The 109,325-nt window shown below is 65.7% G+C and carries 113 protein-coding genes and 1 tRNA gene; 44 read left to right on the forward strand and 70 right to left on the reverse strand.

What is annotated here, in order from left to right:
• The first annotated feature begins 857 nt into the window (after window positions 1-857).
• Both AC5P8Y_RS12195 and AC5P8Y_RS12200 read left to right on the forward strand, forming a co-directional pair.
• Entirely contained in the window at window positions 858-3,935 is a 3,078-nt protein-coding gene (locus tag AC5P8Y_RS12195; RefSeq protein ID WP_033833308.1) for a TonB-dependent receptor, read from the forward strand.
• 201 nt (window positions 3,936-4,136) lie between these two features.
• Window positions 4,137-4,331 (forward strand): heavy-metal-associated domain-containing protein, encoded by a 195-nt coding sequence (locus tag AC5P8Y_RS12200; RefSeq protein WP_005409441.1) that lies wholly within the window; start codon window positions 4,137-4,139, stop codon window positions 4,329-4,331.
• A 78-nt stretch (window positions 4,332-4,409) separates the two neighbouring features.
• Here AC5P8Y_RS12200 and cueR read toward each other — a convergent pair whose 3' ends face one another.
• From cueR to hisS, 18 genes are all read right to left on the reverse strand, one after another.
• Complete coding sequence (gene cueR / locus AC5P8Y_RS12205; protein WP_033833307.1) at window positions 4,410-4,865, reverse strand: Cu(I)-responsive transcriptional regulator; 456 nt, start codon at window positions 4,863-4,865, stop codon at window positions 4,410-4,412.
• 11 nt (window positions 4,866-4,876) lie between these two features.
• The gene (locus AC5P8Y_RS12210) at window positions 4,877-7,378 is read right to left on the reverse strand and encodes a heavy metal translocating P-type ATPase (protein WP_111188676.1); all 2,502 of its coding nucleotides are present in this window, start codon (window positions 7,376-7,378) and stop codon (window positions 4,877-4,879) included.
• A gap of 173 nt (window positions 7,379-7,551) precedes the next feature.
• On the reverse strand, window positions 7,552-10,509 hold the full coding sequence (locus AC5P8Y_RS12215; protein WP_111188677.1) for a TonB-dependent receptor plug domain-containing protein: 2,958 nt from the start codon (window positions 10,507-10,509) through the stop codon (window positions 7,552-7,554).
• 401 nt (window positions 10,510-10,910) lie between these two features.
• Complete coding sequence (locus AC5P8Y_RS12220) at window positions 10,911-11,642, reverse strand: copper homeostasis protein CutC (protein WP_049433129.1); 732 nt, start codon at window positions 11,640-11,642, stop codon at window positions 10,911-10,913.
• Window positions 11,639-12,637: a glycosylasparaginase gene (locus AC5P8Y_RS12225; protein WP_049395194.1), complete on the reverse strand. Its 999-nt coding sequence runs from the start codon at window positions 12,635-12,637 to the stop codon at window positions 11,639-11,641. Before AC5P8Y_RS12225 ends, AC5P8Y_RS12220 begins: the two co-directional genes overlap by 4 nt.
• A 51-nt stretch (window positions 12,638-12,688) precedes the next feature.
• Window positions 12,689-13,711 (reverse strand): glucokinase, encoded by a 1,023-nt coding sequence (locus AC5P8Y_RS12230; protein WP_033833302.1) that lies wholly within the window; start codon window positions 13,709-13,711, stop codon window positions 12,689-12,691.
• 84 nt (window positions 13,712-13,795) lie between these two features.
• Window positions 13,796-14,080: a hypothetical protein gene (locus AC5P8Y_RS12235; protein WP_005409434.1), complete on the reverse strand. Its 285-nt coding sequence runs from the start codon at window positions 14,078-14,080 to the stop codon at window positions 13,796-13,798.
• Between the two features lie 36 nt (window positions 14,081-14,116).
• Window positions 14,117-15,706, reverse strand: a complete 1,590-nt coding sequence (locus AC5P8Y_RS12240; protein WP_049402240.1) for a calcineurin-like phosphoesterase C-terminal domain-containing protein — start codon at window positions 15,704-15,706, stop codon at window positions 14,117-14,119.
• A gap of 154 nt (window positions 15,707-15,860) precedes the next feature.
• Window positions 15,861-16,481: a bifunctional phosphoribosyl-AMP cyclohydrolase/phosphoribosyl-ATP diphosphatase HisIE gene (gene hisIE / locus AC5P8Y_RS12245; protein WP_164133503.1), complete on the reverse strand. Its 621-nt coding sequence runs from the start codon at window positions 16,479-16,481 to the stop codon at window positions 15,861-15,863.
• A complete protein-coding gene (gene hisF / locus AC5P8Y_RS12250) occupies window positions 16,471-17,247 on the reverse strand; it encodes an imidazole glycerol phosphate synthase subunit HisF (protein WP_049402241.1) in 777 nt (258 codons plus the stop codon). The genes hisIE and hisF overlap by 11 nt, the downstream gene beginning before the upstream one ends.
• Window positions 17,241-17,975, reverse strand: a complete 735-nt coding sequence (gene hisA, locus AC5P8Y_RS12255; protein ID WP_111188691.1) for a 1-(5-phosphoribosyl)-5-[(5-phosphoribosylamino)methylideneamino]imidazole-4-carboxamide isomerase — start codon at window positions 17,973-17,975, stop codon at window positions 17,241-17,243. Before hisA ends, hisF begins: the two co-directional genes overlap by 7 nt.
• A complete protein-coding gene (hisH, locus tag AC5P8Y_RS12260; protein WP_010482586.1) occupies window positions 17,972-18,574 on the reverse strand; it encodes an imidazole glycerol phosphate synthase subunit HisH in 603 nt (200 codons plus the stop codon). The genes hisA and hisH overlap by 4 nt, the downstream gene beginning before the upstream one ends.
• Complete coding sequence (gene hisB / locus AC5P8Y_RS12265) at window positions 18,571-19,644, reverse strand: bifunctional histidinol-phosphatase/imidazoleglycerol-phosphate dehydratase HisB (RefSeq protein ID WP_049402242.1); 1,074 nt, start codon at window positions 19,642-19,644, stop codon at window positions 18,571-18,573. Before hisB ends, hisH begins: the two co-directional genes overlap by 4 nt.
• Window positions 19,641-20,735 (reverse strand): histidinol-phosphate transaminase, encoded by a 1,095-nt coding sequence (gene hisC / locus AC5P8Y_RS12270; RefSeq protein ID WP_049402243.1) that lies wholly within the window; start codon window positions 20,733-20,735, stop codon window positions 19,641-19,643. Before hisC ends, hisB begins: the two co-directional genes overlap by 4 nt.
• Window positions 20,732-22,027 (reverse strand): histidinol dehydrogenase, encoded by a 1,296-nt coding sequence (gene hisD / locus AC5P8Y_RS12275; RefSeq protein ID WP_049402244.1) that lies wholly within the window; start codon window positions 22,025-22,027, stop codon window positions 20,732-20,734. The genes hisC and hisD overlap by 4 nt, the downstream gene beginning before the upstream one ends.
• Window positions 22,024-22,935: an ATP phosphoribosyltransferase gene (gene hisG / locus AC5P8Y_RS12280; protein WP_033833294.1), complete on the reverse strand. Its 912-nt coding sequence runs from the start codon at window positions 22,933-22,935 to the stop codon at window positions 22,024-22,026. The genes hisD and hisG overlap by 4 nt, the downstream gene beginning before the upstream one ends.
• Window positions 22,936-22,969: 34 nt before the next feature.
• A complete protein-coding gene (locus AC5P8Y_RS12285) occupies window positions 22,970-23,278 on the reverse strand; it encodes a YerC/YecD family TrpR-related protein (RefSeq protein WP_088025802.1) in 309 nt (102 codons plus the stop codon).
• A gap of 404 nt (window positions 23,279-23,682) precedes the next feature.
• The gene (gene hisS, locus AC5P8Y_RS12290) at window positions 23,683-25,077 is read right to left on the reverse strand and encodes a histidine--tRNA ligase (protein WP_005413164.1); all 1,395 of its coding nucleotides are present in this window, start codon (window positions 25,075-25,077) and stop codon (window positions 23,683-23,685) included.
• A 126-nt stretch (window positions 25,078-25,203) separates the two neighbouring features.
• On the opposite strand from hisS, the gene AC5P8Y_RS12295 reads away from it, so the two are divergent.
• Window positions 25,204-25,956 (forward strand): Crp/Fnr family transcriptional regulator, encoded by a 753-nt coding sequence (locus AC5P8Y_RS12295; RefSeq protein ID WP_049430818.1) that lies wholly within the window; start codon window positions 25,204-25,206, stop codon window positions 25,954-25,956.
• Window positions 25,957-26,058: 102 nt separating this feature from the next.
• On the opposite strand, the gene thrC is transcribed toward AC5P8Y_RS12295, so the two are convergent.
• The 5 genes from thrC to AC5P8Y_RS12320 all read right to left on the reverse strand — a co-directional run bounded on the left by thrC (window position 26,059) and on the right by AC5P8Y_RS12320 (window position 32,913).
• Window positions 26,059-27,345, reverse strand: coding sequence for a threonine synthase (gene thrC / locus AC5P8Y_RS12300; RefSeq protein ID WP_111188629.1), 1,287 nt, complete (start codon window positions 27,343-27,345; stop codon window positions 26,059-26,061).
• 29 nt (window positions 27,346-27,374) lie between these two features.
• Window positions 27,375-28,289, reverse strand: a complete 915-nt coding sequence (locus AC5P8Y_RS12305) for a homoserine kinase (protein ID WP_049403205.1) — start codon at window positions 28,287-28,289, stop codon at window positions 27,375-27,377.
• Window positions 28,286-30,790 carry a bifunctional aspartate kinase/homoserine dehydrogenase I gene (thrA, locus tag AC5P8Y_RS12310; RefSeq protein WP_164133502.1) on the reverse strand — a complete coding sequence of 835 codons (2,505 nt, stop codon included), beginning with the start codon at window positions 30,788-30,790 and terminating at the stop codon, window positions 28,286-28,288. Before thrA ends, AC5P8Y_RS12305 begins: the two co-directional genes overlap by 4 nt.
• 357 nt (window positions 30,791-31,147) lie before the next feature.
• Window positions 31,148-32,098 (reverse strand): DMT family transporter, encoded by a 951-nt coding sequence (locus AC5P8Y_RS12315; protein WP_049430828.1) that lies wholly within the window; start codon window positions 32,096-32,098, stop codon window positions 31,148-31,150.
• A 116-nt stretch (window positions 32,099-32,214) separates the two neighbouring features.
• Window positions 32,215-32,913, reverse strand: coding sequence for a helix-turn-helix transcriptional regulator (locus tag AC5P8Y_RS12320; protein WP_005409417.1), 699 nt, complete (start codon window positions 32,911-32,913; stop codon window positions 32,215-32,217).
• 81 nt (window positions 32,914-32,994) lie between these two features.
• On the opposite strand from AC5P8Y_RS12320, the gene AC5P8Y_RS12325 reads away from it, so the two are divergent.
• Entirely contained in the window at window positions 32,995-33,774 is a 780-nt protein-coding gene (locus AC5P8Y_RS12325) for a DUF6491 family protein (protein ID WP_049430833.1), read from the forward strand.
• Here the strand turns inward: AC5P8Y_RS12325 and AC5P8Y_RS12330 are convergent.
• The 3 genes from AC5P8Y_RS12330 to AC5P8Y_RS12340 form a co-directional block, all read right to left on the reverse strand.
• Window positions 33,771-34,823, reverse strand: coding sequence for a linear amide C-N hydrolase (locus AC5P8Y_RS12330; RefSeq protein ID WP_049430836.1), 1,053 nt, complete (start codon window positions 34,821-34,823; stop codon window positions 33,771-33,773). The genes AC5P8Y_RS12325 and AC5P8Y_RS12330 overlap by 4 nt on opposite strands.
• Window positions 34,824-34,892: 69 nt before the next feature.
• A complete protein-coding gene (locus AC5P8Y_RS12335) occupies window positions 34,893-35,306 on the reverse strand; it encodes a DUF6691 family protein (RefSeq protein WP_049403200.1) in 414 nt (137 codons plus the stop codon).
• The gene (locus tag AC5P8Y_RS12340; protein WP_049403199.1) at window positions 35,303-35,740 is read right to left on the reverse strand and encodes a YeeE/YedE family protein; all 438 of its coding nucleotides are present in this window, start codon (window positions 35,738-35,740) and stop codon (window positions 35,303-35,305) included. The genes AC5P8Y_RS12335 and AC5P8Y_RS12340 overlap by 4 nt, the downstream gene beginning before the upstream one ends.
• A gap of 86 nt (window positions 35,741-35,826) precedes the next feature.
• Here AC5P8Y_RS12340 and AC5P8Y_RS12345 point away from each other — a divergent pair, with 86 nt between their 5' ends.
• Entirely contained in the window at window positions 35,827-36,147 is a 321-nt protein-coding gene (locus AC5P8Y_RS12345; RefSeq protein WP_033833280.1) for an ArsR/SmtB family transcription factor, read from the forward strand.
• A 204-nt stretch (window positions 36,148-36,351) separates the two neighbouring features.
• Here AC5P8Y_RS12345 and AC5P8Y_RS12350 read toward each other — a convergent pair whose 3' ends face one another.
• Genes AC5P8Y_RS12350 through AC5P8Y_RS12365 form a run of 4 tightly spaced genes read right to left on the reverse strand, consistent with a single transcriptional unit; the run spans window position 36,352 to window position 41,979 of the window.
• Window positions 36,352-37,485: a hybrid sensor histidine kinase/response regulator gene (locus tag AC5P8Y_RS12350; protein WP_164133501.1), complete on the reverse strand. Its 1,134-nt coding sequence runs from the start codon at window positions 37,483-37,485 to the stop codon at window positions 36,352-36,354.
• Entirely contained in the window at window positions 37,482-38,057 is a 576-nt protein-coding gene (locus AC5P8Y_RS12355) for a chemotaxis protein CheB (RefSeq protein WP_164133500.1), read from the reverse strand. The genes AC5P8Y_RS12350 and AC5P8Y_RS12355 overlap by 4 nt, the downstream gene beginning before the upstream one ends.
• Complete coding sequence (locus AC5P8Y_RS12360; protein WP_005409408.1) at window positions 38,057-38,881, reverse strand: CheR family methyltransferase; 825 nt, start codon at window positions 38,879-38,881, stop codon at window positions 38,057-38,059. The genes AC5P8Y_RS12355 and AC5P8Y_RS12360 overlap by 1 nt, the downstream gene beginning before the upstream one ends.
• On the reverse strand, window positions 38,878-41,979 hold the full coding sequence (locus tag AC5P8Y_RS12365) for a response regulator (RefSeq protein WP_111173164.1): 3,102 nt from the start codon (window positions 41,977-41,979) through the stop codon (window positions 38,878-38,880). The genes AC5P8Y_RS12360 and AC5P8Y_RS12365 overlap by 4 nt, the downstream gene beginning before the upstream one ends.
• A gap of 152 nt (window positions 41,980-42,131) precedes the next feature.
• Between AC5P8Y_RS12365 and AC5P8Y_RS12370 the strand changes: the two genes are divergently transcribed.
• Window positions 42,132-43,295 carry a two-component system sensor histidine kinase NtrB gene (locus AC5P8Y_RS12370; RefSeq protein ID WP_425529943.1) on the forward strand — a complete coding sequence of 388 codons (1,164 nt, stop codon included), beginning with the start codon at window positions 42,132-42,134 and terminating at the stop codon, window positions 43,293-43,295.
• Entirely contained in the window at window positions 43,285-43,644 is a 360-nt protein-coding gene (locus AC5P8Y_RS12375) for a response regulator (protein WP_005409405.1), read from the forward strand. Before AC5P8Y_RS12370 ends, AC5P8Y_RS12375 begins: the two co-directional genes overlap by 11 nt.
• A 30-nt stretch (window positions 43,645-43,674) precedes the next feature.
• Here the strand turns inward: AC5P8Y_RS12375 and AC5P8Y_RS12380 are convergent, their stop codons facing one another.
• Window positions 43,675-44,241 (reverse strand): TetR/AcrR family transcriptional regulator, encoded by a 567-nt coding sequence (locus AC5P8Y_RS12380; RefSeq protein ID WP_005409404.1) that lies wholly within the window; start codon window positions 44,239-44,241, stop codon window positions 43,675-43,677.
• Window positions 44,242-44,413: 172 nt separating this feature from the next.
• On the opposite strand from AC5P8Y_RS12380, the gene AC5P8Y_RS12385 reads away from it, so the two are divergent.
• The gene (locus tag AC5P8Y_RS12385) at window positions 44,414-45,244 is read left to right on the forward strand and encodes a universal stress protein (RefSeq protein WP_049403213.1); all 831 of its coding nucleotides are present in this window, start codon (window positions 44,414-44,416) and stop codon (window positions 45,242-45,244) included.
• On the opposite strand, the gene AC5P8Y_RS12390 is transcribed toward AC5P8Y_RS12385, so the two are convergent.
• Window positions 45,192-46,085: an AraC family transcriptional regulator gene (locus tag AC5P8Y_RS12390; RefSeq protein ID WP_049403196.1), complete on the reverse strand. Its 894-nt coding sequence runs from the start codon at window positions 46,083-46,085 to the stop codon at window positions 45,192-45,194. The two genes, AC5P8Y_RS12385 and AC5P8Y_RS12390, sit on opposite strands and share 53 nt — an antisense overlap.
• 157 nt (window positions 46,086-46,242) lie before the next feature.
• Here AC5P8Y_RS12390 and AC5P8Y_RS12395 point away from each other — a divergent pair, with 157 nt between their 5' ends.
• A complete protein-coding gene (locus AC5P8Y_RS12395) occupies window positions 46,243-46,803 on the forward strand; it encodes a GNAT family N-acetyltransferase (RefSeq protein WP_111188626.1) in 561 nt (186 codons plus the stop codon).
• A gap of 7 nt (window positions 46,804-46,810) precedes the next feature.
• On the opposite strand, the gene AC5P8Y_RS12400 is transcribed toward AC5P8Y_RS12395, so the two are convergent.
• The 4 genes from AC5P8Y_RS12400 to AC5P8Y_RS12415 form a co-directional block, all read right to left on the reverse strand.
• Window positions 46,811-47,275: a GNAT family N-acetyltransferase gene (locus tag AC5P8Y_RS12400; protein ID WP_111188625.1), complete on the reverse strand. Its 465-nt coding sequence runs from the start codon at window positions 47,273-47,275 to the stop codon at window positions 46,811-46,813.
• Between the two features lie 162 nt (window positions 47,276-47,437).
• On the reverse strand, window positions 47,438-47,863 hold the full coding sequence (locus AC5P8Y_RS12405) for a GFA family protein (RefSeq protein WP_321573318.1): 426 nt from the start codon (window positions 47,861-47,863) through the stop codon (window positions 47,438-47,440).
• A gap of 280 nt (window positions 47,864-48,143) precedes the next feature.
• Window positions 48,144-48,596, reverse strand: coding sequence for a hypothetical protein (locus AC5P8Y_RS12410; protein ID WP_049430985.1), 453 nt, complete (start codon window positions 48,594-48,596; stop codon window positions 48,144-48,146).
• Between the two features lie 609 nt (window positions 48,597-49,205).
• Window positions 49,206-49,628 carry a hypothetical protein gene (locus AC5P8Y_RS12415; RefSeq protein WP_065428086.1) on the reverse strand — a complete coding sequence of 141 codons (423 nt, stop codon included), beginning with the start codon at window positions 49,626-49,628 and terminating at the stop codon, window positions 49,206-49,208.
• 789 nt (window positions 49,629-50,417) lie between these two features.
• Between AC5P8Y_RS12415 and AC5P8Y_RS12420 the strand changes: the two genes are divergently transcribed.
• Window positions 50,418-51,452: a hypothetical protein gene (locus AC5P8Y_RS12420; protein ID WP_146257113.1), complete on the forward strand. Its 1,035-nt coding sequence runs from the start codon at window positions 50,418-50,420 to the stop codon at window positions 51,450-51,452.
• Window positions 51,453-51,785: 333 nt separating this feature from the next.
• On the opposite strand, the gene AC5P8Y_RS12425 is transcribed toward AC5P8Y_RS12420, so the two are convergent.
• Window positions 51,786-52,214, reverse strand: a complete 429-nt coding sequence (locus AC5P8Y_RS12425; protein ID WP_180849171.1) for a hypothetical protein — start codon at window positions 52,212-52,214, stop codon at window positions 51,786-51,788.
• Between the two features lie 607 nt (window positions 52,215-52,821).
• On the opposite strand from AC5P8Y_RS12425, the gene AC5P8Y_RS12430 reads away from it, so the two are divergent.
• The gene (locus tag AC5P8Y_RS12430) at window positions 52,822-53,472 is read left to right on the forward strand and encodes a hypothetical protein (protein ID WP_146257112.1); all 651 of its coding nucleotides are present in this window, start codon (window positions 52,822-52,824) and stop codon (window positions 53,470-53,472) included.
• 5 nt (window positions 53,473-53,477) lie between these two features.
• Here the strand turns inward: AC5P8Y_RS12430 and AC5P8Y_RS12435 are convergent, their stop codons facing one another.
• The 3 genes from AC5P8Y_RS12435 to AC5P8Y_RS12445 all read right to left on the reverse strand — a co-directional run bounded on the left by AC5P8Y_RS12435 (window position 53,478) and on the right by AC5P8Y_RS12445 (window position 55,365).
• Window positions 53,478-54,011, reverse strand: a complete 534-nt coding sequence (locus tag AC5P8Y_RS12435; RefSeq protein WP_053091941.1) for a hypothetical protein — start codon at window positions 54,009-54,011, stop codon at window positions 53,478-53,480.
• 57 nt (window positions 54,012-54,068) lie between these two features.
• Window positions 54,069-54,422, reverse strand: coding sequence for a phage major capsid protein (locus AC5P8Y_RS12440; RefSeq protein ID WP_353949959.1), 354 nt, complete (start codon window positions 54,420-54,422; stop codon window positions 54,069-54,071).
• 259 nt (window positions 54,423-54,681) lie between these two features.
• Window positions 54,682-55,365: a hypothetical protein gene (locus AC5P8Y_RS12445; RefSeq protein WP_062605942.1), complete on the reverse strand. Its 684-nt coding sequence runs from the start codon at window positions 55,363-55,365 to the stop codon at window positions 54,682-54,684.
• A 103-nt stretch (window positions 55,366-55,468) separates the two neighbouring features.
• Between AC5P8Y_RS12445 and AC5P8Y_RS12450 the strand changes: the two genes are divergently transcribed.
• Window positions 55,469-55,636 (forward strand): hypothetical protein, encoded by a 168-nt coding sequence (locus AC5P8Y_RS12450; protein WP_194443271.1) that lies wholly within the window; start codon window positions 55,469-55,471, stop codon window positions 55,634-55,636.
• Window positions 55,633-56,436, forward strand: coding sequence for a hypothetical protein (locus AC5P8Y_RS12455; protein WP_495201983.1), 804 nt, complete (start codon window positions 55,633-55,635; stop codon window positions 56,434-56,436). The genes AC5P8Y_RS12450 and AC5P8Y_RS12455 overlap by 4 nt, the downstream gene beginning before the upstream one ends.
• 971 nt (window positions 56,437-57,407) lie before the next feature.
• Here the strand turns inward: AC5P8Y_RS12455 and AC5P8Y_RS12460 are convergent.
• Together AC5P8Y_RS12460 and AC5P8Y_RS12465 are read right to left on the reverse strand one after the other, a co-directional pair.
• Window positions 57,408-57,593, reverse strand: a complete 186-nt coding sequence (locus AC5P8Y_RS12460; RefSeq protein WP_164133518.1) for a hypothetical protein — start codon at window positions 57,591-57,593, stop codon at window positions 57,408-57,410.
• A 319-nt stretch (window positions 57,594-57,912) separates the two neighbouring features.
• The gene (locus tag AC5P8Y_RS12465) at window positions 57,913-58,869 is read right to left on the reverse strand and encodes a hypothetical protein (protein ID WP_146257104.1); all 957 of its coding nucleotides are present in this window, start codon (window positions 58,867-58,869) and stop codon (window positions 57,913-57,915) included.
• A gap of 243 nt (window positions 58,870-59,112) precedes the next feature.
• On the opposite strand from AC5P8Y_RS12465, the gene AC5P8Y_RS12470 reads away from it, so the two are divergent.
• From AC5P8Y_RS12470 to AC5P8Y_RS12485, 4 genes are read left to right on the forward strand one after another with little or no spacing between them, the layout of a single operon-like run.
• Window positions 59,113-59,355 carry a hypothetical protein gene (locus AC5P8Y_RS12470; protein ID WP_049431004.1) on the forward strand — a complete coding sequence of 81 codons (243 nt, stop codon included), beginning with the start codon at window positions 59,113-59,115 and terminating at the stop codon, window positions 59,353-59,355.
• Window positions 59,355-59,645 (forward strand): hypothetical protein, encoded by a 291-nt coding sequence (locus tag AC5P8Y_RS12475; protein ID WP_049431006.1) that lies wholly within the window; start codon window positions 59,355-59,357, stop codon window positions 59,643-59,645. Before AC5P8Y_RS12470 ends, AC5P8Y_RS12475 begins: the two co-directional genes overlap by 1 nt.
• Complete coding sequence (locus AC5P8Y_RS12480) at window positions 59,642-59,863, forward strand: hypothetical protein (protein WP_049431011.1); 222 nt, start codon at window positions 59,642-59,644, stop codon at window positions 59,861-59,863. The genes AC5P8Y_RS12475 and AC5P8Y_RS12480 overlap by 4 nt, the downstream gene beginning before the upstream one ends.
• Window positions 59,860-60,117: a hypothetical protein gene (locus AC5P8Y_RS12485; RefSeq protein ID WP_049431013.1), complete on the forward strand. Its 258-nt coding sequence runs from the start codon at window positions 59,860-59,862 to the stop codon at window positions 60,115-60,117. Before AC5P8Y_RS12480 ends, AC5P8Y_RS12485 begins: the two co-directional genes overlap by 4 nt.
• Before the next feature lie 5 nt (window positions 60,118-60,122).
• Here the strand turns inward: AC5P8Y_RS12485 and AC5P8Y_RS12490 are convergent, their stop codons facing one another.
• Together AC5P8Y_RS12490 and AC5P8Y_RS12495 are read right to left on the reverse strand one after the other, a co-directional pair.
• Complete coding sequence (locus tag AC5P8Y_RS12490; protein WP_100443549.1) at window positions 60,123-60,812, reverse strand: hypothetical protein; 690 nt, start codon at window positions 60,810-60,812, stop codon at window positions 60,123-60,125.
• Window positions 60,813-61,011: 199 nt separating this feature from the next.
• Window positions 61,012-61,605: a hypothetical protein gene (locus AC5P8Y_RS12495; protein ID WP_111188034.1), complete on the reverse strand. Its 594-nt coding sequence runs from the start codon at window positions 61,603-61,605 to the stop codon at window positions 61,012-61,014.
• A gap of 197 nt (window positions 61,606-61,802) precedes the next feature.
• Here AC5P8Y_RS12495 and AC5P8Y_RS12500 point away from each other — a divergent pair, with 197 nt between their 5' ends.
• From AC5P8Y_RS12500 to AC5P8Y_RS12525, 6 genes are all read left to right on the forward strand, one after another.
• On the forward strand, window positions 61,803-61,943 hold the full coding sequence (locus tag AC5P8Y_RS12500; RefSeq protein WP_171968965.1) for a hypothetical protein: 141 nt from the start codon (window positions 61,803-61,805) through the stop codon (window positions 61,941-61,943).
• A 4-nt stretch (window positions 61,944-61,947) separates the two neighbouring features.
• Window positions 61,948-62,367 carry a DNA N-6-adenine-methyltransferase gene (locus AC5P8Y_RS12505; protein ID WP_196757850.1) on the forward strand — a complete coding sequence of 140 codons (420 nt, stop codon included), beginning with the start codon at window positions 61,948-61,950 and terminating at the stop codon, window positions 62,365-62,367.
• A 109-nt stretch (window positions 62,368-62,476) separates the two neighbouring features.
• Window positions 62,477-62,659, forward strand: coding sequence for a hypothetical protein (locus AC5P8Y_RS12510; RefSeq protein WP_049431024.1), 183 nt, complete (start codon window positions 62,477-62,479; stop codon window positions 62,657-62,659).
• 11 nt (window positions 62,660-62,670) lie between these two features.
• Window positions 62,671-63,006, forward strand: coding sequence for a hypothetical protein (locus tag AC5P8Y_RS12515; protein ID WP_239507133.1), 336 nt, complete (start codon window positions 62,671-62,673; stop codon window positions 63,004-63,006).
• Between the two features lie 8 nt (window positions 63,007-63,014).
• Complete coding sequence (locus AC5P8Y_RS12520; RefSeq protein WP_239507134.1) at window positions 63,015-63,347, forward strand: site-specific integrase; 333 nt, start codon at window positions 63,015-63,017, stop codon at window positions 63,345-63,347.
• A gap of 26 nt (window positions 63,348-63,373) precedes the next feature.
• On the forward strand, window positions 63,374-63,856 hold the full coding sequence (locus AC5P8Y_RS12525) for a tyrosine-type recombinase/integrase (protein ID WP_239509340.1): 483 nt from the start codon (window positions 63,374-63,376) through the stop codon (window positions 63,854-63,856).
• 93 nt (window positions 63,857-63,949) lie between these two features.
• On the opposite strand, the gene AC5P8Y_RS12530 is transcribed toward AC5P8Y_RS12525, so the two are convergent.
• Window positions 63,950-64,026 (reverse strand) — tRNA-Arg (locus AC5P8Y_RS12530).
• Between the two features lie 182 nt (window positions 64,027-64,208).
• Between AC5P8Y_RS12530 and amaB the strand changes: the two genes are divergently transcribed.
• The 7 genes from amaB to AC5P8Y_RS12565 all read left to right on the forward strand — a co-directional run bounded on the left by amaB (window position 64,209) and on the right by AC5P8Y_RS12565 (window position 70,993).
• Window positions 64,209-65,741 carry an L-piperidine-6-carboxylate dehydrogenase gene (gene amaB / locus AC5P8Y_RS12535; RefSeq protein WP_111108862.1) on the forward strand — a complete coding sequence of 511 codons (1,533 nt, stop codon included), beginning with the start codon at window positions 64,209-64,211 and terminating at the stop codon, window positions 65,739-65,741.
• Entirely contained in the window at window positions 65,741-66,580 is an 840-nt protein-coding gene (locus tag AC5P8Y_RS12540) for an SDR family NAD(P)-dependent oxidoreductase (protein WP_164133519.1), read from the forward strand. Before amaB ends, AC5P8Y_RS12540 begins: the two co-directional genes overlap by 1 nt.
• Before the next feature lie 299 nt (window positions 66,581-66,879).
• Window positions 66,880-67,164 carry a DUF4190 domain-containing protein gene (locus AC5P8Y_RS12545; protein WP_033833269.1) on the forward strand — a complete coding sequence of 95 codons (285 nt, stop codon included), beginning with the start codon at window positions 66,880-66,882 and terminating at the stop codon, window positions 67,162-67,164.
• A gap of 4 nt (window positions 67,165-67,168) precedes the next feature.
• Complete coding sequence (locus AC5P8Y_RS12550) at window positions 67,169-67,939, forward strand: class I SAM-dependent methyltransferase (RefSeq protein ID WP_495201984.1); 771 nt, start codon at window positions 67,169-67,171, stop codon at window positions 67,937-67,939.
• Window positions 67,940-67,947: 8 nt separating this feature from the next.
• The gene (locus tag AC5P8Y_RS12555) at window positions 67,948-69,003 is read left to right on the forward strand and encodes a quinone-dependent dihydroorotate dehydrogenase (protein WP_033833267.1); all 1,056 of its coding nucleotides are present in this window, start codon (window positions 67,948-67,950) and stop codon (window positions 69,001-69,003) included.
• An 8-nt stretch (window positions 69,004-69,011) separates the two neighbouring features.
• Complete coding sequence (murB, locus tag AC5P8Y_RS12560) at window positions 69,012-70,073, forward strand: UDP-N-acetylmuramate dehydrogenase (RefSeq protein WP_111188032.1); 1,062 nt, start codon at window positions 69,012-69,014, stop codon at window positions 70,071-70,073.
• A 32-nt stretch (window positions 70,074-70,105) separates the two neighbouring features.
• On the forward strand, window positions 70,106-70,993 hold the full coding sequence (locus AC5P8Y_RS12565; protein ID WP_032966688.1) for a DMT family transporter: 888 nt from the start codon (window positions 70,106-70,108) through the stop codon (window positions 70,991-70,993).
• Between the two features lie 153 nt (window positions 70,994-71,146).
• Here AC5P8Y_RS12565 and AC5P8Y_RS12570 read toward each other — a convergent pair whose 3' ends face one another.
• The 3 genes from AC5P8Y_RS12570 to AC5P8Y_RS12580 all read right to left on the reverse strand — a co-directional run bounded on the left by AC5P8Y_RS12570 (window position 71,147) and on the right by AC5P8Y_RS12580 (window position 73,908).
• Window positions 71,147-72,187: an aminoglycoside phosphotransferase family protein gene (locus AC5P8Y_RS12570; RefSeq protein WP_005413140.1), complete on the reverse strand. Its 1,041-nt coding sequence runs from the start codon at window positions 72,185-72,187 to the stop codon at window positions 71,147-71,149.
• 99 nt (window positions 72,188-72,286) lie between these two features.
• Window positions 72,287-73,321: a DUF418 domain-containing protein gene (locus AC5P8Y_RS12575; protein ID WP_353949597.1), complete on the reverse strand. Its 1,035-nt coding sequence runs from the start codon at window positions 73,319-73,321 to the stop codon at window positions 72,287-72,289.
• Window positions 73,318-73,908, reverse strand: a complete 591-nt coding sequence (locus AC5P8Y_RS12580) for a TetR/AcrR family transcriptional regulator (protein ID WP_033834488.1) — start codon at window positions 73,906-73,908, stop codon at window positions 73,318-73,320. Before AC5P8Y_RS12580 ends, AC5P8Y_RS12575 begins: the two co-directional genes overlap by 4 nt.
• Before the next feature lie 142 nt (window positions 73,909-74,050).
• Here AC5P8Y_RS12580 and AC5P8Y_RS12585 point away from each other — a divergent pair, with 142 nt between their 5' ends.
• Window positions 74,051-74,476 (forward strand): DoxX family protein, encoded by a 426-nt coding sequence (locus AC5P8Y_RS12585; RefSeq protein ID WP_111108865.1) that lies wholly within the window; start codon window positions 74,051-74,053, stop codon window positions 74,474-74,476.
• Here AC5P8Y_RS12585 and AC5P8Y_RS12590 read toward each other — a convergent pair.
• On the reverse strand, window positions 74,449-75,252 hold the full coding sequence (locus tag AC5P8Y_RS12590) for an APH(3')-II family aminoglycoside O-phosphotransferase (RefSeq protein WP_495201985.1): 804 nt from the start codon (window positions 75,250-75,252) through the stop codon (window positions 74,449-74,451). The two genes, AC5P8Y_RS12585 and AC5P8Y_RS12590, sit on opposite strands and share 28 nt — an antisense overlap.
• A gap of 75 nt (window positions 75,253-75,327) precedes the next feature.
• On the opposite strand from AC5P8Y_RS12590, the gene AC5P8Y_RS12595 reads away from it, so the two are divergent.
• The 3 genes from AC5P8Y_RS12595 to AC5P8Y_RS12605 all read left to right on the forward strand — a co-directional run bounded on the left by AC5P8Y_RS12595 (window position 75,328) and on the right by AC5P8Y_RS12605 (window position 78,298).
• Complete coding sequence (locus AC5P8Y_RS12595; RefSeq protein ID WP_033834472.1) at window positions 75,328-75,510, forward strand: hypothetical protein; 183 nt, start codon at window positions 75,328-75,330, stop codon at window positions 75,508-75,510.
• Between the two features lie 28 nt (window positions 75,511-75,538).
• Entirely contained in the window at window positions 75,539-76,255 is a 717-nt protein-coding gene (locus tag AC5P8Y_RS12600) for an SDR family NAD(P)-dependent oxidoreductase (RefSeq protein ID WP_049430338.1), read from the forward strand.
• A 96-nt stretch (window positions 76,256-76,351) separates the two neighbouring features.
• Window positions 76,352-78,298: an EAL domain-containing protein gene (locus AC5P8Y_RS12605; protein WP_495201986.1), complete on the forward strand. Its 1,947-nt coding sequence runs from the start codon at window positions 76,352-76,354 to the stop codon at window positions 78,296-78,298.
• Here AC5P8Y_RS12605 and AC5P8Y_RS12610 read toward each other — a convergent pair.
• A complete protein-coding gene (locus tag AC5P8Y_RS12610; protein WP_049403179.1) occupies window positions 78,295-78,906 on the reverse strand; it encodes a TetR/AcrR family transcriptional regulator in 612 nt (203 codons plus the stop codon). The genes AC5P8Y_RS12605 and AC5P8Y_RS12610 overlap by 4 nt on opposite strands.
• Window positions 78,907-79,010: 104 nt before the next feature.
• Between AC5P8Y_RS12610 and AC5P8Y_RS12615 the strand changes: the two genes are divergently transcribed.
• Window positions 79,011-80,087 carry an MBL fold metallo-hydrolase gene (locus tag AC5P8Y_RS12615; protein ID WP_049403178.1) on the forward strand — a complete coding sequence of 359 codons (1,077 nt, stop codon included), beginning with the start codon at window positions 79,011-79,013 and terminating at the stop codon, window positions 80,085-80,087.
• Between the two features lie 38 nt (window positions 80,088-80,125).
• On the opposite strand, the gene AC5P8Y_RS12620 is transcribed toward AC5P8Y_RS12615, so the two are convergent.
• The gene (locus AC5P8Y_RS12620; protein ID WP_049403212.1) at window positions 80,126-80,623 is read right to left on the reverse strand and encodes a helix-turn-helix transcriptional regulator; all 498 of its coding nucleotides are present in this window, start codon (window positions 80,621-80,623) and stop codon (window positions 80,126-80,128) included.
• 523 nt (window positions 80,624-81,146) lie between these two features.
• Between AC5P8Y_RS12620 and AC5P8Y_RS12625 the strand changes: the two genes are divergently transcribed.
• Window positions 81,147-84,266: a galactose-binding domain-containing protein gene (locus tag AC5P8Y_RS12625; protein ID WP_495201987.1), complete on the forward strand. Its 3,120-nt coding sequence runs from the start codon at window positions 81,147-81,149 to the stop codon at window positions 84,264-84,266.
• Window positions 84,267-84,323: 57 nt separating this feature from the next.
• On the opposite strand, the gene AC5P8Y_RS12630 is transcribed toward AC5P8Y_RS12625, so the two are convergent.
• The 9 genes from AC5P8Y_RS12630 to AC5P8Y_RS12670 all read right to left on the reverse strand — a co-directional run bounded on the left by AC5P8Y_RS12630 (window position 84,324) and on the right by AC5P8Y_RS12670 (window position 94,916).
• Window positions 84,324-85,301, reverse strand: a complete 978-nt coding sequence (locus AC5P8Y_RS12630) for an ABC transporter substrate-binding protein (protein ID WP_005409347.1) — start codon at window positions 85,299-85,301, stop codon at window positions 84,324-84,326.
• A gap of 16 nt (window positions 85,302-85,317) precedes the next feature.
• Window positions 85,318-87,063 (reverse strand): amino acid ABC transporter permease/ATP-binding protein, encoded by a 1,746-nt coding sequence (locus AC5P8Y_RS12635; protein WP_080240939.1) that lies wholly within the window; start codon window positions 87,061-87,063, stop codon window positions 85,318-85,320.
• On the reverse strand, window positions 87,060-87,611 hold the full coding sequence (locus AC5P8Y_RS12640) for a GNAT family N-acetyltransferase (RefSeq protein WP_164133525.1): 552 nt from the start codon (window positions 87,609-87,611) through the stop codon (window positions 87,060-87,062). Before AC5P8Y_RS12640 ends, AC5P8Y_RS12635 begins: the two co-directional genes overlap by 4 nt.
• On the reverse strand, window positions 87,608-88,828 hold the full coding sequence (locus AC5P8Y_RS12645; protein WP_164133526.1) for a M20 aminoacylase family protein: 1,221 nt from the start codon (window positions 88,826-88,828) through the stop codon (window positions 87,608-87,610). The genes AC5P8Y_RS12640 and AC5P8Y_RS12645 overlap by 4 nt, the downstream gene beginning before the upstream one ends.
• 4 nt (window positions 88,829-88,832) lie before the next feature.
• On the reverse strand, window positions 88,833-90,176 hold the full coding sequence (locus AC5P8Y_RS12650; RefSeq protein ID WP_164133527.1) for an LLM class flavin-dependent oxidoreductase: 1,344 nt from the start codon (window positions 90,174-90,176) through the stop codon (window positions 88,833-88,835).
• Window positions 90,177-90,193: 17 nt separating this feature from the next.
• Window positions 90,194-91,171: an MsnO8 family LLM class oxidoreductase gene (locus AC5P8Y_RS12655; RefSeq protein ID WP_049452691.1), complete on the reverse strand. Its 978-nt coding sequence runs from the start codon at window positions 91,169-91,171 to the stop codon at window positions 90,194-90,196.
• A 14-nt stretch (window positions 91,172-91,185) separates the two neighbouring features.
• Window positions 91,186-91,548: a DUF3088 family protein gene (locus AC5P8Y_RS12660; protein ID WP_005409341.1), complete on the reverse strand. Its 363-nt coding sequence runs from the start codon at window positions 91,546-91,548 to the stop codon at window positions 91,186-91,188.
• Window positions 91,549-91,705: 157 nt separating this feature from the next.
• Complete coding sequence (gene msuE / locus AC5P8Y_RS12665) at window positions 91,706-92,287, reverse strand: FMN reductase (RefSeq protein ID WP_049403172.1); 582 nt, start codon at window positions 92,285-92,287, stop codon at window positions 91,706-91,708.
• Window positions 92,288-92,339: 52 nt separating this feature from the next.
• Window positions 92,340-94,916: a TonB-dependent receptor plug domain-containing protein gene (locus tag AC5P8Y_RS12670; protein ID WP_164135189.1), complete on the reverse strand. Its 2,577-nt coding sequence runs from the start codon at window positions 94,914-94,916 to the stop codon at window positions 92,340-92,342.
• A 337-nt stretch (window positions 94,917-95,253) separates the two neighbouring features.
• On the opposite strand from AC5P8Y_RS12670, the gene ftrA reads away from it, so the two are divergent.
• The 3 genes from ftrA to AC5P8Y_RS12685 all read left to right on the forward strand — a co-directional run bounded on the left by ftrA (window position 95,254) and on the right by AC5P8Y_RS12685 (window position 97,359).
• Window positions 95,254-96,255 carry a transcriptional regulator FtrA gene (gene ftrA, locus AC5P8Y_RS12675; protein WP_495201988.1) on the forward strand — a complete coding sequence of 334 codons (1,002 nt, stop codon included), beginning with the start codon at window positions 95,254-95,256 and terminating at the stop codon, window positions 96,253-96,255.
• A gap of 95 nt (window positions 96,256-96,350) precedes the next feature.
• Complete coding sequence (locus tag AC5P8Y_RS12680; RefSeq protein WP_445950004.1) at window positions 96,351-96,794, forward strand: BLUF domain-containing protein; 444 nt, start codon at window positions 96,351-96,353, stop codon at window positions 96,792-96,794.
• A gap of 97 nt (window positions 96,795-96,891) precedes the next feature.
• Complete coding sequence (locus AC5P8Y_RS12685) at window positions 96,892-97,359, forward strand: chemotaxis protein CheW (protein WP_111172566.1); 468 nt, start codon at window positions 96,892-96,894, stop codon at window positions 97,357-97,359.
• A gap of 11 nt (window positions 97,360-97,370) precedes the next feature.
• Here AC5P8Y_RS12685 and AC5P8Y_RS12690 read toward each other — a convergent pair whose 3' ends face one another.
• The 4 genes from AC5P8Y_RS12690 to AC5P8Y_RS12705 form a co-directional block, all read right to left on the reverse strand.
• Window positions 97,371-97,871 carry a hypothetical protein gene (locus tag AC5P8Y_RS12690; RefSeq protein WP_414497908.1) on the reverse strand — a complete coding sequence of 167 codons (501 nt, stop codon included), beginning with the start codon at window positions 97,869-97,871 and terminating at the stop codon, window positions 97,371-97,373.
• Window positions 97,872-97,963: 92 nt separating this feature from the next.
• Window positions 97,964-98,551, reverse strand: coding sequence for a TetR/AcrR family transcriptional regulator (locus AC5P8Y_RS12695; protein ID WP_099529756.1), 588 nt, complete (start codon window positions 98,549-98,551; stop codon window positions 97,964-97,966).
• A gap of 86 nt (window positions 98,552-98,637) precedes the next feature.
• On the reverse strand, window positions 98,638-100,407 hold the full coding sequence (locus AC5P8Y_RS12700) for an oleate hydratase (RefSeq protein ID WP_445950005.1): 1,770 nt from the start codon (window positions 100,405-100,407) through the stop codon (window positions 98,638-98,640).
• A 94-nt stretch (window positions 100,408-100,501) separates the two neighbouring features.
• Window positions 100,502-101,026 carry a GNAT family N-acetyltransferase gene (locus AC5P8Y_RS12705; protein ID WP_033834651.1) on the reverse strand — a complete coding sequence of 175 codons (525 nt, stop codon included), beginning with the start codon at window positions 101,024-101,026 and terminating at the stop codon, window positions 100,502-100,504.
• Window positions 101,027-101,190: 164 nt separating this feature from the next.
• Between AC5P8Y_RS12705 and AC5P8Y_RS12710 the strand changes: the two genes are divergently transcribed.
• The 3 genes from AC5P8Y_RS12710 to AC5P8Y_RS12720 are packed head-to-tail and all read left to right on the forward strand — an operon-like array spanning window position 101,191 to window position 102,450.
• Window positions 101,191-101,646 carry an SRPBCC family protein gene (locus AC5P8Y_RS12710; RefSeq protein ID WP_033834650.1) on the forward strand — a complete coding sequence of 152 codons (456 nt, stop codon included), beginning with the start codon at window positions 101,191-101,193 and terminating at the stop codon, window positions 101,644-101,646.
• Between the two features lie 10 nt (window positions 101,647-101,656).
• A complete protein-coding gene (locus AC5P8Y_RS12715; protein WP_049430470.1) occupies window positions 101,657-101,989 on the forward strand; it encodes an ArsR/SmtB family transcription factor in 333 nt (110 codons plus the stop codon).
• 2 nt (window positions 101,990-101,991) lie between these two features.
• The gene (locus AC5P8Y_RS12720; RefSeq protein WP_049430472.1) at window positions 101,992-102,450 is read left to right on the forward strand and encodes an SRPBCC family protein; all 459 of its coding nucleotides are present in this window, start codon (window positions 101,992-101,994) and stop codon (window positions 102,448-102,450) included.
• Between the two features lie 43 nt (window positions 102,451-102,493).
• Here the strand turns inward: AC5P8Y_RS12720 and AC5P8Y_RS12725 are convergent, their stop codons facing one another.
• Entirely contained in the window at window positions 102,494-103,165 is a 672-nt protein-coding gene (locus tag AC5P8Y_RS12725) for a hypothetical protein (protein WP_049430474.1), read from the reverse strand.
• A gap of 176 nt (window positions 103,166-103,341) precedes the next feature.
• On the opposite strand from AC5P8Y_RS12725, the gene AC5P8Y_RS12730 reads away from it, so the two are divergent.
• Window positions 103,342-104,106 carry a COG4705 family protein gene (locus tag AC5P8Y_RS12730; RefSeq protein WP_495201989.1) on the forward strand — a complete coding sequence of 255 codons (765 nt, stop codon included), beginning with the start codon at window positions 103,342-103,344 and terminating at the stop codon, window positions 104,104-104,106.
• On the opposite strand, the gene AC5P8Y_RS12735 is transcribed toward AC5P8Y_RS12730, so the two are convergent.
• Window positions 104,103-104,885, reverse strand: coding sequence for a 3-hydroxybutyrate dehydrogenase (locus AC5P8Y_RS12735; protein ID WP_231522765.1), 783 nt, complete (start codon window positions 104,883-104,885; stop codon window positions 104,103-104,105). The two genes, AC5P8Y_RS12730 and AC5P8Y_RS12735, sit on opposite strands and share 4 nt — an antisense overlap.
• Before the next feature lie 61 nt (window positions 104,886-104,946).
• The gene (locus AC5P8Y_RS12740) at window positions 104,947-105,426 is read right to left on the reverse strand and encodes a tetratricopeptide repeat protein (RefSeq protein ID WP_478442245.1); all 480 of its coding nucleotides are present in this window, start codon (window positions 105,424-105,426) and stop codon (window positions 104,947-104,949) included.
• A gap of 166 nt (window positions 105,427-105,592) precedes the next feature.
• Between AC5P8Y_RS12740 and AC5P8Y_RS12745 the strand changes: the two genes are divergently transcribed.
• The gene (locus AC5P8Y_RS12745; RefSeq protein WP_495201990.1) at window positions 105,593-106,969 is read left to right on the forward strand and encodes a M1 aminopeptidase family protein; all 1,377 of its coding nucleotides are present in this window, start codon (window positions 105,593-105,595) and stop codon (window positions 106,967-106,969) included.
• 126 nt (window positions 106,970-107,095) lie between these two features.
• On the opposite strand, the gene AC5P8Y_RS12750 is transcribed toward AC5P8Y_RS12745, so the two are convergent.
• The 3 genes from AC5P8Y_RS12750 to AC5P8Y_RS12760 all read right to left on the reverse strand — a co-directional run bounded on the left by AC5P8Y_RS12750 (window position 107,096) and on the right by AC5P8Y_RS12760 (window position 109,325).
• The gene (locus tag AC5P8Y_RS12750) at window positions 107,096-107,575 is read right to left on the reverse strand and encodes a hypothetical protein (protein ID WP_495201991.1); all 480 of its coding nucleotides are present in this window, start codon (window positions 107,573-107,575) and stop codon (window positions 107,096-107,098) included.
• A 79-nt stretch (window positions 107,576-107,654) separates the two neighbouring features.
• Window positions 107,655-108,386 carry a hypothetical protein gene (locus tag AC5P8Y_RS12755; protein ID WP_495201992.1) on the reverse strand — a complete coding sequence of 244 codons (732 nt, stop codon included), beginning with the start codon at window positions 108,384-108,386 and terminating at the stop codon, window positions 107,655-107,657.
• 99 nt (window positions 108,387-108,485) lie between these two features.
• Entirely contained in the window at window positions 108,486-109,325 is an 840-nt protein-coding gene (locus tag AC5P8Y_RS12760) for a type 1 glutamine amidotransferase domain-containing protein (RefSeq protein ID WP_495201993.1), read from the reverse strand.

The raw sequence follows: 109,325 nt of genomic DNA on the forward strand, positions 1-109,325 counted from the left end.
CATTCTGCGGCGCAGCATGAGAGGGGTGTTCGGCAGGGCTGCGCCCTGCACCTGCCGAAGCCGAAGCAACAGCAAAAGCCGACTATCCGTGGGATGGCGGGATGGGTTCGGTTGCGGGGGACGCCGTAGACCCGTCCCTGGGGGCTTGGCCGCGGCATCCATGCCGCGGACACCCCCGCAACCGGACCCACCCCGCCTTCGACAGATTTCCGCGATCTGTGGATCCACGCCATGCGTGGATGAATCTCTGTCGGATATCGAAATCAATCGGGCGTCAGATCCGTTTTCCAAAGGAAAACGGATCTGACGCCACGACCCCATGTCGTTCCAGGATCAATCCAACCGTCACCGGGAAACTGTCGAAGGTGGGGCGGTGTCGGATTGCGGGGTGTCCGCGGCATGGATGCCGCGGCCAAGCCCCCATGGACGGGTTTACGGCGTCCCCGCAATCCGACACCGCCCCGCCCAACCCACAGAAAACCAGAGCCGCTCTGGCTTTGGCTTTGGCCTTGGCGTCGAGCAGGTGCAGGGCGCAGCCCTGCCGACCCACCCTCCCCTGCGCACGAAAACGATTTCACTGTTTTCAGCAAACCGTCATCCCTTCGCCACGCCAGTACCATATTGCGGAGCAGCATGCGCCCACGGGCGACCCATGCTAAAAAACGCCCGCCCATCGCTTAGATCGATCCAAGACGACATTGCGATGGCCGGGAGTTGGGGGAGCGGCAACAGGACGTACCAGGCCACGCGCACGGTGCAACTGCCACTGCATGGCGATAGCGACAATGTCACTTCAAATTAGATCGATTCAAGTTGTCCGTGCCACGTCACCGGATCAATCCAGGAGAGAGGGAGAGATGGGAATGAAGCATTCACCACGTACGCATGGCCAGGACGCATTGTCGCTGGCCGTCGCGCTGGCCTTGGCCGCCGCCGTCGTTCCGGCCGGCGCCGCCGCGCAGCAGGCAACCACCAGCGGCTCGCAGGAAGCCACCAACCTGGACAGCGTCCAGGTCACCGGCTACCGCTACGCCATCGAAAAGAGCCTTGAGCAGAAGCGCGACGCCAACGCCGTTGTCGAAGTGATCACCGCCGAGGACGTCGGCAAGTTCCCCGACAAGAACGTGGCCGACGCACTGCAGCGCGTGCCCGGCGTGGTCATCACCCGCAGCGGTGGTGAAGGCAAGAGTGTCAGCGTGCGCGGCCTTGCGCCGGACCTGACCCTGACCCAGTTGAATGGCAACTACGTGGCCACGTCGGAAACCAACGACGAAGCCACCCGTTCGTTCAACTACACCCTGCTGCCGTCGAACATGCTGTCCAGCGCCGAGCTGTTCAAGTCGCCGGAAGCACGCATCGACGAAGGCGGCATCGGCGGCACGGTCATCCTGCACACCCGCCGTCCGCTGGACATGGAGTCCAACTCGGGCTTCGTCACGCTCGAGGGCACCTCCTCCGATACCCACCACGATATCGACCCGCAGGCCTCGGCCCTGTATTCGTGGCACAGCAAGGATGAGCGTTTCGGCGTGCTGGTCGGCGTGACGCAGCAGAAGCGCACGACCCGTACCATGGAAGCCAGCACCGAGGACTACCAGTGGTACGGCGCCGGCAAGGCACGCGACGCCTATGGCAACGTGCAGCAGCAGGATGGCATCCACTACTGGTGGGGCAAGTCCGGCTTCAACAACCAGACCGGCGGCAACTACAGCGACTTCTTCATGCCGACCTCGGTCAACTTCGCCGTGAAGGAAGAAAAGCGCGAGCGCAAGGGCGGCCAGCTGACCTTCCAGTTCAAGCCGGTCGACAACGTCACGATGACCGCCAACTACTTCCGCTTCGAGCTGCAGGGTGACTACACCCAGAACATGCTGAAGATTCCGGAATGGAGCATGGCCCGCTTCAACGGCGATGGAAACTGGGCTGGCGGCCGCCTGCTCAACGGCCTGGATTTCGACCCCAGCGGCAACACCGTCACCGGTGCCCAGTTCGAAAAGCTGGCCGGAAAGACCTACTACTGCAGCGAAGACCAGGCCAAGGCCGCCGGCCTCAAGCCCGGCGGCTGGGGCCCGGACGACTGCACGATGCCGACACCGCAGCTGACCGGTGGCTACAGCAAGGAAAAGGCGCTGTCGCAGACCGCCGACCTGACCATCGACTGGGACATCAGCCCGCTGTGGAAGGCCTCGTTCACCGGTGGCCGCACCTGGTCTGAAGGTGGTCCTTCGATGAACTTCCGCATGTCGGCCAAGCCGCGCCGCAAGGTCGGCAACGACTACCTGTCCGGTAACCAGTACAGCGCATGGGACCTGACCGGCACGCCGTCTGCCACCTTCTCGCCCGACCTGCAGCAGCAGCTGATGAACGGCATCGCCGAAGTCGACACCGGCTCGACCGATTCGTCGTGGAAGCGCACCGAGGTCAAGCAGAACTACTTCCAGGCCGACGTGACCAAGCTGTTCGAGTCCGGTTGGCTGGATTCGATCCAGTTCGGTGCCAAGTACCGTGATGGCAAGGTCCATCGCAACACCGGCAACACCTACTGGGTATGCCCGGGCCGTGACCCGGCCGACTATGACAACAGCCGCTACCAGAGTGGCTGCGATCCGACTGCCGGCGATGCGCAGCCCGGCTTCTTCCTGTCGAACCCGATCAGCAACATTGCCGGTGGCTTCAATGCCAACGTGTTCCCGGGCATCAACTACCCGGCTTACATCGACTATCTGAACAAGACCTACGGTGGTTCGCACAACCGTACCGAGGAAGACTTCGTCTACAACGTCAACGAGAAGATCTACTCCGGCTACTTCCAGGCCAACTTCCGCACCGAGCGCCTGCGCGGCAATGTCGGCGTGCGTGTGGTGCGCACCAAGCAGTTCGCGCAGTCTTCCGACTCGATCGAGAAGTTCAACGACTACTTCCTGGACAACGCGTCCGGCGCGCCGATGGCGTGCACCGATCCCGCCGCTGCGGCCTACCCGACCTACAGCTGCGAGAGCGGCTTCGTGCGCCTGCCGCATGACCTGGCGCAGAGCAAGACCTACAGCCTGATCGGCGTGGACCGCACCTACACCGACGTGCTGCCGAGTTTCAACATTGCATGGGACATCACCGACACGCTGGTGCTGCGTGGTGCCGCATCGAAGGTGATCGCCCGCCCTGGCTACACCGATATCGCAGCACCGGGCGCACTGAGCTACTACAGCGAGGAGTACGTCAATGATCGCCGCGTTGCCGGTGGCGCATCGACCGCAGGCTGGGTCGGCCAGGGCAGCAACAAGCAGCTGGAGCCGTTCAAGGCCACCCAGTTCGACCTGGGCGTGGAGTGGTACTTCCAGCCGGGCGCGGTCGCCGGCGTCAGCCTGTTCCGCAAGAACGTGGACAACTTCACCCTGCCGGTGGTGCGCGACACGCCCATGGTCATCAACGGTGAAGCGGTGAACGTGCAGCGCTACGAGACCCAGGCCAATGGCCGCGATGGTGTGTCGCAGGGCGTCGAGCTGTATGGCCAGTACACCTTCGATTTCGGCTTCGGCGTGCAGGCCAACTACACCTACAACGACACCAACCTGGCTTCCATTGTTCTGGACGGGCAGGAAATCGGCTCCTCGCCGCTGGTCGGCAGCGCCAAGAACCAGGCCAACGTGACGGTCTTCTACGAGAACGAGAAGTTCCTCGCGCGCGCCTCGTTCAACCGTCGCGGCCAGGTGGTCGGTGGGCTCAACAATGGCCTCACCGTCTACACCGAGCCGTATGACCAGCTGGACCTGAACGTGGCCTACAACCTGACCCCGGACTGGACCCTGACCGCCTCGGTGATCAATGCCACCAAGTCCGAGCAGCGCGTGCACCTGGGAAGCGACACCAAGGCACGCCTGATCTCCAATACCTATGCAGGCCGCCAGCTGTACTTCGGCGCTACCTGGAAGTTCTAAGGCAACACCGGGTTGCCCGGGCGCGCCCCGGTGCAACCCACGCCCCGCCCTGGCGGGGACGTTCCTCCACGGCAGCCGCGCTGGTACAGGTGGCTGCCGTTTTTTGTCGGCGCCTTGCCTGTCGTTCAGCCCGGCGCTTGACCCTGCCATCGTTGGAAGGTGCACACTGACTCCACCCCAAGAGCACTGAAGGAGCTACAGATGGAATTCCATGTCGATGGCATGACCTGCGGCGGCTGCGCGCGCAGCGTGACCCGTGCGATCCAGCAGATCGATCCCAACGCCAGCGTGGTCGCCGACCCGCCGACCGGCCTGGTCAAGGTGCAGACCACCGCATCGCAGGAAGACGTCTTCGCCGCAGTGAACGACGCAGGCTTCCCGCCGCGTACTGCCTGATCCCCTACCCCGTCTCACACAGAAAAGCCCGCCCGGTGCTGTTGCACCCGCGGGCTTTTTCATGCATGCGATATCGAGTCAATGCTTGTGCGTACGCCGCCGCACCGCACCGGTCTTCGCGGTATCGACCGGCACCGTCGTCTGATCGTCCTCACCCAGCCGCTGCAGGATCGGGCACTCCGGCCGCTCGTCGCCCGCACAACAACTGATCAGCGATTTCAGCGTGTCGGCCATCTGCCGCATGTGCTCGATGCGCTGTTCCAGATCGGCAATGTGCTGTTCGGCCAGGTGCTTCACGTCGGCACTGTGCCGCGAGGTGTCATTCCAGAGGCCCAGAAGATCAGCGATCTCGGCCACCTGGAAGCCGAGATCGCGCGCGCGGCGAATGAAGCGCAGACGGTGGATGTCCGCCTGCGAATACGCCCGGTAGCCCGACTCGGTTCTATCAGCGGCGGGAATCAGGCCGATCTGTTCGTAGTAGCGGATCATCTTCGCCGACACGCTGGAGGCCTTGGCGGCTTCACCGATGTTCATGGGCATCCCCCTCAATGAGTGACGGCGGCGGCATCCGCCATCGGCGGCTGGAAGTGGCGCAGGCGCAGCGCGTTGCCCAGCACGAACACGCTGGACAGGGCCATCGCACCGGCCGCGAACACCGGTGACAGCAGCACGCCCCAGACCGGGTACAGCACGCCGGCGGCCACCGGAATCAACGCGGTGTTGTAGGCGAAGGCCCAGAACAGGTTCTGCCGGATGTTGCCCAGCGTCGCCTTCGACAGCGCGATGGCATTCGGCACCCCCTGCAGGTTGCCCGACATCAGCACCACATCGGCCGATTCGACTGCGATATCCGTGCCGGTCCCGATGGCCAGGCCGACATCGGCTTCAGCCAGTGCCGGCGCATCGTTGATGCCGTCGCCGACGAAGGCGACATGGCCATGCGTGGCCTTCAAGCGGCGCACCGCGTCGACCTTGCCTTCCGGCAGCACCTCGGCCACCACTTCGTCGATGCCGAGCTGGCGCGCGATCGCCTGCGCGGTACCAGCGTTGTCACCGGTGATCATCGCCACCTTCAGGCCAAGCTGATGCAGTGCCGCGATTGCGGCCGGCGTGCTCGGCTTGATCGGATCGGATACCGCGATGATTGCGGCCAGGCGGCCGTCGATGGCGGCATACAGCGGCGACTTGCCCTGGGTGCCCAGCTCTGCCGCCAGCGTCGCAAACAAAGTGATGTCCACGCCCAGGTCGCGCATGAAGCGATCGGCACCGACCTCCACCCGCGCACCATCAACGTTGGCACGCACGCCCATGCCGGTGACCGATTCGAAATCGACCATCGACGGCAGCGCGATGCCCTGCTCGGTGGCTGCATCGACGATGGCGCGGGCAATCGGATGCTCCGAGCGCGACTCCACCGCCGCCACCGCCGCCAGCACCGTGCCGTGATCAAAACCGCTGGCGATCTCCAGATCGGTCAAGCGCGGGCGGCCCTCGGTCAGCGTACCGGTCTTGTCCACCGCCACCACCTGCGCGTCCTTCAGCAGCTGCAGCGCCTCGCCCTTGCGGAACAGCACGCCCATTTCAGCGCCACGGCCGGTCCCGACCATGATCGAGGTCGGGGTCGCCAACCCCATCGCGCACGGGCAGGCAATGATCAGCACCGCCACCGCATTGACCAGCGCGAAGCTCAGCGCCGGTGACGGACCGAAGATCAACCAGACCAGGAAGGTCGCCAGCGCGGCCAGCATCACCGTCGGCACGAACCACAGCGTGACCTTGTCAACCACCGCCTGGATCGGCAGCTTCGAGCCCTGCGCCTGTTCGACCATGCGGATGATCTGCGCCAGCATGGTCTGCGCGCCCACCGCCGTCGCACGTACCGTCAGTGCGCCCTTCTGGTTGACCGTACCGCCCACCACGTTGCTGCCCGGCTGCTTCTCAACCGGGATCGGCTCGCCGCTGATCATCGATTCGTCGATGTAGCTGCGGCCTTCAACCACCTCGCCATCGACCGGCACACGCTCGCCTGGCCGCACTTCCACCACGTCGCCGCTCTGCACTTCATTGACCGGGATATCGACGGTGCGGCCGTCACGGATCACGTGGGCGACCTTGGCCTGCAGGTTGACCAGACGCTTGATCGCTTCGGAGGTACGGCCCTTGGCGCGGGCCTCGAGGAAGCGGCCGAGCAGGATCAGCGCGACGATGACCGCGGCCGCTTCGTAGTAGACGTTCACCGTGCCCGGCGGCAGCAGCCGCGGTGCAAAGGTCGCCACCACCGAATAACCGAACGCTGCGGCGGTGCCCACCGCCACCAGCGAATTCATGTCCGGCGCCAGCCGCAGCAGTGCCGGGAACCCCTTCTGGTAGAAACGGCGGCCGGGAATGGCCAGCACCAGCAGGGTCAGTACGAACTGCAGGTACCAGCTGGCCTGCATGCCGATGGTGGCCATCACCCATTCGTGCATGCCGGGAATCAGGTGCGAGCCCATCTCCAGCACGAACACCGGCAGCGCCAGCGCGGTCGCCACGGTCAGGTCGCGCTTCAGTTCGGCGCGCTCGGCATCCTTCTTTTCAGCGGCTTCATCATCGGACTGCACACCGGCCTCGATCGGGCGGGCGGCGTAGCCGACCTTGTCGATGGCCGCAACCAAGGCGGCCGTATCAGCCACGCCGCGCACGGTCGCACGCTCCGTGGCCAGGTTCACGCTGGCCTGGCTCACGCCTGGCACCGCCAGCAACGCGCGCTCCACGCGGCCCACGCAGGACGCGCAGGTCATGCCTTCCACGGCCAGTTCAACGGTAGCGGCGGGCACGTCATAGCCCACCCGCTCCACCGCCTGGATCAGCGCGGCCCGATCGACCGGGCCCGACGGGCGGATATCCGCGCGCTCGGTGGCCAGATTGACCGAAACACTTCCCACACCTTCGACCCTGGACAGCGCCGCCTCGACCCGGCCGACACAGCTGGCGCAGGTCATGCCTTCGATGGGCAGGCTGATGGTGGCGGGGCTTGCGGGGGCTGCAATGGCGCGGGGCGTGCTCATGATCGGATTCCCGGGGTTCCTTCTGGATGCGGACAGCCTAAACCTTGCCATCGTGGGAAGGTCAAATCCAGCCACCCCGGGGTTCATGATGGGGTTCATCCACGCATGGCGTGGAACTACCGAGCGGACGGAGGCGCCAGGCGGATCAAGCCCGGCGCCCCCTGCGGGTCTGCTCAGAAGGTGAACACGTACTCCAACGCGAACTCGCGGCCGACCGCGCCCAGCAGGCGGGTCGGGGCGAAGTCGTAATCCAGCTTGTACGGGTCCTTGTGGTTCCAGCTGGCGGAGTTGAAGGCGTTGTTGACGTACACGTTTACCTTCGCGTGTACGGTCACCTGGTAGCCCACGTTGAAGTTCCAGGTGATGAACGGCCCCACTCGACCGTAGTAGCGCGCCGTCTGCTGCCCGGCATTGGGGTTCGGGTTCGGCGAGCCGTCCGGACGTGTCGCCGGCTCCAGGCAGTTCAGCGACGGGCTGTCGCTGGGCACGTAGCCGTCGGCGAACGGCAGGCAGCCGCCGGGGTTGTCCAGGCGGTCGGTGCCCCAGTGGTAGCGCACGCCCGGCACCGAGCCCACGCGGTCGGCATAGACATTGGCATTCCAGTTGCCGCGCTGCCAGGCCAGGCTCGCGCGCAGCTTGCTGCGCAGGTCGCGGTCGCGGCGTTCCGGGTTCGGGTCGTTGGCGTAGCGCTGTTCCTTGGTCGAGATCTGGTTGGTGTAGTTCAGACCCAGCTGGAAACTGCCCCACTGCGCGGTTTCCAGGCGATAGCGTGCGGTCAGGTCGACACCACGCACTTCGCGGCTGGCCAGGTTGAACGGGCCGCGCTCGATCGACACCAGGCGGCCGCTGCCGTCACGGTTCACGCGGGCCAGGATGCCGGCGCAGTAGTCGCCACCGGCCGGATTGGCCCATGGCGTGCCATCGATGTTCTTGCCGGTCAGGCAGCCGGCCTCGCTGGCCAGCACCTCATCGGCGCCGACGTCGACGATCATGTCTTCCAGCTTGATCGCCCAGTAGTCGGCACTGACCGACAGGTTCGGCATCACGTCCCAGACGAAACCGACCGTCCACGAATCACCGGTTTCCGAGCGCAGCAGCGGCGTGCCACGGCGGTTCACGTCGAAGGTGTACCAGACATCGGTGTTGCCCACGCCGCAGTTGTTGACCAGGTAGGCACCGCTCTGGATGCAGCGCAGGCGGTCATAGGTCTGCACTTCGGAGCTGCTCGGCTGGCCCAGCAGGTAATGCATGTCCGGCGCATGGAAGCTGGTGGCATAGGAGCCACGCACCAGCAGCGATTCAACCGGGCGCCATTCCAGGCCGACGTTCCAGGTGGTTTCCTTCTGGCTGCCGATGTTCAGTGCTTCGCTGCTGTCGTCGGCCTTGTAGTTGCCATAGCGGTCATAGCGCGCGGCCGCAGTGGCGGTCACGCTGTCCAGCAGCGGAATCTTGAACTCGACGCCGGCCGAATAGCGGGTGCGCTCGCCGCCACCGCGATCGACGTTCTGCAGGTCGAAGTCGATGCCGGCGCGTGGGTCGGGGCTGAGGTGATAACCCTGCTGCGCGATTTCAGCCACCGCGGCGAACGAGATCGGGCCGGCCCAGCCCTGGAACAGTTCGCCGGTGATATCCGCCGACGCCTGGTTGACCCAGGACGCCGCACGGTTCTTCGCCACCGTACCCATCTGCCAGTACTGGTCCGGCGTCAGCGGATTCCACCAGCGCGATTCGTTCAAGGCGTAGATCGCCTCGCCATCGGCCGTGGTGCCAAGCTTCGGGCCGAGGAAGTAGTCGTACGACTTCTGCTTGTCGACCACGTTCTGCCGTTCTTCCACGCGGTAATAGGAACGCCCCACCGTGGCGCTCCAGTCGAAGCGATCGGCCAGGCGGCCACGCAGGCCAGCGCTCCAGTCCCAGGACAGTTCGCGGTTGGTGTTGCGCAACGTATCCAGCCCGCCAACCTCATTCGGGGTGAACTGGCGCACGCCAAGAATCGGGCGGTTGCGGTTGGCGTCCCAGTAGTAGCCGTTGTCATCGTCGATCAGCGACACGCCGGGCGGATTGGTGCCCCAGATCGCTTCGGAACGGTAGACCGCCAGATTGGTCCAGGCCTGCAGGTCATTGCTGAAATCAAAGGTGGCATACAGGTTGCCGGACACGTTCTCGGCACCGCCGGTGAGCAGCCAGTTGGCGTAGTCGGCGCTCATGCCGCACAGGCGGCCGGTGTTGGTGATGGTGTTGGCGGCGTAGTTGTAGACCAGTCGATCGGCGGTGTAGTACTCACTGCCGAACTTCTCGCAGGTGCCGGTGGGCGGCGCCAGGCGCTGGCCCGTGGTCGGATCGATCAACGCCAGTCCGGCGGTAGGACGGAAGCCGACCTTGCGTTGTTCCATGTTCCAGGACGGGTACGGCGCATCATCGGCATCGTCCATCTGCGGGCGGTCACGGCCGAACAACGGATCGCGCTTGGTGTACTGCAGCGCGTAGGTCACGCTCCAGTTGTCACCGGTCTTGCCGCCGGCCCAGGACAGGTCCCAGGTGTCGCGCCCACCCTCGGTGGAGGTGCCGCCACGCACGCGCACTTCGTCGCCGTCGTAGTTGGTCTTCAGGATGACATTGACCACGCCGGCGATCGCATCCGAGCCATAGATGGCCGAGGCGCCACCGGTCAGCACTTCGATGCGCTCCACCGCCGCGGCCGGAATGTTGCCGTAGTTGGAGAAGTTGGTTTCACCGCCATAGGGCAGCGGGTAGTCGGCCACGCGACGTCCGTTGACCAGCAGCAGCGAGCGGTTCGGGCCCATCCCGCGCAGGTTCAGGCCGCTGGCATTGGGCGTATGCGAACCCCACTGCGAGGCGGCTTCAACAGTGCCGGTCGCTTCGGTGAGGGTCTTCAGCGCGTCGTACACGCTGACGAAGCCTTCCTTCTGGATCTGCGCGGCGGTGATCACGTTGACCGGTGCCGGGCCTTCGACGCTGGCGCGCTTGATGCGCGAGCCGGTGACGGTGACCGCGTCGAGATCCTTGGTGGACGAACTGGCAGCTTCCTGTGCACTGGCAGCCAGGGGCAACAGGGCCAGGACCAGGGCCTGGGACAGCAGGTGACGACGCTTGCGGACGTTCTGAGCCATGGGTGGTTGCTCTTCGAAAGTGTGGACGCACGGACGGGTGGTGGCGCGGCGCTACGGCTGATCCGGGCACCTGGATCGGTTCAAGACCATCCCGACACCCTCCCCTGTGGATCGATCCAAACTAAAGCACAGCTGAACCACGCCGGGCATGCGGCGATGCAGCAATGCCCGAGGGAATGCCGCTATCGGCTGCCGGCATCCAGAACAATCAAAGGGTTGCAAAACATCGCTGAGAGAACAGCGCACACGTCAATGACGCGATCGCGACAATCGCGCGCGGAACGGATTTGTCCGTCGCAGGACAGCGCCGGGATCGGATCCCTTCGCAGAAGGGCTATGACCCGATTGCGTCGGGTGGGGTCGGAGCCCTTCTGCGAAGGGATCCGACCCCGGCCCTGCGATCAGCCGTCGAGGGCCTGACGCAGTGCGGCCACGGTCGCGGTGGCGGTCTGGCTCCAGTCCGGGCCCAGCCCGCGCAGCGCCGGGTTCTGGAACTGCATGGCCGAGCGCCTCAGGCCTTTGGCCGAGGCGTGCAGTTCGGTGCAGCCGCTGCGTCGTGCGACGGCGGCGATGTTGGCCGGGCCCAGCCCGGCGCCGGCCATCACCGTGATACGTCCTGCCGCCTGGGTGACCAGGCCCGCCAGCACATCGGCACCGGCCTCGGCACTGACCTGGCCGCCCGAGGTCAGCACGCGCTGGCAACCCAGTTCGATCACCTGTTCCAGTGCCGCCGGCAGATCGCGGGCGGCATCGAAGGCGCGGTGGAAGGTCACCTGCAGCGGCCCGGCAGCCTGCACCAGTTCACGGCACAACGCCACGTCGATACCGCCCTGCACATCCAGTGCACCGATCACCACGCCATCGCAGCCGAGCGCGCGGCACTGCGCGATGTCACGCAGCATCAGTTCGATTTCCAGCGCGTCGTAGTGGAAGTCGCCCGGGCGTGGCCGCACCAGCACGAACAGCGGAATCGACAGGCGTTCGCGCGCAATCGCGATGCTGGCGAACGACGGCGTGGTACCACCCTCGGCCAGGTTGTCGAACAGCTCGATGCGGTCGGCGCCGCCGGCCTGGGCGGCCAGCGCCGAGGCCAGCGAGTTGCTGGCGATCTCCAGGGTCAGCCGCGTGCTCACGCCTGGGTGCTCGTGTAGATCGACGGCGAGTCGCGCAGGTCATCCTGGCGCTGCGCATCGCACACGGCGTAGACGAAGCCGCGATGCAGCGCGTAGGCGCCTACCTCGCCCTGCTTGTTCATGGCCAGGAAGCACACCTGTAGCGTTCTGCTAGCTTCCGGGCGCTTGCGCACCACGCGGTCGATGGCTTCGCGGCAAGCCTGCGCCGGCGAGCGCCCCTGGCGCATCAGCTCGACCACCAGGAACGACGCGGCGTTGCGGATCATCTCCTCGCCCACGCCCGAGGCAGTGGCCGCCCCCACTTCGTTGTCGACATACAGGCCAGCACCGATGATCGGGCTGTCGCCGACCCGGCCGTGCAGCTTCCAGGCCATGCCGCTGGTGGTACAGGCACCGGCAAGGTGGCCCTTGGCATCCAGCGCCAGCATGCCGATGGTGTCGTGGTTGTCGCTGTTGCCGGGAATACCTCGCCGCTCGGCGTTGATCTGCGGCTGATACTTCTCCGTCTTCAGCCACTCGCGCCAGGCCGCTTCGGCCTGCGGCGTCAGCAGGTGCTTGCGCTCGAAACCCTGCTGCATCGCGAACTGCTGCGCGCCCTCGCCCACCAGCAGCACGTGTGGGCTGTTCTCCATCACTTTGCGGGCCACCGACACCGGATGCAGGATGTCGACCAGCGCGGCCACTGCGCCACAACGGCCATCGCCATCCATGATGCTCGCGTCCAGGCTCAGCACGCCGTCGCGATCCGGGTTGCCACAATGGCCGACGGTGGGGTTGCACAGCTCGCTCTCGGCCCAGCGCGCGCCTGCTTCCACCGCATCCAGCGCGCTGCCGCCCTGCGCCAGTACCTTCCACGCGGCCTGGTTGGCCGGTACGCCGAAGTCCCAGGTCGAAACCACCTTGGCCCCACCCTGCGTGCGCGCCTGCACGCCCGGCAAAGCCGCCATGCCTGCAGCCAGTGCACCGGCCTGCAGGAACTGCCTGCGATCCACCATCTTCCCCTCCCAGTCTGCAATGCACGGCCGGCCCGATGCCGACCCTGCCGATCAGTCGTGCGTGGGCTGCCGTGCGGCGTGCCAGACCGCTGCGCCGAGCACGCCCAACTGGCCGTGCTCCACCCGCCATACCGGCACCTGGCGCAGCACCTCGGTCAGTACGCCCTTGTTGAGGAAGCGCTCACGGAAGCGGCCATCGGCCAGGAAATCCTGCACATGCGCGGAAATACCTCCGGCGAGGTATACCGAGCGCGCACCGACAGCGATCGCCGCGTCGCCGGCCAGGCTGCCCAGCCAGGCACAGAACACCTGCAGCGTTTCCACCGCCAGTGCATCCTCGCCGCTGCGGGCGGCACCGATCAGCGCCTCGGTACTGGTCCACACCGCGGTGGCACCGCGCAGCTCGCACAGGCACGGGTACAGGTTCATCAGGCCACTGCCGGACAGCACGCGTTCGTTGTCCACGTGCGGCCAGCGCTGCAGCAGCTTGCCCAGCACCTGCAATTCCAGCGTGTTGCCGGCGCCGAGCGCGGCATGGCCGATCTCGCTGGCCAGCACCGGGCGCTCGCCGTCGGCAAAGCGCAGTGCGGCGCCCAGGCCGGTACCGGCACCCAGCACCAGCGCCGGGAATGCCTGCGCCGGATCAGCATCGCCGTTCAGCGGCACCAGCGTGTCCGGCCGCAGATAAGGAATGGCCAGCGCCACCGCCTCGAAATCGTTGATCAGCTGCAACTCGTGCAGCCCGGACTGCGCGCGGGTGGCCGACAGCGAGACCGTCCATGGCAGGTTGGAATTGATCAGCACATCGCCATCGAGCAGGCCGGCAATGGCCACCACCGCGGTCTGCACCGGCTGGCCAAGGCCTGCGGTGAAATCGGCCAGGATCGCCGCCAGGCTGGGATGCTCGGCGCAGGCATAGGTGCGATGGCTGCTCAGCAGCGGCGCCTGGCCGGGTTGGGTTTCAGCCAGCGCGAGGCGGGCGAAGGTGCCGCCGACATCGGCAACGACCAGACGGCGTGGAAGACCGCCGCGGGCGGAGTCGGAGGAAACCGGGGACGCTGCTGCGATGGTCACGCTGGCCTGCTTGGATCGATTGAATCGCCCCGATTCTCAGGCATCGGGGCGGCTTTGCCTAGCGCGCCGACGGTTCAGGTTGGCCTACATGCCTTCCTGTTCGGCCACCTGCACGCCATCCACCAGCACCCGCAGCCGCTGCGGGCGGAAGCCGGCGAACAGCAGCGGCCGGGTGCGCTCGACCAGCACTTCATGGCCGGCGATGTGGCGCAGCCACGACTGTACCAGCGAGAACGAGAAGTGGGTGCCCGGATGCAGCGGGTGCTGCACCCAGACCTTCTCGGTGGCGCTCTGCAGCAGCATCGCGCCGGTGAACCAGTGGCGGCTGAGGGTCACCGGTGTGGTGCCGGCCATGAAGCGGATATCCATGCGGGGTCCTTTCGCTGGAGCGCTGGTGCGCGGGGGTCAGGGCTGGGCAGTCTGCAGGCTGTAGCTGGTGCTGGCGGTGAACACCGCGCCGTCGGGCTGGGTGGAACGCACCTCGACCTTGTGGCTGCCCACGGCCAGATCGGTCGGCAGCGCGCCACGCCACAGGTGCGGCGATGCGGTGGCCTCCGGCGAGCGGTCGTAGCCACGCAGGCTGTCAGCCAGATCGTCGGCCACGTTCTCCACCATCAGGCGCGGATCGGGCTGGCTGACCTGCTTCATCGGCTGCCAGGCGCCGCCATCGACGCGGTACTCGACCACGCTGGCATCCTCACCCATGTAGACGTTGGCATAGATGCCCCATGCCGGATAGGCCCCCTGGCGCAGCACCTTGGGGGCATGCAGGCCGATCTGCTCGCTGGCCGGCTTGCCGGCCACGCGGTACTGCAGTCTGTAGCTGCCATTACCGGCCACGTCGAGCAGCGCATAGCCCTTCGGCGTGCCATCGCTCATGATGCTGTCCGGCACGCCGGCGGCATTCTTCACCCCCGACCAGAACGCACCGCAGTTGGCACCCACGTTGTATTCGTGCAGCGGCTTGTCGCCGTTCCAGCCGTCGGCCTTGCCGTGGTAGACGTGCTGCTGGGTGTGGCTGTGGCCGCTGAGCACCAGCACGTTGCGGAAGTCCTTCAACAGGTCGAACAGGCGCTGACGGTCAGCATGGCGGAAGGTCTCGCGTCCCGGCGCCGCGTCGAACAGCGGGATGTGCATGCCCAGCACCAGCAGGCGGTCCCTGTGCAGGCCCTTCAGGTAGCTGGCAAGGAAGGCGAACTGGTCTTCGCGCAGTCCACCGACATACTTCGGCTTGGCCTTGGGGTCGTACACCACGTCGTCCAGGAACACGAAGCTGGCGCCGCCTTCTTCCACCGCGTAGGTGTCCGGGCCGTAGATGTTGCGCCAGCTGTCCAGCGAGTGCTCATCGCTGGCGGCATCGAAATCGAGGTCGTGGTTGCCCGGCACATGGAACCACGGCACGCCAAGTTCGGTGGTGACCTTGTTGATCGCCGGATACAAGGTCAGGTCGTCGTTGACGATGTCACCCAGGGTGGTGCCCATGCGCGCCCTCGTCTGACCGACCAGCGGCGCCACGATCGACTGCTGGTAGTAGCCGATGTCCTTCAGGCTGGCGGTCTGCGAATCGGTGAACACCAGCATCTGGAAACCGCGGCGGCTGTCATGGCGATCCGACTGCAGCGCGAAATCCCAGTTGCGGGTGCCATCGCTGGTGGCGGCGATGCCGCCGTACTTCAACGCCGGCGAACCGTTCGGGCGATAGTGCCGCCAGAACGAAGGCAGGCCGTCGGCCGCTTTCGGGAAGGAATACGCATCGGGCTTGATCACGAACACGGTCTGGCCATCACGCACCTGCAGGCTGTAGCTGCCATCTGCAGCCGTCTTGACGATGGCCTCGCCGTTGGAGACCTGCACGCCGGCCAGGCCCGGATCGGTCGCACCGCGGCCGGGTTTGCCGTCGCGCTCCAGATAGACCTTGCCGGTGACCACGGTGTCCGCGGCCCAGGCCGGCGAGGTCAGCAACAGGCAGCACAGCCAGGCGGCAGGCAGTTTCATGGGCGGTCCGGGTAAAGAAAGACCGCCTATTGTAGATTCCGTTGATGACATCGCGCACGCGATGACGCATGCCGGTAGTGCCGGCCGCTGGCCGGCAGCCCCATGAACGTCGGGCATCCGGGGCTTGCCGGCCAGCGGCTGGCACTACCCCACTTCAACGATGGCGTTTTTCCAGCACCGCACGCGCATCATCCAGCGACAGCCCGCGCGCGCGCAGCAGCACCAGCAGGTGGTACAGCAGGTCCGAGGCCTCGCCCAGCAACGCCTCATCATCCTGCGCCACCGCCGCCAGGGCGGTCTCCACCCCCTCCTCGCCCACCTTCTGTGCGATACGGCGGATGCCGCCCTCGAACAGGCTGGTGGTGTAGCTGCCCGGTGGGCGTTGCGCCTCACGCATCGCCACCAGCTGGCCCAGCCCGCCCAGGAAATCCTTCGGCGCCTGGTCGAAGCAGCTCTCTGCACCGGTGTGGCAGGTTGGCCCCGCCGGCCGTGCCATCACCAGCAAAGTATCTGCATCGCAGTCGACGCTGATCGACTGCACCACCAGCACGTTGCCGGACTGCTCGCCCTTGGTCCACAACCGCTGCTTGCTGCGGCTGAAGAAGGTCATGTGGCCGATGGCCAGCGTGGCCGCCAGCGATTCGGCACTCACAAAGCCCAGCATCAGTACCTGCAGGGTATCAGCATCCTGCACCACCGCCGGCAGCAGGCCGTCGCCCTTGCTCCAGTCCAGCGCCTGCAATGCGTCCAATGACGCCCTGACTTCAATAGACATCCCGCACCTCGATCTGCTGTCCGCGCAGGTAGCGCTTCAATTCCGGAATGGCGATCGCGCCGCTGTGGAACACGCTGGCGGCCAGCGCGCCGTCGACGTCGGCCTGGTCAAAGGCTTCGGCGAAGTGCTCCATCGCACCCGCACCGCCGGAGGCGATCAGCGGCACCTGGCACAATGACCGTGCCTGCTGCAGTTGCACGACATCGTAGCCACGGCGTACGCCATCGCTGTCCATGCAGTTCAGCACGATCTCACCGGCACCCCGCCGTTGTGCTTCGACGATCCAGTCCAGGGTGCGCAGTGGCACCGCCTGGGTCTTGTCCGGGTCCCCGCTGAAGCGGCGCACCCGCCACTGTCCATCGGTCTCGCGTACCGAGTCGACACCGACCACCACGCATTGCACGCCGAACTCGTCGGCCAGTTCAGTGATCAGTTCCGGACGGCCCAACGCCGGCGAGTTGATCGACACCTTGTCGGCACCGGCGAACAGCACGCGACGCGCGGTTTCCACGCTGTCGATGCCACCGGCCACGCAGAACGGAATGTCGATCAGCCGCGCGATGCGCTCGATCCAGGCAACGTCGACCGAACGCGCCTCGGGGCTGGCGCCGATGTCATAGAACACCAGCTCGTCCGCCCCCTGGTCGCGATAGCGCTGCGCCAACTCGGCGATGTCGCCCATGTCGACGTGGTCGCGGAAGCGCACGCCCTTGACCACGCGGCCATCGCGCACGTCCAGGCAGGGAATGATGCGCCGGCTCAACATGCCAGCGCCTCCGCCAGGTCCATGCGCTGCTCCAGCAGTGCCTTGCCGAGAATCGCACCGCCACAGCCGGCGGCACGGGCCTCGGCCACATCGGCTACGTCACGGATGCCACCGGAGGCCTGCACCGCCACCCCCGGCAGCAACCCCGACAAGTGCCGGTAGAGGCCGATGTTGGGCCCGGCCAACATGCCGTCCCGGGCAATGTCGGTACACAGCAGGTGGCGCATGCCGGCGCGCGCGTAGCGCTGTGCAAGGTCATCCAGGGGCACCCCGGCATTCTCGGTCCAGCCGTGCACCGGCAGCTGCCACTGCCCCTGTGCGTCCTGGCGCGCGTCCAGCGCAATCGTGATGCGCTCGGCGCCGAATTCCTCCAGCCAGCCGACCACTTCATCGGGGCGACGCACCGCCAGCGAGCCGACCACCACGCGACCGGCGCCGGCATCGAGGATGCGCGCCACATCGTCGCGGCCGCGCACGCCACCGCCGGTCTGCACCTGCAGCGGCGTGTGCGCGCGGATCGCAGCCAGCAGCGGCGCCAGGGTGTAGCCACCGGCGCGTGCGGCGTCCAGGTCGACCAGATGCATCCATTGCGCGCCCTGCGCGGCGAAGGCCTGCGCGCGCGGCAACGGATCATCCCCATAGGAGGTTTCCTGCGCGTAGTCGCCCTGGCGCAGCCGCACCACGCGGCCATCGCGGATATCCAGCGCGGGGTAGACGATGAAACTCATGCAGCCGTGCCCTCGAGGAAGTTGCGCAGCATCAGCGAGCCGGTCTCGCCGGAGCGCTCGGGGTGGAACTGTGCGCCGTAGTAACGCCCCTGCTCCACCACGGCAGTGAACAGGCCGCCGTGGTCGCAGGCAGCGACGGTGTGGGTGTTGAGGGGTGCCGCGTAGCTGTGCACGAAGTAGGCGCTGGCACGCTCCGGCACGCCGCGCAGCAGCAGCGATTCGCGCAGCGGCAGCAGGCGGTTCCAGCCCATGTGCGGCACCCGGATGCCGCAGGCCGGCACCAGCTTCCGCACCACGCCGGGAATCAGGCCCAGTGTCTCCACACCCGCTTCCTCGGAGCGCTCGAACAGCAGCTGCATGCCCAGGCAGATGCCCATCAGCGGCACCTCCAGTCGCTGCAGCGGTTCCACCAGGCCCTGCGCATGCAGGCGTTGCATGCCGGGACCGGCGGCGCCGACGCCGGGCAGGATCACCCGCTGCGCACCGATCAGACCGTCCGCATCGCGCACCAGCCGTACCGTCGCACCCAGGCGCTCCAGTGCGTAGCGCACCGAGCCCAGGTTGGCGCCGCCGGCATCGATCAGCGCAACGTCACTCACAGCGCCCCCTTGGTGCTCGGCAGTGCCGTGCCGTGCCGGGCCAGCGCCGGACGCAGCGCGCGGGCCAGGGCCTTGAAGCACGCCTCCACCTTGTGGTGATCGTTGTCGCCGCGTACCTGCAGGTTGAGGTTCAGGCCGCTGGCATCGCACAGCGAGCGGAAGAAGTGCGGTACCAGCTCGGTCGGCATATCGCCCACGCGCTCGCGCTTGAACTCGCCCTCGAACACGAAGTACGGGCGGCCACTGAAGTCCAGCGCAGCGCTGGCCAGCGTCTCGTCCATCGGCAGCGTGAAACCGTAGCGGCCGATGCCGCGCTTGTCGCCCAGCGCCTCGCGCAGCGCCTGGCCCAATGCGAGCCCGGTGTCTTCAATGGTGTGGTGCTCGTCGATGTGCAGGTCACCCTCGGCCTGGATGTCCAGCGCGAAGCCGCCATGCTTGCCGATCTGTTCCAGCATGTGGTCGAAGAACGGCAGGCCGGTGGAGATGCGTGCATCACCCGCGCAATCCAGGTCCAGTTCGACGCGGATCTTCGTTTCTTTCGTGTTGCGCTGGACCACGGCGGTGCGCGGTGCGTCGGCCAGCGCGTGGGCAATGCCCGGCCAGTCCCACTGACCACCGAACTGCTCGGTGCGCAACTGGAAACCGCGGATGTTGAGGTTGTCGGCAAACTGCAGGTCGGTGATGCGATCGCCGACCATGCCCGAACGCGCCCAGTCGATGCTGCGGTCCTGCAGATAAGCCGTCATCAGTCCGATGGCCGGCTTGCGGGTCGGCGCATTGTCGTGCGGCCAGCTGCAGTCGATCAGCACGTCACGGAAAGTGATGCCCTGGCTCTCGAAGATCTGCAGCATCAGGTCGTTCGGGCCATCGAAGCTGGCACGCGGGTAGCTGTCGCTGCCGAGGCCATCCTGGTTGGTGACGATCACGAACTGATAGCCGGCATCCCGCAGTTTCAGCAGCGCCGGGATCACCTGCGGCACGAAGCGCAGCTTCTCGTAGGCATCGATCTGGAAGTCGGCCGGCTCCTCGATGAGGGTGCCGTCGCGGTCGATGAACAGGATCGGGGTCATGCTGCGGCCCTCCGCGCCGACAGGGCTGCAAGCACGCGGTCATTCTCTTCGGGGCTGCCGATGCTGATGCGCAGCGCATCACCCAACTGCGGCGCGGCGCGCTGGTCGCGCACCACTACCCCTGCAGCAAGCAGCGTATCGAACGCCGCCTGGGCATCGGCGAAGCGCACCAGCAGGTAGTTGCCGGATGAGGCGTACACCCGGCGTACACCGGGCAGGCTGGCCAGTGCCGTTCGCAGGCGCTCGCGTTCGGCGATGACCGTGGCCACGCGTTCGGCGGTGCGTGCCAGCGCGGCCGGCTGCAGAGCCTGCACGGCCAGCTCGGCGCACGGGGTCGGCACCGGGTACGGCGCCTGGCAACGCCGCAGCACGGTAATCAGTTCCGGGGCGGCGATCAGCGTTCCAATGCGAGCGGCCGCGAGCGCGTGTGCCTTCGACAGCGTGCGCAGCACCGCCAGGTTGGCGTGCGCGGCCAGCAACGTGGTCGCCGACGGACGCTGCGCGTACTCGACATAGGCCTCGTCCACCACCACCAGTGCCTGCCCGCGCAACGCAACTGCCACCCGTTCGACCTCGTCCAGGGCGATATCACTGCCGGCCGGGTTCGACGGTGTGCACAGGAACACCAGTTTGGCATTGCGTGCCCTGGCGGTGTCGATCACCGCATCCAGGTCGGCGCGAAGGCCATCCTCGCTGTCCACCAGCGGCACTTCAATCAATGCGGCACCCTGCAAGCGTGCGCAGACCGCATACATGCCGAACACCGGCGGCGTGACCAGCACGCCATCGCGGCCCGACACGCACAGCGCGCGCACCAGCAGATCAATGGCTTCGTCGCTGCCGCGACCGATCAGCAGCTGCTGTGGCGTCACGCCGTACAGCGCCGCCAGTCCCTCGCGCAATGCCAGCGGCTGCGGTTCGGGATAGCGCCGGCTGCTGCCCGCGGCATCAGCGGGATTGGCCCAGGCCGATTCATTCGCGTTCAACCAGACCTCGCCCTGCACCGCCGCACTGCGCGCCGAGCTGTAGCCGGCGAAGCCCTGCAGATCCGGGCGAACCAGTGCCAGCACATCATCGATAGCCGCGTTCATGCTGCCACCTCCATGCGCACTGCGACCGCACGTTCATGTGCATCCAGGCCTTCGGCACTGGCGATGATGCGCGCGCAGCCGCCGATCGCTGCCAGGCCGGCGGCGCTGGCGCTCTGCACGCTGATCAGGTTCTGGAAGCTGGCCACACTGACACCACTGTAGGCATGTGCGGCACCCGCGGTGGGCAGCACGTGGTTGGTGCCGCTGCAGTAGTCGCCCAGTGCCTCGGGGGTGTAATCACCCAGGAACACCGAGCCGGCCGCCTGCACCTTGTCCAGCCACGCACGCGGATCACGCAATGCCAGGATCAGGTGCTCCGGTGCATAGCGGTTGCTGATCGCGAAGGCTTCGTCCAGCGAATCGACCTGGATCAGCCGGGAGGCCGACAGCGCCTGGCGTGCGATCTGCTGGCGCGGCAGCAAAGCCACCTGGCGCTCGACTTCAGCCTCGACCGCCGCCAGCATCGCGGCATCGTCGGTCAGCAGCAGCACCTGCGAATCCGGGCCGTGCTCGGCCTGCGACAGCAGGTCGGCGGCGACGAACGCCGGATTGGCGCCGGCATCGGCAATCACCAGCACTTCTGAGGGGCCGGCCGGCATGTCGATGGCGGCGGCGCCATCCTGTGCGACCTGCTGCTTGGCTTCGGTGACGAAGCTGTTGCCGGGCCCGAACAGCTTGTCACAGGCCGGAATGCTGGCCGTGCCGTAAGCCATCGCAGCGATGGCCTGGGCGCCGCCCAGCTTGAACACGCGCTGCACGCCGGTCAGGCGTGCGGCCACCAGCACCGCAGGATCGGCCGTGCCATCGGCACGCGGCGGCGTGCACAGCACCACCTGCGGGCAGCCGGCCAGCTGCGCCGGCACGCCCAGCATCAGCGCGGTGGACGGCAGCGGCGCGCTGCCGGCAGGCACGTAGAGCCCTACCCGTCCGATCGGCCGCAGTATGCGTTCGCAGACCACGCCCGGGGCGGTTTCCACCGCATACCCCGTACCCATGCCGGCGGCGTGGAAACGGGCGATGCGTTCGGCAGCTTCGACCATCGCCTGGCGCAGCTCGGCGGGGACGGCGGCATCGGCCGCTGCGAACTCGGCTTCGCTCACTTCGAACGATGGCAGCTCGACGCCGTCGAAACGTGCGGTGATCGCACGTAGCGCGTCATCGCCCTGCCCGCGCACCTGTGCAATCAGCGTCGCCACCGCATCGCGGGTCTGCTGCGCCACGGTCTGCACCGGGCGGGTCAGTGCCGCACTGCGCGCGGCCTCATCAAGTCGGGACCAGATCAGACGGTTCATGCCAGCGACCGCTCCACGCTCAGTACCATCAAGCCCTGCGCGCCGGCGCGCTCGAGTTCCTCCATGCGCTGCCAGCTCAACGGGCCCGGGCACATGGTCTGCAGGCGCAGTGCGCCGCCGTCGGCCGGCAGCCGCACCAGCGGCTCGGCATCGGCCAGCAGCTGCGCCAGCGCGTCGACGCGATCCTCGCTGGCGCGGAACATCAGCAGCTTGCGATCCTGGCGCTGCACCACGCCGTCGAGGCGGCGCAGCAGCATCGCGCGCAGCGATGCACGTGCGTCATCCGGCACGCGCACCGCACCGGCCAGCACCGCTTCGCTGTCGAGCAGGTTGTGCACCGGGGTCAGCTGGTTGGCGCGCAGCGTGGCGCCGCTGGAGACGAGGTCGCAGATCAGGTCGGCGGTACCCAGTCGCGGGGCGATTTCCACCGACCCGGACAGCTCGACCACCTGTGCGTCCACGCCCTGTTCGGCCAGCCATTGCTTGAGGATGGCCGGGTAGCTGGTGGCAATGCGGGTACCGGCCAGCTGCGCCGGTCCCTGCCACTGCCACTCCTCGGGTACCGCCAGCATCAGCCGGCACTGGCCAAAGCCCAGTCCGCGCAGTGCCTGGTAGGCATCCGGCAGGCCCATCTGGCGACGTGCCGCAGCCTGCTCGTCCAGCTCGTTGCGGCCGACGATGCCGAGGTCGCAGACGCCGTCGGCGATCAGGCCGGGGATGTCGTCGTCGCGCACCAGCAGCAGGTCCACCGGCAGCGATTCGCCGTAGCAGAACAGCTTGTCGCGGCTCTCGCGCCAGCTCAGGCCACAGGCACTGAGCAGGTTGCGGGCGGGCTCGGCCAGCCGGCCACTCTTCTGGATGGCGATACGCAGCCGGTCTCGTGCCGGCGCTGCCTGGGTTGCACTCATGGGGGAGGTCTCGAAGTTCGGAACGGGGCGCGGATCAGCGCGAAGCAAGGCGGTCGATGGCGGCGGCATAGCCTCGATGGCCATGCTCGAGCGTTCGCGCCACCCGTCCGGTGGTGGTCACGCTGACCCCGGTGCGCTCGTGGATCTCGCGATACGGCACGCCCTGCTGCAGCAGCGGCACCACCTTCCAGCGGTCGGCCATGGCTTCCAGCTCGGCCGGTGTGCACAGATCGCGCAGGAAGGCCTCGACCTGTTCCGGCTCGCGCAGGGCGGCAAAGGCTTGGGCCAGGGCTTCCAGGTCGGCCTTAGGGTCTTTGGCGGCAATCTCGGGGCGGGCTTTCACGGGGTCGTTTCCATGCATCAATGTAATAGCGCGTTAGTACATTAGCGCATTCTTGCGCACTGCGTCAAATCTGGGGGGATTTGTGGGCAGGGCTGCGCCCTGCACCCGCTAGATGCCGAAGCGACGTCAAATGCTGGATGGCTGAGGGTTGGCGGGGTGGGTCCGGTGGCAGGGGACGCCGTAAACCCGTCCATGGGGGCTTGGCCGCGGCATCCATGCCGCGGACACCCCTGCCTCCGGACCCACCCCGCCGTCGACAGTTTCCTGCGAGCTGTTGGAACAGCAAGGGGTCGGATCCGTTTTCTGAAGGAAAACGGCTCTGACCCCGGAACGCGGCCCGGAAACGAAAACGCCCACCGGGTGGTGGGCGTTTCGTGGCGTGTCGGCGTGCGGCCAACCGGCCGTTACATCACCTTCGACTGCTCCAGCTCGACCTGCAGGGTGCTGGCCAGCTCGTCGCGGGAGACTTCGAACTGCTGCTCGCGCAGCAGGTCCTTCACTGCCACCACGCCGCGCGCCAGCTCGTCCTCACCGGCCAGCACCACGAAGCGGATGCCGGCCTTGGCGGCGTACTGGAACTGCTTGCCGATCTTCTTCGGCTCCATCTGCACTTCGGTGTTGATGCCACCGGCGCGCAGGCGGCGCGCGATGTCCAGCGACTGCGGCATGCCCTGCTCGTCCATCAGCGCCACCAGCGCCTGCACGCTGCTGCCCTCGATGCCATCGATCAGGCCGGCTTCGCGCAGCTGCCAGAACAGGCGCGACAGGCCGATGGAGATGCCCACGCCCGGCAGCTTCGACTTGCTGTAGTGGCTGGCCAGGTCTTCGTAGCGGCCGCCCGAGCAGATCGAACCGATCTGCGGGTGGTCGGTCAGCGTGGTCTCGTAGACGGTGCCGGTGTAGTAGTCCAGGCCGCGCGCAATGGAGAAGTTCAGGCAGTACGCGGTTTCCGGCACGCCCAGCGCCTGCACCAGCTGCAGCACTTCGCGCAGTTCGGCGACGCCGGTACGCAGGATCTCAGAAGAACCGGCGTCGGCTTCAAGCGTGGCCAGCTGCGCCAGTGCATCGGCATGGCCCTGCGAACGCACGGCCACGAACGCCAGGATCTTCTCGACCTGCTCGGCCGGAATCTCGAAGCCCTCGCCCACCAGCGTCTCGCGCACGTAATCGGCGCCGCGCTTGTCCAGCTTGTCCACTTCGCGCAGCACCGCCAGCTGGCGCTCGCCCTCGGCCACGCCCAGGCTCTCGAAGAAGCCACGCATCAGCTTGCGGTTGTTCAGCTGGATGCTGAAGTCGCCGATGCGCAGTTCCGAGAACACCGCGTGGATGACCGCCAGCACTTCGGCGTCGTATCGCACGCTCAGGCTGTCCTTGCCGATCACGTCGATGTCGCACTGGTAGAACTCACGGAAGCGGCCGCGCTGGGCGCGCTCGCCGCGGTACACCCGCTGCATCTGGTAGCGACGGAACGGGAAGGTCAGTTCATGCTCGTGCTCGGCCACATAGCGCGCCAGCGGCACGGTCAGGTCGAAGCGCAGCGCCATTTCCGGCAGCGAACGGTCACCCGATTCGGCGGCGTTGGCCAGCGCACCGGTGGACTGCACGAAATACACCTGGCGCTCGGTCTCGCCACCGGACTTGGTCAGCAGCACGTCGGACAGCTCGAACACCGGCGTCTCCACCGGCAGGAACCCGAAGCGCTCGTAGTTGCGACGGATCACGTCCAGCATGCGCTGGAACGCAATCTGCTCGCGCGGCAACAGTTCAAGGGTGCCGGGCGGGGTACGGGGCTTGATCACGGGCGGAACTCCTGCTGGAACGGGACGTGGGAGGGGGCGACATTCTAGCGCCCCCGCCTCGGGCAGGGTCGAACGGCCGCTTGAAGTATCATAAGGCCCTCCCCGCCCGCGATACGCCCCCGCAACATGTCACGGCCTTCCGGCGCTCCGCCCGCCACCAACGATCCCGCCTCGCCGTCCTGCAACACGCTGGATTGCCTGCACTGCTCGGTTCGCCACCTTGCGGTGTGCTCGGCGCTGTCGCCCGATGAAGTGCAGGCACTGGAACAGGTCACCGTTTCCCAGCAGGTCAGCATGGGCAGTACCCTGGCCCGCACCGGCGAAGAGCGCGACCATGTCTATACATTGACCGGCGGCGCCCTGCGCCTGGTGCGCACCCTGGCCGATGGCCGCCGCCAGATCAGTGGCTTCGTGCTTCCCGGCGACTACCTGGGCCTGAGCGGCAGTGACCACCACCGCTACGATATCGAGGCCATCGCAGACAGCCGCGTATGCCGTGTCGCGCTGCCGCAGATGAAGGCGCTTCGCAGCCGCTTCCCGCACCTGGAACGCAAGCTGCTGCAGCGTGCCTGCCAGGAGCTGGACGCCGCGCAGGATGCCGCGCTGGCACTGGCGCGGCTGCAGCCGGCCGAGAAAGTAGCCGACTTCCTGCTGCGCCTGGCCGCGCGCGAGGCCAAGCTGGGTGGCGATGGCCTGCGCGTCTCGCTGCCGATGGGGCGTGGCGACATCGCCGACCATCTGGGCCTGACCATGGAAACGGTCAGCCGTACCTTCACCAAGCTGCGCCAGCAGGGGTTGATCGCCCTGCCCCACCTGAACGTGGTGGAGATCCTCGACGAGGACGGGTTGCGCACGCTGGCCGGTGAAGGGTTGATCTGACCGCATCGCGGTTGGCTGGGTTGCCGGCCAGCGGCCGGCACTACCAGGTGGACGCAGCACGGGTAGTGCCGGCCGCTGGCCGGCAACCCCAGATGCCTTCGATCAACGCAGCAACACCTCGCGCAACACCGCATACTCCGCAGCCAACGGTTCCGCGTGCGCGGGCCGCTGCAGCAACGCATCCAGCGCCGGCGGCACGGCCACTGCTTCGCCAATCAAGGGCTCCACCACTGCCTCGAACTTGGCCGGATGTGCGGTAGCCACCACCGCCCAGTCGCCCTTGGCGCCGCGCGCACGCAGGTCCTGCAGCACCTTCACCGCTGTGGCCGTATGCGGGCAGAACAGTTCGCCGTTGCTGGCATGCGCCGCCGCAATCGTCGCGCGGATGGTCACGTCATCCACCGCGAACGCGCGGAACGCAGCGCGCAGCTCGGCGTCATCTCCGAGGTAAAGCCAGCGCAGGCGTTCAAAGTTGCTGGGCGCCCCTACGTCCATTGCATTGGCCACGGTCGCCACGCTGGCCTGCGGCTGGTAGTCGCCACCATTGAAGTACGCCGGCAGTACCGCATTGGCATTGGTGGCCAGCACGATCTGCCCGATCGGCACGCCCAGCGCGCGCGCCAGCACGGCCGCCATCGCATTGCCAAGGTTGCCGGTCGGCACCACCAGGTTGAGCCGACGACGATGCGTCGCGTAATGGGACAACGCCGCATGCGCGTAATAACTCATCTGCGGCAGCAGGCGGCCGAGGCTGATGCTGTTGGCCGAACTCAGCGGCACCTGCGCCTGCAGTTCGCGGTCAGCCAGTGCCTGCTTGACCATCGCCTGGCAATCGTCGAAGGCACCGGCCACGCGCAGCGCCTGAATGTTGTCGCCGAAACAACCGAGCTGATGCGCCTGGCGCGGTGACACACGGCCATCCGGATACAGCACCACCACGCGCACGCCGGGCTGGCGATGGAAGGCCGCAGCAACGGCGGCGCCGGTATCGCCAGACGTGGCGACAACAATCGTCAGATCGCGGTCCTTGCCGGCCTGCAGCCGCGACAGTGTTCCGGCCAGGAAGCGCGCACCGATATCCTTGAACGCCGCCGTCGGCCCATGGAACAGCTCCAGCACATGGTCACCGCCGCCCAGTGGACGCAGCGGCACCTGAAAGTCGAACGCCTCGCGGCAGATCGATGGCAACGCAGACTCCAGCGTGTCGCCGGAAAAGAACGGCGCCAGCAGATCGGCGGCGGTATCGGCCAGCGTTGCGCCGGCCCGCAGCTCACGTGCCGCCGGCAGCACCTGCGGAACATACAGCCCTCCATCGGGCGCCAATCCTGCAGCGATCGCCGCACTGAGGCCAACGGCCGGGGACTGACCCCGGGTCGAAACAAATTGCATGGGTTCGGTATCCAGTAATGGGGAAGGATTCAGCACAAGCGGGCTCCCGGTGCATCCAGCGGCGACACCCAGGCATCGCTGTCGAAACCGGCGGCGGCAAATGCCGCCTGCACCGGTGCGGCAGCGGTGCGGGCCTGGTCGGAGTCCTCGAACCAGGCGAACACGCTGGGTCCGGCACCGGAGATGCCCGCACCCATTGCATGGGCCGACAGCGCCGCATCGCGGGCTGCTTCGAAACCTGCAATCAGGCCGGCCCGCCGTGGTTCCACCAGCACATCGCGCAATCCAGCCCGCACCAGCGCCGCATCACTACGATGGCAACCACTGAGTACCAGCGCGAGGTTCGCACTCTGTGCCACGAATTCACCCAGCGCGTAGCTGCCCTGCAGCACCTGGCGCGCACGGCGTGTTTCCAGCACCGCGTGCGGATGCACCAGCAGGCTGTGCCAGGCCGCCGGCACCGGAATTGGCAGCAGGCGGTCGGCCGTACACAGCGCAAGACCACCCAGCAGCAACGGCCCCACGTTGTCGCCGTGGCGGCCACCGCTGGCCACCGCCTCGCCATCGAGCGCAAACGGATACAGCGCCTCGCGCGACAGCGGTACATCCAGCAGCGCGTTGGCGGCAACCAGCGCAGCAACGCATGACGCTGCCGAACCGCCCATGCCGGAACCGAACGGAATGCCCTTGTCGATCTCCACCGCGAAACCGAAGTCCAGGCCCAGGCCTTCGCGCAGTGACATCAGCGCAGCGCCGGCGGTGTTCCCGGCTGCCTCCAGCGGCAGCTCGACGGCACTGCCGCGAATCGCCTCGATGCGCACCAGCGGCTCGTCGATGCGGCGCACGCTCACGGTATCGCCAACACCGGAAATGGCGTGACCGAGAATATCGAAGCCCACCGCTACGTTGGCCACCGAGGCCGGCGCGAACGCACGTGCGATCACAGGCGCGCTCCTTCACCGGCCGCGACCCGCAGCAGGTCGGCAAACACACCGGCGGCGGTGACTTCCGGGCCGGCCCCCGGACCCTGCACCACCAACGGGTTGTCGCAGTAGCGACGGGTACGGAACTGCACCACGTTATCGGTCAACCGAAGGTTGGCGAAGGCGTGGTCGGTGGGCAGTTCCTGCAGGCCCACCGAGGCACCGTCAGCGCCCAGCCGTGCCACGTAGCGCAGCACCGCGCCACGCGCCCGCGCGTTCTGCAACCGCTGCAACAGGCTGGCATCGGACTCGCCCAGCCGCGCCATGAAGTCATCCACGCTGCCGTCGCGCAGCAGCGCCGGCACCAGGCTTTCCACCTGTACCTGTTCCAGGCTGAGCGCGTGGCCGGCCTCGCGGGCGAGGATCACCAGCTTGCGCGCCACGTCCACGCCCGAAAGATCATCGCGCGGGTCCGGCTCGGTGTAGCCCATCGACCGCGCCTGCGCGACCAGCTGCGAGAACGGCTGACTGCCGTCGAAGCGGTTGAACAGCCACGCCAGCGTGCCGGAGAAGATGCCTTCGATCGCCAGCACCTCGTCGCCCGTATCGACCAGATCACGCAGCGTGGTGATCACCGGCAGGCCCGCACCCACCGTGGCTTCGTAGCGGAAGCGCGCACCACTGGCCGCCGCAGCAGCACGGATGCGCTGGTAGCGCGGCAGCGGGCCAGCACCGGCCTGCTTGTTCGGGGTCACCACGTGGATGCCGGCAGCCAGCCAGCCCTCATAGCGCTCGGCCACGTCAGCGCTGCCACTGCAGTCGATCACCACCGCATGCGGCAGGTGCGCGGCCAGCAGGTGTTCGGTGAAGCGATCCAGGTCGCTGGGCTCGCCCGCGTCCTGCAATGCCTCCCGCCAATCGGCGTGCAGGCCATCCACTTCCAGCCGCATGCGCGAACGCGAGGCCAGCGCGCGCAGGCGAAGATCCACATTGGCCTTGGCCAGCAGCTGCAGGCGGGCCGCCAGCAGCTGGTCCAGCAGTGCCGCGCCGACGTTGCCCGGCCCGATCACGCCGACCGCGAACGTCTGCGGCGACAGCCAGAAGCCCGCATGTGCGGCCCGCAATGCGCGGGTGGCATCGGCACTGTCCACCGCCACAGAAATATTGCGCTCCGACGAGCCCTGCGCGATCGCCAGGATGTTCACCTGCGCGCGTCCCAGCGCCTCGAACAGGCGCGCCGCCACACCGGGCTGGCCGGCCATGCCGTCACCCACTGCCGCCAGCACGCTGACGCCCTCACTGACCTGCACGCGCTGCACCTGCCCTACCGACAGTTCATGCGCGAACGCGTGCAGCAGTGCCTCACGGCCACGCGCCGCTTCGGCGGCGCGCACCACGCAGCAGATCGAATGCTCTGACGAACCCTGCGAGATCATCACCACCGACACCTGCGCCTGGCGCAGCGCCGCGAACACGCGCTCGGCGGTACCGGGCACGCCGATCAGGCCGGTGCCCTCCAGGTTCAACAGGGCCAAGCCGGGGCTCAGGGTCAGGCCCTTCACCGGCCCGCGCGGCGAGCGCTCGGCGCTGATGCGCGTCCCCGGATGCGCCGGCTGGAAGGTATTGCGGATGAAGATCGGCAGGCCGAGGCGGATCGCCGGCGACATCGTCTGCGGGTGCACCACCTTGGCGCCGAAATAAGCCAGCTCGCAGGCCTCGTCGTAGCTCAGTGATTCCAGCTGCACCGCTTCGGGCACCAGTCGCGGGTCGGCCGACAGCACGCCGTCGACGTCGGTCCAGATGTGCAGTTCATCGGCATTGAACAACGCGGCGAAGATCGCGCCGGAATAGTCGCTGCCATTGCGGCCGAGCGTGGTGATGCGGTCATGGCGGTCACGGGCAACGAAACCGGTGGCGACCAGGCGCATCTGCGGATGCCGCAGGCGCCACTTGGCCAGGCGGTCCGCGCTGGACTCCCAGTCGACATCCACACCCAGTTCGCCATGCCCGACCACCAGCACGTCGCGTGCATCGAGTACCGCACAGTCTTCGCCCAAGGCACGCAGGTGGGTGCCAAGCAGCTGCGCGGAGAATACTTCGCCCAGGCCCTGCACGCGGTCGAGTACTTCGCGCGGCAGCTCGCCGATCACTGCCAGCGCCGCCAGTACCTCGGCCAACTGCTCGAAGCGGGCGTCGATCCATTCGACGGTCTCGCCCACCTGCTCGCCCAGCAGGGCCACGGCGGCGCCACGGTGACGCGCGCGCAGCGCATGCCAGGCCTCGCGCCAGCCTTCGTCGCCCTTGGCCGCCAGCTGGGCCAGCTCGATCAGCGCGTCAGTGACGCCCTTCATTGCCGAAACGACAGTGACCTGCAGCGATTCGGGACGGGCCAGCAGCAGGCCCGCGACATGGCGGTAGCGTTCGGCATCGGCCACCGAGGTGCCGCCGAACTTGTGCACGACGATGGACGGTGCAGCCAGATCGGCCGGGGCAACGGGATGAGCGGGGGCGTGGGAAGACATGCAGACCTCGGCAGGAGGCCCCGTCGCATGCAGGTGTCGAGTTTCCCCGCCACCTGTATGGTGCGGGGCCGTGGTTTTCGGGAGTTACACGAAGACGACGGGCCGCACCAGGGCAGTGGTGACGGTGGTGGTGGTAATGGTGGTGGTGGCGACCGGCGCAGTCGAACGGCCCGCAGTGGCGGGGGCGATCAGGCTGGCGTGGGCGGCATCAGGAACCATGACGCACAGAAAACACTGTGCGCCGGCCTGCTGTCAAGTGCTGCGATGCAAAAAGCCAGTGCCGCGATCATCGCTCAACGTGCCGGCATTTGGTTGCATCTGAGACCAAGGCAGCATCAGCACGCTTGACGCACGCATTCAGCCGGCATGTTCGGCGATCGCCCGTGGAGTACGATGGGCATGCGCGCACAGCATCACGCCGGCCACCAGGAACACGATCGCCAACGCTTCCAGCAGCGAAGGCCAGCGCTGCTGCCAGGCGAAGGCATACGCCAGCGCGAACAGCGTCTCGAACACGATCATCTGGCCGGTCAGGGTCAGCGGCAGCAGGCGGCTGGCGCGGTTCCAGAACGCATTGCCGAGGATCGAGGCCACCACCGCCACACCGGCGCTGATTGCCCAGAAGCCACTCCACTGCGTCGCCGTGTGCCCGCTGGTGTGGCCGATGAAGGCCATCGGCACCAGCAGCAGGGCCAGGCCGCCGGTGGTGACGCCGGTCAGCAGCGACCAGTCGTGGCTGGACAAGTCCGGTCGACGCGCCAGCCAGCGGCTGTTGCCGATCGAGTACAACGCCCACGAGAACAGCGCGCCGAACGCGCACAGCAGGCCGATCAGGCGCTGCCGCCACGGGGTTGCCAGGTGCTCGGACATCAGTGCTTCCCAACCAACCAGGGCCACGCCCAGCACGCACAGGCCCAGTGCCGGCAGCAGCTGTTTCAAAGGCACTGCACCCTGTTCGCGCACGCCGACCAGGGTGACCACCACCGGAATCAGGCCGACAATCAGCGACGCCGCCGCACCGCCAGCCCACTGCACCGCCGTGGCCAGCAGCAGGAAGTACACCAGGTTCCCGGCCAGGCTCAGCCACAGCAGCCCGATCCATTCGGTGCGACCCAGCTGGGGTGCCAGCCGCTTCCAGCGCGGGAGCAGCAGTACTACGGCGATCAGGCCGTAGACCAGATAGCGGCCGGCCGACAATTGCAGGGCGTTGAACGACTGCAGCACGGCGGGCGCGAGGAAGACCACGCCCCACAGCGCGCCAGCGGCAACGCCATTGGCGATGCCCAGGGCCATCGGGTTGTTGCGCATTCGGGTTCTTCGGGGGATAGAACAGGCCGCGCAGTGTAAGCGCTGGCCAGCGGGCACTCTTGACCGAGGCTACTGCCCTGACCGGCCGCGCGCGCAAGGCCGAGCGTGGCTCGACCCTACAGTCCGGCGCCCCGGCGCCACGCTGCGGGAGTCTGGCCGCACTCGCGGCGCAGCGCACGGGTCAGTGCGCTCTGCTCGGAATAGCCCGCGGCCAGCGCGATATCGCTGATCGGCGCCACGCTGGTGCGCAGCTGGTGCTTGGCCCAACGCAACCGGCTTGCGCTGAGCCAGGCCTGCGGGCTGAGCCCGAACTCCTGCCGGAACAGCGCATGCAAACGGCTCTCGCTGACCCCGACGAACCCCGCCATGCGCGCCACCGGCCACGCCTGCCCGGGGTCGGCCTGGACCGCCGCACACAGACCCTGCATGCGCGCGCCACTGCCAGCAGGTGCAAATACCTGCAGCAACTGCGGCAGCAGCGCCGGCATTGACTGCCCTGCCTGCACCTCAGCCAGGCGTCGGCGCAATGCCAGCGGCAGATGCAGCCAGCGCTGCCGGCACAGATGCTCCTGCGTGCCGTCATCAAGTACGCCCGGAGGACAGTCAACGATCACGAAACCATTGGGACCATCAGCCATCTGGTCATGCGCCTCACCGGCGGCCACGAATGCCCCCTGCAGCACGTCCAGCCGACCTCCGCGACCTTCCATTTCGAACTGCAGTTCACCCTGCACTGGCAGCACCCACTGCGCGTAGTCATGGCGGTCCAGGCCGGTGGCCTGGCCGTAGTGCCGCAGATGGAAGATGGCGCCCATCCGGGCAGTGTGCGCGTGTAACAACGGCCGTGCAAACCGTTGCTATAGTCGATCCGTCATCCAACGCAGGGAGTGCAGGACATGACCCATCAGCAGGTGTCCCTGGCGCTCGCCACCGGCCTCGGCCTGGCGCTCGCAGCTTCGGTCTCCGCACAGGCGCGTACGCCACCGGCTCCGCACTGCATGGACGCTGTCGGCGTACAGGAAGTGGAGCAGGCATCACCGCGCTCGATCGCACTGCGCGCCGCCTCCGGCCAGCCCTTTCGGATCGACTTCAACGAAGATTGTCCCGGCGTCCGCGGTGCCACCTCGCTGAAACTGGAAGCCCCCGCCGGCTGGGCCTGCGGCCGCCCCAGCGAACGCGTCGTGGTCGACGGCCGCCGATGCACCATCAGCGCGGTCACCCCGCTGCAGAATCGCGATTATGCCAGCGTCGCCCGCGACAGCGACCGCCTGCGCACCGCTACCCTGCCTGCCGTGACCATCCGCGAACGCAAGGAGGTGCGTCGCAGCTTCGGCGGCTCACCGTCCTACTGCTTTGCCACGCGCAACGTGCGGGCCTGGTCATCCGACCCGCAGGGCATGCTGGTGGAGACCAATCCGCGCCGCAATGGCGGCCATCGCTACTACCGGGTCGAACTCGGCAGCCACTGCCGCCAGCTCGACCGCGCGCCGCAGCTGAGCTTCCACTCGGGCCTGCAGAACGGCCTGATCTGTGGCAATCCCGGCGATCGGATCATGACTGCCGAATTCGAGACAGACGATCTGCGCGGTGAAGGCATCGCCCCGCTGCCGCAGTACACCCGCGGCAGCTGCACGATCCAGGCGGTCTACCCGGCCTCCAGCCAGGCGTCGAACTAACCGTCGACGCCGAGGAAGGCGAACGGTGCGCTGGGCACGAACTGGTCCAGTGCATCACCGGCGAAGGTATTGCGCTGGTCCTTGCCGAGGTCGAGCTTGAGCACCTTGCCGGCGAAATCGACCTTGTTCAGATCGACCCAGAAGGTGTTCGGGGTCAATGCCGATTCGAAGAAGTACAGCCGCCGCTTGTGGTCGGCCACGGTGCGCCAGCGCGTGGATGAGATGTTCGGCTCACCCGGCGTGGTGATGCCATACGGCACCGACGCGTTGCGGATCACGCTGAACACACTGGCCAGGGCCTCCACCGGATCCTCGGCCTTGGGAATGGCGTTGATGTAGAACGAGGCGCGCGCGAAACGGTCAGCAGAGCGGTTGGTGCCCGGCAGCATCACCGTGCCGCCGATCTGCTGCCAATAGCTGTTGAGCGCAAGCTGCTGCTCGAAGATAGGCGAATTGGTCATCACCTGGTAGCGCCGGTCATGGTGGATCACCTGGCGGCCGCCGATGTACTCGACGATGGCACTGTCGCCGCTGGCATCGGACAGCGACAGGTGCAGCGTCGCCTGCCGATCTTCACCGGGCACCTTGTCGGTGACGATCGAGTACGGCTCGCGTTTCAACGCGGTGACCGCCTCTTCCACGGTAGCGAAGTTGTCCAGCACATACTGCGCCCACAGCGAAATCGCCAGGCCGGGCTTGTTGCCACGCTGCTGCGGATACTCCGATTCGACCAGCCACAGCAGGTTGGCCACCAGGCCCTTTTCGTTCATGCCATCGGTGGTCGACACGTCGTAGCCTGTGGCCACCACCGAGCCGTAGCGCGCGGTCCACGCCAGCGACTTGGGGCCGGCCTGGCCGGTGCGCGCCATGCCGCGCGGCAGTATGTAGAGGTTGGTCGCCACATCGACCTTCCAGTCCATCGAGCGCGCGGTGATCACATCGCCGTTGTCACCCAGGTACACCGCGCGCGTGCAGGCCAGTGCCGGTGCCACGGCTGCGGCCAGCGCGACCGCCAGCATTCCCCTTCCCATCCACTTCATCCGTGCCATGTCGTTGCACTCCTTTTCCCCGTGATCCGAAGATAGGACCCCAGGCAGGGTGAGACAGGGGTGAAAGCCTCAACGGACGAAGCGGTCGTGCAGCCAGAATCCTGCAAGCATCGAAGGCACGAACCACAGGGCTTCGCGCGACGCCACGGCCACCCCGGCGATGGCCGGGCCTGGGCAATAGCCCGCCCAGCCCCAGCCGATCCCGAACAGCGCGGCACCCAGCAGCAGGCGAGCATCCACACGCCGGGTAACAGGCAGACGGAAGCGGTCTGCGTACAGCGGCTGCTGTCGCCGCAACACCCACCGCTGCCCGATCGCGCTGACCAGCAGCGCCGAGCCCAGCACCCACAGCAGCGTGGGATCGAAGTCACCGGTGATGTCGAGGAAGCCGAGGACACGACGCGCGTCGGCCATTCCCGAAAGCGCCAACCCCATGCCAAACAACGCGCCCGCCGCGCCGGCGGCCCAGACTGCGCGGCTCATGTTGGGTCTCCGCCATGACGGACCAGGAAGGTGGTCAGCATCGCGCAGGCCATGAACACCAGCACGGCTGCCAGCGATCGCTTCGAAGCGCGGGCCATGCCGCACACACCGTGACCGCTGGTGCAGCCGTTGCCCAGCCGCGTACCGAAGCCGACCAGCAGGCCGGCTCCCATCAACTGCCATGCCGGCAGCGCATCACGCAGCAGCGCACGCGGCGATGCCTCGGGCACCGATTGCCACCACAGCACCAGCCCCGCCGATGCGGTCAGGCCGGCCAGGAAGGCCCAGCGCCAGGCACGCTCGCCCTTGCCTGCGCGCAGGCTGCCTGCGGTGATGCCGCTGATGCCCGCCACGCGTCCGATGGTGGCGAGCAACAGCACCGCGGCGGCGCCGATCAACGCACCACCTGCCGCCGCACTCCATGGCAGGTTCATGCCCTGCCCTCTTCGCTGCCGTACATGGGATTGCCCATTTGTTTAGATTATTCTAAATTAGATCATTCTAAACAAAATGGTCAACCATGGCCCGGACCCAGCTCGACAGCGCCGCGATGGCCGAACACGCGACGCAGGCAGCCACGCTGCTTAAAAGCCTGGCCCACCCGGCCCGGCTGCGGGTGCTGTGCCGCCTGGTGGAAGGTGAAGCGCCGGTACCGGAACTGCAGGCACTGACTGGCCTGAGCGCATCGGCGTTGTCACAGCATCTGGCGGTGCTGCGCGGACTGGATATCGTGGCGACCCGGCGCGAAGCGCAGGCGATCCACTACCGGGTTCTTCAAGGGCCCGCACTGGGCGTGCTGCAGGCGCTGCATGCGGCGTACTGCGGTGCTGCTTCGCGCTGAATCCGGCGCAGACCATCAGCCTGCGTGCAGCGCCGGCTGCACCACCTGATCGAGCAGGTCCACTGGCGTCGGTGCCGAACGATCGCCCTGCAGGCTCCGTGAGAATCCGGACCAGTCACTGCAGGAAAGCTGGCGAGAATAGGCGCCCACGCTGGCAGTTGCGGACCAGTCCGTCTCAGTCCGCCGGGATGCTGGCTGAAGCGCTTAGGTTGCCGCCAAGACCGTGCCGTCGCAGCGCCGTGGCAGCATTGCCTCGAACACCACCTGGCCCGCTTCGTTGCGGGCCGCAATGCGCCCGCCATGCGCGCGGACGAACTGATCGACGATGTACAGGCCCAGGCCCAGGCCCTTGCTCTGGTGGAAGCTGGCCTTGAACGGTTCGAACAGTCGCGGCAACAGCGCGTCATCGATCCGGCCGGCGTTGCTGACCCGCAGCAGTACGCCGCGCGGGTCGCGCCCATCCACCTCCACCCTCGCCTCGCTGCCATGGGTCAGCGCATTGCCGACCAGGTTGGCGGCGACCTGGCCAAGGCGATCCAGATCGCCCTGCAGCCGCGTGTCTCCCTGCAGGTCCAGGCAGATCCGGTCCATCCCATGCGCGCTGCCCGCCTCGGCGACTACCGCGCGCGTTACGTCGGCCAGATCGCAGGCACTTGCCTCCAGCCTCAGGCCACCGCTGCGGATCCGCGAGAAATCCAGCAGCTGCTCGACCATCCGCGCCATCCGCAGGGTGCTGGCTTCCAGGTACTGCAGGGTCTGCTGCGCGCCTGCGTTGTCTTCCGGAAGCTCCAGCGCCAGCTTGTCGGTGCACAGCAGGATCGCCGACAACGGCGTGCGCAGGTCGTGGGTCAGAACGGCAGCCATCGTCTCGTTGAGCTTCAGCGCGCGCTCCAGAGCCTCGTTGCGCGCCTTCAGCAGCTGCCGCTGCTGGTACAGTTCGATGAAGACGTTGACCTTGCTCAGGATCACCTGCGGCGCCACCGGCTTGTGCAGGAAATCGACCGCACCGCTTTCGTAGCCCTTGAACACGCGCAGGGGATCATCCGGAGAGGCGGTCAGGAAGATGATCGGCACGTCGCGGCTGCGATGCGAACCGCGCATCAGTTCGGCCAGGGTGAAGCCATCGATCTCCGGCATGTGCACGTCAAGCAGGGCCAATGCCACCTCGTGCTCGAGCAGCAGCTCCAACGCCTGCGCGCCCGAGCCGGCCAGCAGCAGGTTGACCCCTTCGCGCTGCAGCAGGGCCTGCATGGCTACCAGGTTCTGCGGCACGTCATCGACGATCAGCAGGTTGACCGGGGTCTGCGACTGCGCAGGTTCCGGTGGCAACAGGTTCATGCAAACAACTCCTTCAGGCGGCGACACATCAGTTCAAGGGGCAGCACGGCATCGGCGCCGGCGTACTGCAGGGCGGAAGCGGGCATCATCGACGCCTCGGCTTCCTCGGGACATTGCAGCCAGGCATGGCCACCGGCACGGCGCACGGCGGCAACGCCCTCGCTGCCATCACTGCTGGCACCGGTCAGCAGCAGGGCCAATACCTGCGCGCCGAACACCGCCGCAGCGGAGTCGAACAGCGGATCGATGGCCGGACGGGAAAACAGCACCGGTGCATCCACCGACAACGCCACCGCCCCCTCGTCCTCCACCAGCAGGTGGTAATCCGGCGGCGCGAACGTCACCGTGCTCGGCTGCAACGGCTGCTTGTCTTCGGCTTCGCGCACCGGCAACGCGCAGTACGGCGCCAGCACCTCGGCGATGCGGCTGGTACGGTCACGCGGCAGGTGCAGCACGGCCAGTACCGGTACCGGCAGCTTCGCCGGCAGTGCACCGAGCACCGCCTGCAGGGCCGCCACGCCACCGGCGGACGCGCCGATCACCAGCACGGCCGGACGCACCGGCAGCGTCATCAGGCCACCTTCCGGTACAGGCGGTGCTCTCGCGAACAGACCTCGAAGGCATCGTGGTGGCACCCGAACTGCAGCGACTCCTTGCTGCCCAGGCCAAGGAAGCCCCGGTGCACCAGCGCTTCGCGGAACAGGCCGACGGCACGATCCTGCAGGTCGCGGTTGAAATAGATCAGCACGTTGCGGCACGACACCAGGTGCACTTCGGAGAACACGGTATCGGTGGCCAGGCTGTGGTCGGCGAACACCACGTTGCGGCGCAGTTGGCGGTCGAACACCGCACCATCGTAGGCGGTAGCGTAGTAGTCCGACAGCGACGCGGTGCCACCGGCGGCCAGGTAGTTGCGGCTGAACTGGGCCATCCGGTCGATGCCATAGGCGCCCGCCTCGGCGGTGGCCAGTGCGGCCGGATTGATGTCGGTGGCATAGACGATGCTGCGCTCGAGCAGGCCTTCCTCATGCAGCAGGATCGCCAGCGACCACACTTCCTCGCCCGTGCTGCAGCCGGCCACCCACAGCTTCACCGAGGGATAGGTACGCAGCACTGGCACCACCTGCTCGCGCAGCTCACGGAAATACGCAGGGTCACGGAACATCTCCGAGACCTGCACGGTGAAGAACTGCATGGCCTGGGCGAACAGGTCCGGCTCGTGCAGCAGCCGGTACTGCAGGTCGACCAGCCGCTCGCACTCATAGCGCTGCATCGCCTGGCGCATGCGTCGGCGCAGCGACGACACCGCATAGCTGCGGAAATCGTAGTGGTAGCGCTGGTACAGCGCCTCCAGCAGGACCTTCAGTTCGAGGTCGAACAGCGCCTGTTCGTTCATTGCCGCGAGCACCAGACCCGGCACAGCGAGACCAGCTTGTCGACGTCGATGGGCTTGGCGATGTAATCGTTGGCGCCCGCCTGCAGGCAACGCTCACGGTCGTCCGGCATGGCCTTGGCAGTCAGCGCGATGATCGGCAGGTCCTGCAGGTGACGCTGCGCGCGGATCTCGCGCATCGCGGCCAGGCCGTCCTTCTCCGGCATCATGATGTCCATCAGCACCAGGTCGACTTCGCGCTCGGCCAGGCGGTCCACTGCCTCCTGCCCATTGCGCGCGATCTCCAGCGTCACGCCCAGCGGCTCGAGCACGCTGGACAGCGCAAAGATGTTGCGCACGTCGTCCTCGGCCAGCAGTACGGTGCGTCCATCGAGCACGGTGTCGCGACGGCGCGCCTCGCGCAGCAGGCGCTGCTGGTCGGTGGGCAGGCTGGCTTCCACGCTGTGCAGGAACAGGGTGACTTCATCCAGCAGGCGCTCGGGCGAACGCGCGCCCTTGATGATGATGCTCTTGGAATAGCGGCGCAGGCGCTGTTCTTCCTCGCGACCGAGCGCGCGACCGGTATAGACGATCACCGGCGGGAAGCCGACGTCATCGTTGCCGGCCATGTGTTCGAGCAGGTCGTAGCCGCTGCCGTCAGGCAGTGACAGGTCCATCACCATGCAATCAAAGGTGACCGTGCTGAGCTGCTCCAGCGCGCCAGCAAGCGTTCCCACGGCGACGATCTGCAGCTGATCACGGCCCAGCAGCAGTTCCAGGTTGTGGCGCAGCTCGCTGTCGTCCTCGACGATCAGCAAGCGCCGCACGTCGCGCTGGCTGGTCTGTTCCAGCTGCTCGATGGCGCTCACCAGGCGCTCGCGCGTGGTCGGCTTGATCGCAAACCCGATCGCGCCAAGCTCGCGCGCCACCTGGCTGCGGTCCGTTGCCGAGACCACGTGCACCGGGATATGGCGGGTATCGGGGTTGCGCTTCAGGCGCTCCAGCACGCTCAGGCCGGACACGTCCGGCAGGCCGATATCGAGCAGGATGCCGTTCGGGCGCAGTTCGCCGGCCAGGGCCAGTGCCTCTTCGGCCGTCCCGGCCACCACGCAGTCGAAATCCAGTTCATGGGCCAGGGCCACCAGCGCTTCGGCGAACGTGGCGTCGTCCTCGACGGCCAGGATCAGGCGGCCCGGGTGCTGGCGACGACCGCGGTCGTCGGCCACGCTGGGCACCGTCGTCGGCGGCGCCACCGGAGCCCTTGCTGGCACCTGCATCGCCGGCACAGCGGCTGCGACCGGCGAAGCCACGGGGGCTGCGGCGATGTCAGCGGCGTTCGACGCGGGTGCGCCCTGCAACGGCAGTTCCAGAATGAAGCAGCTGCCACGGCCCGGTTCGCTGTCGACCTGGATGCTGCCGCCCATGCGCTCGGCCAGATCGCGCGAGATCGACAGCCCCAGGCCGGTGCCACCGTAGCGGCGACGGGTGCTGCCATCGGCCTGGCGGAAGGCTTCGAAGATGACCTGCAGCTGCTCGCGGGCAATGCCGATACCGCTGTCGCAGACCTCGAACCGGATGCGCCCCTGGCCGGCCGCGCGTACGTGCAGGCTGACCTTTCCATGCTCGGTGAACTTCACCGCATTGGCCAGCAGGTTCTTCAGGATCTGCTGCAGGCGCTGGCTGTCGACCACCAGCTGGCTCGGCGCCAGCGCATCGGCCTCGATCTGCAGGGCCAGGCCCTTCTGCCGCGCCATCGGCTCGAAAGTCTCGCGCAGGCGCTGCAGCACGCTGTCGGTCACCACCACTTCATCGGCCAGCTCGACGTGGCCGGCCTCGATGCGCGACAGGTCCAGGATGTCGTTGATCAGCGCCAGCAGATCGTTGTTGGACGACAGGATCGCACGCGCATACTTCACCTGTTCTTCGGTGAGCGTGCCGTCCTTGTTGTCGGCCAGCAGCTTGGCCAGGATCAGCGAGCTGTTCAGCGGCGTGCGCAGTTCGTGCGACATGTTGGCCAGGAACTCGGACTTGTAGCGCGATGTCGCGGCCAGTTCGTTGCTGTTGCGCACCAGCTGGCTCTGCGCGACCAGCAGTGCCTGCTTCTGCGCCTCCAGCTCGTGGGTCCGCTCTTCCAGCTGGACGTTGCTCTGCTCCAGCTCGGCCTGCTGTTCTTCCAGGTGGCTCTGCGACTGCAGCAGGCTGCGGCTCTGCTCTTCCAGTTCCTCATTGGCCACGCGCAGCTCTTCCTGCTGGGCCTGCAGCTCCTCGCCCTGGCGCTGCGATTCCTCCAGCAGCACCACCAGTTGTGCGCGCAGCAGCGATGCACGCAGCGCCATGCCGATGGTCTCGGCGCAGCGCTCCAGCAGCTCGCGATCCAGGTCGCGCTGCGCACCCGCCCGGGCGCGTCCCAGCTCGACGATGCCTACCACGGTGCCGTCACTGCTGATCGGCGCCAGGATGCGCTCGCGCACCGACAGGCGTCCCAGGCCGGTCTGCAGTTCAAGTACAGCGTCGTCGCTGCCCTCCAGGTGACGGATCCGCCCGTCCCGCGCCACCTGCCCGGCCACGCCCTCCTGCAATGCCAGCGACGCCGGCATGCCGGACGGCAGCGCCAGGCCACCGGTCAGCTGCAACCTCCCTCCGTCCAGCCGGTATACGGCACCGACGTCGGCCTCCAGTTGCGCGCCCAGGCTGGTGGCTGCCGCCTCGGCGATCTGCTCGGGACCGAGGTCGCCGCGCAGGCTCATCGCCACCGCGTTTTCGGCCTCCTGCAGCCACAACGCCCGCATTGCATCCCGGCGTGCCTGGATCGCGCGGGAAACGATCAGCGCGATCATCATGAACGCACAACCACCGATGCTTCGGTTGACCAGCGAGAACGCCGAGTTCGAGCTGGCCGGGGCGATGTTGAAACCGATGACCAGCAGGACGCAGGCGAGCACAGCCACGATGAACGGCGCGCGTGCACTGCGCTGGAACACCGTGACTCCCACGGCCAGGAAATACGCCAGCCATACCGCATAACCGAGCGGTACCACCAGCTCCAATGCGATGGTCGCAGCCAGCAGCACGGCGGAGGTCATCCAGATCCAGCGGTCACGCGTAGTCGCACCAGGACGCATGCAGGTCGGTTCCAGAACACAAAAGGGTGGGTGATGGTACTCCGTGTCGTATTCAGCCGCACAGGACAAATGGCACGTGTCCCGCCTCCACGCCTCCTTCACACTTGAATGCCTAGCTTCACGTCCCTCACAGGGGTAACACTTATTTTTACGTGGACGCTGTCGCCTCTACGACGTCCGTGCTGACGGACCCTTCCCGCCAATTGCGACTGCTGATCGACAGCGTGCGCGACCATGCGCTGTACCTGCTTGATCCGGATGGCATCGTCTGCAGCTGGAACCCGGGGGCGGAGCGCATCAAGGGCTATTCAGCCGATGAAGTGGTGGGCACCCACTTTGGTCGCTTCTACCTGGCTGCCGACCGCGAGGCAGGAGAACCGCAACGCCTGCTCCGCCATGCAGCGCAGCATGGCCACGTTGCCAGTGAGGGCTGGCGGGTACGCCGCGATGGCTCGTCATTCCGTGCCAGTGTTGTCATCGAGCCGGTCGTCGAGGCGGGCGAGCTGCTCGGCTTCGTCAAGATCACCCGCGACATCACCGAGCAGTGGCAGGCACAGCGCCTGCTGCGTGATGCCCAACGAGCGCTGCGCAATACCCAACAGTTCGAGACCGTCGGACGACTCAGCCGCGGCCTGTCGCACGAGTTCAACAACCTGCTGACCACCATCGGCAACGCACTGGACCTGCTGTCCCTGCGCGTTGGCGGTGACGATGCGCGCGCCGCCGAGCTGCTCGATGCCGCGCAGAGCGCGACCGATCGTGGTGCGCTGCTGACCCGCCAGCTGCTGGCGTTCAGCACTGGCCAGACCCTGATCCGCGAACCACTGGATATCAACGTGTTGATACAGCAGTGGCTGCCGGACCTGCAACGCGCCTGCCCGCCCACGGTGATGCTGGATGCCCAGCTGGCACCCGGCCTGCCTGCGGTCAACACCGATGCGCTGCAGCTGCAGACGGCGCTGGCCAATCTGGTCGCCAATGCCGCCGATGCTACCCTTGAAGGCGGCCGCATCCTGATCGGTACCGCGCTGGAGCATCGCCTCGACCCGGACGCGGACTCCACGCTGCAACGTGGCTATGTCACCCTCAGCGTCTGCGATGAAGGCCACGGGATGGCGGCCGACATCGCCGAACGGGCCACCGAGCCCTTCTTCACCACCAAGGACATCGGCAAAGGCAGCGGCCTGGGCCTGAGCCAGGTGTTCGGATTCACTACCCAGAGCGGCGGCTTCGTCGACGTGTCCACCACGCCCGGTGTCGGCACCACGGTCAGCCTGCTGCTCCCCGCAATGGAGGACCCTGCCGATGACCGATGACCCGATCCGCGTACTGATGGTGGAAGACCAGACCGATCTGCGTGAAATGATCGGCCTGGCCCTGCGTGACCTCGGCATCGATGTGGCCACGACCGCCGATGGCCACGAGGCGGCGGAACTGCTCAAGGGCGAAGCACGTTTCGACGTGGTGTTCAGCGACGTCAGCATGCCCAACGGCATGTCCGGCATCGAGCTGAGCGAGCATGTGGCACGCGAACAGCCGCAGGCACGGATGATCCTGTCGTCCGGCTATGCCCGTTCGCAGCTGCCGCCGCTGCCCGAGCAGGTGGAGTTCCTGCCCAAGCCCTATCGCCTGCGCCAGCTGGTGCAGCTGCTCAGGCAGGCGTAAGCCACGGCGCCCCGCAGGAAGCCCCTGCGGTCAACCCATCATCGCCCCGCGCTGGAACGATGCCAGCAGCGTAGAGGCTGCCGCTGCCGGCGCCAGCCGACCGCGTGCCAGTGACCAGGTGATGCCGTAGAAGCAGCTCCAGTAGAAGTCCGCGAGCCATACCGCGGTGAAACCGACGTTGAACTCCCCGGCCGCCTGACCCCGCAGGAAGAAGGCCTCGAAGCGCTCACCGATCGGCGCCCAGCGCTCCGGCAGCAGGTGCAGGTCGCCCAGGCGCTGCTGTTCTTCCATCATCCGTGCGAACAGCAGCGTCACCAGCTCCCAGTCCGCCAGCAGCGTGGCGGTGACCTGCTCCAGCACGTGGCGTGCATCACCGCCCTGGTCGAACCAGGCCGCCGCCGCTTCCACGCGCTCGAAACCGGCCGCGAACAGGGCCTCGTCGATCGCCTCCCGGGTAGGCGCAAACCGGTACAGGGTCGCGCGGCTGATGCCCGCCCCGCGCGCGAGTTCGCTGAGGGTGCAGCGTGGATGGCTGACCAGGGTGGCCGCCAGCGCATGGGGCAGGTCGCGTCGTGTACGTGCTGCGGCAGGTCGCATCAAAAGCGATGGGGTGTGGGCTGGCCCTCACGCTAGCATGAATAATCAATTAATAAACTGAATCAAATATGATTCACACGAATCACGGATGCGCTACAACGGGGGTGCGTCCGGTGCACCCGGGTCGGTGCACGGCAGGGAACGCGTCACAGGCATCGAGGGAGACAACGCCATGCTGCACCCACTACGCGATATCGCCGTGCTGTTCGACGCCAGCGACACCGGGCACCGCGTTCTCAACATCGCCGCCGACCTGGCGCAGGCCCAGCAGGCGCATCTGGTCGCAGTCTCCACGGCCCTGCATCCCACCGACATCGCCAACGGCTTCGCGCGCGGTGCCGGCATCGCCGCCGCGCTGGACCACGAGGCCCGCGCGGATGCCGCCTGCACCGCACAGCTGATGCAGAACCTGCGTGCCGTGTCCGAGCCGCTGCAGATCAGCACCGAACTGCGCATCGTCTCGGACTACCTGGGTGGCGCTGACCTGGCGCTGCAGTCGCTGTACTGCGACCTGATCATCGCCGGCTATCCGCACACACCAGGCGCGCCCTCCGGCTGGCATCCACTGGGCACGCTGCGCCAGACCGGGATACCGATGCTGCTGGTGCCGCCGCACTGGAGGGGCGAGCAGGTCGGCCGGCGTATCGTGGTGGCCTGGAATGCCAGCAAGCAGGCCCGTCGTGCGGTGGCAGATGCCCTGCCTCTGCTGGCCCGCGCGCAGGCCGTGCACCTGCTGATGGTCGACACGCCCAAGGCTGAAGCGGCACCCGGCGCTGAAATGGCCCAGCATCTGGCGCGGCACGGCGTTGAAGTGGAGATACAGGCGATCAGCTCCAGCCAAGGGGGTGTAGCTGCCACCATTCGCCAGCATGTACTTGATGCCGAAGCCGATCTGCTGGTGCTGGGGCCCTACAGCCGCAGTCGCGTGGTCGAGCGCGTGCTCGGCGGGGTCACCGAGGATCTGCTCGCCGAAGTACCGGCGCCCTTGTTCGTATCGCACTGATACCGCCCTGCCCCGCCCGGCGGTAGCCGGTCAGCGATTGACCGGTGTGCCGCCGGAAATAGCGGCACAGGTAGGACGCGTCGTCGAAACACAGGCGTTCGGCGATGCGTCCGATCGGCAGTTCGCTGTAGCTCAGCAGCGCCTTGATCTCCAGCACTACCTGGCGGTCGATCAACGCCTTCGGCGTTTCGCCGAAGCATTCCCGGGTCACCTGCGAGAGATAGAACGGGGTAATGCACAGCGCCTCGGCGTAGGACTGCACGTCGCGTTGGCGCGTGCTGCGCTGGCCGACCAGCTCCCAGAAGCTCCAGGCCAGGCGCTCGCGCCGGCCGACCTGCGGCGCCGCCTCGTAGTATGCCGGGAGCAGTGTGGCGAACTTCAGGAAAAAGGTCTGCAGCAGGTTGCGCAGCATCACGTGCCGATGGCGGCCACCGTTGTGCTGGGCATCCATCAACTGCTGCAGCCAACCCTGCAGCAGCGGCACCTCCAGCGGTGACGGCACACAATGGGGGTGCTCGTGCAGGAACTTGAACAGTGCATTGGGCAGCACATAGGCCACCTCCGATGCCAGCGCTTTCGGCACCAGGCAGGCCACCGCAAGGAAGCCGCGCGAACGCTGCCGCAGCAGCGCCAGCGTATCCTCCGCCAGCACCACCACGTCGTGCCGCTGCACCGCCACTTCGCGGAAGTTCAGTGCGAACCGCGCACGCCCGGACACGCACACCAGCACCGTCAGATAGGCGTGCCCGAACGACAGCGGAACACCCAAGCCTTCAGCCAGCGTACTGACTTCCAGACGCATGGATTCGTCCTGTTCCAGAAGCTGGGGAATGCGATCCATGGGCCGATCCACTGGGATTCCACTGGGATATCGCGGCAGAGCATATCCGCCCGAACGAAGAAGTTGTGAAAAGTACCGAAACCATCAAGGTCCCGTCCTGTGCTCCCCGCCCGTCGAAACCTAGCCTGTGCACTCTCTTTCCACCGACGGGCCCGCCATGCAACTGGCCACCCAACGCTTGATCCTGCGCCCCTGGCGCGACAGTGACGCCGCCGATCTGTACGAGTACGCCCGCGACCCGCGCGTGGGGCCCGTCGCCGGTTGGCCACCGCATGCCAGCGTAGAGGAGAGTGCCGACATCATCCGCACCGTGTTCAACCGACCGGAGGTCTACGCCCTGCAGAGCCGCGAGAACGGGCGTGCCATCGGTTGCGTCGGCATCCTGATCGGTGCAGACAGCAACTTCAGCTTGGGCGAGCGCGAGGGAGAGATCGCCTACTGGATCGGCGTACCGTACTGGGGTCGTGGCCTGGTACCCGAAGCTGTACGTGAGGTGATGCGGCATGCCTTCCTGGATCTGCAGCTGGATGCGTTGTGGTGCGGCTACTTCGACGACAACCTGCAATCGATGAGCGCGCAGGCCAAATGCGGTTTCCGCCATCACCACACCGAGGTCAACCAGTTCAACCGCTTCCTCGCCGACTACCGCACCGAGCACATCAGCCGCATCACTGCCAGGGAATGGCAGGCGCAACAGACCGTATCGCTGCCCACGTGATCACGGCTCAGCCGTCGCTGCGCTGCATGAACAACAGTTCCGGCGTCGAGGCATCTTCCACCGGCTGGAAGCCGAAATCGCGGTAGAGCGCGACCGCCGCGACGTTGTCACGATAGACACGCAGGCTCAGGCGCTGCACATCCGGCGACCGCAGGGCCTCGGCACACAACAACTGCATCAGCACCCGTCCCAGGCCGCGCCCACGCGCCTGCGGCGAGACAATGATGCGGCCCAGGTGGGCAGTGCCGGGCGCGGTCAACCAGTACTGGCCGAACCCCATGCACGCACCCTCCCCGTCCAACAGCACCCAACCCGGGCGCTCGGCCAGTTCAAGAGCCCGTGCGAATGCCTCAGGCAGCAGAGGAAACGCAACGCCCGGGCCAGCCCAGCGTTGCGTCGCTGCAACCGAATCGAGCCAGCCAGCGATACGCGGGTAATGCCGAGGTTGAACCGGCTGCAACTGTGCGGGCATGAGGATGCCTGTGTGGTCTGGTCCACTGATTGTGAGCGGCCCGCCCAACGCCGTCACGCTGCGCGGCAGCCGTTGAATGTTGTCCTGCGACAATGCCCTTGCACCATCACAGTCGCAGCTTCAGCCCTGCAGGTAGGCAGGGCCGTCCCAGCCATCAAGGTACTACGGCAACTCATCGCGAACCTCAACGACGCGTTGCCGGTAGTAGAGATGCATTGTGGGCGCCATGGCAACGTCCAGCCATCCGCCGCCAGCGCGGGCGAGCATGGCGTTGGGAACGACACGCATGCACAGACGGTTCGTGCCGAACACAACCTCGCCGCACGTAGCACAGAAGGTTTTCTTCAGCTGCTTGTGGGGATGGCTGAAGCTTCGCGCATCGAAGGAGGCCATCTGAACCGACGAAGCCTCCCATGCCGTCGCGGAGAACACGGTGACACCGTAGAAGTCCCTGCACGATGAACAGTGGCAGTTGGCGCGTGCGACCGGCTCTCCACCCAGCTCAATGGCGACGTTCCCGCACAGGCACGCTACTCGTATCGACATGATGACCCGAAAGAGAGGGGCAGGCGCGGATTCTACTGCCATATCTGGAACACATGCCGACTGCCCCAGCAGAAAATTCAATCGGCCTTACCCACAGACGCAAAGTGTCGTCCATCGACTTCGGGGTCTTCGGGCTCCTCCTCCCGATACCCTTTCGCTTCAGAGCCAGCAAGCTATCCAGCATGTCGTACCGCACGACGATGGTGTTGATGGCGCGCTCGCCGATGTTGCCCACCTTCTTCACCCGGAGCAAAGTGACGGCAGCGAACTTAACGCGGGGTGTAAAAGAGAAGGGCCCATCGGAGAGCGGGCCCTTCCTTGTTCATTTGCCGGTTGTTGACGACTGGATGGGCTTCGGGGTGGTCAGATCGTAGGCAAAGCATGCAGCCTGCATTTCCGTAAGCGCCTTCCGTCGATCGTGCGACGCCTCTCTGCGATCCGTGATCACTGGGAGCTTCAGACGAATCACGTCAGCGACAGCTCTACGATCAGCAATTGCCGCGGATCCCCCGAACCCAGAGTCCTCCAGCGCCTTTCCCGCCATACCAGAGGCGCCCCCCAATGCACTTAGTCCCGCTATTGCACCGGCGTGCTTGGCAGCGTTCGCCGCCGTAAGTGCAGGTGCGATGACCGTGCCCGCGACCAGCCCGATGCCGTACACCCAGAGGGACGCCTTTCGCTGATCAACGGATTTGTTCTCCATCCCGAGGATGAGCTTCTTGCATTCCGCCAGTACCGCTGGCAACGCCTCCTCAACGTCCGAGGCGTCATCCACCTCCTCTCCAGGCTCATACCATCCGTCGCGGGGAAGCCTCCTCGGAGGCTTGACTCCGCTGGGATCAGGCGCCTGGGCCTGACCGTCAACGGGGGGCGGCGGAGGTGGAGGTGGAGGTGGAGGTGGAGGTGGAGGTGGAGGTGGTGCTACGGCGGCCCGGGAAGGATGGCCAACGAAAGAGACGTTGTAGGGTGCAGTGGCCCCCCCCTTGGTTGAACAACCAACGCAAAGCACAGCCGCAACCAGAACAGCGGTCATCGCCTTCATGTTGCCCCCTGTCGGCGGCGTCATGCCACCGCTGGGGCCTTTACTACCACAGGATTGCGGTTTTCACGGGACCGACAATCCGACGCTGCCTGCATTTTGCCGGGGCCCAGTTTGGCGGACACCGGTTGCATGGCCTGCGGCCGCGTGAATCCAGCCTCCACCTGGGCCAGGTACCCAGCCCGGACGCACTGCGCCAGTAGTAGTGCTGGTCGACACGGGGTACACCGGGTTCGTCGAAGATGGCCTCTATCCGTCACTCCGTCTGATTGACGATTCGATCATCGGCGGCCGAGTCCGCCTCACCCAGCACCTGCATGGCGTTGCATGACCTGCCGCGCTTGGTTATTGCTCGCGGGTCAGGCGAAGGTTCCCATCGGACGGCAGCAGGATTCGATAGACCTGCCTTTCGCCCGCGTTGATGGTCAGGTTCTGAGACGTTGAAATGTTCGGGCAGGCGCCGCCGCCTGTGTCGAGCTTCACGAAGTAGGAGCCTGGTGATACATACAGAGTGGCGGCTTCGGACTGGCGAATGTCCATCACCTTCTCATTGTTGAGAGAGATGGCATGCGTGCAGGCAGATCCATGGAAACCCTTGTCCCGCATGATGTAGATCTGCGCACTACGGTCCGGCGACGGCGCCAAGCGTTCGGCCTTGTAGATACGATCAGGAGGCACCGGCCTGGCGGTTTCCTCCGTGACGGGGACCGTGGAACAGCCGATTAACGTGGCCATTGCGGCCGCAGCACCAAGCATTCCTTTCCGCATGATCCCCTCCGTTATTGTTGGCTGATTCTACTGCGCGTCCGCACTTGCGCAATTCCGAACGGATCGGCAGAAAGATTACCTTACGGCATTGCGATTCAATTGCCGCGCGGCAATCCAACTCCAGCCGCCCACCAAGCCTCCCGGCAGAGGTGGGCAGCCAAAGTGTTGAGAGCGATCCAGACGAAGATGGCCGGGGGTGCACGAGGTCGGCAAGTAGCGCGAGGCGCCGCTGGGCCGGTATGTGCGCTGGGCACTTCGCTGTCTATCCGATCCGCTTGTCGCCGTGCACAAGAACACGGTATGGCCATCACCGGAGTGCCGTTGCGACAGGTGCAGATCCTGGCCGGGCATGCCGACTACGCCACTACTGGAAGTGCTACGAGCACCTCTCCCCCTGAGGGCGATGACGGTGCGGTGGCGAAGCCAACCTATTGATTCGCCATTACCACCACTGTGACCAAATGGCGCCTTTTGATGGCCCGATATGGCCTGTGGCGATATAGCGGCTTTCGCAAGTTGTTGATTCTGGCGACCCCGGCCCGATTCGAACGGTCGACCTTCCCCTTGGGAGGGGATTTCGTCGCCCGCTCAATCAGCAACTTACGAAGTGCCTGGGACCAGCGTGGGTCCATTGCCACTCGATCACACGACGCTGGTGATTACTGCCCCATCAGGGAACCCAAGAGGCAGGGCTGGCAAATGTCCACCTTTCCCAACAACCCATGCTACGTGACCAAAGAGTTCTCCCGCCAAAATCGGCAAAAGCTCGCGCTTGGTTGAAGAGTATAAGTGAAGCGCCAGCACGTTCACGCTGCGCTTACATTGCACGCCAATCTACAACTCCAGGAAGGAACTGAAATGCGTTTGAAGGCTGCAAAGGTCATTCTCGGAATATCGCTTTTCACAAGTGCCCTCTCCGCACACGCAATCGACTCAATAACCTGTGATGATTGCACTTTGACAAAGCGTCAGATGCAGTCAAAGGCAGGAGGAGACGGAGACTACTACTTCTGGGATTTCAAGAATCGACGCCTGTACCACATGAACGTATCCGGTAGTGGCGGCCCGCTTTATCGCGCAGCTGCCGCTCCAGGCGGAACAAAAGTAAAGGAAATCATGCTGACTGCGGACGAACAAGCAATGTTCAATGCGGGCATGCAGCTCTACGACGCGAATGGCCGGTCTGAGACGGTTAGAGTCCAAGCGCCTGTATATGACAGCCGCGCTGCGCTCAACTCATTCGGTGGCGCGATCGCCGCAGCGCCCACCCAGGCTATACCACTCGCCGATCCACCTCAGACCTACCCGATGAATGCAATGGATGCGGTGACGACACCGGCTTGGCGTGAGGCGGCTATTGCGAAAACACTATCCTACGACAATCTCGGGCCTTTGCGGTTTGTGGGAGAGACCCTTCGTGTTCTCGTTTCAGGCTTCTCTCAAGCCGTCAACATCACAAAGCTGCCGAGCCCCTTCAGCATCGTAACCACTATTCCCTTCCCTGACGGCTCTTACATTCTCGTGCAATACACCTATCAAGATCACGGGTACAGATACATCCGTGGATCCGGGCGAGACGCAGCAGGCAATGTGATTCCTGACGGGCAGAAGGATATTGCGAGCCCCGATCAAGCTTCCCAAACGTACATTTATCCGACGGGCCCACTTGCGGCAGGCCCGGGTGGTGAGATGATAAGACACCTCGACAACCTGGGTGTCCGTTGGATCGGCGCAAACTCTCCACCGGTATATGTTGGTTTCCGAATCGGCTGTTCCTACACTCCCTCAGGTGCACAATGCCAAGTGAACTCCCTAACCCCATAGAACGTGGATCAGAGCGACTGATCCACGGAAACGGCATTCTTATCCGGGCATTTTTGATCCTGACGATGAGCTCTGCAGTATGGATGCTGGCCGGACTGTCGATCGGAAGGGGTGCCAAGGGCGCTCTTGTCTGGCCGTACATCATTCCATCCCTCGTCTTCATCGCGCTCATCGTTTCCTATAGAGCGAGGGTGCGGAATGCCGAATGGTTCACCAATAAGCCACGGACGCTGTTCCTGCTTACTCTGTCTTGGATTGCCTGCGCAGTTGGGCTTGTTCTTTCAGTAGCACCCTTCTGATGACTGAGCCCTGCCGTCGTGATGGCGGTGGGGCTCACATTTCCTCATGAGGGCTGCGCCCTACAGCACCAGTGCTCTCTCGCCTGAATCGACAGGTCACCCTCGCACGCGCCTCCAGCCGATACTCGATGGAACCGTCGGCGCGTTCCACCTTGAACGCATAGGCGTCCGGCACATTGGGGTCGCCCGCAGCGCGAAGGGCAACCTGGCCCGGGTCGGTCAGGTCCTCGGCCACCTCCACCTGAGGGTCACCGGCGTTAGTGATGCCCTTGCCCTTCAGCGCCACCAGGGTGTCCAGCGTGTCGTACTGGACGATGTTGGTGCTGATGCCGCGCTCACCGATGCTGCCGACCTTCTTCACCTGCGCGAAGGTCAGGGCCTTGAACTCGGTCTCGGGCAGATCGGTGTGCAGGTTGTTCTCCAGGTACCGCTGGATGATAGTCTTGTCGCTGTGCTCGCACATCTTGCGGGTGGCGAGCAGGTTGAACTTCGACCAGGCAGCAGCAGCGTGTTGGCGATCAACGCCGTGTTCGTGCCGTTGAACACGTTGAGCAGTGCCTGATTGAGCATACCCACGATCAGCTCGGAGTCGGTAAAAGCTGTCCAGCTGCCAGTCGGGGCAGCAGTCGGAATCACGCCAGCGGCATTGAACAGGCCGGTGAAGCCCTTACGGCAGGGTAAGGTGAATCATCGTGCGGCCTCCTTCAGCTGCAGCCGGGAAAGGGTGACGTTCAGGGCGGCCAGCTCGTCCATCTTCATGACGAGCCACATGCGGCGTTGCTCGTGGATGCCGTTGAAACTGCCCAGGTGGCAGCCCTTGCACAGGCCACGGTGGTGTAGTGCTGCCCCTACTTGATGTGGTGGGCGTCGCTCGGTCCTGGTCGGCTACAGACACTGCATGGCAGCAGCTTTACTGCTTCCACGTGCCGCTCCTCTGCAGGAGTGAACGCCTTCTAGTTCTTCGAGCGCATCAGCAGCCCTCCCAGATCGGCAGGGGAGTGCGTATCCTCCCGCCATGGATAGGGGGAAATATCGACATGGGCTCGAGGAATCGGATCAACTGGATCACGGTGCTGCTGTACGTCGCGCTGATCACGGCGGGCTTCGGTGCAGCTCTTGGGCTGCTGTCCCTGACCGGACAGATATCGCTTGGCAAAGACGCGCCCGCGTGGGTTCAGGCCATTGGTAGCATCGTGGCCATCCTTATCGCTGTTGCAGTTCCTTCGGCTCAGCACTATCTGACTGAGAGAAAACAAGAGCGCGAGATGGCCGATAAGGCGCGCAGCCTGGGGCTGATGCTGCTGCCACACATCCAAGAGTTTGCCGAAAGAAACAATGCTGTGTGGACCGACGAGGATCCGGACGAACACGCGCAGTCTCTCGGTGAAGATGCCTGCGTGATCGGTCCGCTCGCTGAGAGTGCACTGAACATTCCACCAGCTATCACCGCAGTGATTTCGCGAATTCATGAACTTGGCCCTGCAGCCGAAGGCCTCCAGCGCGCGATCTACAACGTCACACGCGCTCGCGAGCTGATGATCGTCACCGGCGCCACCGTCGAGCACCTTCAAAGCGGCCCTCTGTATAAATCTCGAATGGCCACCTACAGCAAGAGCAAGTTCTATGGCCTGCTCTGGGACACGCTGGCGGCTCTGACCACTTCGCAGAATCGCATCGAGGCGTTTTTCTTCCGCCCTTCCGCGCTTAATCCCTCTGATTGATTCTTTCACGCCACTCTCCTGTTCTGCCCGGCCATTTTCCAGAACTCGGCGCGCACGTCGTCGAGCATCACATGGGTGTAGCGGCGGCCGATGTACTCGGTCAGACCGTCGAACAGCTCCTGGAACCGGGCCTGTTCCATCTCGCCGAATGACAGGCTCTCTGCGCGCTTGACCGGGATGGTGCGGATTTCCGGCAGCGCGCCGGCCGGCACCTTGCGGGCGCCTGCACCCAGAGGCGCCTCGCAGGCGTCCAGCACCGCGGCGATCACTGGGGTGGCGTCCATTTCCACGATCTCGCAGCAGACGTCAGCGTCCAGCTGCAGACGCTTCACCGCATCGTGCGCGCCCAGCTGCTCCCCGCCTTCGACGATGTCGACCATCAGGTGTCCGATCTTGTGGATGAGGCGGTGCTGCGATTCCTCGCGCGGCTGCTTCAGCTCGCCGCGGGTCTCCCGGCCCACGCGGAACTTGCGATCGCGTAGCAGGCGCTGGTCGACGGCATTGGCCGCCTGCGCGGAGGTGTTCTTCTGCTTTGCCATGATGGTCTCCGAGGGACGCCCGCGCTGGGGCGTCCCTCCGTTCGTGGGCCGAGGCAGTTAAGCCGCAGCGCCGTGCTTGAAGGTCTTCACCGCGCCGCCCACGTCAACCAGGTTGCCGCCAGAGCGCATCCAGACCATGAAGCCCACCTGGCCCTTCTTCACATAGGCCGAGTCGTTGAAGCGGAACAGGGTCACTGCCATCACGTCGCGGATCTCGTAGTAGCTGAAGTCGCCGAACGCGATCGAGGTGGCGCCTGCGGCCGGGGCGGGGCGTGCTGGTTGATCTGGATATCGCGGTTCAGCAGACGATCCGGCGCACCGCCCGGATTGTCCTGCTCGTAACCCGGCACGAAGATCGGCCGGCCCGTCGAAGTCGCCGGCAAGCCGAGCGTTCGCGTTATAGGCGGCCAGCCGTGACCGACTACGACTTCTTCGCCGCCATGGCCGGCGGCACCCCGCCCATCACCCCACCCACTGCCCCCCTGCCCTGCGCTCTCCCCCTGTAGCGCAGGGAGCCCGCGCCGGCCGGGCTCCACCGGCCGGCAACCCATCCCAGGAGTCCAGCGTGCGCAACCACCTCGACATCTTCGATCACGACCTCGCCCGCATTGCAGCAGCGGTGCGCTTGCCTACTGCCGCCACAGCATGCTGCGGTCTGAGCGCAGGAACCTCAGGCGGGGTCCTGCAGCGCAACTTCGAATGCGGCGGCAGAGCAATGCTCTGCGTCGGATCGGATCCGTCGAAGCCTGGACAGGGTGAGATTGAACGAGACTTGCCACTCCGCTCGCCTCACAGTGAACCCATCCTCCGTTTGTCCAACGTCGGGCCAATTGCTGTAGGAAGAAAACGAGCTCCTTTGAATGTAGAGGTCGCCCAGCAACCGTCCAAGCCTCAGCCCTATGGCGGGGCTACAAACGTGGAAACTCGGAAGCATCCGCCCAGCATTCTCGACACTGAGGCTATGCGCCTGATCGGACATTGTCTTACGTGCAGATTTGCTCGCAATGAACTCTTCGAAAGCGAAAGCTCTCCCGTCTTCCATCAAGCTAATACAAGCCGTCGACCATCGGACGACGGCTTCGAGCTCAGCAGAAAGAAAGGAAAGAATGACCCGCTCCTGACGAGCTCTCTCTTCCATTTCACGTTGCTCAGCAGTCGCCGCCTTTTCCCTAGCCTCTCGTTGACTAGTCTGAGAGAGCTCGTTGGCCTGATAAGCGAGATACGCAACCGCGATAGCGCCGAGGAGAGCAATTTCCGCAGCACCCATTGCCACACCAACAGCCCAAGCGTCCCACCACACCTCACAAGTACTGCTAAGCGGCCAGCACTGAATTACGCCGTCCAGCATGCTCATTCCCTGATCCCCCTTTGGACTCGGCCGCATTCTGCCATGGCCCGGTGCCCGGAGGCGTGCTGTGCATAGCCAGCTCGACATCCTCGATCACGACCCAGCCCGCATGGCAACGGCCAACCGAGCAGCCGCCGAGCGCGCACTGCACCACGTGCAGTTCACCGCCACCGTCCGACAGGAACGCCATGAGTACTACCTGGGCGAAGCCGAACGCTGGGAACACCTCCCCGCGCACAGCGAGCGCTCCACCAACAGCAAGGACATGCATGCATGAGCAACCACAAGACGACCCAAGCGGACGTGTGGCTCGGTGGGACGGCCAGGCTGGAGCATGTGCTGCCACCGCTACCGTGGACGACCTACAAGGCCTACAGCGACGCAAGCGACCTTTCTTCCGTATGGCTTCAACGGCTCTCACCAGCGCCGCCATGGAGCCCACCGCGGCCTCTTCTTAGGCCCCGCGAATATACGTGCGTTGATCTCTTCGAGGGCTTTCTCCAGCTCCGTGTCCGCAATCTCCAGATGCGTGTCCAGAATGTTCAAAATCAGAATCCGATCTTCAGCGCCAGGTCGCAGCGCACTTCTAACTTGGTACTTCATTTTCCTGGCCGCGACAGCGCAGGCCACCGCGACCGCAAGTCCTTGGGCCGCTTTGTGCAGCTCGTGGATGCGATGGAGGTTTTCTCGTACGGAAGCCGGAGCTTGAAGAACGTCACCGCCCTCTGCCTCAAAGCTTTCATTAATGGCTTGGGCGTGATCGTGTTGGATGTGGTGCCGCAACTTCCGAATGCGTTCGTGCCACTCCTGAACATCGGGCTCCAAGAGCGTGGACAGGCCAAGGGCTCGTTCCAGCGCTTCTTCCCGTCTGCGTCTCTGTTCTCGAAGCGATATTTGCAGCGCCAGAAACGCGGCAAAGAACGTCCCAATTGCCGACCATGCATCCCAGTCAACCAGACATTTACTGCCGAGCCACCAGCACTGACTGACGCCATCCAGCATACTCATTCGCTGATCCCCCTGTGGATTCGCCGGCATTCTGCCACGCCATGGCGCGTGGAGAGCTGCCATGGGTGACCGGCTGCTCACCGCTGTACAGGCCAAGCACACAGCGCGCGTCTTCCTCAGCGAGGCGCGAGCGCGGCGGCATGGCCTCGGGGCTACTGGTTCTCGTTCAACGCCGCTCAGCGCGCGCGTTTGCGCGCCACCGCCCCGCCCCACTGCCGGAGCCGCCGCGCGCACCGGCACTGCCGGCCCAACTGGATCTGTTCGCATGAGCGCTCTAGCGTTTCCGCTCAGCCTCAAGCTCCCCCAGCACAGCCGCCAAGCCGCGATTGCTGGCTGGCAATCGCTCGATCATGCCGGGTCTCCCCAGGCTTTCCCGAGTTGAGCCATTCCATCGCCCACGTCCGAAGCACCAGGTTTGCCGCTTCCAGAACTACCTAGTGGCGAGCATTCCTCTACCCATTCGCGAGCCGAGGGCCGAACACCATGAGCAGAGTTGCGCCCGGCTCCAGAAGCTGTTGCGCCGCATCCCCCTCCAGATGCTCACCGTGGTGAACCTGCCTAGCCAGTGCATCCAACAAATCGGCGAGCGACCGGTCAACGCCAGGAGCCACGGTGCTCGGATCTGCTGCCTTTCCCCACAGTTTCCTTTGCCGCCTTGTCGTCTAGCAACCTGGCCTCGTACCAGTCCAGATACCACTCCAAGTAGTCGCGGACCTTTGGCAGGCGCGCCGAGATCCGCCCCCCCCTTGGGTCAGTTCTGCTTCTTTCGCGGCACGTATTCTCTCCGCCTCACGGGCGTCAGGTTGCCCAATGGACCAACGAAAGCGCTCGCCGCCTTCCGCCCAGTCGAGGTGGGCCTTGCTGCCGCGCCAGTAGAGTCGAACCTTTGCCATTCCTCTGCACCTTCGATCGCGGCATAGAGCGCCGCCTTTTCGTACAACTGCTTTCCCATGAAGCGGCGGGAGTGAGCCCATAGCACATGGCGTTCTTCCTGAACTGGCTATTGGAGACGCCGCAGTAGTGGGCGGCTTCGTCAACGGTCAGCCAATCCTCCACTGATAAATCGAGCCTTTCAGCGGCGCCCATTGGCGCCTCCTGCGGCCCTCCTGAGTCAAGAAGTGCGCCTTCTGAAGCACGGTCACAGTACCGAACTGGATGCACGCATCCCCCAGCGGCTGCGCGTACTGGCCGGCGCCCATGGCGGCCGCTACGGTTTCGGTGCTCACCATGGTCTCTCCTGCATAGGTGCCCGCCCCGCAACCGGCTGATGCGCGAGGATGTGGTTGGTCCGGGGGGGGGCTGCGGGCGCAGAGGGCCGATCACCACCGCTGCCTAGGCGCTGCCCGGCCTCTAAAGGCCGTGCGCAGACCGCACGCCTGCGTTGTCGCCAACCCCAATCGCCTCACGGCGAGCGGAGGGGCTTTCGGCGCGGAGGTTGATCGGTGTTCGGGTCCCGGAAACGCAGAAGCCCCAGCGCAGGGCCGGGGCTTCAGGGACAATTATTGACAGTTGCAGAATTAGTTCATTTCCTAACGTCACTGTCAATCACTTCGGGATGGGGCGACCCAGCTCCTCATGCAAGCCGGCCTTCTCGCCAGTCTCGTTCATCGGGAGGATGGCTTGCGAAAGATCTGTAATCTCAGAACGCTGGTTTCTGACCTTGCGCGAATTCTCCACTCGATTCAAGTAATCGCCCAATGTCAGCATATTCATGACGCTGGTGGACTGCGACCCCTGGGTGGCGGCTTGCTTGAGCGAATGCATCTGATTTGCTAGCCCGGCCTTGTCGCGCTCAAGCTCACGAATGCGGTTTTCTGCATGTTTGAGTGCCTGCGTGTCAGTCTCACCTTTACTCTCGAGCCGCTCTTTGCTTTCCACAGCTTCGCGGAGCTGTTCGTCCTTCTGGGTCAGCTGGTCACGGAGCTCCCCTACCGCCATGAATATCTTCGAAACATCAGCATCGGGGACGACATCCACCCAATTCTCGATCGACCCAACTACTTCTAGCTGGAGCGTCCGGATTGATTCGAGCACTTCATCAAGGTTGCGCATAGCGACTTGAGCTCGGACCTCTGGAACCTGCTGCTTCTGAGAGTCAGCAACGAAAGTGGCGACCCTTCGCTCCAGCGCAAGCGTTTTGGTCAGAATCAAACGCAGACCACGCACAGCCATCCGGCCACTTGCATATAGCTTACCGTCTTGGTTGATAGCTGCCATCGCTGTCGAGATCCTCGCCCCGACCACGCCCGTTACCACAGCGACAACGATTTGCAGCAAGGCATTGTAGTTCTCACCTACAGCTTTGGGTCCGAACCAGCCCAGCACGACGCCGACCACTATGAGTAGAAAAGTATAGGGGTCCAGAACGACCTTCAGGAATACTCCCCAAGGTCTAACCACTCCTACGAGCCAACGGCCAAAACCATAGAATGCCCCTCCACCGGACGTTGGAGTGCCACTCTTCACATTTGCTGCATTCTCCGCCGCAGGATCGCCTGCCATGATCTTCCCCTGACGTCACACCGCCATTCGGCCCCGGATCCAGTCTAGGGCCTTGACTAGCTCATAGCGATACTGTCGAATCGTTAACGAACCGCCATACCTCTCAGCCACCATACGCGCCTTGCCCGCGCACAGAAGGCGGCAGCCGACGCCGCGGCAGAGGCAGCGGCCCAGCAGCAGACCGAACCGGTGGCAGCCGCGCCGGCAGCGACTGCGGCACCGGCGCGAAGCGCTCCGACGGCAATGGCCAGCACCCCGGCACCGAACGCCGCGCCGCGCGAGGTCGCCAAGATCAAGCTGGGCGACATCAACGCGCGCATCGCCCCGCTCTTGATCAGCGCCGACGGTCTGGCCCTGCTGGGGTTCAAGCCGATCAATCCCACCGGTGCCACTAAGCTCTACGACCAGGCGCAGTTCCCGGACATGTGCCGGGCCATGATCCACGGTCTGCAGGATGCGGCCGACCAGTACCCGCTGGCCGCGTGATGGAGCTCTGGCGCACCAGCGAACTGCAGGCCCTGCGCCAGATGGAGGGCCGCGACGCGATGACCGTCGCGGATGCCCTCGGACGCTCGCCCCGTGCGGTTCAAGACATGGCCCGCTGCCAAGGGATGCCGGTACCGCGCCAGCGTCATGCCCGGTACTGGCCGGCCACCACTAAACGCCGCGCCCGGCAGCTCCGGGCCAGCGGCAACACCGTCAACCAGATCAGCGCCGCGCTGGGTGTCCCGTTCGGGACGGTGCGCCGCTGGGTCTACGAAGGAGCAGCAGCATGACCAGCATCCACGTGAAGCCCGTCTTCAGTGGCGCGACCGACCGCGAAAAGGACCAGGCCCGGCAGAAGCTGGCGAGTGACATCGCACGCTTCAAGGCCGCCGGCGGCAAGGTCGAAATCTCGGGCACAAGCGGCATCGACAAGAGCACGATCAGCCGCAGGCAGGTGGTTGAGGCTCGACACGGTCGCCGCGGTGGTAAGAAGGCAGCAAAGGCATGAGCCGCCACATCGAACGCCGCGCGCCCAAGGAGACGCTGGGCTTCGCTTGGGGCCGGTTCCCAACCGTCGACGGCAGCGCAATCACCTGGCGCCTGTACCGCCGCGACCACCGCCGTGCGCTGCACATGCACGCAGAGACCTTCTTTGCCCAAGAAGACCGCGCAGTGATCGCCAGGCACCTGCGCCGCGCGCGCCGCCACCTTCGCGACCAGGTGGATGAGATCGACCTAGTTGCGATGGGGCTGGCAGAGTAAGCAATTTAAGCGACCGGGATTCTTTCCTGTCCCTCGGTGCGCTCGCTTTCGCTGAGAACCTCCTCGCGGAAGCGATCGACCAGATCAGGAGCGATGCTAGCCACGAATTGAAGTTGCTGCCGCAGCACCTCCAAAGCCATCCGCCTGCCGGTGTACGAGACGCTGATACGTGTAGCCATGATCGTCGGTATCGGCTGGTGCTCGTGGATGTGCGCGGCGATGTGGCAGGCAGCCGCGTTGATATCCCTGCTGTGGCTGATCATCGTCGCCAGGTCCGCGCCGAGATCTACGGACAGGTAGTGGATCCGCTCGGCGATGGCTTCCGCGCTGGGCAACAAAGGTTCGGCGAGGCGCTCAACTGCGTTTTTCACGGCGCGCCAATCTTTGACCCTGCTCGGGTCGAGTGTGGGCAATGCGTCAAGTTCAGCCGCGTAGGTCTGGATCTTCTTCGGCACAGCGGTCACTTCGTGAAGCAAAAGGCGTCCAACGATTCGGGCTTGTGCCTTCCACAGAACCTGAGAGTCCAGGTGTTGCCTCGCAGCGATAGTTGCGGCTTGCCGGGATGTGCGCCACGCAAGGAAAGCAACCAGAACAGTCACCAGACCCACGGCTGCGGTGGCGATGGCTCCCCACCCCGCCCAGAACGTCGCGCACTCCGCCTTCATCGAAAGGCATTCACCAAATCCCAGAGCCATCCCATGGTCCCCCTCTCTGTGCTGGAGCCGATTCTGCCATGACCTTCATCCATCGGAACGAGCGGGTCTAAGTGTAGGAACGGCTCTGACGAACTACCGTCGTCTGGAGCGAGACCAGCAACCGCGACATGATCCTGACCGACCGCCGCGGCGCGCGATCATGCGATCCAATCAATGCTGATCGCTGAACCACAGACACTCAACTCCCTTGTTCGTGGCCTCCAAGGTCAATACCGGTGAGCTTCTTTATCGCGAGCAAGACGTTCTGGGCGGCGAGCTCCACGTTGTCAAGAGCCGTCGTGTAATCAGAGAGTCTATGAAAAGGATGATTACCATACATATCAATCTCCTCGCCGGCGTCCAGAAAGGCATTCAGCACATCAAGGCTGGACTGCAAATTGGAGACACCAATAGAGATCATTTCCAGGCCATCAGAGAGGATGACAAATGGAACTTGCCCCTTAACCCTCAGAAGACCTGAGACAGTCTTGGCGTCGGCCCCAGCGGCCAAGGCCTTCGGTATTTCAGGCAGGATCTTGTTCTTAATCGTCTTAGTTTGATCCCGCACGTCGAGGATTTTCGGAAGAAGACGATTGATTTCGATAAACGAGATCTGACGCTCTCGCGTGGCACGCCTCTCGCTATCCACCTTGTAGTTGCGAGCGGGAACGTACACCGCGAGAAATGTGGCAATGGCAGCAGCCCAACCACCGATAGCAGACACGGCCGTCCAGTCAAGTCGACAGGTGGGCGCGAAATTGAAGCAAGGAACCATGACTTCAGCAACGATCATCTGGCCATTTCCATATGGTGGAGACGCCATTCTGCCATGGAGAGCCGCCGTGTCTGACACGGCGCTCAGCGCTAAACCAGATAACGGCGCGCTTTCGGCGACGGGCAACCATCGGAATCTGCACATTGGGGCTGCCCACTGCTCCATCCTGCCTAGTAATCCATTTGCCACGACTGCGCGTCTCTCGGAGATTGCCCATGACTGACCAGCTGCTCACCGCCGCAATGGTCCACGTGTTCGCCCTGGCCGGGTTTGCGGCCGGCATCGCCACCCTGTGGGCGATCAGCCGCGCATGCCTTGCCGCGCGCGCCGGGCTGCGCTGGTGCTGGCGGAGGTGAGCTCATGGCCAATAAGTTTGGAAACGCCGACGGCGGCGGCTTCAACAAGGAAACGTGGCTCACGCCGCCACACATCCTCGCCGCGCTCGGTCCCTTCGACCTCGACCCCTGCGCAGCCCCTTCGCCACGCCCTTGGCCGTCGGCCGCCAGGCACATCGAGTTGCCCGGGGACGGCCTGACGGCGGAGTGGCAAGGTCGGGTGTGGTGCAATCCGCCATATGGGGCCCAAGCCGTTCGCTGGCTTCAGCGGATGGCGGAACATGGGAACGGTGTGGCTCTGGTTTTTGCACGAACCGAGACGACCATGTTCCAGGATCAGGTCTGGCCACGGGCCCACGCAGTTCTGTTCTTGCGCGGCCGCATCGCGTTCTGTTCACCAGACGGCAAACCAGCAATGAGCGACGGGCACCGTCCGTCCTCATAGCCTACGGGGAATCCAACGCGCGGCAGCTGGCCGCATGTGGGCTCGAAGGGTATTGCATGAAGCTCGAACCGGCATTTCGAAAGAACGATGACCTGTTCGGGGCTGCCGCATGAACGCCCAGCTCTTCCCCCGCGAACCGCGCCGCATGAAGCAGCCGGCCAAGGACGTGCTGCGCGAGCAGCTGGTGGTCGCGGCCGATGAAGTGATCTGCCTTCGCGCAGAGGTTCTGCGCATGCGCGATGCAGCAACCCAGGCCACCAAGCAGCTGCGCGCTCCGCTGGCCACGAACTAAAGGAGGACCGGATGAGAGCTGCTGAAAAGCTGGACATCGTCGGAAAGGACTGGCTGACCGTGGACGAGGCCGCGCACTACTGCGGGGTGTCACGAAGCCAGTTCGATTCGGACATCGCCGACTACGGCATCGAACCACGAAATTTCATGGGCAAGAAGCTCTACGAGAAGGCTGCCCTCTACTCTGCAATCTACGGCTCCAAGCAATGGTCAAGGTCACAATCGTCTGGCGCGATGGCGCCGCGTACCTCAACTGGCGGGAAGGCGGCAAGCGAAGCCGTGTCGCCATTGGTCGCGTCAGCCCACGCGAGGCTGAGCGCGTACGAGCAGCGAAAGAAGCGGAACTGACCCATGGTGTGCGCATCCTCCCCCGGCTGCCCACTGTCAGGGATTTCCTGGAGGCGTACCTGGACTGGTACAAGGTGGAAGACCCGACTACGCACGGCAAGGCAAAGAGCGAGGTCCGACTGTTCATTGCTCGCTTCGGCCATCGATCGATCGACACCCTGCGCCCGATGGAAATGGAGTCATACAAGACAGATAGCCTGACCAAGGACAAGGTGGCACCAGAGACCGTGGGCAAGGAGGTGCGTAGGCTGCAGGCCGCGTTCCGGCGTGGCGTGAAGTGGAAGAAACTGGACTTCAACCCGCTGGAGGAAACCCAGGCACGCGCGGCGTCCGCAGCGTAGCGGTGCGGTTCTACGACCGGGCGGCGATGCGCAAGCTGTATCGTGCGAACCCCGGTCGGCCCCCCCTGTGGCTTTTCATGGCCCACACGGGTCTGCGCCGTGGTGAGCTGGTTGGACTGGGCAAGGATTCGGTGGCAGGGAGCAGACTCAGGGTCGAGAGCGATCCAGACGAAGATGGCCAGGGACGCACGAAGTCGGGCAAGTGGCGCGAGGTGGTGCCGCTGAACCGGTATGCGCGCTGGGCGCTTCGCCACCTACCCGATCCGCTGGTGACCGTGCACAGGGACACACTGTCCGACTGGTTCGCCTCAGATGCCAAACGTGCGGGAATCGGTGGCAGCCTCCACCGGCTGCGGCACACCTTCTGCGCCCACATGGTCATGGCCGGAGTGCCATTGCGACGGGTGCAGATTCTGGCCGGGCACGCTGATTACGCCACGACCGAGAAGTTCTACGCTCACCTAACGCCCGAGGGCGACGATGGCGCGGTGGCGAAGCTCAGGTACTGAGCAGGAGCGCTGGGACTACTGGGACCAAATCCTGTGGATATGCGGGAAACAGTGGGAAATGCTCACCACTGAGTCCGCCTAAGTTATTGATTCTGGTGACCCCGGCCCGATTCGAACGGGCGACCTTCCCCTTAGGAGGGGGACGCTCTATCCAGCTGAGCTACGGGGCCATGCAGCCGGGAAGTTTACAGGCAACACACCCTGCCCTCCAAGCATTCGTGCTCCACACGGCGGCGCTGGCGCGTTGCACCATGGCCGGACAGGCCGCTCTGCTACCATCGGCGATTCAGTTCATCGCGCCCCCACCTGCCCGCGATGGCACCAAACAACGTAACGAAACACAGGAGTCTGCATGTCTTCCGAGCTGCTCAAGTCCCTTGGCCTGGACGCGATCAACGCTGGCACGTACCTGGGCAACGGGGAGTGGTCGAGCGCGACCAGCGGTGAGCTGATCACCCCGGTCAACCCGACCACCGGCGAGCCGATCGCGCAGGTCCGCGCGACCACCGAGGCCGAGTACGAGACCGCCGTCGCCCGCGCCCAGGAAGCCTTCAAGATCTGGCGTACCACGCCGGCCCCGCGTCGCGGCGAAGCCGTGCGCCTGTGCGGTGAAGCGCTGCGCAAGCACAAGGACGCCCTGGGTTCGCTGGTGGCGCTGGAAATGGGCAAGAGCAAGCCGGAAGGCGACGGCGAAGTGCAGGAGATGATCGACATCGCCGATTTCGCCGTGGGCCAGAGCCGCATGCTGTACGGCTACACCATGCATTCCGAGCGCCCCGGCCACCGCATGTACGAGCAGTACCACCCGCTGGGCCTGGTCGGCATCATCTCCGCCTTCAACTTCCCGGTCGCGGTGTGGAGCTGGAACTCGTTCCTGGCCGCCATCTGTGGCGACGTGTGCATCTGGAAGCCGTCCAACAAGACGCCGCTGACCGCCATCGCCTCGCTGAAGATCTGCAACGACGCCCTGCGCGAAGCCGGCTTCCCGGACATCTTCTTCCTGATCAACGATGCCGGCACCGCGCTGTCGGAAAAGATGGTCGATGACCGTCGCGTGCCGCTGATCAGCTTCACCGGCTCGACCCAGGTCGGCCGCACCGTCAACGAGAAGGTCGCGCGTCGCCTCGGCCGCTGCCTGCTGGAACTGGGTGGCAACAACGCCATCATCCTGGACGAAACCGCCGACCTGAAGCTGGCCGTGCCGGGCATCGTGTTCGGCGCCGTCGGCACCGCCGGCCAGCGCTGCACCACCACCCGCCGCCTGATCGTGCACCGCTCGATCTACGCCGACGTGCTGGCCACTCTGGTCAAGGCCTACAAGCAGGTCGAAGGCAAGATCGGCGACCCGACCGATGCGGCCAACCTGATGGGCCCGCTGAACAGCGACGGCGCCGTGCAGCAGTTCCTCGATGCCATCGCCCAGGCCAAGGCCGCCGGCGGCACCATTGAAACCGGCGGCACCCGCATCGACCGCCCAGGGAACTTCGTGCTGCCGGCCATCGTCTCCGGCCTGAAGAACAGCGATGCCGTGGTCCAGCACGAGACCTTCGCGCCGATCCTGTACGTGATGCCGTACGACACCCTCGATGAAGCCATCGACATGCAGAATGGCGTGCCGCAGGGCCTGTCGTCCTCGATCTTCACCCAGAACCTGAAGACTGCCGAGAAGTTCCTGTCGGCCGCTGGCAGCGACTGCGGCATTGCCAACATCAACATCGGCACGTCCGGTGCGGAGATCGGTGGCGCCTTCGGTGGCGAGAAGGACACCGGCGGCGGCCGCGAGTCCGGCTCGGATGCGTGGAAGGTCTACATGCGCCGCCAGACCAACACCATCAACTATTCGGACTCGCTGCCGCTGGCCCAGGGCATCAAGTTCGATCTGTGATGGCAGACGTTTCTGCCATGGCTGCGGGTCAGAGCCCCTCCGGGGATCTGACCCCTGCCCAGGGCCGGATCCCCAATGGGGCTCCGACCCTCGATTTCACCGGTCGCCGCGTGCTGATCGCCGGCGGCAGCAAGGGCATCGGTCGTGAAATGGCGCTGGCATTTGCCGGCGCCGGTGCGCAGGTCTCGGTCTGCGCACGTGGCCACGCCGGCCTGGATGCCCTGCGTGCCGATGCGCAGGCACAGGGCACCCCGCTGCATACCGTCTCCGCCGATCTGGCCGACGCCGGCCAGATCCAGGCCTGGCTGCAGGCCGCTGCCGATGCACTCGGCGGCATCGATGTACTGATCAACAACGCTACCGGCTACGGCATGGCCGACGACGAGGATGGCTGGGCCGCCAGCCTGCAGATCGACCTGATGGCGGCGGTACGGGCTTCGCGCCTGGCACTGCCGTGGCTGCGCGCATCCAGCGATGCCTGCATCCTCAACCTGTCCTCGATCGCCGCACAGCAGCCACGCCCCGGTGGCGCGCCCTACGCCGCCGCCAAGGCCGCGCTGTCGCACTACACCACCTCGCAGGCACTGGCGCTGGCCAAGGACCGGATCCGGGTCAACGCCATCGCCCCCGGTTCGATTGAATTCGATGACGGCCTGTGGGATCGCCGTCGCACCGAAGATCCGGCGCTGTACCACGGCACCCTGGCGAAGATCCCGTTCGGCCGCTTCGGCCATCCGCGCGAGATTGCCGACGCCGCCCTGTTCCTGTGCTCGCCGCTGGCGCGCTGGGTCACCGGCAGCGTGCTCAACGTGGATGGCGGCCAGGTGTTGATGGGCTGACACCGGCACTCCGGTAGCTGCCAACCTTGGTTGGCATGCCTTTCGTCGACCAAGGTCGACGCCTACCCTGATGAAATGCCTTTCGTCGACCAAGGTCGACGCCTACCCTGATGAAATGGCTTTCGTCGGCCAAGGTCGACGCCTACCCTGCTGAAATGCCCTTCGGCGACCAAGGTCGACGCCTACCAGGGCTGGCACCTCGTTTGTCGACCAGGGTCCACGCCTGCCATCGCATCCGCCGGGCATGGGATTGCCTGGGCAGAGGCACTATCATGTGCACACTGCCAAGGAGGACCCCGATGAGCGTGGCACCCCGACAGACAAGCGCCCTGGCCGTGGTCAGCCTGGTCATGGGCATCGCCAGCTGGACCGTCCTGCCCTTCGTGGCCAGCATCGTGGCGATCGTCACCGGCCACATGGCCCGCGCCGAGATCCGCCGCCGCCCGCATGAACTGGAAGGCGATGGCCTGGCCGTCACCGGCCTGGTGCTGGGCTGGGTGATGGTCGGCGCGGTAGTCGCCGCCATCCTGGTGTTCATCCTGTTCTTCGGCGGCCTGGCGTGGCTGGCCGCGGTGTCGAACTGACGCCATGACCACTTCCGACAGCACTGAACGCTTCAGCAGCCGCGTCGCCGACTACGTCCGCTACCGGCCCGATTACCCGCCCGCGCTGCTGGAATGGCTGCATCGCCCGATGGATGTCAGTCACCAGGCCCGTGTCGCCGACATCGGTGCTGGCACCGGCATTTCCAGCCGTCAGTTTCTGGCCAGCGGTCATCCGCTGGTGGCGGTCGAGCCAAACGGCGCCATGCGCGCCGCCGCCGAAGAGTGGCTGGCGCCGCAGTATCCGGGCTTTTCCGCCGTCGATGGCCGCGCCGAGGCCACCGGCCTGGACGATGCCAGCATTGATCTGGTCAGCGTCGCGCAGGCGTTCCACTGGTTCGACACCGTGGCGGTGCGCGCCGAGTGGCAGCGCATCCTCTACCCCGGTGGCCTGGCACTGATCTACTGGAATTCACGCCTGCTCGATGCCAGTCCATTCCTGGTCGGCTACGAACAGCTGCTGCTGGACTACGGCACCGACTACACCGCGGTGGCCGAGCGCTACCAGGACGATGCCACCATGCAGGCCTGGTTCGGCCGCGGCCTGCGCGGCATGGTGGAGTTGCCGAACGTACAGCATCTGGACTTCGACGCCCTGCGCGGGCGCCTGCTGTCCTCCTCCTACGCACCCCAATCCGGTCATCCTCGCCACGCGCCGATGATCGACGCTCTGCAGGACCTGTTCGCCGCCCACGCGGTCGACGGCCAGGTCGCTTTTGAATATCGAACCCGAGCCTTCCTCGGCACGCTGGACTGAACCGACGCATGTATTCGCTTGCCCGCCCCTTCCTGTTCTCGCTCGACGCCGAGCGCGCCCACGGCCTCGGCCTGTCCGCACTGGACCTGGCCTACCGCACCGGCACCACGCCGCTGCTGGCCGCACGCATCGCGCCGATGCCCAGCACGGTGTTCGGGCTGACCTTCCCCAATCCGGTCGGCCTGGCCGCCGGCCTGGACAAGAATGGCGAGCACATCGATGCGCTGTTCGCGCTCGGCTTCGGCTTCGTGGAGATCGGCACCATCACCCCGCGCCCGCAGGCCGGCAACCCGCAGCCGCGCCTGTTCCGCCTGCCGGAACACAACGCGATCATCAACCGCATGGGCTTCAACAATGCGGGCGTGGACGCGCTGGTGCGCAATGTCGAGCGCGCGCGCAACCGCCGCGGCCTGCTCGGCATCAACATCGGCAAGAACAAGGACACCCCGAACGAACAGGCGGTGGACGATTACATCGCCTGCCTGGACAAGGTGTATCCGCTGGCGGACTACGTCACCGTCAACATCTCCTCGCCCAACACCGCCGGCCTGCGTGAATTGCAGGAAGAGACCGCGCTGCGCCAGCTGGTCAGCCAGTTGCGCGACCGCCAGGAAGATCTCGCGGCGCGCCACGGCCGCCGCGTACCGATGCTGGTCAAGGTGGCGCCCGACCTCAGTGACCGCGACATCGATGCCGCCGCGCGCGTGCTGGGCGAACTGCAGGTGGACGGCGTGATCGCCACCAACACCACCATCGACCACAGCAAGGTGGCCGGCGATCCGCTGGCCAACGAGGCCGGCGGCCTGTCCGGCGCACCGGTGCTGGAGCAGTCCACCCTGGTGCTGCGCCGACTGCGCTCGCGCCTGCCCGAATCGGTGCCGCTGGTGGGGGTCGGTGGCATCCTGTCCGGTGCCGACGCGGTGGCCAAGATGGCCGCCGGCGCCGCGCTGGTGCAGTGCTACAGCGGCCTGATCTTCCGTGGCCCTGCCCTGGTCTCCGAATGCGTGGAGGCGATCCGTCGCCGCCGCGAAGCGCCGAGCCGCGGCGCGGTGGCCCCACTGTGAGCGCGCCCATGGATACCGTCGACGGCAACGCCCCGCTGCGCTGGACGCTCACCCGCAATGCGCCACTGCAGGCGCTGAACACCTTCCATGTGCAGGCCAGTGCAGCCCAGCTGCTGGAACTGCACGACGCGGCCCTGCTGCCGGAAGTGCTGGCGCTGCCCGAAGTGGCCAGCGGCCCACTGCTGGTGCTGGGAAGCGGCAGCAACGTGCTGATCGCCGAAGACCTGCCAGGCACGGTACTGGTGTTCGGCAACCGTGACATCAGTTTCCTGGAACACCGCGCTGACCACGCAGTGATCCGCGCCGGGGCCGGCGTGCCCTGGCATGGCCTGGTGATGTGGTCGCTGCAGGAAGGCTTGTCCGGGCTGGAGAACCTGGCCCTGATTCCCGGCACCGCCGGTGCCGCGCCGATCCAGAACATCGGCGCCTACGGTGCGCAGGTCGGCGAGTTCATCCAGGCGGTCGAGGCCTGGGACTGCCAGGAACAAACCTGGGTACGGCTGGACAACGAGCAGTGTCGCTTCACCTACCGCGACAGCGTGTTCAAGCAGCAGATGGACCGTTACCTGATCACTGCCATCGAGCTGAAGTTGCCATTGCTGCATGACCTGCGCATGGACTACGCCGGCATCCGCGAGGAACTGCAGGCGCAGGGCGTGGAACTGCCGGGTGCGGTGGACGTAGCCAATGCGGTGATCGCGATCCGCCGCCGCAAGCTGCCCGACCCGGATGTACTCGGCAATGCCGGCAGCTTCTTCAAGAACCCGGTGCTGCCGCAGGAACAGGTTGACGTGCTGCTGCAGCACTTCCCCGACCTGCCGGTGTTCCCGTCCGAGCAGGACGGCAAGCGCAAGGTCTCGGCGGCCTGGATGATCGAGTCCTGCGGTTGGAAGGGCTTCCGCGAAGGCGATGCCGGCGTGGCCCCGAGCCACGCACTGGTGCTGGTGAACCATGGCAACGCCAGCGGTGCAGAGTTGTTGGCACTGGCGCGCCGCATCTCGGCCTCGGTACTGGAGAAGTTCGGCGTACCGATCGAACCGGAGCCCCGCCTGCTCGGCGCACAGTGGTGAACACCCCCGCCCTCTCCCCCAGCGCCGCCCCGATGCGGGCGGCGCTGCTGATGCTCGGCAGCACGATGGCCTTCGGCCTGATGGCGGTGGCGATTCGTTATGCCACCCGTTACGTGCCGACCCAGGAAGTGGCGTTCTTCCGCAATGCCTTCGGCCTGCTGGCACTGCTGCCGATGCTGTTGCGCCCGGGCCATGCGCCGCTGAAGACCCAGCAGCTGCCGCGCTATTTCGTGCGCAGTGCGATCGGCCTCGGTTCGATGCTGTGCGCGTTCTGGGCACTGGGCCATCTGCCACTGGCGCAGGCGGTTTCCCTCTCGTACTCCACGCCGTTGTTCGTCACCATCGCCGCCGTGCTGTGGCTGGGCGAGACCGTGCGTATACGGCGCTGGGCCGCGGTGGTGGTTGGATTCATCGGTGTGCTGGTGATCGTGCGCCCCGGTACCGCCGGCTTCACCGCCGGCAGCCTGGTAGCGGTGGCAGCCGCCGTGCTCAGCTCATTGGTGGCGATCCAGATCAAGCAGCTGACCCGTGTCGACAGCGCTGACACCGTGGTGCTCTACACCTACGTGTTCTGGGTGCCGCTGTCGCTGGTCCCGGCACTGTTCGTCTGGGTCTGGCCCTCCGGCATGGCGTGGCTGTGGCTGCTGGCCACCGGCGTACTGGGCACCGTCGGCCAGCTGCTGTGGACGCGGGCGTTGCGGCTCGGTGAAGTCTCGGCGCTGACCCCGATCAGCTTCCTGCAGCTGCCGCTGGTAACGCTGCTCGGCTGGCTGCTGTTCAACGAAAGCGTGGATCGCTGGACGCTCATCGGTGCCGGCATCATCCTCGCCGCCAACGCCTACATCGCCCACCGCGAAGCCGTGTTGTCGCGCCGCGCCGCAAGCGCGGCGGCCTCGGCAGCAGCCAAGCCCGCCGAATGAAAACCATCTGCATGGACAAGCCATGGGGCCTGCACGGGCAAGCCATGGGTCGTGCATGGACAGGCCATGGGTAGAGTCGACTGTTAGTCGACTGCTTTTCGTTCGGAGCGGGCAGAAACCGCGCTGCGCGCGATAGTCGACCAACAGTCGACTCTACCCGGGGCGATCCTGGCAACGGCCTGGAACCTGATCCAGCGCGCGATATACCCGCTCCGCCGCATCGAACACATTGCCCGGTGCGAACTGCTCCCCCAGGTAGTGCAGCGACTGCCGGCGCAGCTGCGGCGATCGGTCCTCTCCGTCACTGCCCAGCAGCACCTGCTGGAACTCGATCAGGTCCTGCAGAATGCGCCAGTGCCGGTACCAGGCGATCCAGCGCGGATCACCGCGGTCGCTGCCGTAGCCCTCCTCGAACCCCAGTGGATTCTCGCGACCCCAGCGCCCGCCAACAGCGGCACCGATGAACATCAGGTCACGCTCGCGTGGGGCCAGCGACAGACCATCCCAATCGATCAGGTGCAGGCCCCCGTCATTGCCCATCAGCAGGTTGCCGGCATGCAGATCGGTGTGGCACAGATGCAGGTCTACCGGCGCGTCCTGCAACGCCGCGAGCAGCTCCCGTGCCTGCGCATGCAGCGCCGCGATGCGCGCATGCTGCTGATCCCATACCGAAACGAATGCGCGACCCAGCCCGTCCTTCGCGGCCGCCAGGCCCTCGCCGGCCAACCATTGCCCGACGGTCTCCAGCGCCGCGGTTTCCAGCCGTACGATCGGCAGTGCCTGCTGCAGTTCCGCTGGCAACTGCGCGCCATGCAGGCGCCGCAGCACCTCCCCCAGCCGTTTCCACTGCGTGCGGCTCAACGCCGCCTCGAATCCGGACTGGCCTTCCACATACGGGAACAGGGTGAACTGCAATCCCCAGCGCTGCACAGACGCACCACCGGTCAACGCCGGCCACGGCGCGACGATCTCATCGATACCCAGCGTGCCGCGCATCCAATGCAGGCTGTCCCACACCGCTGGGGCGACCTGGTAGGTACGGCATTTCAACCACCACTGCCCGTGCCGCGCATCGACGCGATACACGCTGGCATTGGCGTCGGCGCCCACCGGGCGTGGCACCACGGCGGTGGGGGTGATGCCATAGGATTGTTGCAGGACTTCGCCGAGATGCTGCGCCGAAGCGAATGACATGGATGCAAGCGGAAAGTGTTACCTGCCACCACTATCGCAGATGCGTTCGCCGCGGCACAGACATGTCCGTCACAACATCGCTTCAGCACGACCAGGGAACTAGCCTGCGATGCGCCGCATCACCGTCTCCAGCGGGCCGCGTGCGAACTGCCACGACCATAGCCAGGCCGCGCCCGTCGCCAGCATCAGGAACAGCAGCGCCCACAGCAGCACCGATGCGAGCGACGCGCTGCCATCGAGCAGGCCCAGGCTTTCCAGCGTGCCCATGCCCAGCAGGATGTGGCCCACATACAGGGTCAGGGTCATGCGTCCGGCCGCGGTGAACGGCTCCAACCAGTCACCCGGTCGCACACGCGCCAGCCACAGGCAGGCGGCGATGACACTGCAGGCCGCACCCGCGCCCGTAAGCACATAAGCCGGTCCCGGCGGCATCGGCTGCGTTCCCAGCCACACCTGCCAGGGCGTTCCCTGCGCAAGCTGCTGCACGCCGTGTCCAGCCCCGATCAGCAGCAGCCCTAGCACCAGCAATGCATGCTGCACCCGCGGCTGCGACAACTGAAGCCGTGCCAGCAGCATCCCCAGCAGGAAGAAGCACAGCCACGGCAGCAACGGGTGGAAGCCATTGAACAGCAGGTTGCGGGCCGCGCCCGGCCACTGCCACAGGCCGGCATATTCCAGCGTCTGCCAGTTCCAGCCTTCGCTGTAGTTCCAGTGCAGCAGCGCCCAGAACGAACAGGCCGCCAGGCCCACGATGCTGGCCAGCAGCACGCGCGGCGAGGCACGCAGCCACACCACGGCCAGCGCGAAGTACACCGCGTAGTAATGCAGGATGTCGGCGGGGAACACGGTCAGATTGAGCAGGCCCAGCACCAGCAGGAACAGCGCGCGCCGCCAGGTCTGCACACTGGCCGGCCACCATTGCTGCCGCTGCGTAGCCAGCACCAGGCCAAGACCGGCCAGGGTGACGAAGGTCGCCGACGCCTTGCCTTCCAGCAGATGGAAGAATCCTGCCAACCAACCCTCACCCTCTGCCGGCACGGCCATCGCCAGGCGGAAGTTGACCAGCACCATGCCGGCCAAGGCGAGGTAGCGGGCCAGATCAAGGCCGTGCAAGCGCCGGTCAACGGCGCTCATGCGCGTGCCCCGAGCAGCAGCGCGAGCAGGCCAAGATCCAGCGATGCCCCATCGGTGCCATCGGCTTCGCCCAGCCCCCGACGCAGTGCATCGCTTTCGATGGCATCCAGCAGCACCTGCGCCTGCAGTGCCGCTGCCAGCACGGGACGCCGCCGCTCGCGCTGAGCCAACTGCTGCAGGGCTTCGGCCAGCGTCGCCTGCAATTGCCTGCGATTGGCCGCGAAGGCCTCGGCCACGGCCGGATTGCGTGCGCTCTCGGCCAGCACTTCGACGGCAAGCGTCGCCCATTCCGGCTGGCGGCACAGTGCGTGGAAGTCCTGAAGGAAAACCAGTACCTGTGCACGCTCGCCATCGGACGCGGCCAGTCGCTGCAGCAAAGGTGCCAGTTCTTCGCTCTCTGCCACCGCCACGGCAAGGATGATCGCTTCCTTGCCCGGGAAGTGGTTGTAGAGATTGCCCAGGCTGACGCCGGCCGCCTGCGCGATGTCACGCATGCTGGTCTGGTGGAATCCCCTGACGAGGAAGCACTGCAGGGCGGCCTGCAGGATCTGCGCGATGCGTTGCTCGTTGCGGTCGGTTCGGCTCATGGTGCAGATAGTGAACGAACGTTCGTCCATTTAAAAGATAGGCCTCAGATCATCGCCGGGCTTCGTTCAGCCAACCTTGACCTCAACTGCGGTTGAGGCCCGATGCTGCGCGCCCTGCCCCGTCCTCTCCCGGAGTTCCTGCATGCCACGGATGATCGCCACCCTGCTCGACAGCCGCGTGCTGTGGTTCCTCGCCCGACTGCTGCTGGCCGTGGTGTTCCTGTCCTCGGGTCTGGCCAAGCTGCTGGCGTGGGATAACAGCGTGGCCGAAATGCAGGCGGCCGGGCTGCACCCGCCTGTACTGTTCAACATCGCCAGTGCCGTGGTGCTGCTGGGCGGCTCACTGTGCCTGCTGTTTGATCGCCTGCTGTGGCTGGGCAGCGGTGCACTTGCGGTGTTCATGCTGTTGACCATCGTCATCGTGCACACCTTCTGGGCCAAGCAAGGTGCGGAACAAAAACTGGCCCTGTTCTTCGCGCTGGAACACCTGAGCGTGGTGGGTGGCCTGATCTGCGCAGCCATCGCCAGCCGTGCGCGGTCTCAGAAAAACTCGTCAAGCAACCGATAGAATGCAAGCCGCCGCTCATCAGGGACCGCACCGTAGCGCTGGAACAGCGTGGCGACACAGCGGCTCTCCCCGAAATTGTGGACCAGGCTGCGCGCGGCCAGGGCCAGGTCCTGATAGCGGTCGGCCACGCCCAACCGGCCACAATCGATGAAGCCAGTGAACCGCCCATCGGTCACCATCAGGTTGGGCAGGCAGGCATCGCCATGACTGACCACCAGGTCTTCATGAGCGGGCCGGGTAGCGCGCAGCTCGGCGAAAACCTGCTGCGGGCTCTGGCCCAGCCGCTCGTCGTCGAAGTCATCGGCATCGACCAGCCCCGCCTCGACGCGTGCCTGTGCGGCCTGCAGGCGCGATGCCAACTGCTGGTCGAACGGGCAGTTGGCTACAGGCACGGCATGCAGGCCACGCAGTGCGTCAGCCAGCAGTTCTGCCACCCGTCTCGGCGCGAGCTCCGGCGAGGAGGCCAAGTCGTGGCCGGGCAACGCGCTCATCAACAACCAGCGCCGACCGCCCTCCTCGGTCGTGGCAATCACCGTCGGCGCCGACTGCCCCTGCGCCTGCAGCCAACGCAGCCGGGCGATCTCATCACCCAGTTCACTGAAGGCATCGATCACTTCCGATTTCAGGAAGGCGTCGGTCTGCCCGGGACGATGCACCCGCGCGACATCCGCGCGCGACACGCCGATCGACTGCCGCTCGATGTGCGCATCGGCCAACGCTTCCTGCCATGCCCGCGGCAGCCGCAGGCCATCAGTGAAGGGATTGGGTGCTCCCATGCCGGGATGTTCCTGTTGCTGTGGACCCTACGGATTCTCGCCGCTCCCGAGGCACAACGCCCAGCAGAGCGCACAATGGGAGGCCTGACCAAACTGACCCGGCTGTCAGTGGTCAGTGCATCCCAGCACCTGCAGCAGCTGCGACGGCTACTACCACAGTACCGTTGCCAGCTCGACAACATCGCCTCGATCATTACCGCTGAACGCACCAACCTGCGTGCGTTCGCCGACTGGGACACCGTTCTGGCAGTCGATTGAGACTGCCGCAGTACAACAAGGAAGCAACATGAAATTGATGGTCATCGGCGCCAGCAGGGGCCTGGGTCGGGCATTCGTTGAAGGTCTGTGCCAGCCCGGCGACACCGTCGTCGGTGTCTCGCGCACTCGCCCGCGCTACATCGCCTGCCCCGAAGGCGTCGCACTGCAATGGATCGAAGCCGATCTGTCCCAGCCTGCTGTCGCTGCCAATCACATCGCAGCGCAGGCGCCCGCTGATCTGGATGTGCTGATCCACAACCTGGGCATCTGGGAAGAGAAGGCCTTCAGCGACGAGTACGCCTTTCTCGACGAAAGCGATGCCGCGCTCACCCAGCTGGTTGACGTCAACATCACCGCCACGCTCGTGTTGCTTCAGCGCCTGCTGCCGCGCGTTCTGGGCGCACCGCGCCCACAGCTGGTACTGACCGGCTCGACCTCGGCCCTGCCACGCAGCGGGCGCCCGGAAGTCGCCTTCGGTGCCTCGAAGTTCGCACTCAACGGCATCGCCGATGCCCTGCGCGAAGGCTTCCGTGACCGCCGCCTGGCCGTGACCAGCCTGCAGCTGGGTTACCTCAATACCGACGATGCACTATCGGTTCCCGTGGCAGCGGCGGCAGCGCGCGGCGATGGCGAACTGGTGCCGGTGCACGACGTGGTGACCTTGGTGCGTGCGCTGCTGCAGCTGTCGCCGTCCGGCTTCGTACGTGAACTGGTACTGCCCGCCATCGCCGACCCGCGCTACTGACCCCCAGGGGCAGCGCAGGGCACTCGCGGTGGCCGCACAGGCGGCCGTGGTTTACCCTGCTCCTCACTGGCCGTCAGTCACAGGCGGGAACCTGCTATGGATGCGCTTTCACGGGTTGCGGCCCAGGTCCTGGACAGCGCCCTGCCCAGCCTGCCGCTTTACCTGCTGCAGGCCACGGCGGTGATCGGCATGATCGGCGTGCTGCTGATCGCCACCCGTCGCGCCGGCCGCGCCATCGAAGGCCGCCGCCTGTACGTAGGCGTAGCGCTGGGCCTGATCTACCTGTTCAACTCGTGGTTCGTGGCCCGCTATACGCAAGGGGTGGTCAAGCTCCATCTGGGCTTCGACATCCTGCTGGTCAGTGGCCTGCTTGGCGGCTGGCGCGGCGGCCTGGCCTGCCTCGGCGCCAGCCTGCTGGCCCGCTACCAGTTCGCAGGCACGCTGTACTTCCTGCCTGCTGGCCTTGAGGCCGCACTGCAGATGTTGGCAGGCGTCTGGCTGCGCAGGCGCCTGCACCCGCGCATGCTCAATGAACTCTCGCTGCGCATGATCCTGCAGGCCTGGGGCGTACGCATCGCCGTCACCGCGTTCGGCTTGGCCCTGGGCGTGGCGATCATCGGCGCCGAGCTGCTGCCGGTGGAAGAGCTGGCGATCCAGCGCCTGCTGGCGCTGCCGCTGTCACTGCTGATGCTGGGCGCGGTGTTCGCACTGGTCTACAACGATGCGCAGATCGACGTGCAGCGCCAACGCGAACAGGCCTGGCTGCGTATCGATCCGATCAGTGGCCTGCCCAACATGCGCGCGCTCGGCGAACGCCTGCAGCACTTCTGGCGCGACAACGACGGCATCGGCAAGGCCTGCCTGATCGTGGCCGAGATGGGCAACCTGCGCGATCTGCGCCTGCGCCATGGTCCGCTGCAGGACAACGGTATCTGGCAGCGCGACAGCACCGAAGAAGTACATCGGCTGCTGCCCTCGCTGCCGGCCACGCAACTGGAGATCTACCAGTTCGGCGATGCCGCGCTGGCGATCCTGGTGCGCGACCTGGCCTTGTCCGAACTGCGCACGCAACCGCAGATCACCGAGCTGGCCAGCAACCTGGCTGACCGGGTCGGCCGCGATTGGCCCGGTTTCCGGCCGCTGTTCCGCTGTGCGGTAGTCGAATTGAAGCCCCCCGTAGATGCCGACGAAGGACATCTTCCGTTCCGTGCGATCACCGTTGCACTGAGTGCGATCGAATCCGGCGTGGTGTTCTTTGATGACCCGATCCAGCGCGACAGCGAGATCGACGCCCTGATCGAGAGCTCACTCGAACGCTGGTTGCAGCAGGGGGATGCGCCGCTGTGCTACCAGCCCAAGCATCGCCTGCAGGATCGCCGGCTGGTCGGGGCCGAAGCACTGCTGCGCATGCGCGATACCGAGGGCAGGATGATCGCACCGATGCGCGTGATCTCCCTGCTGCGTCGGCAGGGGCGGTTGGCTGAACTGGAATGGGCCACGCTGCAGTCGGCCATCCACTTCCTGCAGCAGTGCCGACGCGATGGCTGGCAGCTGAAGATCGCAGTGAACGTTTCGGCCGAGTCACTGCGCCTGCCCGACTTCGGCCTGCGCCTGCAGGAACTGCTGCAGCTGCACGATGTGCCTGGCGTGATGTTGCGCCTGGAGATCGTCGAATGGACTGAGATCGTCGAGCGCGACGTGGTCGATGCCAACATCGCACAGCTGCTGGCGGCGGAGGTCACACTGTCGCTGGATGATTTCGGCGCTGGCTATTCAACCCTGATCCTGCTCTCGCAGCTGGCCATCGCCGAGGTCAAGATCGAACAGGCGCTGATCGCCACACTGTCCGACGCCAAGTCGCAGTCGATCGTGCGCTTCATCGTCGAAGTTGCGCACCGCTGCGGCGCGATCGTGGTGGCCGAAGGTACCGAAACCCTGGCGCAGGAACAACAACTGCGCGCACTGGGCGTGGATGTCGGCCAAGGCTATCTGTACTCGGCGGCGCTGCCGGCCGACGAGTTCCGCCGCTTCGCCGCCAGCTAGACCGCGTAGAAACCGAGGAACATCGCCACCGCCGATTCGGCCACGCGGGCACGCTCCTGTGCGTTCAACGGCGCCTGCCCCATCGTAACTTGGGGCCAGAACGCAAAGCTCTTCACCAGCCCGTGCAGCTGGTGGCCAGCAAATTCCGGATCGACCTCGCGCAAGCGGCCATCGGCGATGGCCGCGCGGATCCACGCACTCTCGCCAGTTTCCTTTTCGCCCATGCGGCAGACGATGGCCTGCGCACGCTCCGGCGAGTGGATGATCTCAGCCATCGCCACCCGCGCCAGGTCGATGAAGTTGGCATCGCTGAGCAATTCCAGCTTCTGCCCCAGCAACTGCAGCAGCTGCGCCTGCAGCGGCTGGTCGGCGCGATACGGCAATGTGTCGCTGGCCACGCTGCGCTCCCACAGCTCCTCGAGGATCATCGAGAACAGCGCTTCCTTGCTCGGGAAGTGGTTGTAGACGGTGCGCTTGGAGACGCCGGCCGCCTCGGCAATGCGGTCCATGCTGGTCGCCTCGTAGCCCGCCGCACGGAACTCCTCCACCGCCGCGCGCACGATGGCTTCGCGTTTGCGGTCGGTCAGGCGTTGCGGGGCACGGGGCATGGCGGGAACCGGATAACTGAACGGATGCCTCCATTTTACACTCAGCAGTGTACTTTTGGAAAACCCGAAACTACACTGTGCAGTGTACTCAGCGGACGTCACCCATGAAGCGCCTGCTCCTTGTCCTCCTGCTTGGAATCCTCGCCGTGACCGCCTACACCTTCTGCAAGTCCTGGTCCCTCCCCGACTTCCCCGAGTCGCCGCAGTACCGTGATGGCAAGTTCCGCAATGCCCTGCCCCGTCCAGCGATGGGCCTGCGCGACGGCCTGGAGATCTGGTGGACGTTCCTCTTCAACAAACCCAAGGGCACCGTGCCCGCGCACCCGATTCCAGTGCAGCCGCTGGACCGCGCCACACTGGATGCTGCACCGGACCGCAGCCTGTTCCGGCTGGGGCACTCCACGATCCTGCTGAAGCTGCGCGGCCAGTACTGGCTGACCGACCCGGTGTTCTCCGAGCGCGCCTCGCCGGTGCAGTGGATGGGCCCGGCCCGCTTCCATGCGCCGCCGATCAGCATCGACGATCTGCCGCAGATCGCCGGCGTGATCCTCTCGCACAACCACTACGACCACCTCGACCACGCAGCGGTGATGCAGCTGGCCGGCAAGACCGCGCGCTTCATTGCACCGCTCGGCGTCGGCGACCAGCTGATCGCCTGGGGCGTGGATGCCAGCAAGGTCGAACAGCTGGACTGGTGGCAATCCACCGAAGCCAGCGGCCTGCGCCTGACCGCCACCCCGGGCCAGCATTTCTCCGGCCGCGGACTGGGCGACAGCGACCGCAGCCTGTGGGCCTCGTGGGTGATCCAGGACGGTGACTTCCGCATCTTCTTCAGCGGCGACACCGGCTACTTCGACGGCTTCAAGGCCATCGGCGAAAAGTATGGTCCGTTCGACCTGACCATGATCGAGACCGGCGCCTATGATCCGCGCTGGGCGTTCGTGCACATGCAGCCGGAACAGACGCTGCAGGCGCACCTGGACCTGCGCGGCAAGTGGCTGCTGCCGATCCACAATGGCACCTTCGATCTGGCACTGCACGAGTGGCAGCAGCCGTTCGAACGCATCACCGCGTTGGCCGCAGCGAAGAATGTGCCGGTGGCCACGCCGATGATGGGCGAAGCGCTCGACATGCAGGCGCCGGAGGCGGGCACGCGCTGGTGGGAGACGGTGGAGTTGTAACGCCTCGCTTTCCGGGTGGGTGCTGGCCGTGGCCCGCACTACACCTTTGGCTGCAACCTGCGCCCTTCGCGGGCCAGGTTGAGCTGCAACGCCGCGGTAGCAAGTTCCGCCATTTCCGAGGTGACTTTCCCACTGCCGCGCGCCTGCAGCCAGTCGAGGATGTCAGCCAGATGCCAGATCGACGTCGTCCCTTCGTGAACCGGTGAAGGAAACGACTGCGGGTTGGCCAGCATCAGCTTGCGCATGTTCTGGCGTGATACCCCCAACAGGTCCGCCACATCGGTCAGCCCCACCAGATCGGGGCTTACTTCGACCAGCTCGGCCCCCGGCACGGCACGCTGTACGTCGCCCAATGCCGACGCCAGGGCGGCACCGGCATTGTCAGCCTCACGACAGAATGCCAGCGCCATCCGGCCAGGTCGTCCGATGCCCAGCAGCGCATCATCGCAACCCGATTCCACAAGTCGCTGCTCCAGCATGCCGCCATCGTCGTAGGCGTCCGGCAGGCGGTACTTCAGGGTGAAATTGAATTCCATCATCTGCCTATCTCGTTTCGGCTCGCACCGTTTCTCATTGCTCACGGCTGCAGTTCTCGACCACACGGCGCAGCACTCTGGCGTGATTGCAGGTGTTGCGTGGCGTGCTCCAGATGCTCGCGACGCAGAATTCCCCGCTCCGGCATTTGCTGTCGTTGTAGGGGCAGTACATCCGCCCCCACGCATGGCTGCCGCCCACCCGCAATCTCCAACCCCTCGCTTCCGCAAATCGCAATGCGGCTTCAATGTCCTTGTCGGGGTCACACACACGAGACATCCGCCTTCTCCGAAGCCTGCACCTGTCCAACGAAGGTTGTCATATGACAACCCATACTGAACTCCTTGACCTTGACCCAAGCTAGCCCTTCCGAGGCGCGCGTCCAGAACCATAGCCGTCAACGCGGTCATGCCTCCGACACGCCGCGCACAGCCTGGCGCTATTGCAGCGCGTCATGTAACCGATTACATCCCTTGCTAGCGTAGCGTTCGCCCGATTCCGGTCGAACCTGCGAGGCTGTCCGTAATGACGTTGCGCGCCGAACGCTCCAAGGTCTCCCGCTCAGCTATCCCATGGCGATCTGCCATTGCCCTGCTGTTGGCCGCCCTGGCCTCCAGCGCACAGGCACAGACCCTCCCCCCGCGCAGCCAATGGCAGGCCAGCAGTTCCTCGCAGCAGGTGCCGGCGATGGCGATCGGCCACCTGATCGACGGCGACCCGAAGACCGTGACCGGCGGCGCCTTCAGCCCTGGGCACTGGTTCCAGATCGACCCGGGCGCGCCCACCCTGCTGGCCGGCGCGCGCCTCACCTGGGATGTCTCCAATCCGGAAGGCTATTCACTGCAGACCTCACTGGATGGCACGCAGTGGCAGACCGCGTACACGATGGCCGATTCACTGGGCGATGTGGAAACGCTGTACTTCGCGCCGCGGCAGGCGCGCTATCTGCGGCTGGCCAGCCCGCAGCGCACCTCCGACTGGGGCGTGTCGATCTTCGAGATGGAGCCTCTGGACAGCACGCTCAGCGCACGCATCAGCGGTATCGATGCAGCGCAGGCAGCAGCGCTCTGGCAAGGCGGCGGCACCGTTCCGATGCCGGCCGGGACAAATGGATCCCATGCGTTAGAGATCACGCTGCCGCAGGCTCAATCGACGGCTGGTCTGGTGGTCGACTGGGCTGATGGAAACCGCGGCCCTGCCCGATTGCAGGTTCAGGATGCACAGGGCCGGTGGCAGGACCTCGCGCACGATGCGCAGGCGGCCAGCCACCGCCAGAGCTGGTTGGCCGCCAACGCCGCACAGGCCGTGCGTGCATTCCGCCTGAGCGTGGATGGATCTGCACCAAAGGTGGCACGCCTGCGCCTGCTCGGCCCAAAAGCCGTGATGACACCGATGAAGCAGTATCAGATCGTCGCCAGCGGCGCGCAGCGCGCGTTGTTCCCGGCCTCGCTGCAGATGCAGCAGACTTACTGGACTGCCGTCGGCGTGCATGGCGGACGACAGAAATCGATCTTCGACGAGTACGGCAACCTGGAAGCGTTCAAGGGAGCGCCGCTGGTGCAGCCGATCTGGCGCAGCGCCAATGCGAGCACTGCAGGTGCCGCCGGGCAGAACGTGCAGCATGCATTGCGTGATGGCTGGAAGCCGATGCCCTCCGCCACCTGGTCGCCGCAGCCCGGGCTGGAACTGCGCAGCGAAGTGTTTGCCATCGAACGTGGTGGCCAGCCGGTGACCTTCCTGCGGCATCGCCTGCACAACACGGGCAGCGCCAGGATCGACGGCACGCTCAGCCTGGTCGTGCGCCCGATGCAGATGAATCCACCGTGGCAGAACGGCGGGCTGTCACCCATCCGCGATGTGGCGATCGATGGACAGGCCGTGCGCATCAATGGACGCACGCTGCTGCAGTCGCTCACGCCGGTGACTGCATCCGGCGCAGCGCCGTTTGGCAAGGATGGCGCAACGGAAATCACCGCGAACGTCGCTGCCGACCAGCTGCCCTCCACGCAACAGGCGCACGACGACGAGGGTCTTGCCTCGGCTGCGTTGAACTACCACGTATCACTGGCACCGGGCGCCAGCGATGCCATCGTGGTCGCGTTCCCGCTGGGTACTGCCGCCGCCGATAGCAAGGGCGCGCTGCCCGAAGCGCCTGCGCTCGATCTGGCTACGCTGCCCCGCGATGCCAATACGGCGTTTGATTCCCTGGCCACGCAGGCCTCCGCGGACTGGCAGGCACGGCTGGGCCAGGTCGGCCTGCGCCTGCCCGATCCCTCACTGGTCGACATGCTGCGTGCGCAGGCCGCCTACATGCTGATCAACCAGACCGGCCCTGCGATGCAGCCCGGCCCGCGCAACTACAACCGCTCCTTCATCCGCGACGGCATGGCCACCTCGGCGGTGCTGCTGCGCATGGGTGAAGCCCGCGTCGCGCGCGACTACCTGGCCTGGTACAGCGAACACGGCGTGCATGCCAACGGTCTGGTCTCGCCGATCCTCAATGACGATGGCAGCGTCAACACCGGCTTTGGTTCGGACATCGAATACGACAGCCAGGGCCAGTACGTCGCGTTGGTGACCGATGTCGCGCGCCTCGATGGCGGGCCCGAGTCGGTACGTGCCTATCTGCCGAGAGTGAAAGCGGCGCTGCGCTTCCTGCAGGAACTGCGCGAGCGCACGCTGGTACCCGGCTACAAGGCCGACCAACCGGCGCCGGAGCGATTCGCGGGCATCCTTGCACCGTCGATCAGCCATGAGGGCTATCCGTCGCCCACCCACAGCTACTGGGATGACTACTGGGGACTGAAGGGCTGGCACGACGGCGCGTGGCTGGCCGAGGCACTGGGCGACCACGAGACTGCTGCCTGGGCGCGCGAGCAATACAAGCTGCTCTACGACGCGCTGCACGCCTCGATCCGGGCGACGATGGCGTGGAAGGGCATCGACTTCATCCCCTCCTCGGCCGACCTGGGCGATGGCGATCCAACCGGCGTATCGATCGCACTGGACCCCACCGGTGCGCAGAGCGTGCTGCCCGCCGAGGCACTGCGGACCACCTTCGCGCGTTATCTGGAGGATGTGCGCAAGCGCAGGCAGCCCGATGCGCTGTACGCCTATACGCCGTATGAGATCCGCAACGTGCTGAGCTATGTGCACCTGGGCCAACCGCAGGTTGCCGATGAGCTGCTGCAGGGACTGCTGCATGATCGGCGCCCGCTTGAGTGGCAGGTACTGGCCGAGGTCGTGCACTCGCGGCTGCGTTTCCCCCGCTACCTGGGCGACATGCCGCATACCTGGATTGGTGCCGAGTACGGCCGCACGCTGTTCGGCATGCTGATGCGCGAAGACGATGATGCGTTGTCATTGCTGCCGGGCACGCCGCCGTCGTGGGTGGCGGGCGATGGGTTGGCGGTGGAGCGGCTGCCAACCGCGTATGGCACGTTGCAGATGCAGGCGCGGCAGCGCGACGGCATGCTGACGGTCACGCTGGGCAAGGGGTTGCGCAGCGGGACGGCAGTGAAAGTCTGGTGGCCGGCGCGCACCATGCCGAAGACGGTGCGTGTGGATGGGCATAGCGTTTCCGACTTCGATGCCGAGGGTGTGCGGCTGGCGAAACCGTTCAAAACGCTGGAGGCGCGCTGGTAAAGCAGCCGAGCAAGGCTTGGCTCTACAAAGCGGGGGTCACCCGGGCCACGCCCGGTGTCATTGCAGCGTTGGCAATCCCGGCGGGTTGGTCTGCGACTGCGGCACGGCTTCCTCGGCCACGTTCCATCGCTTCAGCGCCTGCGCATAGGTACCACTGGCAATCTGCGTGTTCAGCGCCTGCGTCACCGCATCAGCCAGGCCGCTGCCCTTGCGGGTGGTCACCGAGATCGCCGCAGCGTTCGGCCAGCCGCCGGGGAACAGCCCCACGCGCCGCACCTTGCCGTCGCGTGCCGAGTACGCGCCGGTGGCATTGGGCTCGAACGAGACATCGGCCCGCCCGGTGATCACCGCCAACCGGCCGACCACCGCGTCATCGAAGTACTGGTACTCCACCGGCTTCAAGCCGGCAGCGATGTTCTGCTGGTCCCACTGCCGCAGGATCTGGTCCTGGTTGGTGCTGGCACCGACCACCACCTTCAGCCCGGCAACGTCGGCCGGCTTCTCGATCTTCTGGATCGGCCCATCAGTGCGCGTGTAGATGCCCAGCAGGTCGTAACGGTAGCTGGAGAAATCGAACTTCTTCTTTCGCTCCTCGGTGACCGTCACGTTCGACAGCACCGCATCGTACTTGCCCGATTCCAGCCCCAGCGGCCAGTCGGCCCACGCCACCGGCACGATCACCAGCTTCAGGCCAAGCGCATCGGCGATCAGGCGGGCGATGTCGGGCTCGATGCCGACTACGTCCTTGCTGTCGGCGCCGTAGTCGGCCAGCGGCAGCTGCCCCGGATGGGTCGCCACGGTGAACGCCCCCGGCGTGACGAAGCGGTAGCCAGCCGGAATCAAGGCCTGCGCCTTCGGGTCGAGCGTGCCCTTCAGGATGGCGGTGTTCGCGCCGGCCAGGCTGGTCGCGGCCACGGCGCCGGCATCCGGAGTCTGGCGCACGCGCGAGTAGACGATGCCGGCGATGCCGATGACCAGCACGCCTGCGATCAACAGGGTGCTGCGCGAGGGACGACGCGGTGCTGCAGGGCTCATGGTGTTCCTTCCGGGGTTACAGGGTCTTGGCCAGGAAATCGGCGGTGCGCTGTTGGCGCGGGCGTTCGAACAGCACCTCGGGCGTGCCCTGCTCGATCACCCGCCCTTGGTCCATCATCACCACGTGGTCGGCCACGCGGCGGGCGAAGCTCAGCTCATGGGTGACGATCACCAGCGTGGTGCCGGAACGGGCCAGTTCTTCGATCACACTCAGCACCTCGGCCACCAGTTCCGGGTCCAGCGCCGATGTGGGTTCGTCGAACAGCAGTACCTTCGGCTGCAGCGCCAGTGCCCGCGCAATCGCGATGCGCTGCTGCTGGCCACCGGACAGCTGGCGCGGGAACGCATCGGCCTTGTCGGCCAGGCCAACCCGCTCCAGCAGCGTCCGCGCCTGCTGCTCGGCCTGCGCGCGCGGTACACCGCGTACTGCGATCGGCGCTTCGATGATGTTCTCCAGCGCGGTCAGGTGCGGGAACAGGTTGAAGCCCTGGAACACCATGCCCACTTCGGCGCGCCGGCGGCGGATCTCGCGTTCGGGCAGCTCGTACAGGGTGTCGCCCTCGCGACGGTAGCCGATCAGCTGGCCTCCGACGGTCACGTAACCGCTGTCGGCGCGTTCCAGATGATTGATCAGCCGCAGCAGCGTGGACTTGCCGGCGCCCGAAGGGCCGATCAGCACCGTCACGCTGCCGGCGCGCAGGTCCAGGTTCACGTCTTCCAGCACCGGCTGATCGCCAAACGCCTTGCCCACACCATGCAGCGACACCGCCGCGCCCTCGCCCGCTTCAACCTGAGTGGCGATGCGCGGGCGGCTGGCCACGCGCGGCGCAGCATCACTGGATGTCCGCACCGGTGACGACACCCGCGACACCGAGCGCTCGCGCTGCAGCTGTCCGCGCGCGAAGCGCTGTTCCACGCGCCGCTGCAGCAGCGACAACACGGTCAGGATCACCAGGTACCAGACCGTGGCCACCATCAGCAGCGGCACCACTTCCAGGTTGCGGCGGTAGATCACCTGCACGGTGTAGAACAGCTCCGGCAGCGCCAGCACGTAGACCACCGAGGTGCTCTTGGCCAGGCCGATCACATCGTTGAACGCCGCAGGCAGGATCGAACGCATCGCCTGCGGCAGGATGATGCGGCGCACCTGGCGACCGCGCGGCAGGCCGAGCGCGGCCGCGGCCTCGTACTGGCCCTGGTCGACCGACAGGATACCGCCGCGGATCACCTCCGCCGAGAACGCCGCCTGGTTCAAGGTAAGACCCAGCACCGCAGCGGTGAACACACCGATCAGCTGCGTGGTCGGGTACGAGAACAGGCTGATGCCGGTGAACGGCACACCCAGCTCGATGGTGCTGTACAGGTAGCCCAGATTGTTCAGCAGCAGCAACAGCACCAGCAGCGGGATCGAACGGAACAACCACACGTAGCCCCACGACACCGCCGACAGCAACGGCGAACCGGAGACGCGGGCCAGGGCCAGCAAGGTGCCCAGTGCGAAGCCGAGCCCGGTACCGAGTGCGGTCAGCAGCAACGTGCGCCCCAGGCCTTCCAGCACCGGACGTGCGAAGAACCACTCCGCAAAGGTGCCCCAGCCCCAGCGCGGGTTGCCCAGCACGGACTGCAGCCCGATCAGGATCAGCGCCAGTGCCAGCACCGTGCCGAAGATCTGCAGCGGATGCCGGGCCGGCACTATTTTCAGCGCCGGTGCTGGCGCCGGACGAGCGGCGATGCCCTCCAGCGCGGTCGACGGCGTACTCATGCGTGGGCCCCGTACAGCGCGGCAAGCGCAGGCGCAACGACAGGCGTCGCTGCCCGCAGATGTTTCTCGAACGGCAGATGCGCAACCGTTTCCGGGTCGGCCTCCAGATCGAACAGCGCGGTGTAGCCATGGCTGAGGTACAGGCCAACAGCTTCAGGCTGGCGGAAGCCCGTCGTCAGGAACACCCGCCGGTATCCCTGCCGCGCCGCCTGGTCTTCCAGCTCCTGCAGCACGCGCCGCGCGATGCCCTGGCGACGCAGCCCGGGCAGCGTCCAGATTCGCTTGAATTCGGCAGTGTCCAGATCGCGGTGCGGCATGAACGCGCCGCCGGAGATCGCCACGCCATCGCGCAGCAGCAGCACGAAGGCACCTACCGGGGCAGCAAAGGCCTGCGCCGGGTAGCGCTGCAGTTCCTCGCGGGCGCTGCCGCCGATGCGTCGGCGCACATCGGCGTAGCGACTGTCGTATTCCTGCTCCAGGCCATCGAACAGAGGCCGTGCCAGCGGATCATCCACCGAGGTGTAGAAGAAGCGTTCGTTGCTGCTCATGCCACGTCCTTCACCAGATAGTCTTCGGCCAGCCGTGCCCACAGGCTGGCGGCGGGTGCGATTGCGGCGTCGTTGAACACATAGCGCGGGCTGTGCAACGGTGCGCTGTCGCCGTTGCCGACGAACACGAAACTCCCGGGCCGTGCCTGCAACAGGAAAGCGAAGTCCTCGCTGGCGGTGCGCGGCGCGAACTCCGGCACCACCTGTTCGTTGCCGAAGCCCTGCACGGCCACGTCGCGGATGTAGGCGGTCTGCTGCGGGTGGTTGATCACGCTGGGGAAGCCACGCGGGAACTCGATTTCGGCGCGTGCCCCGAAAGCGGCAGCGGTCTGCTCGGCAATCCCGGTCACCCGGCGGCGCAGCGTGTCGCGCACCTCGGGCAGGTAGGCGCGCACGGTCAGCTTCAGCTCGACCACGTCCGGAATCACATTGGCGGCCTGTCCACCGTGGATCGAACCGACGGTGACCACGCCCATCTGCCGCGGGTCGACATTGCGCGACACCACACTCTGCAATGCAGTGATGATGTGCGCGGCGACCAGGATCGGATCCACGCTGCCCTGCGGCTCGGCACCGTGGCCACCCTTTCCGATCACCTTCAGCCGTGCCCAGTCCACCGACGCCATCGCCGGGCCATCGACAAAGCCGAAGTGGCCCACCGGCACGCCCGGCCAGTTGTGCAGGCCATAGATCGCGTCCACCGGGAAGCGCTCGAACAGGCCGTCGGCAATCATCTTCGATGCGCCCGAACCCGTCTCCTCGGCCGGCTGGAACACCAGCTGCAGGGTGCCGTCGATATTGCCGTGATGGGCCAGGTAATGCGCGGCGGACAGCAGGATGGCGGTATGCCCATCGTGGCCACAGGCATGCATCAGCCCTTCGTTCTGGCTGGCGTAGGCCAGCCCCGAGTCTTCGTGGATCGGCAGTGCATCGATGTCGGCGCGCAGGCCGAGACGACGGCCGCCCTGCCCGCGTTGCAGCGTGCCGACAACGCCTGTGCCACCGAGCCCGGTGGTGACCTCATAGCCCCACTGTTGCAGCAGCTCGGCCACACGGGCGCTGGTGCGGTGCTCCTCGAAGGCCAGCTCCGGATGCCGGTGCAGGTCATGGCGGATCGCGATGGCCGCCTCGGCGCGTGCCGCGATTTCGGGCAGCACGCCGATGGACGCGGGGTCTCGCCGGGCATGGCCGGGCGCTACCGAATTCTCTCCGCTCATCGCCCTACCCCGCCTTCCGCGCCGGTTCGGCATCGGCCGCATACCGGCTGGCCTTGTACGGCAGTCCCAGATGCTCACGCAGGGTCTGCCCTTCCAGTTCACGCTGGTGGTAGCCACGGGCCTGCAGGATCGGCAGCACGTGGGTCACGAAATCATCCAGGCCTTCGCGCTGTGCGGCAAAGCCGAGAATGAAGCCGTCGCTGGCACCGGCGTCGAACCAACGGATCAGCTCATCGGCCACGTGCTCCGGCGTGCCGATGAAGTTTGGTCGCGGGCTCACCGCTTCAAGCGCCACCTGGCGCAGGCTAAGCCCCTTCTCACGCGCATCCTGCTTGATGCGGTCGGTGGTGGAACGGAATGAGTTACTGCCGATGTCACCCAGCTCCGGGAACGGTGCATCCGGGTCGTACTGGCTGAAGTCATGGTGGTCGAAGAAGCGGCCGAGATAGGCCAGCGCGTCCTCCAGCGTGGCCAGCGCGGCAATCGCCTGGTACTTGGCTTCGGCCTCCTCGGCGGTGCGGCCGACGATGGGGCCGATGCCCGGGAAGATCTTCACGTCGTTGCCGCTGCGGCCGTGCGCGATCGCCGAGTTCTTCACCTTCTGGGTGAACGCGCGGGTTTCTTCCAGCGATGGCGAATGGGTGAACACCGCATCGGCGTACTTGCCGGCCAGCGCGATGCCATCATCAGACGAACCGGCCTGGAAGATCACCGGCTGTCCCTGCGGCGAACGCTGGATGTTGAGCGGGCCTTCCACCTGGAAGAAGCGGCCTTTGTGGTCGAGCCGGCGGAACTTCTCCGGCGCAAAGAACGTGCCGCTGTCGCGCTCGCGCACGAAGGCGTCGTCATCCCACGAATCCCACAGCCCCTGCACCACCTCCAGGTACTCGTCGGCGATCTGGTAGCGCAGCGAATGCTCCGGGTGCGGCCGGCCATAGTTGCGACCCGAACCTTCCAACGGTGAGGTCACCACGTTCCAGCCAGCGCGGCCGCCGCTGAGCAGATCCAGCGAGGCGAACTGGCGGGCGACAGTGAACGGGTCGCTGTAGGAGGTCGACAGCGTGCCGGCCAGGCCGATCTTCTTCGTTGCCGTGGCCAGCGCCGACAGCAACGAGATCGGCTCGAAGCGGTTGAGGAAGTGCGGGATCGACTTCTCGTTGATGTACAGGCCGTCGGCCACGAAGCCGAAGGCGATGCCGTTGTCCTCGGCGGTGCGCGCGATGTCGATGTAGAACTGCAGGTTGACGCTGGCATCGGCCGGGTTGGACGGATGCTTCCAGGCATGCATGTGGCTGCCGGGGCCCTGCAACATGATGCCGAACGGAATATGGCGCGGGGTCGTGCTCATGGAATCGCTCCTGCAGGTCAGGCCACCGCCGCGCGCGGCGCGGGCGACAGCAGTTCAAGGGATGTCAGGCGTGCGTCGAGGTCGGCCACCGGTGCATCGAGGATGAACTCGCCCACGCCGAAGCGCCGGTGCAGCGCGTCCAGTTCGCCGCGCACGTGCTGCGCATCGCCAGACAACACGCTCGGGCGGGTTTCCTCGATGCGGTAGTCGGCCACCCCCACCTGGCGCGCATACTCGGCAGCCGCCTCCGGGCTGGGCAGGTTCACCGCCTGCCCGGGACCGAGGTGCAGCTTGTAGACCCGCAGCGCACCGATGTGACGCGCTGCGGCTTCAGCAGTCGGTGCAGCGAAGGCCACCGTGGCCAGCAGCGGTGGCTGCGAGGAGACGCTGCGGTAGGCGTGGAACGCGACCTCGATGTGCTTCGGGTCGCCGTCGAAGTGCGCGGCGTAGACGAAACGCCAGCCCAGCTCGGCCGCCTGCCGTGCACTCTGCGGGCTGGCACCGAGCAGGAAGCGCTCCGGCGCCTGCTGCGGAATCGGCCGCGCCAGCACATCGGCTTCGGCGCCGGACAGATAGCCCTCAAGATCGCGCAGTTGCTGGTCGAAGTCGGCGAACGCCGGCCGCCCCGCTGCCAATGCAGCGGTAGATGCCGGCAGGCCGCCGGGCGCCTTGCCCACGCCCAGATCCACGCGCCCTGGCGCCAACGCGGCCAGCAGGTTGAAGTTCTCCGCCACCTTGTACGGCGCGTAGTGACGCAGCATGACCCCACCGCTGCCGATGCGGATGCGCCGGGTCTGCGCCAGCACCCAGGCGGCCAGCACTTCCGGTGCGGGGCTGGCCAACGTCGGCGCGGCGTGGTGCTCGGCAAACCAGTAGCGGTGATAGCCCAGCTGTTCGGCGCGCTGCGCCAGCTGCAGGCTGTTGCGCAGCGCCTGCTCCGGCGAGGCGCCTTCGGCCACCGGGCTCTTGTCCAGTACGCTGATCTGATAGCTCATGGTCGCGTCCTCGCTCAGGGATGGGCCACGGGGATGCCGAGCAACCCGTTCAGCGCGGCCAGGATCGGTTCGGCACCGGAGATGTACTGGCGGTCCTGGTGCACGCCACTCGCGAGGTCACTGCGCACGCCCTGCGGCAGCACCAGCTTCGGCAGCGACTGGTCCTGCTCGCCGATCTCGGCGATCACCTCCCGGCGCGGCCGTGCGAAACCGATGCGGCGCACGTCCAGCTGCGCGTCCAGGCCGTCGATGCTCGACAGCGCACCTTCCAGCAACAGGCTATGCCGGCAGAAGAAGCGCTGGCCGGGAATCTGTCCGTCCTCGAACTCACGGTCGAGCAGGAACAGGATGGGCTTGTCGGTTGCGTCCAGACTCACGGGGTCGTCCTCATCGGGGTGCGGCAATGCGATGCCACTTCGATATCGATGCTAGAGATGACGGCGGTCGGCACGGCGATGCCAGGCGACAATCGGCGGTCAGATCCGGCCATGCAGATGCGCCTTGGCCATAAGCAAAGCGCCGCCGGTTATGCCGTCAGGCGATCCTTCGCAGCGGCGCCGGTACCGCCAGCGCCTGCGAAGCCAGATGCCCTGCCGCGCGCTCGGCCGCCAGTGCGATGCGGGCCTGCAAGGCTGCACTGTTGATGTGCTCGCCATCGAAGTCGGCAGGCGTGGCATACACCCCGATCGGCAGCGTGTGCGCCTGCAGGAAACTGAACAACGGCCGCAACTGGTGGTCGATCACCAACGCATGGCGCTCGCTGCCACCGGTCGCCGCCAGCAGCACCGGCGTATCCACCAGCGCTTCCAGCCCGATGAAATCGACCAGGTGCTTGAACAGCCCGGGATAGGAACCGCGATACACCGGTGCCGCGACCACCAGCAGACCGGCCGTCTCGATTGCCTGCAGTGCCTGCTCTACGGCTGGCTCCGCTTCATCGCGCGACAGCGACTGCCCCAGCGAACGCGCGATCGGCGCCAGCTCCACCAGCTCCACGCTGGCATGCACCCGCTGCTGCAACGACGCCAACAAGTGTCGCACCAGCAGCAACGTGCGCGACGTCGCCGAGCTGGTCGGTGACCCCACCACTGCCACCACCTTCAATGCAGAAGACATGAAATGCTCCTCGATGATGCCGGACCACGTCCGGCCGCCTTTGGCGTGAACCTCAAAACCGGTAACTGACCCGCCCATACCAGTACGCGCCGACGTTGCCCAACACGTCGCCGTTGTCCCAGGTCGTCTCGATGCTCGCCACATCGGTGGCACTGCGCGCGTACTCCGGCACCTTGCGCGTGCGCTTGTCGAACACGTTGTTGATGCCCAGCGCCGCACTCCAGCCTGCACCCAGTTCCACGGCACCGGAGAGATTGGTCACCAGCACCGGCGGCTGCTTGTACTCCACGCCGTTGTTCAGGCGCTTGATCGGTCCGTAGTAGGTGAAGTCGAGGTTCGAGCGCCAGCGCCCGTTCTGCCAGCCCAACCCCGCCACCTGCGTGTAGCTGGGCGTGCGGAAGCGCAGCGCGTACTCGCTGCTCTTGGTCAACAGGTTGATGTTCGGCAGCCCCTGCAGCGCCGCCGGAATGTCGCTGATCTTCTGGATGGTGGTGCGCCCCACGTTGGCCGCGTAGCTCCAGCGCAGCTTGCCCCACGCGGTTTCCTGGTTCGCCTCCAGGGTCAGCTCGACACCGCGCGTGCGGGTGTTGCCAACGTTGGTGAAGTAGCTGGCGTAGAACGCATCACCCGGCAGGATGCTGATGCCGGCCGAACCCAGCAGCGCATCGATGGTGTTCTTCTGCGCCGCAGTCAGCACCGTGCCGCTGTTGTCGGTGATGCGCGCTGGATCCTGCGCGTTGTAGCCGATCTGGCTGGACTGGCCGAGCTGGCCACGGATGTCGATCTGGTAGGCATCCACGGCCAGGTGGAACGCCGGGCTCGGGTCCCAGGTCACGCCCAGGCTGTAGTTGGTGGCTTTCTCGGGCTTCAGCGGCGTCGCACCCAGCGCAACCGCCGCCGGCGAAGACACCTGCGCCACCAGCGTGGTGCCGCACGGGCAGCTGCCGGTGGCCTGGTAGTACTGCGCGCCCAGGCTGGGCGCGTGGAAACCGTTGCTGACCGTGGCACGCACGCCCAGCGCGTCGGTGAAGTCGAAGCGCGTGGTCAGGCGGCCGGTGGAGACACTGCCGAAGTCGGAGTGATCTTCCCAGCGCGCGGCCGCATCCAGATACCAGCGCGAGGTGATGTTGGTGGCCGCGCCCACATAGACCGCCTTGCTGTTGCGGGTAGCCTTCACCGCGTCCGCAGTGGAATAGCCGACGAAGGCCGCAGCACCAAAGCCGGTATACGACTCCCACTGCCCCGCCCCACGTTCGTACTGTTCGTGCTGGTACTCGGCACCTGCGCTCACTTCCAGCGGCGAGGCGAACGCAGCCACCTCGAAGCCACGGCGCAGGTCGAGGTTGGCGATGCCCTGCTGGTAATCCAGCTTGCCATCATAGAAATCGGTGGGCGAACCGGGGTACGGCAGCGAGTAGTTCACCGAGTTGCGGGTATAGGTGCGTACCGTGCTGCGATTGCCGGTCAGGCTGGCGTCGTAATCCCAGCCCGCGATCTGGCCTTTGACACCTGCGGTGCCGGTGTACTGCTTCTCCTTGGTTTCCAGCACCGGCAGGAAGCCATCGGGAAACACGCTCAGCACACCCGGCGCCTTGTAGGTGGTGAAGATGGTCGCCGGCAGGCGGAAATTCTGGATCGCCTGCGCGGTTCGATCACTGGCGGTGGCATTGGCGTAGAACTGGGCGCTCTCGCCCAGGCCATGGCCCACGTTCACCGCAAACGCCTTCAGCGCATACGATGGCGAACTGAGGATGGTGTTGGCCTCGGCATCGCGGTCGGCCTCGGCCGGGTTCGGCGATGCGCCGGCCGGCAACCGGTTGTTCGGTCGCAACGCGACCAGATTGCCGTTGGCATCTACCGCCGGATAGCTCAGATAGCCATCGATGTAGCGGCGGCTACGGATCGCGTGGTGCTGCCGCGTTGTCTCACCGGACAGGTTGACGAAGCCATCGGCGCCCCACGGCAGGCCCACGTTGGCACGCACGCTGGTGCGCGAGCCATCGCCATCAACGCTCTGCCCGCTTTCCACGGCGAGCTCGCCACCGTGTGCCTGCGATTTCAGGATCACGTTGACCACGCCGGTGATCGCGTCGGAGCCATAGATGGCCGACGCACCATCGCGCAGCACTTCCACATGGTCGATGGCCGACACCGGAATCAGCGCCAGGTCGGCCCAGGCGTGGCCTGGGAAGCCGCCGCCGTTGGCACCGCTCACATAGGCACTGGCATTGCGGCGCTTTCCGTTCACCAGCACCAGCGTGTAGCCGGGCGACAGGTTGCGCAGCTGGTAGCCACGGATCAGGCTCTCCTGGTCGCTCTGGTAGCCACCAATCTGGCTGAGCGACGGCAGTGCGCGCTGCAGTGCTTCCAGCAGGTTGGCCTGGCCGGTGGCGGTGAGGTCTTCGGCGGAGATCACGTCGATCGGCGTGGAACTGTTCTTCACCGTACGCGTACTGGTGCGCGAGCCGGTCACCACCACGGCATCCAGCGTGGACGCGGCCACGTTGGCCGTCGCGGCGGCGGCAGCAGGATCCGCATCGGCTTCAGCCGCATGGCTGGGCGAAGCGGCGAGGATGGCTGTGATCAGGACAGCGAGAGTGCTCAGGACAGGGGCGTGGGCGGCAGGCATGGGGGCTCGTGGGGGTGGGCCGGAAACACGCTTCCATTCAAGGGCCTGTTCACCCACCGCGACAGGCGGGATCACGTCACCCAACCGTCATATCCGGCCAGCCACATGACTGCTGGTAATGAGGTTAGACAGCCGCAACGGTGCGCGGCTGCCTGTAGAGCCGAGCCCACGCTCGGCTGCTCCTCGCGACGGCGTCAGATGCATCCCCCTGCCGGTATTGAGCCGAGCGTGGGCTCGGCTCTACAAGAGGGGAACGACTGCTCCATATGCCTGGCCGGCATCACCTCATGCCCGCGCACCACTCAGCGCCATGCATCTGCACCCGTAGCATCAAGCCATGCCCAGCCCACCCGCCGACCCCGCTGCGCCGCTCGTTGCCATCGTCGCCTGCCACGGCCAGGGGCTGTTCGAATTCGGCTGTGCGGTTGGCCTGTTCGCGCCGGTGCGGCCGGAACTCGGCGTGGCCTGGTACCGCGCCCAGCTGTGCGCGGGTGAACCGGGTGCGCTGCGCATGCTTGGCGGAACGCAGGTGCAGCTTCCCTACGACCTCAGCACAGTTGATGACGCCGACATCATCGTCATTCCCGGTTGGCGCGAGCCCAGCGAGCGCCCGCCACAGGCGCTGCTTGATGCACTCATCCGTGCCCACGGCCGTGGCGCGCGCATCGCTTCGATCTGCTCCGGTGCCTTCGTGCTGGCGTGGGCCGGGCTGCTCGATGGCCGCCAGGCCACCACCCACTGGCGCCTCACCGAAGCGCTGGCGCGCGAGTTCCCGCGCATCGATGTGCGCGAAGATGCACTGTATGTAGACACCGGCAGCATCATCACCTCGGCCGGCTCGGCCACCGGCATGGACATGATGCTGCACATGGTGCGCAAGGATTACGGCGCGCGCGTGGCCAATCTGGTGGCCGAACGGCTGGTGCTGGCGCCATGGCGTGATGCCGAACGCAGCCAGCGTGTCAGCCGGGCCATTCCCAATGGCGAGCCCTCGCGTCTGGCAAAACTGATGGAATGGATGCGCCGCAACCTGCGCGAGCCGCACTCGTTGGGCAGTCTTGCCGAGCAGGCCGCGCTCAGCCAGCGCACGCTGCAGCGGCAGTTCCTGGAGGCCACCGGCCTGTCGCCCATCGACTGGCTGATCCGCGAGCGCGTGGCCTACGCCCGCGAGCTGCTGGAAACCACCGATCGGCCGCTGCAGTGGATTGCCGAGCAGGCCGGCTTTGGTTCGCAGGAGTCGTTCCGCCGGCACTTCCGCGGCCAGGTGGACGCCAGTCCTACCGAATACCGCAGCCAGCATCGCGGCGGAATTGGCGCGGATCGGCTGGTGGGCTGCTGATCCAACGCATCACTCCCAGGTGATGCGTGAGGAAAGGCTCACGGCGGGCTACGGCGCCCCACGTATAGTGACGGGCGTCACACGAAGCCCCTTCCATGCTCCACGCATTTGCCTACTCCAGCCACATGTCGGCTGGGCTTTCCGATGAAATCCTCCGGCAGATCGTCTCCTGCTCTGCCACGTTCAACCGTCGCGTGGACGTTACCGGAGCGCTGCTCGTCGACGGTCAGCGGTTTTTCCAGTACATCGAAGGCCCGCCCGACGGCCTGGAGGCGGTCAGGCGCCGCATCCAGGACAGTCGTTCGCACGCCGCCGTCACCCCGGTACTGGACATGGCAATCGGCGCACGCGCCGTACCCTACTGGGCGATGACCCGCATCGAGACCGGGCAGATCGTCGTGTCCGGGCTGGTCAATGCGCGATGGGACGAATTTGGCCATTCCGTTCCAGGCATGGATCAGCTCGTCGGCCTGCTGCGTCCGCACTTTCCGCGCATCGGCCCGCTCAGTGCACACCATGCGTCCGTCGGATCCAGCTGAACCGCCGCCTTGCGCGCGTAGTCACACGCGGCCGCGTGCTCCCTGCACACGTCATCATTCAACCCGCGTTACCCATCGTTCCTGCCAGATCCACAGCATGCCTGTACCCGCTCAACCTTCAACGCAAACACGTGCCTCGCCCGCCGAGTTGTTCGAGGTCGTCGTCCTGCGTGCAGGCACGGCCCTGTTCGCGATCGACGTCCAGGCTGCCGTGGAAATACGCGGCCCCGAGACCTTCGGCCCCGCAGATCATCAGGGCCGGCGGACCCTGGAGGTACGGGCGCAGCCGTTGCCGGTAGCCGACCTGCGCAGGCTCAGCGGTCAACCGGCATTCGGTGGCGGCAGCCCTGCCGTGCTCTTGATCAACGCCGGTAGCGCAACCCTGGCGCTGGCGGTGGATCAAGTGCTGGAGATCGAGACGCCGGACGCAACGCCAGACGTATCCGCGCCTGCCGAGGGTCGGGTGTTCAACTTCTGCAGTCGGTATGTTCGGGTGGATGCCACACGTTCGGCTGCGCTGATCGAACCGCAGTCGTTGCTGGCTGAAATGGCCGTGCGGGACTGAGGTGCCACTGCTCAAGGGCGCCTGCGAACCGGTTGAGACCGCATGCGCCAGCACTGCGCGGCAAAGCCCAGCACAAACACCGCAGCCAATCCCAGCAGCGTGTGCAGCACCACCGGGGCCATCGGCGCGGCAGCAATCGGATGCGCTGCCGGCACGCGGGTCAGCGTTTCGTTGACGCCGGGCACCAACGACAGCAGGAAGCTGAAAGACAGCGCAAACGTCGATGCATAAGGTGCTGCGCGCCCCAGCCAGCGCAGCCGCGCGGCCAGCACGCCGCCGAATGCCACCAGCAGCACGATCACCCCGAATGCGTGGCCGGGGTTGATCCCGCCCGTGCTGGACACGGTGAACGAGGTGGCCACCGACAGCACCAGCCCCACCAGGTACAGCTTGCCCGCGCGCGTGGCGGGATCGATTGCGCGATGGCGAATGAAGGCATACAGGCCACTCAACACCGGGATCAGGCTGACAGCGGTATGGATCACGCCAAGCGTGGACAGAGGGTGGGACATGGGACATCTCCAGGGATAGAATGAACCTACTAGTAGGTAGGCATTGGACTCAAAAAGAAGGCCCGCGTCGCCGCAGGCCCACCACACATCTCTCAGAGCGCCGCACTCACCCGCGCGATCGCCAAGCGTGCCAGTGCCGCGAAGGTCGCTGCGTCACCAAAACCGCGCGCGGCCAGCATCGCGCCGTGCACCGAGGACATGAACGCCCTGGCCTCGTCCGCAGGGGAACCCTGCAGGCGCAACTGGCCCAGCGCCGCGCCCTTCTCCAGCGTCACCGTCAGCCACCCGCTCAGATCCTCGAAATGCCCGCGCACTTCATCGGCAATCTCCGCAGGGATCATCGGCGCCTCCGCTGCCAGCATCGCGCAGATGCAGAACGACGACGTCCCCCCTGCAATGCAGCTGGACCAGTACTCCACATAGGCGTTGAGCTCCTGCAGCGGGTCGTCCAGCTGCCGGTCCAGCAGCGCCAGGCCTTCGCGCGCCTCGGCCCGGTACAGTTCAACCACCGTGCGCACCAGGTCCGCCTTGCTGGGGAAGTGGTGATGGATGCTGGCCTTGCTGATGTTCACCCGCGCGGACACGTCGGCGTAGCTGAAACCGTTGTAGCCACCGGCCTCCAGCAGCGAACGGGCATGGGCCAGGATCTCTTGGGCCTTGGGCGAGAGCGACTCTTTCATGTCGCCAACCTACTAGTAGGTTGAAACGCTGTCAACTACCCGCTGCCGGGCTCGCCGGGCATGGCCCGGCGCTACCCACGCCCCGCTCAGTCCTCCTGCACCAGCTTGAACTCGCGCAGCAGACCACCGATCTGGGTCTTGTCCAGCTTGTTCATCAGCAGGTTGCGCAGGAACGCTGGCCCGGGAATGTCCAGTTCCTTGCCATCACGCAGGCGCCCGGTCGCGGCCAGCAGCGAGCGCACGTCATACGTGGAATTGAACACCTCCGGCACGCCACGCTCGATCCCCAGCAAGGTGTACACCGCCTCCATCGGCGTGCGCACCGAGTACTCGGTGGTGAAGATGCAGTCGCGCTGCTTCGATTCGGCGAACTGGCCGATGAAAGCGAAGTTCACCGCACCTTCCGGCACCACGTCCGGGCGGTCACCTGCCTGGCGTGGCATGAAGAACGCCGTGATGTACGGCATCATCACCGGCACTGTCTTCGCGCCGGTCGCGGCCAGCTCATCGATCTCTTCCACCGGCACGCCCAGGTGATACAGCCATTCGCGCGTGATCTCCTCGCCGGTGCAGTCCTGCATCGGCTTCTTCACGTAGTCGCCGTGCGTATCCACGAACAACGAATACACCCAGACCACGATCTGGTCCTTGGGCTGGTTCTTGAAATGTGGCTGGCGATTCACCGTCCAGCTCATCAGCCAGCGCGAGTCGCGCACGCTGACGATGCCGCCGGTCACCACTTTGCCGCTGAAGGGATCGCGCTTGGCGATCTTCTGGATGTAGGCCGGAATGCGCGCATCCAGCGTGGTCACCGTTGCCGATTCCCACTTGGTTTCTGGAATGTGCGCGCCGAACACATCCGGATGCCCGAACGCGTCATCCTTCGCGGCAATGCGGCGCCACAGGTCCCAGGCAGGCGCCGGGCCTTCGTTCAGGCGTGCCGCAGTGTGGTGGTCGCCATTATCCGAGTTCTCGGTCAGCGAACCGATGGTCATGAACAGCAGATCATCCGCGCCGAGATCCACGCCACCGGCTACACCGTCATGCATCCAATGGATGCGCGTGGCCTGCTTGCGGTCCGGCTGCAGATCAAAGTCGACGTCGGTCACCTCGGTACCGTACTGGAACACCACGCCCTGGTCCTGCAACCACTTCACCAGCGGCAGCACCAGCGATTCGTACTGGTTGTACTTCGTGAACTTCAGCGCCGAGAAATCCGGCAGGCCGCCGATATGGTGGATGAAGCGATGCAGGTACAGCTTCATCTCCAGCGCCGAATGCCACTCTTCGAACGCGAACATAGTTCGCCAGTACAGCCAGAAGTTGCTGTCCAGGAAATCACGGCCCAGTACTTCGTTGATGCGCTTGTTCTCCATCTCCTGACGGGTGGCCAGGAACAGCGCGACGATGTCCCTCTGTGCCTGCTCGGTCAGCGTGAACAGGCCATCGGTGTGTGCATCCTCGCCGCGATTGATGGTGGCGCGCTGCAGCGAATAGTTCGGGTCGTCCTTGTTCAACCAGTAGAACTCGTCCAGCACGCTGGCATCTTCGATCTCCAGCGACGGTATCGAGCGGAACAGGTCCCACAGGCACTCGAAATGATCTTCCATCTCGCGGCCACCACGGATCACGAAACCCTTTTCCGGCACCTTCAGGCCATCCAGCGCACCGCCAGGAATCTGCTGCTGTTCAAGAATGGTGATGCGTTCACCGGCCATGCGCCCATCGCGCACCAGGAACGCGGCGCCGGCCAGCGAGGCCAGCCCCGACCCCACAAACCAGGCGCGCTTGCCATCGACACCGGCTGGCTTGCGCGGGCGCGCGAAGGCTTCGTAGTTGCCACTGCTGTAGTACATGCGCTGCTCCTTCCTGGAGGGGGTGACCTCACTCTAGCGCCGAACCGATGTACCGATTCCTGCATGCATGCTGCGACCGAATGACGCAGCGGCGTCAGAGCTGGCGGCCCAGCAGCATGCCTGGCCAGCCGTCCACGTTGAACGGCGCAATTCGCGTGTAGCCGCAGGACTCGTAGAAGCGCACCAGATCACCGCTGCCTCCGCCATAGCAGTCCACGCGCAGATGGTCGAGGCCGGCAGCGCGCGCCTGCTCATCGGCAAACGCCATCAGGCGACGGCCAATGCCGCGCACGCGCGCATCACGCGAGGCCACCAATACCCGCACGTACAGCTCCGGCCCATCGGGCGCCGGCACATAGGGCATCGACTCGCCCAGCGCCAGGAACGCACGCACCTCACCCTGCTCGTTCTGGGCCACCCATGCGCCAGGCAGCGCGCACGCATCGGTCACCTGGGTGACCCGGCGCGGCACCGTGGACCACGGCTCGCTGCCCCATTGCTGCAGATTGCCAATGGACACGAACCATTCAATCACCTCATCGAACAGCGCCAGCACCGCAGGGGCATCTGCCGCACTGGCGCGGCGGATGGTCAAGGTGTCCTCTCCTGTTTCAGTCATGCACATACTCCTGTCAACGCGTCAATCAGCTGTCACGAGGATGCCGGCCAGCGGCCGGCACTACCAGGGTCGGAAGTCCCTGGGCCGGATTTGACATGCAGGCATTTGCCTGCATATAGTCCATCCCAAGGGCGACACCTGCCTGCCCATGCGAGGAACCTGCAATGGTGGATATCGCACACAGGGTCGGCATCAAGGCCCCCGCAAGCCAGGTGTACCAGGCGCTGGCCACCCCCGAAGGCGTCGCCGCCTGGTGGGCTGAAGACACCCATGGCGACCGCGAAGCCGGCGGCTCGGTCAAGGTCCGTTTCACCAATAACGGCCAGGAAATCGGTGCCATGGAAATGCAGCTGGAACAGCTCATTCCCAGCGAGCTGGTGCTCTGGAAGTTCCTGGCCGGCCCTGCCGAATGGATCGGCACGCATGCGCGTTTCGCGCTGAAACAGGAAGGCGACTACTGCATCGTCCTGTTCACCCATGAAGGCTGGAAAGAGCGCGTCGAGTTCACCTCCCACTGCAGCACCAAGTGGGCGGTGTTCCTGATGAGCCTGAAGGCCCTGCTGGAGACCGGCAAGGGCCAGCCCAACCCCCACGACGTCAGGATCGACAACTGGAATTGAAGACATTCCCATGGCGGTAGACCACGTGCGCGACGCAGACAAAGTTTTCAAGGCACTGGCCGATCCCACGCGCCGCACGCTGCTGGATCTGCTCTGCAAACACAACGGCCAGACCCTGGGCCAGCTGTGCGAGCACCTGGACATGGCCCGGCAATCGGTCACTCAGCACCTGGGTCTTCTGGAAGACGCCAACCTGATCAGCACTGTGCGCCGTGGCCGCGAGAAGCTGCACTTCATCAACCCGGTACCGCTGCATGAAGTCTACGAGCGCTGGGTACGCAAGTTCGAGCAGCAGCGCCTGAGCCTGCTGCATGACCTGAAACGCGAACTGGAAGGAGAATGACGATGTCTGCAGAATCAACCCGCTTCATCCACGTGATCTACATCGCGTCCACGCCACAGAAGGTGTTCGAGGCCATCACCCGGCCCGAGATCGCGCGCCGCTACTGGGGCCACGAGAACGTCTCGGACTGGAAGCCCGGCTCGCGCTGGCAGCACGTGCGCGCCAACGAAACGCGCTCGGTCGAACTGGTCGGCGAAGTGGTGGAAAGCACCCCACCCTCGCGCCTGGTCATCACCTGGGCCGCCGCCTCGCAGGCCGACAACCCGGATGCCTACAGCCGCGTCACCTTCGACATCGTGCCCTATCAGGACATGGTGCGGCTGACGGTTACCCATGAGGAGCTGGAACCGGGCAGCGGCATGGATACCGGCATCCGCCAGGGCTGGCCGATCGTGCTGTCCAGCCTGAAGTCGCTGCTGGAAACCGGCAAGGGATTGGATGTGTTTGCGAAGCCGAGATGAGCGAGCAAAAACGTTCCTTCCGTTTGTGATTCGCCCGCCACGCCTACGGATGCGGCTTGGCCACAACGCGTTTGACACCCAACTGATCGAGAGTCCTATCCAATCCAAGGCTGTAGCCAACCACGTTCTTCTGGTACGCCCCCATCAGATCCGACATTTTCTCTCTGTTCTGACGATCATCTTCAAGGTGATCAATTAACTCAGCTTGCAGAAGCTTCGCGCTTTCCTTATCGAAGACCATCCTGCTTATCGTGGCGCGCCGTATTGAGTACTCGATCGCGTCCGCATGATCCTTGAAGCTATAGCTTTCGGCATCGGCCGCCAGCACATTCGACTCAGCCATCCCACTGAGATCAACCAGCTTCTTTGCTGCACCAGTCCCAAAATACCGCTCAATCTTAAAGTAGTGTGCAATCAACCTCTGATTCCATTGGCGGTTGAATTCCATGTAATCCAGCCAAGGACCGTCTTTCACTTCCTCCCATCCCTTTCCGTCCGTCGCCCATTGCAGCTGCTTCAAGGCCAAGTAGCCTTCGTTGAGGAGAATTACCGTTTCCTGAAAGGTAAGCTGGGCGCCTTCAGCGAACCTTTCAGCTTCGCTCTTCTCTGATATGTACGATTGCAGCATCAGACCGCACCCCAGAGTCAGGACAGAGCTGAGTACGGAAGAGACAACTGCAACAATTATGCTGGACCTTAGCGATGCGTCGGACATCCTTGACTCCTGGAGCGTTGATTCTGTGCGGATGAATCGCTTACACGATTGCCCATGATATCGGCTGGCCGGCGTCTGAACGCCAGCCCCACGCTCACCCTCACCGAACCCGATTCCGACCGCACTCCGACGACGCCCCCCACAGCATCACCCGCAGGCTCCCCAGGCGACGTTCGATGAGTGCTTCAAACGCAGATTCCCTGCACAGCAAAGTGGCGGCGGTCACCCTCGGCTTCTGGGTGATGAAGATCGCCGCCACCACGCTCGGCGAGACCGCCGGCGACCTGCTGTCGATGACGCTCAACCTGGGCTATATGGCCAGCTCGGCCATCCTGCTGACGGTCTTCGCCGGCCTGCTTACCCTGCAATTGTCGGCACGGCGCTTCCACCCGGTGCTGTTCTGGTCGGTGGTGCTGGCGACCAGCACCGCCGGCACGACCCTGTCGGACCTGATCGACCGCACCCTGGGGCTGGGCTACGCCACCGGCGCCAGCCTGCTGGCCGGCTGCCTGGCGCTGGTGTTGCTGGCTTGGCGGGTATCTGAAAAGTCGATCTCGGTCAGCAACATCGCATCGCGCCGCGCCGAAGGCTTCTACTGGACTGCCGTGCTGTTCTCCAACACGCTGGGCACCGCGCTGGGCGACTTCCTGGCCGACGATTCCGGGCTGGGCTTCACCGGCGGCGCACTGCTGATCGGCAGCCTCATCGCGCTCACCGCGTTCGCCACCCGCATCAAGGGCATCAACCGGGTCATCCTGTTCTGGATCGCGTTCGTGCTCACCCGCCCGTTCGGCGCCACCTTCGGCGACCTGCTCACCAAGCCGCTGGAAAAGGGCGGCCTGGGCTTCGGTACGGTCGGCTCGTCGCTGGTGCTGTTCACCATTCTCGCCACGTTGGTGGCGCTGCCGATGCTGCAGCGTAAGGCGCAGCCAGCCAACTAGCGCGCCGTCCAGCCCCCATCCACCGGCAGCGCCGTGCCGGTAATCTGCGCCGCAGCGTCCGAGGCCAGGAACACCACCATCTCGCCCAGCTGCTCGGGCGTCACGAACTGCAACGAAGGCTGCTTTTCAGCCAGCAGCGCGCGAGCGGCGGACTCCTGATCCGTGCCTTCCTTCTCCGCCAACGCGGTGATCTGCTGCTCGACCAGCGCCGTTCGCACCCAGCCCGGGCAGATGGCGTTGGCGGTGATGCCGGTGCCCGCATTCTCCAGCGCGGTCACCTTGGTGAACCCCACCACGCCATGCTTGGCCGCCACATAGGCCGACTTGTTCACCGAGCCCACCAACCCGTGCACCGACGCGATGTTGATGATGCGGCCAGCGCCCTGCTGCTTCATGTGCGGCAAGGCCGCCGCCGTGGCATGGAACACCGCCGACAGGTTCAGCGCCAGGATCGCGTCCCACTTGTCGACCGGGAATTCCTCGATCGACGCGGTGTACTGGATGCCCGCGTTGTTCACCAGGATGTCGATGCGGCCCATCGTTGCAACTGCGCGGTCGATCATTCCGCGCACCGCCTCGCCCCGGGAAAGGTCCGCGCCATCGTGCACCACCCGCACGCCGAACTCAGCTTCCAGGCGGGTACGGATGCGTTCGATCTCCGCCGCATCGCCGAAGCCATTCAGCACGATATCGGCACCTTGCCGCGCCAGCGCCGTGGAGATGCCAAGACCGATACCGCTGGTGGAGCCGGTGACCACCGCAACCTTTCCACTGAACATGGGTGAGTTTCCATCGGGGGTAGGACGCCAGTGTAGCGTTATCGGCCTCCGCACCCTCCTCCTATGTGCCCACGTCCAACGAGTACGCCAGCAGGAACTCCCTGGCGTACTCATTCCCCGCCTGCGCCGAAGCGCGGATCAGGTACACCGCACGTGGCACGTCGCTGGGGACACCCTTGCCATGGAACAGCGCCAGGCCAAACTCGTACATGGCCGACGGATAGCCGGCCTCCGATGCCCGCTCAAAATGCGCGACCGCCCGCATGACGTCCTGCTCGACGCGGTCACCGGTCAGCAGGCACAGCCCTACCGCATGGATCGCCGGCATATAGCCCTTGTCTGCGGCCTGCCTGAGGGTCGCGAAGCTGTCCGCCTCGGCATGTGCGTGGTCCTCCCCCACAGGCATTGAGGAAGAGAGAAACAACGCTTCAGCACAGCCGCGTGCAAGCTGCGGGGCCAACAGCCGTCGCGCCTCGGCAATGTCACCACGGTCGAGCACCGCATCGAAGTCGGTCGTGAGCTGGGTTGGCATGTCCGTCATGGCGCAGGCGTCCTTCCTGTTCGCGGGCATCCATTCGCCCGGCTGACAGTATGCCTGTACCAGGCCAGGGCATTGCGCCAGCCCCACAAGACCGGGTGACCAGCAGACTCTCCGCGTCCATCGATGTTGGCCCTATAGTCAACGCCATCCACCCAAGGATGGCCCGATGAACCCCTGCAACGCCCTACTGCCTGCCGCCCTGATCGCGCTGCTCGCTCCCGCTACCAGCGTGGCCGCACCGGCCGCACAACCGGCCACACAGCTCACCACCGGCAGCGTGCGGCTGGATATTGCCAGCGGCCGTGTCGAGGGCGATGTCTGCATGTCCAACCTCCCAGCCGAATCAAGGGGCGCGTTCGTACTCAACGCAGGCCTGAACGTCGCACGGGTCACAGATGGCGAGGGTAAACCGGTCGGGTTCGATGGCTGGTACGACCCGGGCGTGGATGGCGAGGCGCGCGTCTACACCCTGGCCGAGCCCACCACCGCGGTCTGCGTGCAGTACGTGGGCGCGTTCCCGCTGTACCCGAAGCACGATGCCCTGGGCGACTTCAAGGGCATGATGGCCTTCAACGGCGACAGCGCCCGCTTCACCGAACAGTCCGCATGGCTGCCGCAGGCATTCGATCCCAAGGCCCGCGTGCGCAGCAACGAAAGCCGCTACGACCTGCAGATGGACTGCGCCGGCTGCCGCTTCCTGTATCTCAACGGCAGCCCGGCCATCGAAGGCGCGCAGGGGCGATTCCGCAGCGACACCGCCCGACCGATCCTGCTGTTCGGCGGCAGCGGCCCGATCACCCGCACCGCGCAGGTCACCATCCTCAACGAGACCCTGCCCACGGCCAAGGTCGATGCACTGTCCAGCACGGTGCAGAAGGTAGCCGACGTGCACAGCCGCTACATGGGCATGCCGCTGGCCGACCGCCCCACCTTCCTGCGCATGGTCACGCTCGACCAGATCGAGCGCGATCGCGAAGGCAGCGAATGGGGCTTTGCCACCTGGCCCACGATCGCCATGAGCGGCAGCATCAGCAACGTGGCCGACTCCCTGCTGGCTGGTGGCGAACATGCCGAACGGCGCGTGCAGTACATCGCACACGAAATGGGCCATTACTATTTCGGCACACTGAACCATCCGCAGGGGCCGTATTTCTGGGTGCTGCTGGAGTCCAGCGCCGAGTTCCTGTCGATCAAGGCGCTGCGCGAGATCAGTGGCGATGCCGCGGCCGATCGCTATATCGCGCGACTGCAATCGGCCATCGACACGCAGGACAAGCCGCTGCCAGCATTCGATGCCATCGACAGCAACTCCGATCTGGGCGAGATGTATCGCTACGTCTATGCCCCCTTGCTGTTGCTCTCGCTGGAGAAACAGGTGGGCGAAGCGAAGATGCAGGCCTTCATGCGCGGGCTGCTGGCCGCGCCGTCGCCGAGGAACTGGGCCGAGCTGCAGACCATCGCACTGAAGGCCGGCATCGACGCCAAGGCCTGGGAGCGTTGGCGGGCAAGCTGTGTGGCTGGCGGCAGGCAGAGTTGCCAGTAGATCCACGCCATGCGTGGATTCACTCCCTCAACGCCCGCACAACTGAATCGCCCAGCACCGTGGCCAAGGCAACTCGCCCCCCTGGCCCTCCATTTGCCAATCAGCGCCGCTGATGTCCGCGCGCAATCAGAAGAACAGACCCGCCTGATCCACAGTCGCCAGTGGATTGGCCTTCCGCACCGCCTCCAGGAAGAGCAGGAAATCGCGATTGAACAGCGTCAGGTTGTTGGTGAACGTTACGCACTTTCTGCCCGATGCTTTGCTGAAGCACACCTGCCACACATAGCGCCCGTAGATCTTGTCGGAGGTGCGAGTGACTGAGGTGATGTGCGAAAGCGGAACCGCCGTGGGCACCGGGCCACGCCGCAGGTAGAAGGACTCCGCATCAAAGAAGTAGTGCTCCCGATCCTCTTTTCCATCCACCATCACCAAGGTCATGGACCTGCCGGAAATCCGGCGCGGGGCATGCAAATGCAGCCCCGATTTCACAGACGAGCGAGCAGTTGCTGACATTCGCCGAAGGGTGAACCAGAGGATCACCAACGGAAGGGCCGCGAGGACAATGAAACCTACGGTCTTCAAAACAGTTTCCATCGTGCTGGGCACACAGATCTCCAGGATGAACTTTCAGGCGATACCCAAGTAGATACACGCCACGCGTGGATGACTCTCCCTCAACGCCTTTTCACTTCCAATGATCCGGCCCCAGGAACGGCAGGCTCAACACAAACACCGGAACCGCCACAGGAACCAGCGCCGCGCCCAGCACCTTGCCCGCCGCCGACCCCACACCCGGCTTGTCCTCCCTCTCCGGCAGGATCCGCTGCGCCCGCGCATTGATCGGCTGTGCCAGCTTCCCCTTCTCCGCCAGTGCCACAGCATCCGGCAACTGCACCTGCTCGCCGTCGCCCTCGAACAGCGCGCTGTAATAGCTGCCGCCCTTCCTTGAAAGATTGCAGGCGCGATCAAACGCCAGCGCGTAGCGGGTCCGGTCCATCGGCAGGTAGTAGCGCGCCCGCTCCTCCACGGCCTTGGCCTCACGCGGGGGGACCTCAATCCGCTCCAGCTTGAACTGCGCGGCCTGCTCCGCCGTCACCTGCTCCGGCCGCAGCAGCAGCGCATAGCTGCCGTGCACCTTGGACTTGTTGGCCGGGTCGCGCCAATCCTCATGGAAGTACATCTGCGCGCAGGCCACCGCCTCGCGCAGCGGGCTGTCCATCAGCGCCCGGTACTCGCGGAACGGCGCGGCATTGAAGCGCATCGGCTCGTCATAGCGCGGCAGCAGGTACAGCTGGCCGTCGTCGGCCACGAACGCACTGGTGATCTCGCGGCTTGAGGCGTGCTCCTCCGGGCCACTGGCACAGCCGGACAGCAGGCCAAGGCACAAGGCGGGGAGAATGAAAAAAGACGTTCGCATGTCGTGTTCTAGAGCTTCCGTGGAAAACCGGCCCCGCCCAGAAGGACGAGGCCAGTCCGCCATGGTGCCACGGCACCGCACGCGATGCAGAGCCCCGCCTTACTTCAACCGCTCCACCAACCGCTGCCCCACCTCCAACGCCGAGGCCGGGTTCTGCCCGGTAATCAGCTCGCGGTCCACCACCACATGCCCGGTCCACGGCGTGGTGTTGCTGCTGAACGTCGCACCCGCCCGCTGCAACGCAGTCTGTGGGTAGAACTTCATCTCACCGCCGCCCAGCAGCGGCTTGGCCTGCGCCTCTTCCTGGTTGCTGATCACCGTCATCTGGTAGCCGCTGTAGATCCACTTCGGCACGGCCGGCATCGCACCCGCTTCCAGCTTCGCCACAAAACCACCCGCATCCGGCAACGTGGACAGCAGCGCGATCGGCCCATGGCAGACCAGCGCGGTGGTCTTGTTGCGCTGGTGGAAGTCGGCCAGCAGCCGGCCCAGCGCCGGGCTCTTCAGCAGGTCCTGCATCGGCGCGTGGCCACCGGGAATGTAGACCGCATCGAACCGCGCGTAGCCCTGCTGCTCCACGCGCGCCAGGCTGACCACCGGCGAGGCGGTCGGCGAGGTCAGCGCCAGTTTCTCCATCAGGTCCTTGTGCAGTTTCAGCTGCGCGGCATCGTTGCCGAAGTACGCCGGCGTCACCGAGGACGCATCCACCGTCGGCGCCCGCCCCTGCGGCGTGGCGAAGGTCACCTCGTGGCCCGCGTCCAGCAGCAGCTTGACCGGCTGCATCAGCTCGTTGAGATAGAAGCCGGTGGACAGCACCTTGCCGTCCTTCAGGTCCAGGTGGTTCTCGTCGGACAGCACCACCAGCACGTTGGCGGCCTGCGCGCCGGTCGCGGCCAGGGTCAGGGCCAGCGCTGCGGCCAGCCGGGTCATCGGGTTCAT

The sequence above is a fragment of the Stenotrophomonas sp. YJH_SMC_12-1 genome (assembly GCF_059370935.1).

Excerpts from the sequence above, each read along its gene's own strand:
- AC5P8Y_RS12195 (WP_033833308.1), top strand. The coding sequence starts at position 858 with ATGGGAATGAAGCATTCACCACGTACGCATGGCCAGGACGCATTGTCG.
- AC5P8Y_RS12200 (WP_005409441.1), top strand. The coding sequence starts at position 4,137 with ATGGAATTCCATGTCGATGGCATGACCTGCGGCGGCTGCGCGCGCAGC.
- cueR (WP_033833307.1), bottom strand. The coding sequence starts at position 4,865 with ATGAACATCGGTGAAGCCGCCAAGGCCTCCAGCGTGTCGGCGAAGATG.
- AC5P8Y_RS12210 (WP_111188676.1), bottom strand. The coding sequence starts at position 7,378 with ATGAGCACGCCCCGCGCCATTGCAGCCCCCGCAAGCCCCGCCACCATC.
- AC5P8Y_RS12215 (WP_111188677.1), bottom strand. The coding sequence starts at position 10,509 with ATGGCTCAGAACGTCCGCAAGCGTCGTCACCTGCTGTCCCAGGCCCTG.
- AC5P8Y_RS12225 (WP_049395194.1), bottom strand. The coding sequence starts at position 12,637 with ATGGTGGATCGCAGGCAGTTCCTGCAGGCCGGTGCACTGGCTGCAGGC.
- AC5P8Y_RS12235 (WP_005409434.1), bottom strand. The coding sequence starts at position 14,080 with ATGGATATCCGCTTCATGGCCGGCACCACACCGGTGACCCTCAGCCGC.
- AC5P8Y_RS12240 (WP_049402240.1), bottom strand. The coding sequence starts at position 15,706 with ATGAAACTGCCTGCCGCCTGGCTGTGCTGCCTGTTGCTGACCTCGCCG.
- hisIE (WP_164133503.1), bottom strand. The coding sequence starts at position 16,481 with ATGTCTATTGAAGTCAGGGCGTCATTGGACGCATTGCAGGCGCTGGAC.
- hisF (WP_049402241.1), bottom strand. The coding sequence starts at position 17,247 with ATGTTGAGCCGGCGCATCATTCCCTGCCTGGACGTGCGCGATGGCCGC.
- hisA (WP_111188691.1), bottom strand. The coding sequence starts at position 17,975 with ATGAGTTTCATCGTCTACCCCGCGCTGGATATCCGCGATGGCCGCGTG.
- hisB (WP_049402242.1), bottom strand. The coding sequence starts at position 19,644 with ATGACCCCGATCCTGTTCATCGACCGCGACGGCACCCTCATCGAGGAG.
- hisC (WP_049402243.1), bottom strand. The coding sequence starts at position 20,735 with ATGAACGCGGCTATCGATGATGTGCTGGCACTGGTTCGCCCGGATCTG.
- hisD (WP_049402244.1), bottom strand. The coding sequence starts at position 22,027 with ATGAACCGTCTGATCTGGTCCCGACTTGATGAGGCCGCGCGCAGTGCG.
- hisG (WP_033833294.1), bottom strand. The coding sequence starts at position 22,935 with ATGAGTGCAACCCAGGCAGCGCCGGCACGAGACCGGCTGCGTATCGCC.
- AC5P8Y_RS12295 (WP_049430818.1), top strand. The coding sequence starts at position 25,204 with ATGTCACGGCCTTCCGGCGCTCCGCCCGCCACCAACGATCCCGCCTCG.
- thrC (WP_111188629.1), bottom strand. The coding sequence starts at position 27,345 with ATGCAATTTGTTTCGACCCGGGGTCAGTCCCCGGCCGTTGGCCTCAGT.
- thrA (WP_164133502.1), bottom strand. The coding sequence starts at position 30,790 with ATGTCTTCCCACGCCCCCGCTCATCCCGTTGCCCCGGCCGATCTGGCT.
- AC5P8Y_RS12315 (WP_049430828.1), bottom strand. The coding sequence starts at position 32,098 with ATGCGCAACAACCCGATGGCCCTGGGCATCGCCAATGGCGTTGCCGCT.
- AC5P8Y_RS12320 (WP_005409417.1), bottom strand. The coding sequence starts at position 32,913 with ATGGGCGCCATCTTCCATCTGCGGCACTACGGCCAGGCCACCGGCCTG.
- AC5P8Y_RS12325 (WP_049430833.1), top strand. The coding sequence starts at position 32,995 with ATGACCCATCAGCAGGTGTCCCTGGCGCTCGCCACCGGCCTCGGCCTG.
- AC5P8Y_RS12330 (WP_049430836.1), bottom strand. The coding sequence starts at position 34,823 with ATGGCACGGATGAAGTGGATGGGAAGGGGAATGCTGGCGGTCGCGCTG.
- AC5P8Y_RS12335 (WP_049403200.1), bottom strand. The coding sequence starts at position 35,306 with ATGAGCCGCGCAGTCTGGGCCGCCGGCGCGGCGGGCGCGTTGTTTGGC.
- AC5P8Y_RS12340 (WP_049403199.1), bottom strand. The coding sequence starts at position 35,740 with ATGAACCTGCCATGGAGTGCGGCGGCAGGTGGTGCGTTGATCGGCGCC.
- AC5P8Y_RS12345 (WP_033833280.1), top strand. The coding sequence starts at position 35,827 with ATGGCCCGGACCCAGCTCGACAGCGCCGCGATGGCCGAACACGCGACG.
- AC5P8Y_RS12350 (WP_164133501.1), bottom strand. The coding sequence starts at position 37,485 with ATGAACCTGTTGCCACCGGAACCTGCGCAGTCGCAGACCCCGGTCAAC.
- AC5P8Y_RS12355 (WP_164133500.1), bottom strand. The coding sequence starts at position 38,057 with ATGACGCTGCCGGTGCGTCCGGCCGTGCTGGTGATCGGCGCGTCCGCC.
- AC5P8Y_RS12360 (WP_005409408.1), bottom strand. The coding sequence starts at position 38,881 with ATGAACGAACAGGCGCTGTTCGACCTCGAACTGAAGGTCCTGCTGGAG.
- AC5P8Y_RS12365 (WP_111173164.1), bottom strand. The coding sequence starts at position 41,979 with ATGCGTCCTGGTGCGACTACGCGTGACCGCTGGATCTGGATGACCTCC.
- AC5P8Y_RS12375 (WP_005409405.1), top strand. The coding sequence starts at position 43,285 with ATGACCGATGACCCGATCCGCGTACTGATGGTGGAAGACCAGACCGAT.
- AC5P8Y_RS12380 (WP_005409404.1), bottom strand. The coding sequence starts at position 44,241 with ATGCGACCTGCCGCAGCACGTACACGACGCGACCTGCCCCATGCGCTG.
- AC5P8Y_RS12385 (WP_049403213.1), top strand. The coding sequence starts at position 44,414 with ATGCTGCACCCACTACGCGATATCGCCGTGCTGTTCGACGCCAGCGAC.
- AC5P8Y_RS12390 (WP_049403196.1), bottom strand. The coding sequence starts at position 46,085 with ATGGATCGCATTCCCCAGCTTCTGGAACAGGACGAATCCATGCGTCTG.
- AC5P8Y_RS12395 (WP_111188626.1), top strand. The coding sequence starts at position 46,243 with ATGCAACTGGCCACCCAACGCTTGATCCTGCGCCCCTGGCGCGACAGT.
- AC5P8Y_RS12400 (WP_111188625.1), bottom strand. The coding sequence starts at position 47,275 with ATGCCCGCACAGTTGCAGCCGGTTCAACCTCGGCATTACCCGCGTATC.
- AC5P8Y_RS12405 (WP_321573318.1), bottom strand. The coding sequence starts at position 47,863 with ATGGCAGTAGAATCCGCGCCTGCCCCTCTCTTTCGGGTCATCATGTCG.
- AC5P8Y_RS12415 (WP_065428086.1), bottom strand. The coding sequence starts at position 49,628 with ATGCGGAAAGGAATGCTTGGTGCTGCGGCCGCAATGGCCACGTTAATC.
- AC5P8Y_RS12425 (WP_180849171.1), bottom strand. The coding sequence starts at position 52,214 with ATGTGCGAGCACAGCGACAAGACTATCATCCAGCGGTACCTGGAGAAC.
- AC5P8Y_RS12435 (WP_053091941.1), bottom strand. The coding sequence starts at position 54,011 with ATGGCAAAGCAGAAGAACACCTCCGCGCAGGCGGCCAATGCCGTCGAC.
- AC5P8Y_RS12445 (WP_062605942.1), bottom strand. The coding sequence starts at position 55,365 with ATGAGCATGCTGGACGGCGTAATTCAGTGCTGGCCGCTTAGCAGTACT.
- AC5P8Y_RS12450 (WP_194443271.1), top strand. The coding sequence starts at position 55,469 with ATGGCAACGGCCAACCGAGCAGCCGCCGAGCGCGCACTGCACCACGTG.
- AC5P8Y_RS12455 (WP_495201983.1), top strand. The coding sequence starts at position 55,633 with ATGAGCAACCACAAGACGACCCAAGCGGACGTGTGGCTCGGTGGGACG.
- AC5P8Y_RS12465 (WP_146257104.1), bottom strand. The coding sequence starts at position 58,869 with ATGGCAGGCGATCCTGCGGCGGAGAATGCAGCAAATGTGAAGAGTGGC.
- AC5P8Y_RS12470 (WP_049431004.1), top strand. The coding sequence starts at position 59,113 with ATGGCCAGCACCCCGGCACCGAACGCCGCGCCGCGCGAGGTCGCCAAG.
- AC5P8Y_RS12475 (WP_049431006.1), top strand. The coding sequence starts at position 59,355 with ATGGAGCTCTGGCGCACCAGCGAACTGCAGGCCCTGCGCCAGATGGAG.
- AC5P8Y_RS12480 (WP_049431011.1), top strand. The coding sequence starts at position 59,642 with ATGACCAGCATCCACGTGAAGCCCGTCTTCAGTGGCGCGACCGACCGC.
- AC5P8Y_RS12485 (WP_049431013.1), top strand. The coding sequence starts at position 59,860 with ATGAGCCGCCACATCGAACGCCGCGCGCCCAAGGAGACGCTGGGCTTC.
- AC5P8Y_RS12490 (WP_100443549.1), bottom strand. The coding sequence starts at position 60,812 with ATGGCTCTGGGATTTGGTGAATGCCTTTCGATGAAGGCGGAGTGCGCG.
- AC5P8Y_RS12495 (WP_111188034.1), bottom strand. The coding sequence starts at position 61,605 with ATGATCGTTGCTGAAGTCATGGTTCCTTGCTTCAATTTCGCGCCCACC.
- AC5P8Y_RS12500 (WP_171968965.1), top strand. The coding sequence starts at position 61,803 with ATGACTGACCAGCTGCTCACCGCCGCAATGGTCCACGTGTTCGCCCTG.
- AC5P8Y_RS12505 (WP_196757850.1), top strand. The coding sequence starts at position 61,948 with ATGGCCAATAAGTTTGGAAACGCCGACGGCGGCGGCTTCAACAAGGAA.
- AC5P8Y_RS12510 (WP_049431024.1), top strand. The coding sequence starts at position 62,477 with ATGAACGCCCAGCTCTTCCCCCGCGAACCGCGCCGCATGAAGCAGCCG.
- AC5P8Y_RS12515 (WP_239507133.1), top strand. The coding sequence starts at position 62,671 with ATGAGAGCTGCTGAAAAGCTGGACATCGTCGGAAAGGACTGGCTGACC.
- AC5P8Y_RS12525 (WP_239509340.1), top strand. The coding sequence starts at position 63,374 with ATGCGCAAGCTGTATCGTGCGAACCCCGGTCGGCCCCCCCTGTGGCTT.
- amaB (WP_111108862.1), top strand. The coding sequence starts at position 64,209 with ATGTCTTCCGAGCTGCTCAAGTCCCTTGGCCTGGACGCGATCAACGCT.
- AC5P8Y_RS12540 (WP_164133519.1), top strand. The coding sequence starts at position 65,741 with ATGGCAGACGTTTCTGCCATGGCTGCGGGTCAGAGCCCCTCCGGGGAT.
- AC5P8Y_RS12545 (WP_033833269.1), top strand. The coding sequence starts at position 66,880 with ATGAGCGTGGCACCCCGACAGACAAGCGCCCTGGCCGTGGTCAGCCTG.
- AC5P8Y_RS12550 (WP_495201984.1), top strand. The coding sequence starts at position 67,169 with ATGACCACTTCCGACAGCACTGAACGCTTCAGCAGCCGCGTCGCCGAC.
- AC5P8Y_RS12555 (WP_033833267.1), top strand. The coding sequence starts at position 67,948 with ATGTATTCGCTTGCCCGCCCCTTCCTGTTCTCGCTCGACGCCGAGCGC.
- murB (WP_111188032.1), top strand. The coding sequence starts at position 69,012 with ATGGATACCGTCGACGGCAACGCCCCGCTGCGCTGGACGCTCACCCGC.
- AC5P8Y_RS12565 (WP_032966688.1), top strand. The coding sequence starts at position 70,106 with ATGCGGGCGGCGCTGCTGATGCTCGGCAGCACGATGGCCTTCGGCCTG.
- AC5P8Y_RS12570 (WP_005413140.1), bottom strand. The coding sequence starts at position 72,187 with ATGTCATTCGCTTCGGCGCAGCATCTCGGCGAAGTCCTGCAACAATCC.
- AC5P8Y_RS12575 (WP_353949597.1), bottom strand. The coding sequence starts at position 73,321 with ATGAGCGCCGTTGACCGGCGCTTGCACGGCCTTGATCTGGCCCGCTAC.
- AC5P8Y_RS12580 (WP_033834488.1), bottom strand. The coding sequence starts at position 73,908 with ATGAGCCGAACCGACCGCAACGAGCAACGCATCGCGCAGATCCTGCAG.
- AC5P8Y_RS12585 (WP_111108865.1), top strand. The coding sequence starts at position 74,051 with ATGCCACGGATGATCGCCACCCTGCTCGACAGCCGCGTGCTGTGGTTC.
- AC5P8Y_RS12590 (WP_495201985.1), bottom strand. The coding sequence starts at position 75,252 with ATGGGAGCACCCAATCCCTTCACTGATGGCCTGCGGCTGCCGCGGGCA.
- AC5P8Y_RS12595 (WP_033834472.1), top strand. The coding sequence starts at position 75,328 with ATGGGAGGCCTGACCAAACTGACCCGGCTGTCAGTGGTCAGTGCATCC.
- AC5P8Y_RS12600 (WP_049430338.1), top strand. The coding sequence starts at position 75,539 with ATGAAATTGATGGTCATCGGCGCCAGCAGGGGCCTGGGTCGGGCATTC.
- AC5P8Y_RS12605 (WP_495201986.1), top strand. The coding sequence starts at position 76,352 with ATGGATGCGCTTTCACGGGTTGCGGCCCAGGTCCTGGACAGCGCCCTG.
- AC5P8Y_RS12610 (WP_049403179.1), bottom strand. The coding sequence starts at position 78,906 with ATGCCCCGTGCCCCGCAACGCCTGACCGACCGCAAACGCGAAGCCATC.
- AC5P8Y_RS12615 (WP_049403178.1), top strand. The coding sequence starts at position 79,011 with ATGAAGCGCCTGCTCCTTGTCCTCCTGCTTGGAATCCTCGCCGTGACC.
- AC5P8Y_RS12620 (WP_049403212.1), bottom strand. The coding sequence starts at position 80,623 with ATGGAATTCAATTTCACCCTGAAGTACCGCCTGCCGGACGCCTACGAC.
- AC5P8Y_RS12625 (WP_495201987.1), top strand. The coding sequence starts at position 81,147 with ATGACGTTGCGCGCCGAACGCTCCAAGGTCTCCCGCTCAGCTATCCCA.
- AC5P8Y_RS12630 (WP_005409347.1), bottom strand. The coding sequence starts at position 85,301 with ATGAGCCCTGCAGCACCGCGTCGTCCCTCGCGCAGCACCCTGTTGATC.
- AC5P8Y_RS12635 (WP_080240939.1), bottom strand. The coding sequence starts at position 87,063 with ATGAGTACGCCGTCGACCGCGCTGGAGGGCATCGCCGCTCGTCCGGCG.
- AC5P8Y_RS12640 (WP_164133525.1), bottom strand. The coding sequence starts at position 87,611 with ATGAGCAGCAACGAACGCTTCTTCTACACCTCGGTGGATGATCCGCTG.
- AC5P8Y_RS12645 (WP_164133526.1), bottom strand. The coding sequence starts at position 88,828 with ATGAGCGGAGAGAATTCGGTAGCGCCCGGCCATGCCCGGCGAGACCCC.
- AC5P8Y_RS12650 (WP_164133527.1), bottom strand. The coding sequence starts at position 90,176 with ATGAGCACGACCCCGCGCCATATTCCGTTCGGCATCATGTTGCAGGGC.
- AC5P8Y_RS12655 (WP_049452691.1), bottom strand. The coding sequence starts at position 91,171 with ATGAGCTATCAGATCAGCGTACTGGACAAGAGCCCGGTGGCCGAAGGC.
- msuE (WP_049403172.1), bottom strand. The coding sequence starts at position 92,287 with ATGTCTTCTGCATTGAAGGTGGTGGCAGTGGTGGGGTCACCGACCAGC.
- AC5P8Y_RS12670 (WP_164135189.1), bottom strand. The coding sequence starts at position 94,916 with ATGCCTGCCGCCCACGCCCCTGTCCTGAGCACTCTCGCTGTCCTGATC.
- ftrA (WP_495201988.1), top strand. The coding sequence starts at position 95,254 with ATGCCCAGCCCACCCGCCGACCCCGCTGCGCCGCTCGTTGCCATCGTC.
- AC5P8Y_RS12680 (WP_445950004.1), top strand. The coding sequence starts at position 96,351 with ATGCTCCACGCATTTGCCTACTCCAGCCACATGTCGGCTGGGCTTTCC.
- AC5P8Y_RS12685 (WP_111172566.1), top strand. The coding sequence starts at position 96,892 with ATGCCTGTACCCGCTCAACCTTCAACGCAAACACGTGCCTCGCCCGCC.
- AC5P8Y_RS12690 (WP_414497908.1), bottom strand. The coding sequence starts at position 97,871 with ATGTCCCACCCTCTGTCCACGCTTGGCGTGATCCATACCGCTGTCAGC.
- AC5P8Y_RS12695 (WP_099529756.1), bottom strand. The coding sequence starts at position 98,551 with ATGAAAGAGTCGCTCTCGCCCAAGGCCCAAGAGATCCTGGCCCATGCC.
- AC5P8Y_RS12700 (WP_445950005.1), bottom strand. The coding sequence starts at position 100,407 with ATGTACTACAGCAGTGGCAACTACGAAGCCTTCGCGCGCCCGCGCAAG.
- AC5P8Y_RS12705 (WP_033834651.1), bottom strand. The coding sequence starts at position 101,026 with ATGACTGAAACAGGAGAGGACACCTTGACCATCCGCCGCGCCAGTGCG.
- AC5P8Y_RS12710 (WP_033834650.1), top strand. The coding sequence starts at position 101,191 with ATGGTGGATATCGCACACAGGGTCGGCATCAAGGCCCCCGCAAGCCAG.
- AC5P8Y_RS12715 (WP_049430470.1), top strand. The coding sequence starts at position 101,657 with ATGGCGGTAGACCACGTGCGCGACGCAGACAAAGTTTTCAAGGCACTG.
- AC5P8Y_RS12720 (WP_049430472.1), top strand. The coding sequence starts at position 101,992 with ATGTCTGCAGAATCAACCCGCTTCATCCACGTGATCTACATCGCGTCC.
- AC5P8Y_RS12725 (WP_049430474.1), bottom strand. The coding sequence starts at position 103,165 with ATGTCCGACGCATCGCTAAGGTCCAGCATAATTGTTGCAGTTGTCTCT.
- AC5P8Y_RS12730 (WP_495201989.1), top strand. The coding sequence starts at position 103,342 with ATGAGTGCTTCAAACGCAGATTCCCTGCACAGCAAAGTGGCGGCGGTC.
- AC5P8Y_RS12735 (WP_231522765.1), bottom strand. The coding sequence starts at position 104,885 with ATGTTCAGTGGAAAGGTTGCGGTGGTCACCGGCTCCACCAGCGGTATC.
- AC5P8Y_RS12740 (WP_478442245.1), bottom strand. The coding sequence starts at position 105,426 with ATGACGGACATGCCAACCCAGCTCACGACCGACTTCGATGCGGTGCTC.
- AC5P8Y_RS12745 (WP_495201990.1), top strand. The coding sequence starts at position 105,593 with ATGAACCCCTGCAACGCCCTACTGCCTGCCGCCCTGATCGCGCTGCTC.
- AC5P8Y_RS12755 (WP_495201992.1), bottom strand. The coding sequence starts at position 108,386 with ATGCGAACGTCTTTTTTCATTCTCCCCGCCTTGTGCCTTGGCCTGCTG.
- AC5P8Y_RS12760 (WP_495201993.1), bottom strand. The coding sequence starts at position 109,325 with ATGAACCCGATGACCCGGCTGGCCGCAGCGCTGGCCCTGACCCTGGCC.